121 protein-coding genes, 9 pseudogenes and 1 riboswitch (1 of these 131 running past the window's edge) are annotated in these 115,343 nt (G+C 43.1%); of the genes and pseudogenes, 121 read left to right on the plus strand and 9 right to left on the minus strand.

Annotation, left to right across the window (positions count from 1 at the left end):
- Positions 1-47 precede the first annotated feature (47 nt).
- The 29 genes and pseudogenes from CIB29_RS18675 to CIB29_RS15900 all read left to right on the plus strand — a co-directional run bounded on the left by CIB29_RS18675 (position 48) and on the right by CIB29_RS15900 (position 22,442).
- A complete protein-coding gene (locus tag CIB29_RS18675; RefSeq protein ID WP_242965298.1) occupies positions 48-176 on the plus strand; it encodes a cyclophilin-like fold protein in 129 nt (42 codons plus the stop codon).
- The gene (locus CIB29_RS18680) at positions 160-327 is read left to right on the plus strand and encodes a hypothetical protein (RefSeq protein WP_157910294.1); all 168 of its coding nucleotides are present in this window, start codon (positions 160-162) and stop codon (positions 325-327) included. Before CIB29_RS18675 ends, CIB29_RS18680 begins: the two co-directional genes overlap by 17 nt.
- A 59-nt stretch (positions 328-386) precedes the next feature.
- Positions 387-806 (plus strand): cupin domain-containing protein, encoded by a 420-nt coding sequence (locus tag CIB29_RS15775; RefSeq protein ID WP_094550104.1) that lies wholly within the window; start codon positions 387-389, stop codon positions 804-806.
- A gap of 272 nt (positions 807-1,078) precedes the next feature.
- The gene (locus CIB29_RS15780; protein ID WP_094550102.1) at positions 1,079-1,465 is read left to right on the plus strand and encodes a MerR family transcriptional regulator; all 387 of its coding nucleotides are present in this window, start codon (positions 1,079-1,081) and stop codon (positions 1,463-1,465) included.
- 119 nt (positions 1,466-1,584) lie between these two features.
- The gene (locus tag CIB29_RS15785) at positions 1,585-2,436 is read left to right on the plus strand and encodes an aldo/keto reductase (RefSeq protein WP_094550100.1); all 852 of its coding nucleotides are present in this window, start codon (positions 1,585-1,587) and stop codon (positions 2,434-2,436) included.
- Positions 2,437-2,478: 42 nt separating this feature from the next.
- Complete coding sequence (locus CIB29_RS15790; RefSeq protein WP_094550098.1) at positions 2,479-3,009, plus strand: flavodoxin; 531 nt, start codon at positions 2,479-2,481, stop codon at positions 3,007-3,009.
- Positions 3,010-3,028: 19 nt separating this feature from the next.
- Entirely contained in the window at positions 3,029-4,018 is a 990-nt protein-coding gene (locus CIB29_RS15795) for an aldo/keto reductase (protein WP_094550096.1), read from the plus strand.
- A gap of 180 nt (positions 4,019-4,198) precedes the next feature.
- Positions 4,199-4,405, plus strand: a complete 207-nt coding sequence (locus tag CIB29_RS15800; RefSeq protein WP_094550094.1) for a transposase zinc-binding domain-containing protein — start codon at positions 4,199-4,201, stop codon at positions 4,403-4,405.
- Between the two features lie 40 nt (positions 4,406-4,445).
- Positions 4,446-4,775 carry a transposase gene (locus CIB29_RS15805; RefSeq protein ID WP_094551362.1) on the plus strand — a complete coding sequence of 110 codons (330 nt, stop codon included), beginning with the start codon at positions 4,446-4,448 and terminating at the stop codon, positions 4,773-4,775.
- Positions 4,776-4,791: 16 nt separating this feature from the next.
- Positions 4,792-5,034 (plus strand): hypothetical protein, encoded by a 243-nt coding sequence (locus CIB29_RS15810; protein WP_094545758.1) that lies wholly within the window; start codon positions 4,792-4,794, stop codon positions 5,032-5,034.
- A 52-nt stretch (positions 5,035-5,086) separates the two neighbouring features.
- Positions 5,087-5,260, plus strand: a pseudogene (locus CIB29_RS15815) (secretion protein F); the annotation flags it as partial.
- A gap of 59 nt (positions 5,261-5,319) precedes the next feature.
- Positions 5,320-5,562, plus strand: coding sequence for a type II toxin-antitoxin system Phd/YefM family antitoxin (locus CIB29_RS15820; protein ID WP_028308182.1), 243 nt, complete (start codon positions 5,320-5,322; stop codon positions 5,560-5,562).
- Entirely contained in the window at positions 5,559-5,933 is a 375-nt protein-coding gene (locus CIB29_RS15825; RefSeq protein ID WP_094551364.1) for a type II toxin-antitoxin system death-on-curing family toxin, read from the plus strand. Before CIB29_RS15820 ends, CIB29_RS15825 begins: the two co-directional genes overlap by 4 nt.
- Before the next feature lie 69 nt (positions 5,934-6,002).
- The gene (locus CIB29_RS18685) at positions 6,003-6,155 is read left to right on the plus strand and encodes a hypothetical protein (RefSeq protein ID WP_157910336.1); all 153 of its coding nucleotides are present in this window, start codon (positions 6,003-6,005) and stop codon (positions 6,153-6,155) included.
- Positions 6,103-6,510, plus strand: a pseudogene (locus tag CIB29_RS15830) (conjugal transfer protein TrbL family protein); the annotation flags it as partial. The gene CIB29_RS18685 and the pseudogene CIB29_RS15830, both read left to right, overlap by 53 nt.
- 226 nt (positions 6,511-6,736) lie before the next feature.
- A complete protein-coding gene (locus tag CIB29_RS15835) occupies positions 6,737-7,534 on the plus strand; it encodes a Fic family protein (RefSeq protein WP_094551366.1) in 798 nt (265 codons plus the stop codon).
- Positions 7,535-7,711: 177 nt separating this feature from the next.
- The gene (locus CIB29_RS15840) at positions 7,712-8,086 is read left to right on the plus strand and encodes a DUF6103 family protein (protein WP_094551523.1); all 375 of its coding nucleotides are present in this window, start codon (positions 7,712-7,714) and stop codon (positions 8,084-8,086) included.
- Between the two features lie 21 nt (positions 8,087-8,107).
- Positions 8,108-8,362: a DUF6103 family protein gene (locus tag CIB29_RS15845; protein WP_094551368.1), complete on the plus strand. Its 255-nt coding sequence runs from the start codon at positions 8,108-8,110 to the stop codon at positions 8,360-8,362.
- Positions 8,363-8,394: 32 nt separating this feature from the next.
- Positions 8,395-9,381 carry a tetratricopeptide repeat protein gene (locus CIB29_RS15850; RefSeq protein WP_341444443.1) on the plus strand — a complete coding sequence of 329 codons (987 nt, stop codon included), beginning with the start codon at positions 8,395-8,397 and terminating at the stop codon, positions 9,379-9,381.
- Positions 9,382-9,526: 145 nt separating this feature from the next.
- Positions 9,527-11,008 carry a DUF3991 domain-containing protein gene (locus CIB29_RS15855; RefSeq protein WP_094551371.1) on the plus strand — a complete coding sequence of 494 codons (1,482 nt, stop codon included), beginning with the start codon at positions 9,527-9,529 and terminating at the stop codon, positions 11,006-11,008.
- A 92-nt stretch (positions 11,009-11,100) separates the two neighbouring features.
- Positions 11,101-12,939 (plus strand): VirD4-like conjugal transfer protein, CD1115 family, encoded by a 1,839-nt coding sequence (locus CIB29_RS15860; RefSeq protein WP_094551373.1) that lies wholly within the window; start codon positions 11,101-11,103, stop codon positions 12,937-12,939.
- 10 nt (positions 12,940-12,949) lie between these two features.
- Positions 12,950-13,216 carry a helix-turn-helix domain-containing protein gene (locus tag CIB29_RS15865; RefSeq protein ID WP_094551375.1) on the plus strand — a complete coding sequence of 89 codons (267 nt, stop codon included), beginning with the start codon at positions 12,950-12,952 and terminating at the stop codon, positions 13,214-13,216.
- Positions 13,217-13,469: 253 nt separating this feature from the next.
- A complete protein-coding gene (locus CIB29_RS15870) occupies positions 13,470-15,053 on the plus strand; it encodes a restriction endonuclease subunit S (protein WP_094551377.1) in 1,584 nt (527 codons plus the stop codon).
- Positions 15,054-15,070: 17 nt separating this feature from the next.
- Positions 15,071-16,573 (plus strand): type I restriction-modification system subunit M, encoded by a 1,503-nt coding sequence (locus CIB29_RS15875; protein ID WP_094551379.1) that lies wholly within the window; start codon positions 15,071-15,073, stop codon positions 16,571-16,573.
- The gene (locus tag CIB29_RS15880; protein WP_094551381.1) at positions 16,563-17,591 is read left to right on the plus strand and encodes a virulence RhuM family protein; all 1,029 of its coding nucleotides are present in this window, start codon (positions 16,563-16,565) and stop codon (positions 17,589-17,591) included. Before CIB29_RS15875 ends, CIB29_RS15880 begins: the two co-directional genes overlap by 11 nt.
- A complete protein-coding gene (locus CIB29_RS15885) occupies positions 17,588-18,817 on the plus strand; it encodes a restriction endonuclease subunit S (protein WP_094551382.1) in 1,230 nt (409 codons plus the stop codon). The genes CIB29_RS15880 and CIB29_RS15885 overlap by 4 nt, the downstream gene beginning before the upstream one ends.
- 1 nt (position 18,818) lies before the next feature.
- Entirely contained in the window at positions 18,819-19,037 is a 219-nt protein-coding gene (locus tag CIB29_RS15890) for a hypothetical protein (RefSeq protein WP_094551384.1), read from the plus strand.
- An 8-nt stretch (positions 19,038-19,045) separates the two neighbouring features.
- Complete coding sequence (locus CIB29_RS19005) at positions 19,046-19,231, plus strand: hypothetical protein (RefSeq protein ID WP_094551385.1); 186 nt, start codon at positions 19,046-19,048, stop codon at positions 19,229-19,231.
- Between the two features lie 13 nt (positions 19,232-19,244).
- Positions 19,245-22,442: a type I restriction endonuclease subunit R gene (locus CIB29_RS15900; protein WP_094551386.1), complete on the plus strand. Its 3,198-nt coding sequence runs from the start codon at positions 19,245-19,247 to the stop codon at positions 22,440-22,442.
- 388 nt (positions 22,443-22,830) lie between these two features.
- Here CIB29_RS15900 and CIB29_RS15905 read toward each other — a convergent pair whose 3' ends face one another.
- Complete coding sequence (locus tag CIB29_RS15905) at positions 22,831-23,430, minus strand: ImmA/IrrE family metallo-endopeptidase (RefSeq protein ID WP_198543935.1); 600 nt, start codon at positions 23,428-23,430, stop codon at positions 22,831-22,833.
- A gap of 12 nt (positions 23,431-23,442) precedes the next feature.
- Positions 23,443-23,805 (minus strand): helix-turn-helix domain-containing protein, encoded by a 363-nt coding sequence (locus CIB29_RS15910; RefSeq protein WP_198543936.1) that lies wholly within the window; start codon positions 23,803-23,805, stop codon positions 23,443-23,445.
- A gap of 140 nt (positions 23,806-23,945) precedes the next feature.
- Here CIB29_RS15910 and CIB29_RS15915 point away from each other — a divergent pair, with 140 nt between their 5' ends.
- The 37 genes and pseudogenes from CIB29_RS15915 (at position 23,946) to CIB29_RS19595 (ending at position 59,391) form a co-directional block, all read left to right on the plus strand.
- Positions 23,946-24,350 (plus strand): RNA polymerase sigma factor, encoded by a 405-nt coding sequence (locus CIB29_RS15915; protein ID WP_094551390.1) that lies wholly within the window; start codon positions 23,946-23,948, stop codon positions 24,348-24,350.
- A gap of 454 nt (positions 24,351-24,804) precedes the next feature.
- Positions 24,805-24,936 (plus strand): hypothetical protein, encoded by a 132-nt coding sequence (locus tag CIB29_RS19525; RefSeq protein WP_278335869.1) that lies wholly within the window; start codon positions 24,805-24,807, stop codon positions 24,934-24,936.
- Positions 24,918-25,079 (plus strand): SHOCT domain-containing protein, encoded by a 162-nt coding sequence (locus tag CIB29_RS19010; RefSeq protein ID WP_198543937.1) that lies wholly within the window; start codon positions 24,918-24,920, stop codon positions 25,077-25,079. Before CIB29_RS19525 ends, CIB29_RS19010 begins: the two co-directional genes overlap by 19 nt.
- An 83-nt stretch (positions 25,080-25,162) precedes the next feature.
- Positions 25,163-25,378, plus strand: coding sequence for a recombinase family protein (locus CIB29_RS15920; RefSeq protein WP_094551392.1), 216 nt, complete (start codon positions 25,163-25,165; stop codon positions 25,376-25,378).
- 512 nt (positions 25,379-25,890) lie between these two features.
- Positions 25,891-26,109 carry a hypothetical protein gene (locus CIB29_RS19770; protein WP_242965267.1) on the plus strand — a complete coding sequence of 73 codons (219 nt, stop codon included), beginning with the start codon at positions 25,891-25,893 and terminating at the stop codon, positions 26,107-26,109.
- A gap of 45 nt (positions 26,110-26,154) precedes the next feature.
- Positions 26,155-27,666 carry a reverse transcriptase/maturase family protein gene (locus tag CIB29_RS15925; RefSeq protein ID WP_278335870.1) on the plus strand — a complete coding sequence of 504 codons (1,512 nt, stop codon included), beginning with the start codon at positions 26,155-26,157 and terminating at the stop codon, positions 27,664-27,666.
- A gap of 86 nt (positions 27,667-27,752) precedes the next feature.
- A complete protein-coding gene (locus tag CIB29_RS15930) occupies positions 27,753-29,183 on the plus strand; it encodes a recombinase family protein (protein WP_242965269.1) in 1,431 nt (476 codons plus the stop codon).
- 70 nt (positions 29,184-29,253) lie between these two features.
- Positions 29,254-30,009 carry an ABC-three component system protein gene (locus CIB29_RS15935; protein WP_027364802.1) on the plus strand — a complete coding sequence of 252 codons (756 nt, stop codon included), beginning with the start codon at positions 29,254-29,256 and terminating at the stop codon, positions 30,007-30,009.
- Positions 30,006-30,245, plus strand: a complete 240-nt coding sequence (locus CIB29_RS15940) for an ABC-three component system middle component 7 (protein WP_027364801.1) — start codon at positions 30,006-30,008, stop codon at positions 30,243-30,245. The genes CIB29_RS15935 and CIB29_RS15940 overlap by 4 nt, the downstream gene beginning before the upstream one ends.
- Positions 30,223-31,836, plus strand: coding sequence for a DUF2326 domain-containing protein (locus CIB29_RS15945; protein WP_094551394.1), 1,614 nt, complete (start codon positions 30,223-30,225; stop codon positions 31,834-31,836). The genes CIB29_RS15940 and CIB29_RS15945 overlap by 23 nt, the downstream gene beginning before the upstream one ends.
- A gap of 129 nt (positions 31,837-31,965) precedes the next feature.
- Positions 31,966-32,559, plus strand: coding sequence for a type IV toxin-antitoxin system AbiEi family antitoxin domain-containing protein (locus CIB29_RS15950; protein ID WP_094551396.1), 594 nt, complete (start codon positions 31,966-31,968; stop codon positions 32,557-32,559).
- The gene (locus CIB29_RS15955; protein WP_094551398.1) at positions 32,556-33,395 is read left to right on the plus strand and encodes a nucleotidyl transferase AbiEii/AbiGii toxin family protein; all 840 of its coding nucleotides are present in this window, start codon (positions 32,556-32,558) and stop codon (positions 33,393-33,395) included. The genes CIB29_RS15950 and CIB29_RS15955 overlap by 4 nt, the downstream gene beginning before the upstream one ends.
- An 87-nt stretch (positions 33,396-33,482) precedes the next feature.
- Positions 33,483-39,587 (plus strand): AAA family ATPase, encoded by a 6,105-nt coding sequence (locus CIB29_RS15960; protein WP_094551400.1) that lies wholly within the window; start codon positions 33,483-33,485, stop codon positions 39,585-39,587.
- A 613-nt stretch (positions 39,588-40,200) separates the two neighbouring features.
- The gene (locus CIB29_RS15965; protein ID WP_094551402.1) at positions 40,201-40,560 is read left to right on the plus strand and encodes a BlaI/MecI/CopY family transcriptional regulator; all 360 of its coding nucleotides are present in this window, start codon (positions 40,201-40,203) and stop codon (positions 40,558-40,560) included.
- The gene (locus CIB29_RS15970) at positions 40,557-42,746 is read left to right on the plus strand and encodes a M56 family metallopeptidase (RefSeq protein ID WP_094551404.1); all 2,190 of its coding nucleotides are present in this window, start codon (positions 40,557-40,559) and stop codon (positions 42,744-42,746) included. Before CIB29_RS15965 ends, CIB29_RS15970 begins: the two co-directional genes overlap by 4 nt.
- Before the next feature lie 96 nt (positions 42,747-42,842).
- Positions 42,843-43,301: an RNA polymerase sigma factor gene (locus CIB29_RS15975; RefSeq protein WP_242965273.1), complete on the plus strand. Its 459-nt coding sequence runs from the start codon at positions 42,843-42,845 to the stop codon at positions 43,299-43,301.
- A complete protein-coding gene (locus tag CIB29_RS15980; protein ID WP_094551406.1) occupies positions 43,291-43,986 on the plus strand; it encodes a DUF4367 domain-containing protein in 696 nt (231 codons plus the stop codon). The genes CIB29_RS15975 and CIB29_RS15980 overlap by 11 nt, the downstream gene beginning before the upstream one ends.
- 99 nt (positions 43,987-44,085) lie before the next feature.
- On the plus strand, positions 44,086-44,226 hold the full coding sequence (locus CIB29_RS19290; protein WP_242965275.1) for a hypothetical protein: 141 nt from the start codon (positions 44,086-44,088) through the stop codon (positions 44,224-44,226).
- A 390-nt stretch (positions 44,227-44,616) separates the two neighbouring features.
- Entirely contained in the window at positions 44,617-45,690 is a 1,074-nt protein-coding gene (locus CIB29_RS15990; RefSeq protein ID WP_094551408.1) for an amidase domain-containing protein, read from the plus strand.
- A 41-nt stretch (positions 45,691-45,731) separates the two neighbouring features.
- Positions 45,732-46,214 carry a hypothetical protein gene (locus CIB29_RS15995; protein ID WP_094551409.1) on the plus strand — a complete coding sequence of 161 codons (483 nt, stop codon included), beginning with the start codon at positions 45,732-45,734 and terminating at the stop codon, positions 46,212-46,214.
- A gap of 382 nt (positions 46,215-46,596) precedes the next feature.
- Positions 46,597-46,749: a hypothetical protein gene (locus CIB29_RS19015; RefSeq protein WP_198543938.1), complete on the plus strand. Its 153-nt coding sequence runs from the start codon at positions 46,597-46,599 to the stop codon at positions 46,747-46,749.
- Between the two features lie 183 nt (positions 46,750-46,932).
- Positions 46,933-47,298, plus strand: coding sequence for a hypothetical protein (locus CIB29_RS16000; RefSeq protein ID WP_242965276.1), 366 nt, complete (start codon positions 46,933-46,935; stop codon positions 47,296-47,298).
- Positions 47,280-48,584: a DNA-primase RepB domain-containing protein gene (locus tag CIB29_RS16005; RefSeq protein WP_242965278.1), complete on the plus strand. Its 1,305-nt coding sequence runs from the start codon at positions 47,280-47,282 to the stop codon at positions 48,582-48,584. Before CIB29_RS16000 ends, CIB29_RS16005 begins: the two co-directional genes overlap by 19 nt.
- A pseudogene (locus tag CIB29_RS16010) lies at positions 48,578-49,213 on the plus strand (DNA-methyltransferase); the annotation flags it as partial. The gene CIB29_RS16005 and the pseudogene CIB29_RS16010, both read left to right, overlap by 7 nt.
- Positions 49,214-49,218: 5 nt before the next feature.
- Positions 49,219-50,472: pseudogene (locus CIB29_RS16015) on the plus strand (site-specific DNA-methyltransferase).
- A gap of 115 nt (positions 50,473-50,587) precedes the next feature.
- Positions 50,588-50,812 carry a hypothetical protein gene (locus CIB29_RS19295; RefSeq protein WP_242965282.1) on the plus strand — a complete coding sequence of 75 codons (225 nt, stop codon included), beginning with the start codon at positions 50,588-50,590 and terminating at the stop codon, positions 50,810-50,812.
- A gap of 3 nt (positions 50,813-50,815) precedes the next feature.
- Positions 50,816-51,295 (plus strand): hypothetical protein, encoded by a 480-nt coding sequence (locus CIB29_RS16020; protein WP_242965285.1) that lies wholly within the window; start codon positions 50,816-50,818, stop codon positions 51,293-51,295.
- Positions 51,282-51,623 (plus strand): DUF6329 domain-containing protein, encoded by a 342-nt coding sequence (locus CIB29_RS16025; RefSeq protein WP_242965286.1) that lies wholly within the window; start codon positions 51,282-51,284, stop codon positions 51,621-51,623. The genes CIB29_RS16020 and CIB29_RS16025 overlap by 14 nt, the downstream gene beginning before the upstream one ends.
- Positions 51,620-51,850 carry a DUF4314 domain-containing protein gene (locus CIB29_RS16030; protein WP_094551411.1) on the plus strand — a complete coding sequence of 77 codons (231 nt, stop codon included), beginning with the start codon at positions 51,620-51,622 and terminating at the stop codon, positions 51,848-51,850. The genes CIB29_RS16025 and CIB29_RS16030 overlap by 4 nt, the downstream gene beginning before the upstream one ends.
- Positions 51,851-51,990: 140 nt before the next feature.
- Positions 51,991-52,890, plus strand: coding sequence for an amidoligase family protein (locus CIB29_RS16035; RefSeq protein ID WP_094551525.1), 900 nt, complete (start codon positions 51,991-51,993; stop codon positions 52,888-52,890).
- Between the two features lie 65 nt (positions 52,891-52,955).
- Positions 52,956-53,423, plus strand: a complete 468-nt coding sequence (locus CIB29_RS16040; protein ID WP_094551412.1) for a gamma-glutamylcyclotransferase family protein — start codon at positions 52,956-52,958, stop codon at positions 53,421-53,423.
- A gap of 127 nt (positions 53,424-53,550) precedes the next feature.
- A complete protein-coding gene (locus CIB29_RS16045; protein WP_198543943.1) occupies positions 53,551-55,155 on the plus strand; it encodes a terminase TerL endonuclease subunit in 1,605 nt (534 codons plus the stop codon).
- Positions 55,152-56,417 (plus strand): phage portal protein, encoded by a 1,266-nt coding sequence (locus tag CIB29_RS16050; RefSeq protein ID WP_094551414.1) that lies wholly within the window; start codon positions 55,152-55,154, stop codon positions 56,415-56,417. The genes CIB29_RS16045 and CIB29_RS16050 overlap by 4 nt, the downstream gene beginning before the upstream one ends.
- Positions 56,414-57,163, plus strand: a complete 750-nt coding sequence (locus CIB29_RS16055) for a head maturation protease, ClpP-related (RefSeq protein WP_094551415.1) — start codon at positions 56,414-56,416, stop codon at positions 57,161-57,163. Before CIB29_RS16050 ends, CIB29_RS16055 begins: the two co-directional genes overlap by 4 nt.
- 20 nt (positions 57,164-57,183) lie before the next feature.
- Positions 57,184-58,821, plus strand: a pseudogene (locus CIB29_RS16060) (phage major capsid protein).
- On the plus strand, positions 58,821-59,210 hold the full coding sequence (locus CIB29_RS16065) for a hypothetical protein (protein ID WP_094551416.1): 390 nt from the start codon (positions 58,821-58,823) through the stop codon (positions 59,208-59,210). Before CIB29_RS16060 ends, CIB29_RS16065 begins: the two are co-directional and overlap by 1 nt.
- Complete coding sequence (locus CIB29_RS19595) at positions 59,200-59,391, plus strand: hypothetical protein (RefSeq protein ID WP_094551417.1); 192 nt, start codon at positions 59,200-59,202, stop codon at positions 59,389-59,391. Before CIB29_RS16065 ends, CIB29_RS19595 begins: the two co-directional genes overlap by 11 nt.
- Positions 59,392-59,440: 49 nt before the next feature.
- Here CIB29_RS19595 and CIB29_RS16075 read toward each other — a convergent pair whose 3' ends face one another.
- Positions 59,441-59,845 (minus strand): putative toxin-antitoxin system toxin component, PIN family, encoded by a 405-nt coding sequence (locus tag CIB29_RS16075; RefSeq protein ID WP_094551418.1) that lies wholly within the window; start codon positions 59,843-59,845, stop codon positions 59,441-59,443.
- Positions 59,842-60,114, minus strand: a complete 273-nt coding sequence (locus CIB29_RS16080) for an AbrB/MazE/SpoVT family DNA-binding domain-containing protein (RefSeq protein ID WP_094551419.1) — start codon at positions 60,112-60,114, stop codon at positions 59,842-59,844. The genes CIB29_RS16075 and CIB29_RS16080 overlap by 4 nt, the downstream gene beginning before the upstream one ends.
- 133 nt (positions 60,115-60,247) lie before the next feature.
- Between CIB29_RS16080 and CIB29_RS19775 the strand changes: the two are divergent.
- From CIB29_RS19775 to CIB29_RS16095, 3 genes and pseudogenes are all read left to right on the plus strand, one after another.
- Positions 60,248-60,751, plus strand: a pseudogene (locus tag CIB29_RS19775) (phage tail protein); the annotation flags it as partial.
- 999 nt (positions 60,752-61,750) lie between these two features.
- Entirely contained in the window at positions 61,751-62,524 is a 774-nt protein-coding gene (locus CIB29_RS16090; protein ID WP_094551420.1) for a distal tail protein Dit, read from the plus strand.
- Positions 62,515-65,052, plus strand: a complete 2,538-nt coding sequence (locus CIB29_RS16095; RefSeq protein ID WP_479724526.1) for a phage tail spike protein — start codon at positions 62,515-62,517, stop codon at positions 65,050-65,052. Before CIB29_RS16090 ends, CIB29_RS16095 begins: the two co-directional genes overlap by 10 nt.
- Positions 65,053-65,144: 92 nt before the next feature.
- Here CIB29_RS16095 and CIB29_RS16100 read toward each other — a convergent pair whose 3' ends face one another.
- Positions 65,145-65,816, minus strand: a complete 672-nt coding sequence (locus CIB29_RS16100) for a nitroreductase family protein (RefSeq protein WP_094551421.1) — start codon at positions 65,814-65,816, stop codon at positions 65,145-65,147.
- A 105-nt stretch (positions 65,817-65,921) separates the two neighbouring features.
- Positions 65,922-66,185 (minus strand): ArsR/SmtB family transcription factor, encoded by a 264-nt coding sequence (locus CIB29_RS16105; protein WP_242965288.1) that lies wholly within the window; start codon positions 66,183-66,185, stop codon positions 65,922-65,924.
- A 735-nt stretch (positions 66,186-66,920) separates the two neighbouring features.
- On the opposite strand from CIB29_RS16105, the gene CIB29_RS16110 reads away from it, so the two are divergent.
- From CIB29_RS16110 to CIB29_RS16285, 37 genes and pseudogenes are all read left to right on the plus strand, one after another.
- Complete coding sequence (locus CIB29_RS16110; RefSeq protein WP_094551422.1) at positions 66,921-67,280, plus strand: HNH endonuclease; 360 nt, start codon at positions 66,921-66,923, stop codon at positions 67,278-67,280.
- A gap of 110 nt (positions 67,281-67,390) precedes the next feature.
- Positions 67,391-68,371 (plus strand): major capsid protein, encoded by a 981-nt coding sequence (locus CIB29_RS16115; RefSeq protein WP_094551423.1) that lies wholly within the window; start codon positions 67,391-67,393, stop codon positions 68,369-68,371.
- A 14-nt stretch (positions 68,372-68,385) separates the two neighbouring features.
- Complete coding sequence (locus CIB29_RS16120) at positions 68,386-68,700, plus strand: hypothetical protein (protein WP_157910338.1); 315 nt, start codon at positions 68,386-68,388, stop codon at positions 68,698-68,700.
- Positions 68,701-68,703: 3 nt separating this feature from the next.
- Complete coding sequence (locus CIB29_RS16125) at positions 68,704-69,003, plus strand: phage head-tail connector protein (protein ID WP_094551426.1); 300 nt, start codon at positions 68,704-68,706, stop codon at positions 69,001-69,003.
- Position 69,004: 1 nt separating this feature from the next.
- Positions 69,005-69,400 (plus strand): hypothetical protein, encoded by a 396-nt coding sequence (locus tag CIB29_RS19025; RefSeq protein WP_198543939.1) that lies wholly within the window; start codon positions 69,005-69,007, stop codon positions 69,398-69,400.
- A 75-nt stretch (positions 69,401-69,475) separates the two neighbouring features.
- A complete protein-coding gene (locus tag CIB29_RS19300; protein ID WP_242965289.1) occupies positions 69,476-69,769 on the plus strand; it encodes a hypothetical protein in 294 nt (97 codons plus the stop codon).
- Positions 69,697-70,290: a recombinase zinc beta ribbon domain-containing protein gene (locus tag CIB29_RS16135; RefSeq protein ID WP_242965300.1), complete on the plus strand. Its 594-nt coding sequence runs from the start codon at positions 69,697-69,699 to the stop codon at positions 70,288-70,290. Before CIB29_RS19300 ends, CIB29_RS16135 begins: the two co-directional genes overlap by 73 nt.
- A 17-nt stretch (positions 70,291-70,307) precedes the next feature.
- Positions 70,308-70,583, plus strand: a complete 276-nt coding sequence (locus CIB29_RS19305) for a hypothetical protein (protein ID WP_094551430.1) — start codon at positions 70,308-70,310, stop codon at positions 70,581-70,583.
- Positions 70,584-70,667: 84 nt separating this feature from the next.
- Complete coding sequence (locus CIB29_RS16145; protein ID WP_094551432.1) at positions 70,668-72,632, plus strand: McrB family protein; 1,965 nt, start codon at positions 70,668-70,670, stop codon at positions 72,630-72,632.
- Complete coding sequence (locus CIB29_RS16150; RefSeq protein ID WP_094551434.1) at positions 72,616-74,427, plus strand: nuclease domain-containing protein; 1,812 nt, start codon at positions 72,616-72,618, stop codon at positions 74,425-74,427. Before CIB29_RS16145 ends, CIB29_RS16150 begins: the two co-directional genes overlap by 17 nt.
- Positions 74,428-74,918: 491 nt before the next feature.
- A complete protein-coding gene (locus CIB29_RS16155) occupies positions 74,919-76,091 on the plus strand; it encodes an iron-containing alcohol dehydrogenase (RefSeq protein WP_094551436.1) in 1,173 nt (390 codons plus the stop codon).
- A gap of 130 nt (positions 76,092-76,221) precedes the next feature.
- Positions 76,222-76,905: a cyclophilin-like fold protein gene (locus tag CIB29_RS19310; protein ID WP_242965290.1), complete on the plus strand. Its 684-nt coding sequence runs from the start codon at positions 76,222-76,224 to the stop codon at positions 76,903-76,905.
- A complete protein-coding gene (locus CIB29_RS18690) occupies positions 76,889-77,056 on the plus strand; it encodes a hypothetical protein (RefSeq protein ID WP_157910339.1) in 168 nt (55 codons plus the stop codon). The genes CIB29_RS19310 and CIB29_RS18690 overlap by 17 nt, the downstream gene beginning before the upstream one ends.
- A gap of 59 nt (positions 77,057-77,115) precedes the next feature.
- Positions 77,116-77,535 carry a cupin domain-containing protein gene (locus CIB29_RS16165; RefSeq protein ID WP_094551437.1) on the plus strand — a complete coding sequence of 140 codons (420 nt, stop codon included), beginning with the start codon at positions 77,116-77,118 and terminating at the stop codon, positions 77,533-77,535.
- Positions 77,536-77,807: 272 nt separating this feature from the next.
- The gene (locus tag CIB29_RS16170) at positions 77,808-78,194 is read left to right on the plus strand and encodes a MerR family transcriptional regulator (RefSeq protein WP_094550102.1); all 387 of its coding nucleotides are present in this window, start codon (positions 77,808-77,810) and stop codon (positions 78,192-78,194) included.
- Between the two features lie 119 nt (positions 78,195-78,313).
- Entirely contained in the window at positions 78,314-79,165 is an 852-nt protein-coding gene (locus CIB29_RS16175; RefSeq protein WP_094550100.1) for an aldo/keto reductase, read from the plus strand.
- 42 nt (positions 79,166-79,207) lie between these two features.
- Positions 79,208-79,738, plus strand: a complete 531-nt coding sequence (locus CIB29_RS16180; protein WP_094550098.1) for a flavodoxin — start codon at positions 79,208-79,210, stop codon at positions 79,736-79,738.
- Positions 79,739-79,757: 19 nt separating this feature from the next.
- The gene (locus CIB29_RS16185; RefSeq protein WP_094550096.1) at positions 79,758-80,747 is read left to right on the plus strand and encodes an aldo/keto reductase; all 990 of its coding nucleotides are present in this window, start codon (positions 79,758-79,760) and stop codon (positions 80,745-80,747) included.
- Positions 80,748-80,927: 180 nt separating this feature from the next.
- Entirely contained in the window at positions 80,928-81,134 is a 207-nt protein-coding gene (locus CIB29_RS16190; protein WP_094550094.1) for a transposase zinc-binding domain-containing protein, read from the plus strand.
- Between the two features lie 40 nt (positions 81,135-81,174).
- Positions 81,175-81,504 carry a transposase gene (locus CIB29_RS16195; protein WP_094551362.1) on the plus strand — a complete coding sequence of 110 codons (330 nt, stop codon included), beginning with the start codon at positions 81,175-81,177 and terminating at the stop codon, positions 81,502-81,504.
- Positions 81,505-81,520: 16 nt separating this feature from the next.
- Complete coding sequence (locus CIB29_RS16200) at positions 81,521-81,763, plus strand: hypothetical protein (RefSeq protein WP_094545758.1); 243 nt, start codon at positions 81,521-81,523, stop codon at positions 81,761-81,763.
- 52 nt (positions 81,764-81,815) lie between these two features.
- A pseudogene (locus CIB29_RS16205) lies at positions 81,816-81,989 on the plus strand (secretion protein F); the annotation flags it as partial.
- Between the two features lie 59 nt (positions 81,990-82,048).
- A complete protein-coding gene (locus CIB29_RS16210; RefSeq protein WP_028308182.1) occupies positions 82,049-82,291 on the plus strand; it encodes a type II toxin-antitoxin system Phd/YefM family antitoxin in 243 nt (80 codons plus the stop codon).
- A complete protein-coding gene (locus CIB29_RS16215; protein WP_094551364.1) occupies positions 82,288-82,662 on the plus strand; it encodes a type II toxin-antitoxin system death-on-curing family toxin in 375 nt (124 codons plus the stop codon). Before CIB29_RS16210 ends, CIB29_RS16215 begins: the two co-directional genes overlap by 4 nt.
- A gap of 70 nt (positions 82,663-82,732) precedes the next feature.
- Positions 82,733-82,948, plus strand: a complete 216-nt coding sequence (locus CIB29_RS16220; RefSeq protein ID WP_094551439.1) for a hypothetical protein — start codon at positions 82,733-82,735, stop codon at positions 82,946-82,948.
- A 50-nt stretch (positions 82,949-82,998) separates the two neighbouring features.
- The gene (locus tag CIB29_RS16225; protein WP_423241314.1) at positions 82,999-83,340 is read left to right on the plus strand and encodes a DUF4320 family protein; all 342 of its coding nucleotides are present in this window, start codon (positions 82,999-83,001) and stop codon (positions 83,338-83,340) included.
- A gap of 46 nt (positions 83,341-83,386) precedes the next feature.
- A complete protein-coding gene (locus CIB29_RS16230; protein ID WP_242965291.1) occupies positions 83,387-83,896 on the plus strand; it encodes a hypothetical protein in 510 nt (169 codons plus the stop codon).
- Positions 83,844-84,250 (plus strand): annotated as a pseudogene (locus CIB29_RS16235) (conjugal transfer protein TrbL family protein); the annotation flags it as partial. The gene CIB29_RS16230 and the pseudogene CIB29_RS16235, both read left to right, overlap by 53 nt.
- A 226-nt stretch (positions 84,251-84,476) precedes the next feature.
- Complete coding sequence (locus CIB29_RS16240) at positions 84,477-85,274, plus strand: Fic family protein (RefSeq protein ID WP_094551445.1); 798 nt, start codon at positions 84,477-84,479, stop codon at positions 85,272-85,274.
- Between the two features lie 71 nt (positions 85,275-85,345).
- Complete coding sequence (locus tag CIB29_RS16245) at positions 85,346-85,723, plus strand: DUF6329 domain-containing protein (RefSeq protein WP_094551447.1); 378 nt, start codon at positions 85,346-85,348, stop codon at positions 85,721-85,723.
- A gap of 13 nt (positions 85,724-85,736) precedes the next feature.
- Positions 85,737-86,111, plus strand: a complete 375-nt coding sequence (locus tag CIB29_RS16250; RefSeq protein ID WP_094551449.1) for a DUF6103 family protein — start codon at positions 85,737-85,739, stop codon at positions 86,109-86,111.
- 21 nt (positions 86,112-86,132) lie between these two features.
- Positions 86,133-86,387, plus strand: a complete 255-nt coding sequence (locus CIB29_RS16255; RefSeq protein ID WP_094551368.1) for a DUF6103 family protein — start codon at positions 86,133-86,135, stop codon at positions 86,385-86,387.
- A gap of 417 nt (positions 86,388-86,804) precedes the next feature.
- Entirely contained in the window at positions 86,805-87,212 is a 408-nt protein-coding gene (locus CIB29_RS16265) for a hypothetical protein (RefSeq protein ID WP_094551453.1), read from the plus strand.
- Positions 87,213-87,223: 11 nt separating this feature from the next.
- Positions 87,224-88,999 carry a MobP3 family relaxase gene (gene mobP3 / locus CIB29_RS16270; protein ID WP_094551455.1) on the plus strand — a complete coding sequence of 592 codons (1,776 nt, stop codon included), beginning with the start codon at positions 87,224-87,226 and terminating at the stop codon, positions 88,997-88,999.
- A 146-nt stretch (positions 89,000-89,145) separates the two neighbouring features.
- Positions 89,146-90,627 carry a DUF3991 domain-containing protein gene (locus CIB29_RS16275; protein WP_094551457.1) on the plus strand — a complete coding sequence of 494 codons (1,482 nt, stop codon included), beginning with the start codon at positions 89,146-89,148 and terminating at the stop codon, positions 90,625-90,627.
- Positions 90,628-90,719: 92 nt separating this feature from the next.
- A complete protein-coding gene (locus CIB29_RS16280; RefSeq protein ID WP_094551459.1) occupies positions 90,720-92,558 on the plus strand; it encodes a VirD4-like conjugal transfer protein, CD1115 family in 1,839 nt (612 codons plus the stop codon).
- 10 nt (positions 92,559-92,568) lie between these two features.
- Positions 92,569-92,751 (plus strand): annotated as a pseudogene (locus CIB29_RS16285) (helix-turn-helix domain-containing protein); the annotation flags it as partial.
- Positions 92,752-93,192: 441 nt separating this feature from the next.
- Here CIB29_RS16285 and CIB29_RS16290 read toward each other — a convergent pair.
- Positions 93,193-94,935, minus strand: a complete 1,743-nt coding sequence (locus CIB29_RS16290) for an IS1634 family transposase (RefSeq protein WP_094551463.1) — start codon at positions 94,933-94,935, stop codon at positions 93,193-93,195.
- Positions 94,936-95,369: 434 nt separating this feature from the next.
- Between CIB29_RS16290 and CIB29_RS16295 the strand changes: the two genes are divergently transcribed.
- From CIB29_RS16295 to CIB29_RS16310, 4 genes are read left to right on the plus strand one after another with little or no spacing between them, the layout of a single operon-like run.
- Positions 95,370-95,585, plus strand: a complete 216-nt coding sequence (locus CIB29_RS16295; RefSeq protein WP_094551465.1) for a helix-turn-helix domain-containing protein — start codon at positions 95,370-95,372, stop codon at positions 95,583-95,585.
- 40 nt (positions 95,586-95,625) lie between these two features.
- Complete coding sequence (locus tag CIB29_RS16300; RefSeq protein WP_094551467.1) at positions 95,626-97,194, plus strand: type I restriction-modification system subunit M; 1,569 nt, start codon at positions 95,626-95,628, stop codon at positions 97,192-97,194.
- Entirely contained in the window at positions 97,191-98,333 is a 1,143-nt protein-coding gene (locus CIB29_RS16305; RefSeq protein ID WP_094551469.1) for a restriction endonuclease subunit S, read from the plus strand. The genes CIB29_RS16300 and CIB29_RS16305 overlap by 4 nt, the downstream gene beginning before the upstream one ends.
- Entirely contained in the window at positions 98,330-101,434 is a 3,105-nt protein-coding gene (locus tag CIB29_RS16310) for a type I restriction endonuclease subunit R (protein WP_094551471.1), read from the plus strand. Before CIB29_RS16305 ends, CIB29_RS16310 begins: the two co-directional genes overlap by 4 nt.
- A gap of 472 nt (positions 101,435-101,906) precedes the next feature.
- Here the strand turns inward: CIB29_RS16310 and CIB29_RS16315 are convergent, their stop codons facing one another.
- A complete protein-coding gene (locus tag CIB29_RS16315; protein ID WP_094551473.1) occupies positions 101,907-102,479 on the minus strand; it encodes an ImmA/IrrE family metallo-endopeptidase in 573 nt (190 codons plus the stop codon).
- Entirely contained in the window at positions 102,433-102,882 is a 450-nt protein-coding gene (locus tag CIB29_RS16320; RefSeq protein WP_094551475.1) for a helix-turn-helix domain-containing protein, read from the minus strand. The genes CIB29_RS16315 and CIB29_RS16320 overlap by 47 nt, the downstream gene beginning before the upstream one ends.
- A gap of 149 nt (positions 102,883-103,031) precedes the next feature.
- Between CIB29_RS16320 and CIB29_RS16325 the strand changes: the two genes are divergently transcribed.
- From CIB29_RS16325 to CIB29_RS16370, 11 genes are all read left to right on the plus strand, one after another.
- Positions 103,032-103,577, plus strand: coding sequence for a hypothetical protein (locus tag CIB29_RS16325; RefSeq protein WP_094551477.1), 546 nt, complete (start codon positions 103,032-103,034; stop codon positions 103,575-103,577).
- A 320-nt stretch (positions 103,578-103,897) separates the two neighbouring features.
- Complete coding sequence (locus tag CIB29_RS16330) at positions 103,898-104,530, plus strand: RNA polymerase sigma factor (protein ID WP_094551479.1); 633 nt, start codon at positions 103,898-103,900, stop codon at positions 104,528-104,530.
- A 345-nt stretch (positions 104,531-104,875) separates the two neighbouring features.
- Positions 104,876-105,031: an SHOCT domain-containing protein gene (locus CIB29_RS19035; RefSeq protein WP_198543940.1), complete on the plus strand. Its 156-nt coding sequence runs from the start codon at positions 104,876-104,878 to the stop codon at positions 105,029-105,031.
- Between the two features lie 221 nt (positions 105,032-105,252).
- Entirely contained in the window at positions 105,253-106,722 is a 1,470-nt protein-coding gene (locus CIB29_RS16335; protein ID WP_242965294.1) for a recombinase family protein, read from the plus strand.
- The gene (locus tag CIB29_RS16340) at positions 106,723-107,703 is read left to right on the plus strand and encodes a recombinase family protein (RefSeq protein ID WP_094551483.1); all 981 of its coding nucleotides are present in this window, start codon (positions 106,723-106,725) and stop codon (positions 107,701-107,703) included.
- Positions 107,651-107,884, plus strand: coding sequence for a hypothetical protein (locus CIB29_RS16345; protein WP_094551485.1), 234 nt, complete (start codon positions 107,651-107,653; stop codon positions 107,882-107,884). The genes CIB29_RS16340 and CIB29_RS16345 overlap by 53 nt, the downstream gene beginning before the upstream one ends.
- 512 nt (positions 107,885-108,396) lie before the next feature.
- Positions 108,397-110,172: a group II intron reverse transcriptase/maturase gene (gene ltrA, locus CIB29_RS16350; protein ID WP_094550212.1), complete on the plus strand. Its 1,776-nt coding sequence runs from the start codon at positions 108,397-108,399 to the stop codon at positions 110,170-110,172.
- Between the two features lie 86 nt (positions 110,173-110,258).
- Entirely contained in the window at positions 110,259-111,689 is a 1,431-nt protein-coding gene (locus tag CIB29_RS16355; RefSeq protein ID WP_198543941.1) for a recombinase family protein, read from the plus strand.
- A 360-nt stretch (positions 111,690-112,049) separates the two neighbouring features.
- A riboswitch (cyclic di-GMP riboswitch) is annotated at positions 112,050-112,137 on the plus strand.
- 203 nt (positions 112,138-112,340) lie between these two features.
- Positions 112,341-113,114 carry an MCP four helix bundle domain-containing protein gene (locus tag CIB29_RS19315; RefSeq protein ID WP_094551489.1) on the plus strand — a complete coding sequence of 258 codons (774 nt, stop codon included), beginning with the start codon at positions 112,341-112,343 and terminating at the stop codon, positions 113,112-113,114.
- A complete protein-coding gene (locus tag CIB29_RS19320) occupies positions 113,111-114,079 on the plus strand; it encodes a methyl-accepting chemotaxis protein (protein ID WP_094551491.1) in 969 nt (322 codons plus the stop codon). The genes CIB29_RS19315 and CIB29_RS19320 overlap by 4 nt, the downstream gene beginning before the upstream one ends.
- 70 nt (positions 114,080-114,149) lie before the next feature.
- On the plus strand, positions 114,150-115,343 hold the 5' portion of the coding sequence (locus tag CIB29_RS16370) for a sensor domain-containing protein (RefSeq protein ID WP_094551493.1). 537 nt of this gene lie beyond the right edge of the window; only the first 1,194 of its 1,731 coding nucleotides appear in the window; its start codon is at positions 114,150-114,152; the stop codon falls past the right edge of the window.

A 115,343-nucleotide genomic window follows, 5' to 3' on the forward strand; every position in this document is an offset into this window, starting at 1 on the left:
GTGATCCTTCAGTTGGAGATTTCACTTATTACTCTCCTTGGGGAAATTTGGCTATATTTTATAGAGATTTTGGTTATGCAAATGGACTTATTATATTGGGTAAGATTAAATCTGGCATAGAAAAGCTTGCAAGTATTCGCGGTGATTTTACGGTTACAATTGAAAAAATTAACTAAATTCGTTGCTGCTTTCCTCTATGATTTCCATGTGCCTTATACGAAAAATCTTGCCGAACAGGGCATCCACATGGTCATTGCACGCAAGCATAGAAAGAAGAATATTAAAGATTTGTTTGAAATTACAAGTGTAAAGCCGGTAGTAAATTAGGTGGAATGACATCCAATATTTCAGTAGAAAGAAAAATTTAATTTAAAGGAGAATAAAACATGAACAAATCAAAAAATTTAAGTGAAAGTGTAATGTTCCCGAAAGGTGAAAAAATTACGAATGACTATTTTATAGGGACAGCATGGCTTGAAATGCTGGTTTCTAATGACAGCATCTTTAATTGCCCGATATACAATGTAACTTTCGAGCCAGGCGCAAGAAATAATTGGCATAAACATCCAGGTGGGCAGATTCTGCTTGTTACAGGCGGCAAAGGATATTATCAGGAAGAAGGCAAGCCTGTACAGGTGCTTCACGCAGGGGATGTAGTAAAGATCAATCCGGCTGTAAAACACTGGCATGGTGCTACACCGGATAGCTGGTTTACACATATCGGAATAACAACAAATCCTCAAAAGGGAGACGCCGAATGGTTAGAACCCGTAACGGATGAAGAATATATGGATTGTTCAGTCTAAAATTAAAAATAAATCAAGGAAACAATCCATGAAATTCGCCAAGTTTAAAATAGCGGAAATTTTGATTTTTAAACTTGGCGAATTATAACAATTTAAAATAACATCAATTTTAGGGAAAAGCTGGATGACTCGCAGGGTGAATTGTCATTTAGCTTATCTTACGGATCGATGTAGTCGACTTGGAAAGTGAGTAAGGATTTCTCTTTTTCTGAGAGCTTGACTTGGAGCTAACTTCAAGTGTTATGATATCGGATGTCAGGAGGTGAAACTGTATGACGATTGCAGAAGTAAGTGAAAAATTTAATGTTTCACAGGATACACTCCGCTATTATGAACGCATCGGACTGATTCCTCGTGTGAACCGTAATAAAAGCGGAATCAGGGATTATACTGAAGAAGACTGTAAGTGGGTCGAGTTTATCATATGTATGCGGAATGCAGGTCTTCCGATTGAAGTATTGATTGAGTATGTCGAGTTGTTTCAACAGGGTGATGCGACCATTGAGGCCAGAAAAGAACTTTTGACCGAGCAGCGTAAGCAGTTAATTGCAAGAATGGAAGATATGCAGAAAACACTGGAACGCCTGAATTATAAAATTGCAGTATATGAACAGATAGTAGTTGAAAAAGAAAAAGAACTAAAGAGATCGGAGAATTAATTTTATGGGCAAAAATGTATTGGTGCTGTCTGCCAGTTCGAGGAAAGGCGGAAATTCCGAGTAAAATGAGTATTGAGCAATCAAACTATGCAGCTTGCAAAATCAAAGGAGGATTTAGTATGCAAAACATAATTTTAAACAATGGTGTTGAGATGCCTATACTGGGCTTTGGAGTTTATCAGATTGCTGATGCGAAGGAATGCGAACAGTGTGTTTATGATGCGATCATGGCAGGCTATCGTTTGATTGATACCGCTGCTGCTTATCTAAACGAAGAGGCGGTTGGCAGAGCAATCAAACACAGTGGCGTACCGAGAGAGGAACTGTTTATTACGACTAAGCTCTGGATTCAGGATGCCGGTTACGAGAGTGCAAAAAGAGCCTTCGAGAAATCGCTGAAAAGATTGCAATTGGATTATTTGGATTTGTATTTAATCCATCAGCCATTTGGCGATGTATATGGTTCTTGGCGAGCTATGGAGGAACTGTATCGTGAGGGGAAAATTAGGGCGATTGGGGTTAGTAACTTTCAGATGGATCGTCTGGTGGATTTAATACTTCATAATGAAGTGGTTCCTGCCATAAATCAAATTGAAACACACCCATTCTGCCAGCAAATAGAAAGTGCTAAACTGATGAAAGAGTACAATGTACAGATAGAATCCTGGGGACCTTTTGCAGAAGGAAGAAATAACATGTTCCAGAATGAAGTTTTGTTATCACTGGCTGAAAAATATAGCAAATCAGTGGCACAGGTAATTTTACGCTGGTTGATACAAAGAGGAGTGGTTGCGATTCCGAAGTCTGTACACAAAGAAAGAATTATTGAAAACTTTAATATTTTTGATTTTAAATTAAGCCAAGAAGACATGGAGAAGATTGCATCACTAGACACGAAAAAAAGCAGCTTCTTTTCACATAATGATCCAGAAATCGTGAAATGGCTAGATACTGCTAAATTTGATATTTAATAGGTAGAATAGAAAAGATGCTTGATTAGAAAGGGAAAGGAAATGACAAATTCTAAGAGCCTTATCGCTTATTTTTCACGCAAAGGAAATAGTTATGTGGCAGGCAGTATTGTAAACCTGCCAATTGGAAACACAGAAGTAATAGCAAAGAAAATACAGGAATTAACAGGAAGCGACATGTTCCAAATCAAAACAGTAAAATCTTATCCGGAAGATTATACGGAAACAACAAATGTAGCACAGGAAGAAAAGAGAAAAAATGCCAGACCAAAGCTTACAGAAATAGTAGAAGAAATGAATTCTTATGATGTGATTTATATCGGATATCCGAATTGGTGGGGAACGATGCCGATGGCGGTATTTACATTTTTAGAGTCGTATGATTTTTCAGGAAAGACCATTATTCCATTTTGCACACATGAAGGTAGTGGAATGGGAAGTAGTGAACGCGACATCAAGAAACTTTGCCCAAATGCAAAGGTATTATCCGGGTTGGCTATTAGAGGCGGCAGTGTTGACAGAGCAGACAAAGATGTTGCAAACTGGCTAAAAAAACTTAATTTGATACCATAAACGAAAGGGGGAAATAGAATTGGAAAAACGTAAATTAGGAAACAGTGGTTTTGAGGTTTCTGCAATCGGGCTCGGCTGCATGGGAATGAGCCATGGTTATGGTCCGGCATCAGACAAGAAAGAGATGATTTCATTGATCCATGCGGCCATTGACCGCGGTGTTACTTTCTTCGATACCGCTGAAGTATATGGTCCATATGTGAATGAGGAGTTGGTAGGTGAAGCCCTTGCTCCATTCAAGGGAAAGGTGGTCATCGCTACCAAGTTTGGCATCAAAATGGTAGATGGCAAGCAGGTGCTTGACAGCAAGCGGTCGACCATTAGGCAATCAGTGGAAGGCTCGCTCAAACGCCTTAAAGTCGAAGCCATTGACCTGTACTATCAGCATCGTGTTGACCCAAATGTGCCTATCGAGGAAGTAGCTGGAGTAATACAAGACCTAATCAAGGAAGGGAAGATCAGATATTGGGGACTTTCTGAAGCAGGAGTGCAAACGATTCGCCGCGCACACGCGGTTCAGCCGCTCACTGCAATTCAAAGTGAATATTCAATGATGTGGAGAAGTCCTGAAGAAGAACTGCTGCCTACCCTGGAGGAACTCGGAATCGGCTTCGTTCCATTCAGCCCGCTGGGCAAGGGTTTCCTTACCGGAAAAATTGATAAGAATGCAACATTTGTTAGCTCCGACTTCCGCAGCATTGTTCCCCGCTTTAAACCGGAGAATCTCGAAGCAAATCAGGTCTTAGTGGAACTTATCAAGAAGGTTGCTGCAGGGAAAAACGCAACGCCGGCTCAAATCGCTCTGGCGTGGGTGCTTGCACAAAAGCCATGGATTGTTCCGATTCCAGGAACACGCAAATTGGAGCGCCTGGAAGAAAATCTTGGCGCAGCGGACATTGAGCTGACTCCCGAGGAGCTAAGTGATTTGAACGACGCGCTCTCGAAGATCAAGATTTCGGGAGAACGCTACCCAGCAGGTTCAGAATACGCAAATAGAACGGGTAAATAACGGGTAGTTTTAACACATGCTGCCTTTTTTTATATAGGCTATAAATCGAATAAGGAATCCTCACTACGGAATTAGCGGAATAAGATGCTGCTGCTTTTTTTTATTAAGGAAATAGCTTGCGCAAAATTTCTGTGGATAAGTATTGGCAAAGGATATAGGATTTTGAGATAATAAATAATCATGAAGACAAAAGGGATTATCAAACAAATATTTCAAGAACATTTTAATAGATTTTGGGAAGCTAAGAAAGAAAAGTTTCCAGAAAAAATGAGAGAACACTTACTCAGTGAAGTCTTAAAAATGCTATATTGTGGAGATGTGACGTTAGGTTTTGTAGCATATATTTGCATGCAATGTTTTGAGAAGATTAAAGTAGGCTTTAGTTGAAAAAGTAGGTTTTGCAATAAGTGTGGGAAAAAATATATAAGTGGAAGAATTTATAGGGAAGCTGATGATGCACATACCGCCAAAGCATTTTAAGATGGTGAGAAGATATGGTGTATATGCAGGAAGTATACAACAAAAAGTGAAGAAATGTTTTGGATTACTGAAGTATATCAAAAGTGGATTAAAAGGCAAACAATACACATTAAAAGACTGGTGGGACACAAAAGACAGAGCATTAACATGGAGAGCATTGATGATAAACAATTTTTCAAAGGATCCATTGAAATGTAAAAAATGTGGAGAAACTATGGATTTGTGGGAAATATGGCATTACAAATATGGATACATCTATGATTTTGTAAGAACATGAATAGGATGGGATTATTATGAGTAAAGCAAATCAAAATGAAGAGATAGTCTATGAAGAATTTGATGAAATTCCGTTTGGTGGAAATGAGCCAGATGAATTAATCATGTTCAAATGCAGGGCGTGTGGATATGAAGAATATGTACCTGATTTTGTAGCGTATGAAAGCTATATACCTGAGGAATTTGCTGAAAACGGAAGTCCAATTGTCCTATGTCCACATTGTGAGGGAGATATGATAATAAAATCGGATGAAGTTTAGCCTCCATCCGATTTGTGGTTTTAAAGTTGCCCGTCAGGGCGAAATTTGTTCTCAGATGCTCGCCCACGATTTTAAGGTGCTGGAGCTGCAAAGACTCAAGGGTGAGGCGCAGAAGATACCGCCCAAAATCCGGATTTTCTCCTTCATTATGCTGATATGCTTCCTGTTTACCTATCTCGCCATCATCGGCTATGAGATCATCAAGTCCCTCGGCGGGATGTTTTGAAATGAAATAGGTTGAATTTATCCTATTTCTGTGTATAATAGAAATAGGAGGTGTTTTGAATGAATATTAACACAAACAGCCTTGTATCCATTACCGAGGCCAATCAGAATTTTTCCAAGGTGGCGCGCTTGGTTGATGAGAATGGTGTTGCGGTCATTTTGAAAAACAATGTGCCGCGTTATATTATCACAGAGTTCAGTGAATTTCAGGCTGAGGAAATGGCGGTTGACGAGGATGTGAAAAGTATAGCCCGCCGCCTGATCACAAAACACCGGGCGGCGTTTGAGGAACTGGCTAAATGAAAAGATTAAGCATCCCGCAAATCGTGATGATGCACAGCGCGTTGATCAAGGAAACCGGAGGATTGGACGGGATTCGTAACGAGAACCTGCTGGACTCGGCGGTCAACGCTCCATTTCAGACCTTTGGCGGTGAATATGTATATAAAACACTGGAGGCGAAGGCGGCGCGTTTGGGGTATTCTTTAGTAAAAAATCATCCCTTTGTTGATGGCAACAAGAGAATCGGAATGCTTGCCATGCTGGTTTTTCTGGAGATCAATGGCATCGAGCTAACCTGTTCGGATCAGGATATTATTGAAACCGGTTTAAAGCTTGCCGCTGGGGAGATGGATGATAAGCAACTCTTGGAGTGGATTCTACGGCATAATTAAAGAATGGGCATGGCGAAAAAGAGCGGATAACCTCCGTTCTTTTTTGTTGCGCTGAAAGGAGGTCTTCTGATGAACGAACAGGATTTGAAACAAAAGCTGCTGCGCTTTCAAAACCCGCTGGAGGTTCCGGTGTCCTTTGGCGGCAAATCCCTGCCTCCGATGTGGATGAACCTTTCTTGCATGGGCGCTTTATGGGACAGGGCTTGTGGTTTCCGCCTTTGAATGTGGCATTGAATACCAAAGCGGCAGGGGCAGCATCAAGGACACAGCTTTAAATGCCATCAAGGGCTTTATGGCTGTCAGCTTGTTTACCATTGTGCCGGTGGAACTGTACAAGCTGGCGATTACCCTGCAGGGCGCCTTCACATCCGGCATCACAGGACTTGCAGCGGCAGACAGCAGCATCAGCACCATGGCTGCCGCTGTCCTTGCCAGCATAGGCGATGTCTTAGTCAGTCCCATTATGGGGATATTCTGTTTGATCCTCATGGGCTATGCGGTAATTAAAGTGTTTTTTGCCAACCTCAAGAGAGGGGGAATTCTGCTCATCCAAATTGCCGTAGGCAGCCTGTATATGTCCGGAGAACACTTGCACTTTGAGGTACGAGTGAACGGTGAAAAGCAAAACCCAAGAAATTATCTGCCATAAGCAGGGTGAAAAACGATGCCGTGGATTAGAAAAATGGGTAGCTTCCAATGGCGAGACTTCCTGTTAAAATAAACCTATAGCCTTCGTAATTCTGTCTAAGTTTATTAAAAGTGTGGTATAATGAAACAAATATTGTAAAAAAGGAGGAATGCGCTTGGATCAATATAACCGGGCTGTTGAACTGTGGCAGTCATACAAAATTGCGTCCGCCGCTGATTTAGATAAATATCTTGACAGTTTCCGCATCCTGTTTGCGTTTCATTCCGGGAAAATAGAGAACGAGGAAATCACCTATCACGATACAAGAGAAATCTTTGAAAACGGCAGGGTTGTGGGCTACACCGGAAGTCCCCGTGCCCTGTTTGAACAGCAGAATCAAAAGCTGTGCTATGAGTTTTTGAAAGAAAAAATCGTGAAAAAGGAGCCTCTCAGCATCGAGCTGGTCAAGGAAATTCACAAGGTTCTCACCAGCGGAACTTACGATGAGCGCAGGTATATTGAAAATGAGGAGCGGCCGGGCGAATTTAAAAAGCACGATTATGTAACCGGCATCCATGAGGTGGGCTCCGCTGCGGAGGATGTGGAAAAGGACCTGACGGAACTGATTGCCGAAGTCAACGCGTATGAGGGCAAAGATGTCTTAAAAGCCGCCGCCTATCTTCACGCCAGGTTTGAGTATATTCATCCCTTTGCAGACGGCAATGGGCGTGTCGGCAGGACACTGATGAATTACTATCTCATGACCCATAACCACCCGCCCCTCATTGTCTATAACGAGGATAAGCGGATGTATTACGAGTGCCTGCAAAAGTATGATGAAGCCGAAGATTTAAATCCTCTTTATGAGTTTCTCAAATATGAAACCGAAAAGACATGGGAAAAGACGCTGGCTCTTGCCGAAGGTATGAAGCCGGACCGCAAAGGTTTGTCAGATTTTACCCAGAGTATGTAGCCAACAGAATAATTTAGAAGCAAAAGTCATCTCGAAAAGGGATGGCTTTTTTTGTTTGCCAAGGAGGGAAGAAATGATTTTCTCGCTGCGCATCAGGAGCAAACTCAAGGGCTTCATGATGCAAAGCCGGAGCCGGAATCTACCGGTATGAAAATGATTTATAGGAGGAAAAGAACGATGAGAGAAACTGAACTGAAAATAATGTTCCCCACGGAGAAGCTGGATGCACTCCGTTTTTTTATGGGCAAAAAGGAGCTGACTGTTGAGCAGAAACTTAAAGATTACCTTGATAAAACCTATGAAAAAGTTGTCCCGGCACACGTTCGAGAATATGTGGAAAGTAAGCTAGACCAAGCATCGCTGCAAGAGGAAACGCTTGAACAGAGAGCTCAGGAGCAGCAGCCGGAGCCACAAAGGGAACGCCAGTCAAGACAAACCCGCCGCCAGCGTGAGCAGGCGGTGGCTGAATCAGCATCATTATCTTCGCAGGCCAGACAGCCGGAGCTGCCGGAAGAACCGGAAGAATCCCAAGGCATGAGCATGAGTATGTAAATTTGAAAGGAGAGATTCACAATGAAACAAGCAACCCTTCAAATTAAATTTGATGAAGAAAAGTTGAATGCTATCAAGCAGTACATGGGCAAAAAGGATGCCGATCTTCAGACGGAGCTGGACGATGTGATGCAAAAGCTCTACGAAAAGCATGTCCCAGCGCCTGTCCGTGAGTACATTGAAAGCCGGGATTCCAGGGTGCAGGAAAAGCCGAAAAGACCGGCCCGGCCTTCCTCTACGGCTGCTGCCAATAATGACGTCAACACCACCGTGTAAATAGCATACTAAAAGCCGCATATTTGGCGGCTGTGTGCCCTTTTCGTGCAGGGGTATGTGAGAATAAAAATATAGAGGAATTGATTGCCCGCCTTGCTGAAAAGCTTAAATATACTTCCGGCAAGAAGCAATACGGTTATCTGAAGGCTCCCCTCAAGGCACTCGTTAATCAGATTGTCGATGAGCTTGCAAAGGATGAAAGAGTAACAGAGCTTTACAGCAGCTGGTACGAAATGCGTAATGAAGTTTTAAGCACCTATGTTGACAAGCTGCCGCCGCCTCTTCCGCTTTCACAGCAGAAAGAATTCAAGAGCATTAAAAACATGGTGATTGCCGAAGCGTTAAATATCGGCAGTCACCATTTCACTTTTGAGCCGGACGAGGAACAGAATATATCAATAGAAGATGATGGTGATATTACTGCTGCCACCACATATTTTGAGAAATCTGCAAAGCTCGGAAATGTCAACGCACAGTATATGCTCGGCAGGATTTATCTTGAATCGGACAGCGAGCATGAAAATGTAGAAAAGGCATTGCAGTGGCTGGGGAAAGCTGCGGACAACGGGAATGCTCCCGCACAGTATGCAATGGCGAAGCTGTACCTTACAGGAAACCATCTAGAGAAAGATGCCGTAAAGGCTGTGGAACTGTTCACCAAATCTGCAGAACAAGGCAATCAGTATGCGCAATATGCCCTCGGCAAACTGTATCTTTTGGGGCATGATGTCAGGCAGGATAAGGAAACAGCGGTGCATTGGCTGTCGGCAGCTGCAGCACAGGGAAATATCTATGCCAAGTTTTTATTAGAACGCATGGATTCCTTCAAAGACCCATCCATACTCCTTGCAGCAACACGATTGATGCATCACTTGGGCAATATCTTTAGAGAGGAGTATCAGAAAGCTTTTGGCAATCCTCTCATCCAGGTTGACCGCAAGCTCCGCAAAAAACTCATAGAGAAAAAACTGGCTCAAGGTCACGCATATAACGACCATGCGCCACATCAAAGCTATTAGGAGGAATTCCCATGAAGAAGAACTACCTACAGAAAAAAGAAAAGATCCCCGTCTGTTATATATTCTCAAGACTGAAGCCACCTGTGAAAAGGGTGGCTTATTTTCGCAGGTCGGGCAAGCGGAAACACTGACGAGGAGGATCGCTATGGCAGAGTACGTACATTTTACCGATGAGCAGAAACAGCGTGCAAACTCCGTTGACCTTGTGGACTTTCTCAGACGGCAGGGAGAGCAGCTCATACGCTCCGGCAGGGAGTGGCGGTGGAAGCGTCATGATAGTGTGACAATCCGGGGCAACCGGTGGTTCCGCCACAGCGCCAGGCAAGGTGGTCTGGCCATTGATTTTGTGCAGGAATTTTATGGCCTCTCATTCCCTGATGCAGTGATACTGCTGCTGGGCGGCGAACAGGGTGTGGAATTTAAGCAGACCAATAAAAATGACTCCCCGCCAAAGCGAAAGGAGTTTCTTCTGCCGGAGGCTGCCGATAATATGCGCCGGGTATATGCCTACCTCTTGAAGCAGCGATATATTGACCGGGACGTGCTTACTCATTTTGCTAGAGAGAAAAAAATATATGAGGATAAGGAATATCACAATGTTGTTTTTGCAGGCTATGATGAAAACGGTACTGCCCGGCATGCACATAAAAGAGGAACCTATTCCAACGCTGCTGGTTACCGTGGAAATGTGGAAGGCTCAGATCCAAAATACAGCTTCAATTACATCGGTACAAGTGATACCCTTTATGTGTTCGAAGCTCCCGTCGACATGCTGTCATTTATCACCCTGCATAAAAACGGCTGGCAGCAGCACAGCTATGTAGCACTGGATGGTGTGGCTGAACATGCCATGCTGCATGTGCTGTCAAAAAATATGCACATTAAAAATGTGGTACTGTGCCTTGACCATGATCCTGCCGGTATAGAAGCTGCTGGCCGCCTTACGGAAATATTGCTTGAGAAAGGATATGCCAGTGTTTCATGTTTGCAGCCAGCATGCAAGGATTGGAATGAGGACCTGAAAGCGCAGCATGGCATAACACCGATTCCGGCAAAACCGCATCCGAAGCTTGAAGCCTGTAAAGAACTGTGCGGAGAGATTCATTACTTGTGCGACCATATCAAATCCGTGAAAAATCCTCATGCAATGCTGATGGAGCTCTATGAAAAAGCAATACCCCTCATGCAGTCATCTAGGTCAACCGATGGACAAAAGGCTGTCCTGATGGAACAACTGCTAAGCATGACGGTATATGCGCTGTTTGTAGTGATGGCGCAATACCGGCAACTTGAAAAACCGATGAATTTTAAGCAACTGACCGATGAACTCTGTCGCAGCTATCATCCGCACCAGGACCGGGGAAAGCTGAAAACCAAAGCAGAGGATATCCAGCAGGATGTCAATGCCATTAATGCTCAGCTCAAAACATCTGGAATCCGTACCCTTGAGGATAAGCAAAAATTAATCGCGTCGTATATGAGTCTTGCACTAAACTGCGTCAAGGTTCAAATTTTTATATGTCTTGAAGAGCAGGAACAGAGAATAGAAGCTCTGCAAAAGCAGAATGAAGAGAGAGTCGATTATATGCAGGCTGTTTGCGAAGAATTTTTGCAGCCTGGTATTTAGCAATATTATAACTGCAGATTTGAAGAAAGCCATGTGCGAATGAAAAATAATTGGTGCATGGCTTTCTTAATTTGGAAGGAAGGAGGAAACCAATGCAAGCATCACAGGTGGTTACTTTAATTATAGCTGCTGCAACTATGTTTGGAGTCATCGGTTTTATCGTTCTCCTGGCTCATTACTATACCTTGAATGGTATCAAGGCCAGGACGGTAGGTGACGGCCAGCATGGTACGGCAAGGTTTGCAACGAAGAATGAAATAAAGAAGACCTATGCCCATGTACCCTATGAGCCGGAACGGTGGCGCAAGGGCATCAACCTGCCTAAGGTGCAGGGTCTGGTTGTGGGATGCAAAACAGCTCCAGGCTCGGTCACCGCTCTTGTAGACCAGGGGGATGTGCATGCATTGATGATCGGTGCGGCTGGGGTCGGCAAGACCGCAAATTTCCTTTATCCTAATCTGGAATATGCTTGTGCTTCCGGGATGAGCTTTATTACCACCGACACCAAGGGCGACCTTTACAGGAATTACGGATGCATCGCCAAGGATTACTATGGCTACAATGTGTCCGTCATTGACCTGAGAAACCCCACCCGCAGCGACGGCAACAATATGCTGCACCTTGTGAACAAATATATGGATGAATACCTTGCCAATCCTGATAATCTCCCAGCAAAAGCCAGGGCGGAGAAATATGCAAAGATTATTGCCAAAACCATTGTCAACTCCGGAGGACTGGATGCAGGCTCCTACGGCCAGAATGCATTTTTTTACGATGCAGCCGAGGGCTTGCTGACTGCCGTCATTTTATTGGTAGCGGAATACTGTCCAAACGAGAAACGCCATATCATATCGGTCTTTAAGCTCATACAGGATTTGCTGGCTCCCTCCGGCGTAAAGGGAAAAAACCAGTTCCAGCTGCTCATTGAAAAGCTCCCGTCAGAGCATAAGGCAAGATGGTTTGCAGGAGCGGCATTAAACACTGCAGAGCAGGCGATGCAAAGCGTCCTGTCGACAGCCCTTTCCCGGTTGAATGCATTCCTGGACTCAGAACTGGAGCAGATACTGTGCTTTGACACTGCCATTGATGCAGAGCGTTTTTGCAAAAGAAAGTCTGCCATCTTCCTTGTCATGCCGGAAGAAGACAACACAAAATATTTTCTAATCTCCCTTATTGTTCAGCAGCTGTACCGGGAAATACTGTCGGTGGCCGATGAGCAGGGCGGCAGGCTTCAAAACCGTGTCATGATGTACCTGGATGAGATTGGCACCATACCTAAAATTGAATGTGCAGAGATGATGTTTTCTGCTTCCCGTTCCCGCCGTGTTTCCATCGTGGCCATCATACAGAGCTTTGCGCAGCTTGAAAAGAACTACGGCAAGGAAGGAGCCGCCATCATCATCGACAACTGCCAGGACACCATCTTCGGAGGCTTTGCCCCAAACTCGGAATCAGCCGAGATACTCTCCAGAAGCCTTGGCAATAAGACAGTTTTATCAGGTTCGGTCACCCGGGGGAAGCATGATCCGTCCCAATCCCTGCAAATGATCCAGCGTCCCCTAATGACTCCTGACGAATTGAAGACCCTGCCTAAAGGCAGCTTCATTGTCGCAAAGACCGGCGCCTGTCCTATGAAAACCAGTTTAAAGCTGTTCATTGAATGGGGCATCCGGTTTGAAAAGGTGTATGAGCTGCAGGAAAAATCCGCCCGCAAGGTTGCCTATGCTGACAAAAAAGAGCTTGAAGAGGAAATTATAAAACGGCACATTGCATATGAAGATATAGAAGAACTGGAACCATACTCCACATCAGCTCAAGGCGGCATATCCCTTGCACCTGCTGAAGAGATTCAGGTGAAAGCATTGAAGTCCAGGCTGCAAGCAAAGATAAAAGCACAGCAGCAAATGGAGACGCCGCTGCGTACAGATTAGGAGGTGCCTGATGGGTTATTTTGAATCGCTTTATGCATCAGAGCTTCCCCATAGGGCTGTAACTGTCTACATGTACCTTCGTGACAGGGCGGACAGGGACGGCAAATGCTATCCGGCGATCGGTACCATCGCCGAAGAACTGAAGTTGTCACGGAGCACCGTAAAAAGAGCCATCGCAGATCTTGAAAAGAGCGGTTATCTTCGCAAGGAGCAGCGGTGGCGTGAGAACGGGGGCAAGAGCAGCAACATGTATTTTTTAAAATCAGGGATGGGGTAACTCTGAAAAACCTTACTTTTACACCAAGGGGGCAGTCTGTTTATTTGGTGAACTGTGGTACGGTTCACCGTGAGCTATGCAGTGAACTGCCCACTCTAAGAAATATTCAACATCAGACAAAGAAACAAAATAGTTTAGCATCAACAGACTAGAAAATGTAAAAATAATATTTTAGTATAGACATACTAAAATATTTATGATACACTACTATCAATGGAAGAATTTACACATTTGGATAGAAAGGAGGAAAATCGTGAACCCATCAATAGATATTTTTATTAATTCGTTTGCTATGCGCGGTATTACCTCACGAGAGCAATTATTGAACGAAATGTTACGCGTCAAACTTACAGCGCGAGCCGTGAAATCACAGAAAAAATCTCTGCAAGATGGAGAGCAGCTTTTCGAATTAATGAAGCATTCTACCGAAAGTACAATCCTTGGATACTTTCCGGGCGACAGGGATTTCTTTTCTGCTATTTATAAGGTTGCCCAAGAAATTGATCTTATTGAGTATACACTTAAACTATACCAAAATGACCGCTTCGGACAGATATTCTCTCCAGCTTATTTGACGGAATATGTCTGTAGCCTGATAGATGATGCAAAAGCCCAGTCGATACTTATTGCCGAAGCAGAAAAAAGCCTATCAGGTCTTAAAGGCTTTGTGGAGAAGCATCAGTCAAGCAATATAACCTTTACCACATCCAATGTACTTATGTTTATGCTGCTTAAGCTTGGATTTGAAGAATATAAGAACGTCAGTATTCTTAATCAGTCGATATACCAGGAGCTGCTTATTGACGCACGTTTTGACTTTATCTATTCACTGCCTGATTTTGGCGGCAAGATTGAAGCCGTTAACCATAAATTCATGTCCTCAAGACCGGATATTGTAGCAACGCAGAATTTACTTGGGCACTTATCTGACAGGGGCACGCTGGTGACTGTGCTCCCTGCTAAGATTACATTTGCAAGCGGTTCTGAAGCAAAGCTGCGTGAGCATATCATGACCCACTATCAATTGGAGGGTATTTACAGTCTTCCCGAAGGTACTTTCAAGCCGTATACTGCCATAAAAACCTATATGCTTAAAATAGGTGCTGTAAAAAAGGAAAATGTGAGCGTGGGATATTTGGGTTATGATAATGGTCTTTATGTCGATAAAGTAAAGGTAGTGGGGAGCAAAGATTTTGCCGCTCATGAGGATTGGCGAATTGAACTCATACTTGAGGATGATGATGAGAATATCAGAAAGTATAAGACATCAACTCTTGAAAGAGTTAAACTTCATGAAGTTGCGGAGGTTTTCAGGGGAAAATCAATCCTCAAAAAAGATGTTAAGCCTGGGAAAATCATGGTACTGAATATTTCAAACATTACCGATACCGGCATTGATTATTCCAATATGGACAGTATTGATGAAGAAGAACGAAAAATTAAGAGATATGAACTGATAGATGGAGACATAGTCTTATCTTGTAGGGGGTCGGCAATTAAAACGGGTGTATACCGTAAACAAAAAAGTATCGTTATCGCCTCGGCTAATGTTATCGTTATTAGACCCAATAATAGGATTTTAAGCGATTATCTTAAGATATTCTTTGAGAGTCCTGTCGGAATAGCACTTATTAAAAGCTTTCAACGGGGGACAACCATTGTCAATATAAATCACACTGACATTATGGAAATGGAAATACCACTCTTAAGTATAGAAGAGCAGAAAGAGCTGGTAACTCATTACGAAGCTGAAAGCGCTCTTTATCGAGAAACTATCAGCAAGGCTGTGGAACGCTTTGCTGCTGAAAAAGAAAAAATCTATGAGAGATTGCTCTAAGATGAGGAGGATGAATAATGGCAACGGTAAATTTGGGGTTTGAAAATAATCTATGGGAAATGGCGGATAAACTGCGTGGTAACATTGAGGCTTCGGAATACAAGCATGTAGTACTGGGACTAATTTTTCTTAAATACATCTCCGATGCTTTTGAGGAGAGATATAACGAGCTGGTTGCAGAGGGCGAAGGATTTGAGGAAGATATAGATGCTTATACCGAAGAGAATGTTTTTTTCGTACCGAAGGAAGCCCGTTGGGAGTACATAAAATCCAATGCCAAGCAGCCTACTATCGGACAGATTATCGACGAAGCAATGATAGCTATTGAAAAGGAAAACGCCTCCCTTAAAGGGGTGTTGCCTAAAAACTATGCCCGCCCGGAAATTGATAAAACAAAGCTTGGCGAGCTTATCGACTTGTTTTCCTTTAAGGTTGGTGATAAGGAGGCGAGAGCCAAAGATGTGCTCGGCAGGGTGTATGAATACTTCCTTGGGAAGTTCGGTTCGTCGGAAGGCGAATTTTACACCCCGCCATCCATTGTAAAATTGCTTGTTGAAATGATTGAGCCGTATAAAGGCAGGGTTTATGACCCGTGCTGCGGGTCCGGCGGCATGTTTGTGCAGAGCCAGAGATTTGTTGAAGAACACAGCGGAAGAAAGGACGACATCCATATCTTTGGACAGGAATACACTGCTACCACCTGGCGGCTTTGCAAAATGAACCTTGCGATCAGGGGTATTGACGGAAACCTTGGCGAGCGGGATGCGGATACCTTTTCCAATGATCTCCACAAGATGCTGAAGGCGGACTATATACTTGCTAATCCACCCTTTAACATCAAGGACTGGGGAGCTAACAGGCTTGCCGATGATGTCCGCTGGAAGTATGGTATGCCCCCTGCGGGAAACGCCAACTATGCCTGGATACAGCATATTATTTCCAAGCTTTCGCCAAATGGTGTAGCGGGCTTTGTCATGGCAAACGGCGCTATGTCTACCAATACAACCAGTGAAGCCGAGATAAGGAAGAATATTATCGAAGACAAACTTGTGGACTGCATCATCACTCTGCCGCCCAACCTCTTCTATAATGTAACCATTCCCGCCTGCCTGTGGTTCTTGACAAAGAATAAGAAATCGGCAGGCCGGGACCGCAGCAACGAAATCCTCTTTATTGATGCCCGCAAGATGGGCACGATGGTTGACCGCAAGCACAGGGAACTTGACTATGAGACGGAGATAAAATATATTGCCGATACCTACCACAAGTGGAAAAAGGGCGAAGGTTACGAGGACATCAAAGGATTCTGCAAGTCTGCCACACTGGATGAAGTGCGTTCCCATGAGTATATTCTCACTCCCGGCAGGTATGTTGGCATTGAAGAACGGGTTGATGACGGGGAGCCTTTTGATGAAAAAATGGCCAGGCTTACCGGTGAACTTGCCGAAATGTTTGCCAAGCGTAAATCTCTGGAGGAGGAAATCCGTAAAAGACTGGGGGCGATTGGGTATGAGTTTTGAAAATAATTCGGAAATATTAATTTACCAAACTGAAGATGGGAAAACCAAAATCGAGGTGAAAATGGAAAATGAGACAGTGTGGCTTTCCTTGAATCAGATGGCAGAGTTATTTCAACGTGATAAGTCTGTTATTTCACGCCATATCAAAAATGTATTTAGCGAAGGAGAACTTAAAGAAAAAGAAGTTGTTGCATATTTTGCAACAACTGCAGCGGACGGAAAAACCTATAATGTAGAGTACTTTAACTTGGATGTCATAATTTCTGTTGGCTATCGTGTTAAATCCCACAGGGGCACTCAGTTCAGAATCTGGGCAACCCAAAGACTTAAGGAATACATAATCAAAGGCTTTACTATGAATGATGACCTGCTGAAAAAAGCAGGCGGCGGTAATTATTTTGAGGAATTGTTGGAGCGTATCCGGGATATTCGCTCAAGTGAAAAAGTCTTTTATCGTAAGATTTTAGATATTTATGCCACCAGTATTGATTATTCACCGGATGCGGCCATTTCACAGCAGTTTTTTCAAACGGTCCAGAACAAAATGCACTGGGCGGCCCATGGGCATACTGCGGCAGAAATAGTTTATCTGAGAGCTGATAGTACAAAGCCTTTTATGGGAATGACCAACTTTACCGGTTCTAAGCCTACCAGGTCAGAATCCCAGATTGCCAAAAACTATCTTACAGAGGATGAACTGGCTGTACTAAACCGCATCGTCAATGCTTATATCGAATTTGCCGAGCTTCAGGCAATCCGCAGAAAACCCATGTACATGGCCGACTGGATAGAAAAATTGGACGATTTCCTTAAAATGAGCGACAGTGAGATCCTTACGCACGCAGGCAAAATCAGCCACCAACAGGCTACTCAAAAGGCAATAGAAGAGTATGAGAAGTATAGGGAACGGACCAAAAATGAGCTTTCAGAGGTGGAAAAGCACTTTTTAGAAAGTATAGACAAGACCGCAAAGAAGCTGAAAGGGAAAAAGGACAGCACCGGAGGCGATCGGGTATGAGTTTTAGTGGGTGGAGAAAAACAAAAGTAGATGAAGTTGCGGAGGCTATTTTTAGTGGTGGTACGCCTAATACAAAGATAGAAGAATATTGGAATGGTGAATATAATTGGTTGTCTTCTGGTGAAACGCGGAATGCCTATATAAAACAAACAGAAAAAACAATTACTTCAGAAGGGGTAAATAATTCTTCAACAAGATTAGCTTTAAAAGATGATGTTGTTATTGCTTCAGCTGGTCAAGGGTACACTCGGGGACAAGTATCGTATTGTATGATTGATACATATATAAATCAATCAATAATTGCAATCAGGGCAAAGAAAGATGAACTACTTCCCAAATATTTATTTTTTAATTTGAGGAATAGGTATGAAGAATTAAGACAGATATCAGATGGAAATAGCATTAGGGGTAGCATTACTACTAAGCATATAAAAGCATTGGATATATTTATTCCTCCACTCCCCGAACAAAAGGCAATTGCCGCCACACTGTCTGTCCTTGACGACCTTATCGAGCTTAACAACCAAATCAACAAAACCCTTGAGGAAATGGCGCAGGCAATCTTCAAGTCCTGGTTTGTAGATTTTGAGCCGTTTAAGGACGGGGAGTTTGAGGAAAGCGAACTGGGGTTAATACCAAAGGGGTGGAGAGTAGCTGCATTAGATGAAATAGCCACTTACCTAAACGGGCTTGCTATGCAAAAATATCCTCCAAGCAAAAATGAAAGAGGACTTCCTGTGTTGAAAATAAAGGAGCTTCGTCAGGGTTTTACTGATGGGAATAGCGATATTTGCTCTGAAAGTATCGACAATTCTTATATAATTAATGACGGAGATATTATTTTTTCCTGGTCTGGAAGTCTTTTGGTTGATATTTGGTGCGGTGGTCGATGTGGCTTAAACCAGCACCTGTTTAAGGTCACATCCGCATCTTATAATAAATGGTTTTACTATATGTGGACGCGTTATCATTTAGAAAGATTTATTGCGATTGCCAAGGACAAGGCAACAACCATGGGACATATACAGAGAAAACATCTTTCGGAGGCAAAAGTTTTAATACCGGAACCAAACACTCTCGCTTTTATGGATTCTGTTATGCAACCGATAATTGACTTAGTTATTGCCAATAAAGTTGAGAATAAAACCTTATCTACTATTCGCGACACCCTCCTCCCAAAATTGATGAGCGGTGAGATAAGAGTACCGGTGGGGGAGGTTGTGTGAGATGGATTGGAATTTAGTATTCAACGGTGCAATGGCGGTTGTTGCTGTAGGTGGGGGTATTGGAAGTATTATTGGAGCAATTTCATCAAATAAAAGTAAGAAGCTTGCTGAGCAAGCAGCGAAAAACGCTGATGATTACCACAAAACTGTAACAGAATATGTTAAGCAATTACTTGAAAAGCAGAAAATACAACAAAATGTTGAAAAAAAGAAACATTAAAACAGGAAATGATTAAGCAGATATCTCTATCAGGGTTTGCAAAAACTCAGGAAATAGCGGATAAAGTCAGAGTTTCAAAAGAGGAAGCATTTGAATTATTACGAGAGCTGTTACTGGTTGATGGCAAGATTTCCTGCGGAGGAAGAGCCACAGAAGATAATATGGACAATGTTATATGGCTTAAGAAGAAATAGAGGGAGGTGCCTTATGTCAAATCATAATGTATATGAAGATGAGTTGGAGCAGGCGGCTTTGGAATGGTTTGAGGAACTCACCTACGAAATTGCCTTTGCTCCTAACTTATCCCCCGGTGGGGATTATCCTGAACGTTCTGATTATTCCGATGTAATCCTGGAGGAACGTCTGAAGGACGCATTAAAGCGCATAAACCCGGATTTGCCCCAGGAGGCTCTTGACGACGCCCTGCATCAAATCCTTGTGCCGCTTAATCCTGCACTAATAGACAACAATCATCTTTTTCAGAAGATGGTCACCGATGGGGTGAATGCTACCTTTAGGGCCAGTGACGGCAGAATAGTCAGCAAGCAGGTCAAGGTTTTTGACTTCGAGAAAGTAGAGAATAATGATTTTTTGGCTGTTAACCAATTTACTGTGATTGAGAATAGGATTGAAAAGCGTCCTGATGTGGTAGTATTTGTCAACGGCATTCCCCTTGTTGTCATCGAGCTTAAGAACCTGGCCAATGAGGATGTAGAAATATCCGACGCCTTTAATCAGATCCAAAACTATATTAGCACGATCCCGTCCCTCTTTACTTACAATTCCTTTGTAGTTATATCTGACGGGGTAAATGCACGGGCAGGCACAATAACTGCTGATGAAGACAGGTTCATGATGTGGCGGACTATTGACGGAGACGAGATTGCACCTGTAGGCCGCCCGCAGCTTGAAGTCTTAATCAAAGGAATGTTTGAAAAGGAACGTCTGCTTGATCTTATTAAGAACTTTATATTGTTCCAGACTGACGGAAAAGATACTTACAAAATTCTGGCAGGTTACCATCAATATCATGCTGTCAATAAAGCAGTTGAAAGCACTATAAGAGCTGCAATTACTGAGGGAGACCGCAAAGCCGGCGTTGTTTGGCATACCCAGGGCAGCGGCAAAAGTCTTTCTATGGTTTTCTATGTGGGCAAGCTTGTTCTGGCGAAAGAACTTAATAACCCGACAATTGTAGTGATTACCGACCGTAACGACCTTGACGACCAGCTATTTTCCACATTTGCAAAATCAAAAGACTTATTACGCCAGGAACCGGTGCAGGCTCAGGACAGAGCAGATCTTCGCAGACTCCTTGCGAGAGAATCGGGAGGTATTATCTTTACGACCATACATAAATTCGCTCCTGATGAAAAAGGTGATAGTGTGCCTGTTCTTACAGACCGGGAAAACGTAATTGTTATTGCTGATGAAGCCCATCGAAGTCAGTACGGATTCGGAGCGGAAATTGTCAAGGGTGATACTGAAGCTGAGGTCAAATACGGCTATGCCAAATATATGCGTGATGCCCTTCCTAAAGCATCTTATATCGGCTTTACCGGAACGCCAATATCCCTTGCGGACAAGGATACCAGAGCTGTATTTGGCGACTATATCGATATTTATGATATGACCAGGGCAGTAGAGGACGGAACGACAGTACGTATTTTCTATGAAAGCCGGATTGCGAAGCTGGAGCTGCCGGATGAACTCAAGCCCGTTATTGACAGCGAATACGAAGAAATCACTGAATACCAGGAGTATACCCAAAAAGAAAAGCTCAAGTCCAAATGGTCAAGGCTTGAGGCTATTGTCGGCGCCGAGCAGCGTGTTAAAGCGATTGCCAAAGACATTGTGGAGCATTTTGAAAAGCGTCTCGCAGCCCAGGAGACAGAAGTGGGCAAAGGTATGATCGTAACCATGTCTCGGCGGATTGCGGTTGACCTTTATAAAGCGATTGTAGAACTGCGCCCGGAATGGCACTCTGACGATGTGGAAAAAGGCGTTATTAAGGTGGTCATGACCGGAAGTTCATCAGACCCTAAAGAATGGCAGCCTTTCATCGGTACAAAGGCTACCCGAGACAGAATCGCCAAGCGCATGAAGGATAACAAGGACGAGCTGAAGTTAGTCATTGTGCGTGACATGTGGCTGACCGGTTTTGATGTTCCGAGCATGCACACCATGTATATTGACAAACCTATGCAAGGACATAACCTTATGCAGGCAATCGCCCGCGTCAACCGGGTATTTAGGGAAAAGCAGGGCGGCTTGATCGTAGATTATATCGGCATTGCCGAAAACCTCAAAAATGCTCTTAATGATTATACCGAGAGCGACAGGGAAAAGACAGGTGTTGATACTGAACTGGCAGCAGCAGTGCTTCTTGAGAAGTATGAATTGATTAAGGAATTGCTCCATGGTCATGATTATCAGAAATTCTTTATCGGCTCTGCTTCCGACAGGATGGCCGCCATTGTTGAAACCATCGACTACATTATCGGGCTACGAGAAGAACGCAAAAACGAATATCTTAAGCTGGTCAGCGAACTTTCAAGGGCCTACTCGCTTTGTGCTACTACCGATATTGCTGAAAAATTAAATCTTGAGGTAGGTTTCCATAAAGCAGTTAAATCCGGGATTATTAAGCTCATTCCCGAAAACTCTAAAAAGAAAACTGCTGCGGAGATTGAAGCCCAGCTTAACCAGCTTATATCCAAATCTATTGCCAGCAATGAGGTTATCGATGTTTTGGATGCTGTTGGGCTTAATAAGCCTAATATTGCTATACTGTCCGACGAGTTCCTGGAGGAAGTGCGCAACATGAAACAGCGCAACCTTGCCGTCGAGCTTCTCAACAGATTGCTTAAAGGCAAGATAAAGACTTTTTCCAGGCGAAATCTCGTTCAGTCCAGGAAGTTCTCGGAGCTTTTAGAGAATGCCATCAGGAAGTACCAGAACCGCACCATTGAAACCACACAGATTATTTTGGAACTTATACAACTTGCCAAAGAAATCAATGAAGCTCATAAACGTGGAGAAAATACCGGTCTTACTGAAGATGAGCTGGCGTTTTACGATGCGCTTGCCGAAAATGAGTCTGCCAAAGAAATTATGGGCGACGATATCCTCAAGCAGATAGCAAGGGATTTGACTGAGGCAATACGTAAAAATCTCAGCATTGATTGGTCTATTCGTGCCAGCGTGCAAGCCAAAATGAAGATGGTTATCAAGAGGCTGCTCAAGCACTACGGTTATCCGCCGGACAAAACCCCTAAGGCTGTAGAAATAGTAATGGAGCAGGCCAAGCTCATGTGCCAAAACGAGAGTGCAGGGGTTAGGTATCAGTACCAGCTTGTTAAAGAAGAATTACCGAAAGTAGCGGAGGAAAGGGAGAATATATGATTATGACGGGTATAAAATACGATATCTAAGAAACCCTCGGCGCTTTTTCCGAGGGGTCAAAAGGATGAACTAAAGGAAGACGGCAAAGAGGGGTTTACTCTGTTTACCGGCCTTCATGAGGGCGGGCATCTATGCTTGCATCTAGGTGTATATGCAGAATACAATGAACAGTTGTCATTTTTCGATATGCCTGAAATAAAGCCCGTAGTATGCTGCAGGAAAGAACATATCGAAAGCTTTAGCAGAAAAAAGAGTTTTCGAACAGCAGAGGAATGGAGAGAGCATTACGCTGATTATTTTGCATCAGTTCGATATTAGGCAGTTGTCGTATAGAATAAACAAAACAAAAACACCCCGTACATCTTTAAAACAAATGATGTTCGGGGTGTTATTTTTTCAGGAAATCTCCTGTCGAATTTAATGGAGCTTCAAGCCTGTAGCCTCTGTTTTTCAATATCTGAAATTTAAAATCCATTAATTCCGGTGGTACATAAAGTTCCCTTGCGGCTCTAAAAAAATTCATTTCCGCATCATTTATCAGTTTAATAACCTCATCATCAGGCAAGAGGACTTTAGCGGCGAAAATGTTTGCTTCCCTTTCCGGCTTTGAAGACATATCATAGCTGATAAGCTCCTGGGCCTGGGGATTCATTATGGCCAAGTATCTGTGGAAGCGGTCATGGCCAATTTCGTGAGCACATACTAATCGTTTGGCAGGACTGTCCAATTTATTGTTAATGCAGATATATCGGCTTCGCCTTGTGTATATGTAAATCCCTTTAAGCTTGCCGAGCGGCCTGTAGAGAACATTAATATTAAGACAATCGGCAATTTCAAAGGGGTTTCTGGTTTTATGCTTTTGAATCAACCTCTCGACTTTTCGTAAAATAAATTCCATACTTTTCACCCCGCAGCTAATCAGTTGGTGTATTTTTGCTGCCTTTATTTTTACGGACACCATACTTTTTGGCTTTTTTCTTTGAGTCAAAGTATATTTCGGTTAATACCTCAAAAAGCGCATCTTTATCTTCATCTGATAATTCTCCGCCGGCAAATAAACATTTTGTAGTTTCAATGAATTTTTTTGCTTCGCTTTTCCCCTCAACTTATCTTCTGCTTTAGCTTTCTCAAGAAATATTTCTTCCTTAGTCATTGTAATGCTTTCACTGTCGTCTGTCAGGAAATCTGAAGATACGTTAAAGAAATCGGCGATTTTATCAATTAGCTCTGCCTCCCGTGGAAATCGCTCACCGTTTTCATAATAGACCAAAGCCCGTCTGGTAATCCCGAGCTGCTCTGCAAAGTCTTTCTGAGAAATGCCTGCCCTTTTACGTAATAATCTAATTTTTTCGCCAAACTGCATTTGATAAAACACCTCATCCTTTACAAGCAGTACATTGTAAAATACAGGTATTCGGAAAAGGAAATTATCGAAATCCGGTATCCTTGATTTCCTCTGTTTTGCTAAGGCCCGCAAACAAAGCAAAACGGAGGGAAGGAAAGATGAAAGAATACAAAATAAGAGTAAAAAGTGAAATTGTTACTGTAAGCAAGGAAATATATACTGCCTATTACAAAATGAGAAGACGTGAAAGGTACATAGAGGAAATCAGCATAAAGAACAATCTTTCTTATGACCAATTAGTCGAGCTGGACTATCCTATCGAGCAGAAAATGTGTGATCCGCAACTTCTTGTAGAAGACGTTATTATTGAAAAAATCATGCTTGAGAAATTAATGCTGGCGCTTGAAGAATTGACAGAGCATGAGCGGTTAATAATTAATGAACTGTTCTTTAATGGCAAAAGCGAAAGAGAGCTGGCAGATATAATGATGCTGCCAAGAACAACTTTGCAGTCTCGCAAAAACAGCGTTATCAGCAAACTTAAAAAAATTATGAAAAAATAAAAATTTATTTCGTCCACCCCTTCATTTTTTCGGCTTAAAAAGTGAAGGGGTATTTTTTATCCCTTATTGCTCTTTGAAAAATTGTCGGCAAAGGCTCGCTTGCGAGCCTTATAGCCGTCCATATCCAACAGCTCAAATACGTTAGCTGTTCAGCCGCTGAAACGGAAAGCGACATTGGTAAACACGCCAAGACAGCCTGCGGGCATTTTTTGCCCGCCAAAACGATGGCATCAAAGGCTATGAGCGATAAATGTTTGACCATAAAACAATCTGTGGTGGATTGTTTCGCCAGGACCTGAACAGCCTACAATGATACTCCTGCATAGTCGAGGTTGAGTCCCAGAGTGCAGCCCGGAGGTTCTCGGGGAGGTGGAATTCCTGTGATGCCTGCTGACCACAGGCAGTTTGAGCTGTTGCCCCGGTGCTTGGGAAGCAGCGGCAAATAGAGCACAGGATGAAGAATGATAACAAGCTTAACCGCTTTGATATCAGAAACTATGCAGCGGAACTCAAAATCCGCTGCATCCTTGTGGTATTAAAGCGAAATGTAAAGGGGGATAAAAAACCATGTCACAGACTCAAATAACCAACGAAATCAAGTATAAAATAGCGCTTTCGCTGCTGAACAGCCTGCTTGAAAAAGGGCTTATTACTCTTTCTGAATTGAAAGAAATTGACAGATTAAATCGGAATTCATTCACTCCAGCCCTGGCGGAGGTATATGTGTAAAAATACTTGATATGGCTGGATTTGTGTGGTACTGTGTGTTGCTGATAAAGCATCATGTACTGAAAAGTGAAAGGAGGAAGCGTATGCCAAAAGTAAGAGTCATCAAGCCAATCAATTGCATGGAAGCAGAAGCTGAAGCTCCGAAACTGCGGGTGTGTGCATACTGCCGGGTCAGCTCGGACCACACCGGACAGCTGCAATCCTTTTCAGCACAGGTGGAGTACTACACCCGGCTGATAGAAAGCAACAATGCCTGGACTTTTGCGGGAATTTATGCGGACGAAGTGCGCCCAGACTAGGGCTTTGTTTAAAGTAGAATTTATGGAACTACACTGCAAGATAACGCAGTAGTCAACCTATCTTACTGCAAGGGGAAACCCGATACAGGAACATAGCATGATAGGAAAGCGACAAGTTGGCTTAGGACAAAAGCCACGACTTATGTTGCAATGACAAGTGGATATGAGGATAAGATTGTATTTATCGAATGTGAGGTCTAAGCTGCCATTGCGTAGGGTCTAAGGAAATGTCCTGTTACCTTAGCTGTAACATCTATATGTACCTTCGTCGCATATAGAGTTATCAATAAATTACAGAGCAGGCACGAGAACGTGTTATAACAGACTGAAAGCATATCCGACAATCCACATTTCCAAGAAACAAAGCTAAACTGGGGATTACCTAAGCAAGTTTCACTTGTATGGTAACAGAGTTTCCATAGTAGTCCGAGATGAGTAAGGCTCATTACGTGGCGAAGGGAAACAGTTAATAAATTTCAAAATTAGAAAGTTGAAAGGCAGGAGAATCCTGAATGAAACCAACAGCTGAAATTTTGGAGCGTATCAATAAAAATTCAAATGAACACAAAGATGGAGTATATACTCGCTTATACCGTTATCTTTTAAGGGAAGATATTTATTACAGTGCATACCAAAAATTATATTCCAATAAAGGAGCATCAACTGAAGGTATTGATCATGATACTGCTGATGGATCTGGAAAGAAATATGTAGACAGTTCAATAGAATAATTAAGCAATAATACTTATAAACCCAAGCCGGTACGCAGAGAATATATCAAGAAATCCAATGGGAAAATGCGACCTTTAGGAATACCGTCATTTAGAGATAAGCTATTACAAGAAGTTATGCGTAGATTTTTAGAAGCTATTTATGAACCGATTTTTAGTGATTTTTCACATGGATTTAGACCTAATAGAAGTTGTCACACTGCATTAAAGCAGACACTTCCATATTTCAAAGGTGCAAGATGGTTTATAGAAGGAGATATAAAAGGCTGTTTTGATAATATTGACCATGATAAGCTTATTGAAATATTACAAAGAAAAATTAAAGACAGTAAGTTTATAAACATTATTCGTAGTTTTCTAAAGGCAGGATATATAGAGGATTTCAGATATAACCAATCATATTCTGGAACACCTCAAGGAGGGATTTTATCCCCAATACTTGCCAATATTTATCTGAATGAATTGGATAATAAAATCATGGAGATTAAACAAAACTTCGATAAGCCGGCAACAAGGTGTGTAAATCCAACATACGATGAGATTAGAGGGAAAAGATATTGGTTACAGCAGAAACTTAAAAATGCTACTGATGAAGAAAAACCGGTTCTGATTTCAAGAAATAAGAAATATAGTAAGAAACTTTTGAAATTACCCTATAAATCACAAACGGATAAAAATATAGCTTTTGTAAGATATGCTGATGACTTTTTAATAGCAGTAAGAGGAAATAAAGAAGATTGCATTAAAATTAAAGAACAATTAAGAGAATTTCTAAATGATGAATTAAAGCTTACCTTAAGTGATGAAAAGACTTTGATTACTCACAGTAGTGAAAAAGGTAGGTGCTTAGGATATGACATTTCAGTTAGACGTAATCAACAAATATCAACTAATTCATTAGGACACAAGAAACGTCAGCGGAATGGCACTGTAGAATTATTAGTTCCTTTAGAGAAGATAGAAAAGTTTATGTTTGATAAAGTTATCATTAGACAGAGCAAAGCTAAAAAGTTTCACCCGATACACAGAAAAGGATGGCTATATCTCCCAGACCAAGAAATCTTGGAAAGATACAATGCTGAAATTCGTGGAATACTCAATTATTACCACCTAGCCAACAATTATAATAAACTTAATTATTTTCAATACTTGATGGAATATAGCTGCCTTGCAACTTTAGCAGGAAAGCATAATTCTTCAATAAGTAAAGTAATTGACAAATATAAAAGCGGCAAAGGTTGGGCAATAAAATATAAAACAGAAAAAGGTAAAACACGAGAAAAGAGAATTGTAAAACTTCAAGATTGCAAAGGGTTCTGTGATGATAATATTGTTAGACACATTTATTCTGTAAATACCAATGCTACTATTAGAGCAAGACTGCAAGCAGGAGTTCGCGAGCATTGCGGTAGCAGGGGCAAGTCTAATTATGAGGTTCACCATGTTTCAAGTGTAAAGGGACTAGAAGGCAATAAGCTTTGGGAGCAGATAATGAAAATCAAAAATAGAAAAACATTAGTGGTATGCGAGGATTGCCATAAGGCAATACATAGTTAATTTGAATTTTAAAATGATATGGTAATTATTAACGGAGAGCCGTATACGTCGAGAGGTGTACGTACGGTTCGGTGGCGAGGGATTTTGTGCCCTTAGCCTATGGGATATCCGGCACCAGCACAAAAAACAGGACAGGATTCAATAAATTGATTGAAGACTGCATGGCAGGCAAGATTGACCTGGTGCTGACAAAATCCATCAGCCGTTTTGCACGAAACACCCTTGACTGCATTCAATACATACGGAAACTGAAAGAAAAAAACATCGGCGTGTTCTTCGAAAAAGAGAACGTCAACACCCTGGACAGCACCGGAGAATTTCTCATCACCATCCTCGGAAGCCTGGCCCAGGAAGAAAGCCGTTCCTTAAGCACCAACACAAGGTGGGGCGTTGTCCGCCGATTTGAAAAAGGACAGGTTATGGTCAATCATAATAAGTTTTTAGGTTATACAAAGAATGAGGCCGGAGAGCTGGTGATAGTGCCGGAGGAAGCAGAAATTGTAAGGCTGATTTTCAGGCTGTATTTAGAGGGACTAAGCATCACCCAAATAAAAAAATACCTGGAGGAAAACGGCATTAAAACCGTTACCGGAAAAAATCAATGGTCTACAACTACCATTAACAACATGCTCTCCAATGAGAAGTACATGGGAGATGCCTTGCTGCAAAAAAGCTACACCGTAGACTATCTCACAAAGAAAAGAGTTAAAAACAATGGAATTGTCCCACAATATTATGTGGAGGACAGCCATCCGGCCATCATTTCCAAAGACTTGTTTCACCGGATACAGGAAGAAAAAGCACGCCGGGCCAACCTTAAAAAATCTGCCGATAAAAGAGTCAAAACCGACAGCGGGAAATACAGCTCAATATATGCTCTCACCGAATTGTTGACATGCGGGGAGTGCGGCAAGCCTTATAGACGGGCATCCTGGACAGCATACAGTGAGAAAAGGATTGTCTGGCGGTGCTTAAACAGGCTGGAGTACGGGAAAAAACACTGCCAAAAGTCTCCGACCATTGATGAAGATGTTTTGCATAGAGCCATTATGGATGCATTCAACTCGCTTATACAGGATAAGGGAGATTTTATGGACACTATACAGTCCAACATTCAGCTGGTGATGGGCAACCGAGCCAAGCAGATGGACATAGCAAAAATTGAGGAGAGGATCTCGGAATTAAAAAAAGAGATGATAGGCTTCGTAGAGGAAAATGCAAGATGTGGAGCAGATAATACAGACTTTGATGAGCACTATGCCAAAATCTCCGCCGAGTTAAAAGAGCTTCAGAAGATAAAAACGCAGTATACCGAGCAACAAGCCAGGCAAGACAGCTTCCAGCGAAGAATCGAGGATATGAAGAAGTTCCTGAACGCCGCAGAATGTAAATTATCAAATTTTGACAACCAGCTTGTCAGGCAGCTTATACAAAGCATCAAGGTCATGTCAAAGGAGAAGATTATCATAAAATTTAAATCGGGTTTGGAGATGGAGCAGGAGCTGAGCAAAAAATAAAAGCAGTTTCTTTACGAATTTGCTAAAATGATATATAATATTAGCAAGTTCGTAAAGAGGGGTGAGTTTTGTGAGCAATTCTAGAAAAACTTATTCAGCTAATGAACAGCTGTTATTGTACACGCAAGTCGAGGGAATTTGTCCGATTTGCACAAAGCCTTTGTACTATGAAAAAAACGGCCAGATTCATAAAAAGTATGAAATAGCTCATATATACCCTCTAAACCCTACTCCAAAGGAAGTTGAACTTTTAAAAAATGAAAAGCGGCTTAGCATCGATGTAAACAGCTTGGATAATGTTATACCGCTTTGTCCTGATTGCCATGAGAAATTTGACAAGCCACGCACTATTGAAGAGTACCGCATGCTGTATAAAATAAAGGAATCTCTCATACAAAAAAGCAAGATTATGAATACATATTCTTATTTTAATATTGAAGATGAAATAAGAGTTGTATTGCAAAAATTAAATTTGGAGAGCGGTGAACTGGCTAAGCTGGAGTATACCGCTTTAAAGGTGGAGCAAAAATCAGACAATACTCTTCCTTTGCTGCTGAAAAAGCAAATTATTAATGATGTTACGGAATACTTCAAGTTTATTCAAAGCATTTTTGTAGAAATTGACAAAGAATGCCCAGAAAAATTCAATACTTTGGCAATGCAGATAAAGGGCTTTTATTATAAGTGCAGGCAGACTACACAGAGCCAAGAAGATATTTACCATAGCATTGTTGCTTGGATACATAATAAAACGGGGAAATACTCTTTAAGGGCATGTGAAATCATTGTATCTTTTTTTATTCAAGACTGCGAGGTGTTCTCATGATTGTTCCAAACAAAATTACACCTTATAAAAAAAGTATTATAGGCAAAATTCCTATTGTACTTGAGATGCTTAAGCAATGTGCGAAAAGTCCGACGGAATTATGGGAGGATACTCAAAATCAATTCGAAGATATAAACGAATTTATATTAACGCTTGATGTCGCATTTGTACTTGGCGCTATAGAATATTTGAAAGGTAATCGGGTGATTAAATATGTTAAGACAGATAATATGTGATAAGTTTAGAGAACCAATACTTACATTTAAGGCTGGCTTGAATGCAGTAATTGGTGATGAAGTGGCCTCAAATTCCATTGGTAAATCCTCCATACTGATGATTATTGATTTTGTCTTTGGCGGAGATAGCTATATAAAAGCAAATAAAGATGCCGTAGAAAATCTCGGACACCATGAGTTTAAATTTTCATTTGTTTTTGGTGAAGAAGAGCTATTTTTTTCAAGAGGTACTAAAGATTACAAATACACAACAATTTGCGATGGCAATTATAATCCTGTTAAAACTATAAAGACTGATGAATATACAGCCATGCTAAAGGAAAAATATCAGATTACACTAAAAGATATATCTTTTAGAAATATAGTTGGCCGGTATACCAGAGTATATGGAAAAGAAAACTTAAATGAGAAAAAGCCGCTGCAATATTTTGATAAAGAACCAAAAAAAGAATCTATACTGGCATTAATTAAGCTTTTTGACAAATACCAGAGCATTAAGGAATATGAGCTGCAAATTGATAAATTAACAGAAGAAAAGAATGTTTTGATGAAAGCTATTAAAAACGAATTTATTCCAAAGGTAACAAAGGCTATTTTTAATCAGAATGAAAAGAAAATTGCTGAGCTGACTGCTCAATTGGAAAAGGTGAAGAAGGATATCATCGGTGTATCAGTCGATATTGACGCTTTGCTGACAAAGGACATATTAGAGCTAAAATCTGAGAAAAGCCAGCTTGTTAGGCAGTATAATATATATGAAAACAGATTGAAAAGGACAAAACATAATATAAATCAAGAAAAATTAAATATCGATCCGGAACTTGCTAGGTTAGCTGAATTTTTCCCAAGCATAAATTTGGAAAAGATCAAAGAAATCGATGGGTTTCATAATTCTTTAACAGGAATTTTAAAGGAAGAATTAAAAAAATCTGAATTGGAGCTGACCAAACAGATTAAATGTATTTTAAGCGATATAGAAAAAGTAGACAGAAAAATTGAAGAAAAGTTAAATATAAAAAATGCACCAAAATATACCTATGAGAAAGTTATTGATCTTTCTGCGCAAATACAGCAATTGAACGATGAAAACAGCTTTTATACAAAAAGAAAATCACTTGAAGATGCTCTAGCATCAGCTAAAAGTGATTTGGCAGAAATAAGGAGCAGCATTGTTGCTGATATCTGCAGTCAGATTAACAACAGAATGAATGAAATAAATAAGCTTATTTATCCGGATAACCGCAGAGCACCTACCCTGAGTATTGATGGGGAGAACTATATTTTTGCTACTTTTGGCGATACAGGTACAGGCACGGCCTATGCCAATTTAATTACTTTTGACTTGGCATTATTAGATCTAACCTGCTTACCTATAGTCATACATGACTTGCCTCTGCTAAAAAATATACAAAATGAGGCAATAGAAAATATTATAAAAATATATGTAGCTCATAAGAAGCAAATATTTATTGCTATAGATAAAATCCATACTTATAATGAAGAAACTGCTGAAACTTTGGAAAAAAATAAGTTTTTGAGTTTATCGAAGGACAAAACCTTGTTTGTTTTAAATTGGAAAAGCGATAGTTAAGTGATTATTAAAATAGGCATTTATGCAATAATAAAAGTTGATTACTGTTTATATAAATTAAAGAAGCGATTTGCAAAAATGCTAAAACGAAGTTTGATATTAGCAGTTTCGTAAAGAGAGGAAAATAAAATGGATTATTCTGCTAAACTTCATAATTTAATTAAAAAGCATAATGGCGTCATTTCTACAAGGTTTGTAACTGAGGCAGGTATTCCAAGAACCTATCTTTCTGAATTTGTAAGGAAAGGAGTATTAGAGCGTTTAGAGCGTGGAATTTATATTGCTCGCGACTGCTACGATGATGAAATGTACCGTTTTCAGATGAGGTTCAAGCAAGCAATTTTTTCTCATGAAACAGCACTGTATTTTCACAATCTTACAGATAGAGATCCGCTTGTATATTCAGTAACCGTAAAGACGGGAATGAATACAAAGAGTCTGCGAAATAGCGGAGCTAAAGTATATTCTATAAAACCGGAGTTGTATGAACTGGGTTCTACAACAGCAGCAACACCTTATAATCGTGTAGTGAGAACTTATGATATGGAGCGAACAATTTGCGATATTATCAGAAGCCGGAGTCAAATGGATATTGAAATTTTAACTGACGCTTTAAAAAGATATACAACACGCAAAGATAAGAACCTTCCACAGCTTATGCGTTATGCAGATAAATTCAGGATCACTAATGTTTTGCGAAAATACCTGGAGGTGCTGCTATGAAATCATCAACGCAGCTAAAAGCATTGATTCGCAATTTGGCAAAAAAGAAGAACATTAATGCTCAGATTTTGATGCGAAACTATATGTTTGAAAGACTGTTGGAACGAATCTCCTTATCAAAATATCGTTCCAACTTTGTGTTAAAAGGAGGAATGCTTGTTGCTGCCATGGTGGGGCTTGATACCCGTTCAACTATGGATATGGATGCAACTATCAAAGGCTATCCTCTTTCAGAAGAAACTATTAAAGAAGTTTTTGAAAATATCCTGGCAGTGTCGATTGATGATGGTACACAGATGAGGATTAAGGGTATTGAGTCAATTCGTGACGAAGCAGATTACAATGGCTTGCGAGTGTCCTTAGAAGCCCTGTTTGACGGGATTCGTACCCCTTTAAAGATTGATATAACGGTAGGAGATAAAATAACACCCAGAGAAACATTATATAGATTTAACCTCATGTTCGAAGAACGCCAGATCGATATTTTTGCTTATAACCTTGAAACAGTGCTTGCAGAAAAATTGGAAACGATTATTTCCCGCGGCACAACCAACACTCGCATGAGGGATTTCTACGATATATACATATTGCAAAAAATGCATTCAGAAATCTTGGATAAGGAACTGCTTGCGAAAGCTCTTGTGTCAACCTCAATAAACCGTGGCACATATGGTGTTCTGGCAGAGGGCCAAACTATTATAAATGAAGTTTCAAAAGATATTTTCATGCAAAAGTTATGGGAGAATTATCGCAAGAAATACAGCTATGCAGAAGATATTCGCTGGGATGAAGTTATAGTAGCGGTTAATGAAATTTGGCAAGTCGCAAAGGTTTAGAGTATTAACTCATAATCAGGAAGGCCGAAAAGTTTATATGGAATAAAAACAAGATTAGAAGAGTATTGCGAAGGCAGGAGGAATACAATGTCCGAAATAGGTAAACGAGGTAGCTCTCGACGAAAAGGAGATGAATACCAAGACCTTACTGCTCTGCGGCTGGCCTTGGAAGCCTATATTGAGCGTAAGCACTTCGAGATGTATCTGGAATATGAAAAATCTGGCAACCTTGATGACATCGTCCTCTTTCAGGGATCTGATATCTTTGCCCATCAAGTGAAGTATGCTGTTAACTCGCTCGAAAACTACGAAATGGTTGACTTCCTTAATCCAGATAGTCCAGTAAGCATTAAGAAATTTGCTGCGAGCTGGCAATTTTTAAAACAGCGGTTCCCTGATCGCAGGCTTACTGTATGTTTATGTTCAAACAGGGGTTTGGATAGCACTCTCTTTGATATTGTGAATCCGGATGGGACATTTAAACAAGAGGTAATCGAAGACCGCAAACGTGGTAATGCTAAAAAATTGAGATCGGATCTGGCATCGGCCTCAGGTCTTAATGCAGACTCATTCGCGGCATTCTTGGCAGACTTCAAGTTTGTACTGCGACAGCCGACTCTGTCGGAGCTGGAGCAATATATTCGAACGGTTCTTCTCGACAAGGAATTGGGGCTATCTGATGACACGGTCTTCTTAGACCTAAAGGAAACCATTAAGAACAACGCAATTTTCTCTCGAGAGGAAATTACCGCCCAATCTATTGACAGCCTCCTAGAGCGACTCCAGAGCAAGTTGCTCATTCCCCAGGTATTCCCCGTCAACCAAGACCACTTCGTGGAACAAAAGTCCCTTTCAGAGCAACTAGACAGGGTGTTGCCAAATATTAATGGAGGATATCTGATTGTTACCGGACTTCCTGGCAGCGGGAAATCAACATCGCTGACTATGTACTTCGATGCGCTTAGTAGTTCTACGTATGAAGTGTTCAGATACTACTGTTTCGTAGGAGTCAATGATAACGCCCAAAGAATGCGTGTTCAGGCCGAAAGCCTCCGTGCCAACCTTCTAAGTGAGTTCCACCGGAGATATCCGGATGTACTCAAAAGACGTTTTGATTACAGCGAACGTAACTTCCTCGAATGCCTGACAACACTGGCCAGGTTCTTTGTAGATCATGGTCGCAGATTTGTTATTCTCCTTGATGGATTGGATCACGCTGAACGACTTGAGCCGGAAATCAGAGAAACGGTGATCTCGGCATTGCCCTCAAGTGTCCCTGAGGGTGTCACTATAGTTGTTGGTACACAGGAATTACATAAGTGGCCATACTTTCTTAAGCGAGCGAGAGAGTGCCCGGATAGCCATATCAAGATGCCGCTATTCTCAGAAGCCGAGACGAGAGACTATCTGGAAAATAAGCGGGGTATTTCAGGCCTGACACATGTTGACATTGCAGAGATTCACAAGAGGTGTGAAGGCCTACCTCTATATTTGCGGTATGCGGCTGAAATCCTCATTTCAAGTGAGTCATTGACGGAGGCCATTGCTTCTCTAACTCCGGCCTCGGGTGGAGATATTCGGAATTACTACGGACTACTCTGGGACGAGTTTGAGAGATTTGGTATGGGGGAGGCAAAGCACCTTTGTGCAGCTATGGCTTGTATGCGCTTTAGTGTGCACAGGGATGAACTCTATAAGATCGCGGCACTTAATCGCCCAGCATTTGAAGATGCCTACAAATGCATCTGCCACTTGCTCCGCGATTCTGACGGCAGATTGACTGTGTTCCACAACAGCTTCCGTGAGTTCGTGATTAGTCAGGTTTCTGACGGCTGGATTAAAGAAATAAGAAATAATATCTGTACCTTCTTAAAGGATAACAAGGATTCCCCTCGCTGGTTTGGCCACGTTTTTAAATACTGCTATGATGCAGAAGATTACACATATGTCCTTGATGAAGTAAATGAAGAATTCGTTGATCGTGCTTTACTGCATTGCCGTCCATCTGCAGAAATTATGGATGCAATACACTGGGCTGTTGAAGCAGCATTCAATCGGCAAGATATCGTTCAACTGAGTCGTCTTGGGGCATTGAAGTATAGAACAGGTGAGCGCCTTGAGTATAATCTCAATCGAGCCATACTTGCAGATGCTCTTCTCGCTCTGGGGCGAGAACAAGACGTAATCACTTTTGCGTATTCGCCAGAGGCGAATCATTGGCTTGTGGAGAGTCGCACCTCGCTTGCAGTCATGTATAGGTTGGCCGAAGCTGGGAAATTTGAGCTTGGACGGCGTCTCTTTGATGTTTTCACAAACGAGTTTCGAGGTATTCGTTCTGACAATGCAGATGACAAACGGTCGCAAGTAGTTGGCATAGCACGATGCTTAGGTATTTATAAGGATAATCAGGCGCGTCCGTTGCGATGGCTTGCTCAATTCAACTTCTCCCTCGGAATTCTGGAGCAACAGGACTTATATTCCCCAAGCTATAGTCCACACTTAGATGCCTACATCGATACACTTGTTAAATTTGGCTTTTCGGAAAAGTGGAAGCGGCTAAAGCGTGTGAAAAGAGTATTCCCAAGCAGCTTGGTGCGGTATCTGTTGATCCGTGCTCTTGCTCGCTATAACCTAATCGAGGAGCTACGTACTGCCGTGTCTGAGTATTGGGAACAGGAGCAGCCTTCTGGTAATGTCGAGCTTGCTTTTTATGCCGCCAAGGCGGGCATGCCGGCTTCGATAGTGACTGCGATTGCAGGCACTATCGAAGCCCCAAAGACGGTGGCACCAGACTACGTTTCCCCAAGCAATCCGATGTTCAGACACTATGTATACACTTTCATTGTTGTTGCTTATGAGGGTAACGAGGAAGCCTATGCAAGCCTCTTCGCCACGGTCGGCACAGCTCGAACACTTTGGAACGCGGCTCTTAGACATTTGCTCGTGGCCTGCCACTGCATCGGGCAGTCGTTTCGAGGTACTGATCATGATTGGTATGAAGAAGCGCGGCAGAGTATAAACATTCTTGTTCAGGCCGAACAGGGGGATGACGAAAGAATTTTTGAGTCGATTGAGCTTATTAGAGAAGTACTACAGCTATCTATCAGCCTTCTAACTGAGCAGGTACAGAAGTACTTTCCTGAGCGTCTGAGCGAATGGGTCATATGCTTGGGTTCCCTACGTGACTCTATACTATGGAACACACATTTCGGAATAGGGGAATCCCGTCAAGATTATGGTTTTGAGCTTCGGATTTGGGAAACCCTTGCGAGAATTCCGCAAGTGGGCACCAGGCTCGCTCCAATTTTGAGAAGTTGTGCCGAAACCTATGAGAAGTCAACCCTGCTTAAAGGTGGTTCCCGTTCGGATCATTTCATTTGGCTTTCAGCGATTATGGCTAAGTGTGGTATGCGTGATGATGCCGAAAAGTGGCTCCGCTATGGCATACGCTCATCGCAAATATATGGGTATCACAAGGATATCACCCTTTTACACTTGATCGACATCCTTAATCTCGTCAATCAGCGTCAGCCTAAGTTGGCACTTGAACGGTGTGCTCGCGTGCTGTCAATGGTGGACTGGATGCCACATCTTACGGATGGCAGGGAGACCAAGTGGTTTCCCCAGAAAGCTTTCGCGGCCGTTTTAAAAGTCAATCGGCAGGCCGCGTTTGATTTGCTAACTCATTTCTCACGATCTATAGCAAGATGGAAGATGCAGGATTGCCTTGAGGAATACATTCTTAGTATGGAAGAGGGCGACCCCGAGTACCTCTGGTGTCTCACGGAGCTCTTTGCCAATCACTTTAGCGAAGATGGTAGGCATTGTAATCAAATTATGGAAACCAGGCAGCACATCGTCGATTTGGTGCACGAATCCTGTTCAGTAGAAATCTACAATGAATTCGAAAACCGCTTCCGACGCTTCATACTAACGGAGATCACACCTAGGCACTGGCCCGAAGACCTGAAGAAAGAGCTCGGCATCCCTGGTAGCACTAATGTTAAGAATGACAATGCTGACTCATGGGCTAAGCCGCCATCAGAGTTCAAACTGGATGGTGAAAGCATAACCATTGAAGGCATAGCTGAGAAATGTCGGGTATCATTTACTGAGTTTCTGAAGACGCTTGACAAGCTGAAGAACCAGAATGAGCATTTTTACGAACGGGATCTAGTAAATACCTCTTTAAGACATCACATAACGACTGCCAAGACATTAGAAGACCTCATATCGATCAAGGAATATGCTGAGTCTGAAGGTCGTTGGCAGGATGCAACTGTAATTGAACAATTAGCTGAACGTTTTGTGGAATTCGGAGATCATGCTAACGCCATATCGTGCTTCGGGATAGCATACGCTTGCTATGGAAGCTGGTCCCGTTGGCGAGATAACAGAAAATATCTGGCGGCAGTAGCGGCAAGGGACAGACAAACTGCGAAGAAGTTTGTCCTAAAGGAATGCTATGAATCAACATGCGGTTCCGGTGGTGGCTATGATACACCGCCTATTGCGGCTTCTGGACTGGATGTGCTGGATGAACCTCAAATGCTTGAGGATGTATTCAATGACTTCCTGACGCATTGTGAAAGCATGTTTGCGCAATTGCCTGAGAATGATAACTATGCATGGCTGAAAGAGTACAAGGAACCGTCCGCCGATGCCAACCAGCTCATTCTTAATTTTGTTGTGGACGAGTTGTCGACTTCTGAGATTGATCACGGCGAGAGATTGATCAGGGCAGTGACGAAGTTGGCGATTGCCAGACCCGATGAGGCAATACCTGTGCTTATTACCAGGATGGTATCAGCTTCCGGAAGGATTCTGCGTCGTTTGCTGACGGTATTTTACTGTCTTGCTACCCATTGTCCCCAGCTCTTGGTGCCGCACCAGCAGGTGTTCGCCCAAATTCTTGAGAGGGAGGACTTTTTCTGCCGTCAAACAGTTCTGCGTATTCTTCGCCGTGTGGACGAAGCTTCTCCTCTTGAAGCTTCCGTTAACAGTTCTGTCCAGCGTATCGATAGGAATTACTCAGATGCCATATATTATTCGTCATATATACTTCCGTCTTGTTCTACTCCTGAATTCAAGCATTTTCTAAAACGAAACACCCTGTTTGATTTTTCCAAGCAGGTAGAGTTGATGGAGAAAATTCTTCAAGTACCTCCGGGGAGTCTTGTGGCTGCCATTGAAGAACGACTGATTGCCCAAAAATGGTCGATAGATGATGAGAGAGACCGTGTAAAAGATGACTGGTACGGCCATGTACATCCGCAGGGCTGGCCTGTTGTCTGGATTACAACCGAATTTCAGGAACTTGTTACAGAGACTCTTTGGGGCATACTGGACGAAGTGGCTATAAAGCTGAAGATGAGCAAAGAACAGATTAACTGGCTCTGGCAGACAATCCAGCCTGCCGATCCGGAATATGTTTTCTGTGGTTTAATGCCGCGCCCTCTAGACATCGAGCCACTTAATGTCCATGACAAAGAGGCCTGGTTCAGCGAGCTGGACGCGTTCAAATCTCTGGAAATTGGAGATACAAGAATCCAGGGTGATGATGGAGAATGGATAACAATATTTGAGAAGCGGAGAATGGCTAAGGAAGAAACGTACAATGTTCCATATAGACAAGAGATCTCCCTGCAAGGATTTCTGATCCCTCAACAGGTGTACGGTGGATCCTATAGGTTAGATGAACTTGAATTATGGACCGAGAGAATCCTCCCAAATTCCTCAATGTCTGTCACAATTAAACAGACTCAGACAGAACTATCTGGTAGAGGACACAGAGTCTTGGAAAAGTCAGACGAATGTATCCCGATTATCGCTGAGCACGAGAATCCTTTAACTTTTTTGGGGTACTTAAATGTGTGTACTCTGACCTCTTTCATCATAAAGGAATTCAATCTGTCGTTTGAAGGGTTGAATCTTCTCAGAAATGGCGAAGTTGTTGCCAAGTATGAGGCATGGCAGGAAGGCTACCAGGATGAGTGTTACACACGGGAGAAACTGTCACTTGGCTTTAGACTTCGGGTGCGCCAAGACTTCTTAACCGAGATTTGTCGTTGTTATCGCAAATTACTGTGTATTTGTATTGATGAAAAACGGGAGTATTACGAGTCTATTTACCGTCCAGAACCTAATGATAGTCGATATTCAAGACGATATGTATTGTATTATTTGAGCTAAGTGCCATGATACCAGCAGTAACAAGTACCCAATTTACCATCTATAGTTTTTAAAAAAGCGGAATTCTTACAAAGAGCCGAGATGTGTTGGTATCTCATAGTTGTTTTGATGATAAGTTGGGATGACTGTAAGTTATTTTTTTGAGACACTTACCATCTTTTTTGGTGTATTTTACTGAGCAATTTATCTATTCCATACCATCAAGGCACGTTGAGTGCGTGGTCTTGATGCAAAATGTAAAAAACAAATAAGCACCTGAAAAACGGCTTGAATACAGGGTTTTCCGGTGATTTGCCATCTACAGAAAGTGTGTCAGCGGATGGTGGAGATACAGGGAAGTGCTGTATTTTTGTTTTGACTGTATGTGGAAACACATCCACAGCCTCTCGGGGCGGCATTTGGCGGGCGGGGTTGTGTTGACGGAAAAGACGGGATTTGAAATGATTTGACTCGTTCGCGGGAACATGTCCATAACTTGAATCTTTTTATGCTTTAGCAAAATCAATATGATCTGCAGAAATGCAATTTAATTCATATTTTGCCATTGACATATTGGGTCGAACGCGATAGACTTTAATTAGGTCTATTAAAATAAACCCAAGGAGGTAACTATATGGAAAAATATAAGCTGTTTGATGCGGAGTATAAATTTGTAAGTATAATCTGGGATAATGAACCGATCAATTCCACTGAGCTTGTAAAGTTATGCGCGGATAAACTCGGCTGGAAAAAGTCTACCACTTACACCGTATTAAAAAAGCTCTGTGAACGCGGTATCCTGCAAAACAGGGATGCGACTGTTACTGCATTGGTTAAGCGTGAAGATGTACAGAGATATGAAAGCAGAGCTGTGTTGGAAAAAACATTTGACGGGTCGCTGCCGAAATTTCTGACTGCCTTCCTAAGTGGCCGCAAGCTTTCTGAACAGGAGGCCGAGGAACTGAAGCGGATTATAGAGGAGGCGGTGAAATGAGCTTGCTGCAAGATTTATTTATAACTATTGTGAACATGAGTATCACTGCATCATGTGTAGCTATTGGCGTTATTCTTGTCCGCCTATTGTTAAAAAAAGCACCAAAGGTCTTTTCCTATATTCTTTGGGTTCCTGTGCTTTTCCGTCTTGCATGCCCATTTTCTTTTGATTCAGCTTTTAGCTTTTTCAATCTGATAAACCCGAATGTGAAGCAAGGAAGCGGAATATCTGAGTTTGTACCGCAGAATATAGGGTTGATGCAGACGCCTGTGATTCGGTCCGGTATTGGCAGCATTGACAGCGCGGTGAATGCTTCTCTGCCTCCGGCCATTCCGGTGGCAAGCGTGAATCCCATAGAGATATGGATGTCCGTTTTAAGCTTTATCTGGATTTCCGGGGTTGTTGCACTGCTTATTTACAGCATCGTTTCTTATGTAAAAATCAAAAGAAAACTTCAGACTGCGACTCGCGTGGAGGCCAATGTCTTTGAAACCGATGCTATCGGCACAGCCTTCGTATGTGGCTTTATACACCCGAAAATCTATGTGCCTGCAAATATTGGGGATGCGAACCTGTCCTACATACTGGAACACGAGCGCACACATATCCGCAGGAAGGATTATCTGATAAAGCCGCTTGCTTTTCTTGCGCTCATCCTTCACTGGTTCAATCCGCTTATGTGGCTGTGTTTTGCGCTCATGAGCCGGGACATGGAGATGTCCTGCGATGAGAGCGTGCTAAATAGGCTGGGCGAGGGCGCAAAGGGCGGCTATTCAGGGTCGCTTTTGTCACTGGCGGTGAAAAGAAAAGGACTTTTGGCGGCGAATCCTTTAGCCTTCGGCGAGAGCCATGTAAAGGCTAGAATAAAAAATGTACTCAATTTTAAGAAACCAGCATTTTGGGTCATAATGATTGCAGTTGTAGCTGTTTGCATAGCTGTAGTTGCTTTTGTTGCAGACCCTAAACATGAGCAAATTGCTCCTGATTTGTATCTTGGTTACCCAATCCAGACATTAATGGATAACAAAACCCCCTATGTGGGAAACAACTATAAAGTTATTAAGCTTATTGATGCAATGCCTCTGACTAAAGGTATTGTACGCGATACTGTAGAGCTTCAGACGGCTAATTTGCCTTATGGAATAATGATTTATTATGAAATGAACGACGCTTCAGTCATTAAAATACGTGACGCTATAAGTGGTGATGCATTTTATCGGAATTCTATAGTGCTCTTTAGTTTAATTGACAATGTGGATATTATTAGCTGTAAAATTATAGATAAAACCGGTGATTATGACGAGGTGTCATATATCTTTACCCTTACGAGGGCAGAGGCAGAAAAACTTATTGGTGAAGATGTTCGACATTTTGCATACAATGCGGATACAATTAGAAGACTTATCGATATTATAAACAATATTTCATTGGGGGAAAATCACAATGATATTGCAAGACTTATAGAGGAAAATCTCGCCGCGATAATGTCCTCGCCACAGGAGGCATCGAATCCGTATGCCTATATCAATATACATAAAAAAGAATATGAAAACATTTTGAAGATGGGCAAAGAAGCTCTCCCATACCTTATTGAAATACTTGAAAAAGAAGATAAAGGACTCCGGGGCAACATTGCCATGTTCCTTTGCCAAGATATTGTAAAGGGATTACTAAAAGGAAGCAAGGATATAAGTCCGGAAATCGAGAAATCAATCAAAGAAGCTCAAATGTCTGTCGATAAATGGAATGCTTTAATGGGGAATATACCGAAAGAAATCATGCCGGAGTTTACGAAAGAAGAGGTGGCTAAAGCCCGTGCGGTTGTGGAGGAATACTATCGGGCTGTTGCTGCAAAGGACGTCGAGGCAATACTTGCAACATTATACCCGAGGGAAGGCCTCACGCTTGAGCGGGTAAAAAGCGGCAACGTAATATTATTTGGTAAGGAAAAACGCACACTTTTAAGCATTGATTATGATTCCCAGGACAGTATGCGAAAAAACTACATGCCTGGTGGGAAATATGTTGAACAGGAAAACATTATTGTTTTTAAGGTGAGCTTCAATGTAGATTATCCCGAAAATGAAACGGGACCGTGGAATGAGGGTATCTATAAAAACTGGAGCATGATACTGATCCGGGACAATAAGAACAGCCCATGGCTTATTTATGACCAGGGCTATTAATTGAGGTGATAAAATGCTTCCAATATATCTGGCGATGCTTGACGGCGAAGAGGATAAAAATAAATTTGAATTGCTTTATGTTACATACAGGAGCTTATGTTCTACGTCGCCAACCGCATCCTAAACGATGAGCGGCTCGCGGAAGACGCTGTACATCAGGCATTTTTGAAAATTCTTGAGAATTTCGATAAAGTGGGGGAAATTTCCTGTCACAAAATCAAGAGCTACGTTGTTACTATGGTTAGAAACAACGCCATCAATATGTATAATCGGCGAAAAAGATATGCCGCAATTCCTCTAGAAGAACTGAAATTCAGTATTGCGGAAGAAAAACAAGAACAAACAGGCGATTTGGATTATCTTGCAGAAGCTATATTGAAGCTGCCTGTTATATATAAAGATGTGCTGACACTGAAATATGTTCAAGAGTTTTCAAATGAGGAAATAGCAAAGATGTTGGATATATCTGAGGCGACGGTCAGAAAACGGCTTGAGCGTGCAAAACGCAGGCTTGAGGAAATTCTGGAAAGGGAGGAGAGCGCCGATGTCAATTAGTTTTACGGACGATATACTTAAAGAAGCCGTTATTAAAGCGGACATATATGAGATAGAAGCCCTGCCTACAGACGATGAAATAGAGCATGAGTTCTCAAATGAGTTTGAACGAAAGATGAAAAAGCTTATATGCCGAAGCAAAACAAGAAGCCCGGTTGGAGGAATGGCTTTTTTGCGCAGACGGGCGGTTGCTTTGATTGCCGCAATAATTATCCTGTTTGCGTCCGCAATGAGCGTATCGGCTGTGCGTGCTGCGGTGTTTGAATTCATAACCGAGGTGTACGAAAAATTCACCCATATATTCTTTGATGAAAGCCGGTCATCTCAGGATGCGGCCGATGGATTTGCCATATATGAACCGGCCTATATACCGGAAGGCTTTGAACTGGTCAATAAAAAAACAGACGGCCTTGTTCTGCTAGAATATGAAAAGGGAGACGAATTTATATCCTACAGCCAGCAGCGCCTTGAGAATGTATCAATGAACATAAATACAGAAGGCGTAAAACTGGAAGAACTTGAGTTTAAAGGTTTACCGGCCAAGTATTATTCGAATCAAGGAGTGCAAAACCTGCTATGGCACGATGATAAGTATACGTATATGGTATCGTCAACATTAGATCGAGACACCGTGTTTAAGATCGCAGAAAGCGTTGAAATTACAGGCACGGACTTAAGTCCATAAAGTTCAGAAAATTTTTCTAAAAAATTTATTATTTCCTGTCACAAAAGCCTCTTTTGATTTGTTTTATTTATTGAAAACAAAATCAAAGGAGGCTTTAACATGCTTAGGAAAAAACTTTTATCTGCCGCATTGAGTACTTTGCTTGCCATTTCTGCATTAACATCGACAGCATTGGCTGCAGAAGAAACTAGCGCAACGCAGGAGTCAGTGGTGTCCATTCAGTATGTTTACATCAACTAGGCAAGCACCTCGCTGACTATTTCATCAAGCGGAACGGCCACTGTATACGGGTATGTGCAAAAAACACCGGCCGGAAAAAGCATTTATCTTACATCTACTTTGCAGCGCTATTCTAACGGATCATGGTCAAACGTGAAAAGCTGGTCGAAATCTTCAACATCTTTGTCGACATCTATATTGGAAACATATCAGGTGACCAGTGGGACTTACAGGGTTGAGACATATTACTATGTATCTGGCGACAGTGGCTATGAATCTGGTACGATTTACAGCAAGACCGTAACTTATTAAAATAAGACATTTATTCCTTAAACTGACATTACCAAAATAATGAAATGAAAGTTTTTTGAAAGTAAATGTGAAAAGTTACGAAAAGGAGGATTTTAAATTATGCAAATGCAAAGTAAAAAATGTATAAAAAGAAGATTTTTTTGCAGATTGATATGTATATGTTTACTTATCAGTTCTATAATCATAACTGCGACTCCTGTATATGCAAACACATCTGAAAGTGAAAGTAATAATAGTTTTGGCACTGCTAATTCATTAACACTTGGCACTGAAATGAATGGGAAAATATCTTCTACAAGTGACATTGATTATTTCAGTTTTAGTGTTTCCAATGGACAAGTTATAAATGTAAATTTAGCTGATATCCCATCAGGCTGTGATTATGATATTAAACTGTACAACAACAGTCAAACAGAAGTTGGAAGTTCAACAAAAGGTGGGAATGCCAATGAATATATAAAACACACAGCCTCATCAAGTGGAACTTATTATGTCAAGGTATATAGTTATTCCGGTTCAAGTACTTCTTACAGTTACGCTTTGTGTGTAATGAAAGGAGATATTACAACATCTAACACAAATTCTTCGTACAACAGAAATAATGCAAAATGGTATGCAGAGACTTATGCAGCATGGCCTGGGAATACAAATTATACCAATTATGCAAGTATGGGTGGAGATTGCACAAACTTTGCTTCTCAGGTTGTTAACTATGGCGGAATGAGTATGCAAGGTTCACCTAATCCAGGGTATAATTCATCTTGGTACTGGTATAGTGATAGTAGCAGGTCTTATTCTTGGACGTCAGCAAATTGGTTTAGGAAGCATTGGGCTAATTATAATAATGATGGATATAATAGGGCATATAGATTTAAAATATACACGGTTGATACTGCGATAGATAATTTTAGTACTATATATTCTGAATTGTGGCCAGGAGATATAGTACAACACGTTGACAGAGGTAATGGTCAGTCATATCATTCACAAGTAATACATAAGTATGGCTATAATAGTTCAAATGGTGTTAATGACTTATTTTATGCACAACATTCAACAAGTTCTTCGGGATTTTATAAAGATGGTTCTTTATATGATTATCTTGTAAATAAAAGAAATAGAGGGGAAGGAAGTGATTGGTTTATAACTATTCAAATTAAAAGTGGTTCGTAATCAATAATTAATATAAAATATTTATGAAAGGAGTTTTTTATATGACACGTAAAAGGAGAATATTTACAATAGTTTTTACAACGATAATAGCTATTATGATAGGAGTTTTAGGAGCTATGGCATCAGGAGTATCAAAGAATGATTTACAAAAAATTTATAATAAACTTAGAGAGGAATTCAAGCAAGAAGAAAAAGAATTTTTTGAATCCGAAAATCCATCAATAGAAAAAGGTAAAGAATTAAAACAAAAAGCTATAGAATTGGGAAAAATGGAAGCAGAACTATATCCTAAAAGTTCGGAAGATGTATTGGCTGAGAGAATTCGCATTTCAAAATCTGCTATAGAGGATAAGATTGTAGTTTACAGTGCAAATGATCCTAGACAAGCTGAAAAGTTAAAAAAGGCAAGGGAGATACTTAATAAACTTGAAAAAATTGAAAACGATTTAAAAGAAAAGAAAAGGTCGATTGAAGAATTACAAAAGGAATTCGAAGCTGTAAGCAAAATAAAAATTACCGAATAAAATAATGAAAAACCAGCTTTAATACCACTGATAATTGAAGATAAAGATTTTCAAAAACAATAGATTTTAATTTTGATATTATTGGCATCCCCCAGAGGTTTTTTCTGGGGGATATTTTATTATGGGACTACCTCCAAAAAAGTTGTTCCAATAAAAAAACTCCGTTTTACGGGTGGATAATTATTTCGCAATATTAAGAGTAAATAATTGTCACAAAATACTCCTCCATATTGTTTTTATTGATAGAGAGAAATGTCGGGGGGGTTATTTTTAATAAAAAATACTACTTCAAGGTATTTTGAGACATTACTGCTTTGAATGAAAGAAAGCTTCAAGGTTTTTCTTCTCTTCAATATATTTCGATAAAACGCAACATTGTTAGTTGAATAGAAAGGCGGTAATCACGTTGCACTGCATATCACAAAAAGTAAAGACAGAAGAATTCTTGATAAACAGCAAAAAGAAAATTCGGCATGACAACACCTGCCGGACTAATTTACATGTGTTGATCTGTGAAGCGGGTGCTGCCGTGTAGGTTGGAGCTGACGAGGTTGATGTTGTATGGCCTGGACTTCATACAATATCAAGCGGTTCTCTGCCAATATACATTAGGCAAAAGCTATACGCCGGAAAAGATTCCATCCCCGTATAAAAAAGCAATACAGCGCAAAAAGAGACGACGACCCTACTGGCAGGGCGCTGCTTGATAAAATAGTTTTTGCGGCCGAGTTTTAGGACACTTGCCGACAGCGCGCTGAAAACGCTGGTGCCGGAGCTGTTCGGCGTGGAACTGCCAAGCTTTGAAACGATGACGGCTGGCAGGTATTTTGACGAATTGGATCCGCAGGATTCCGAAACCATCCGCTATGCCTGCGCAGACAGCGATTATACACTTCGGCTGTATTATCTGTTCAATCAGTGGTTTGACCGGTATCTGCGGAAGCACCGATTCATTGTTGAAAAGCTTGAATCGCCCGCCGCCGTTTATGTCGGCTTGATGAAGTACAATGGATTGCTGGTGGATGAAGAGAGGATGCGGATATTACCCGTATCAATGCGCAGTTTGTGGAGTGCGACAGCCTGAGTTTTGAAGAGCAGCTTGCCGCAATTGAAGCGTTTCCAGTTGAGCCGTCGCTGATTGTCAGGACGAAAAAGTCGCTGCACACATACTGGCTGATGAAGGACGCGAAGGTTGAAAATTTCCGCAGGGTGCAAAAACGACTGATTGCAAAATTCAACGGCGATCCGGCCTGTATAAACGAAAGCCGGGTGCTCCGCCTGCCGGGGTTTTACCACTGCAAGGAAGAGCCGGTCATGGTGGAATGCATCAAATTCAGCCCAGAACTGCGCTATACGCAGGCGGAGCTGGAGGCGGCATTGTCTGAAATCCGGGAAGAGACGAAGCCCGGAACACCGGTTCCGAAAGGAACGCGAAAAGGGCTTGAGATGGTTGGCAGGCGATGCCTGTTCATACATCACTGCAGGGACAATGCAAAAACACTCTCTGAACATGACTGGTATGCGATGATTGCAAACCTTGCGGTTTTTGAGGGCGGAGACCGGCTGATCCACGCCTTGTCGAAGCCATACCCTAAGTACAGCCATAAGGAAACGCAGGACAAGATCAATCATTTTCTGGAGAGCGGCACCAAACCCATAACATGCAGAACAATTGCGGAAAAGGGCTTTCAGTGCCCCAAGCTGGAGGACAACTCCTGCGGATGCAAGGCTCCTGCCGCTCTGTGCTACAAGCCGCTTTCCGTGGAGGAATTGCGCGTTTTTCTTTCAGAGCAGCCGGTTGCAAAATCGGCGGTGGATAATGTGCAGACCGCGCAGGAGTTTGTCAGGGATTTTTTATACAATACGGATCCGGTTGTTGCCGGGACGTTTATTGAATACGAAATGAAGGAGCATTTCGGTCTTAAGGCAGCAGCGGTGAAATCCCTTTCTGCGCTCCAGCGGGACATATGCAGGAAATACCGCGAGAGCAAGGAAACAAAGCGCGAAACCATGGGCGAAGAGCTGCCGGACTGGTACGAGCCCTCCGAGCGCGGCGGCCTGCGCTTTATCCCGGGGCTGCTGGCAAACCATATGGCCAAAAACGTCAATGCCTTTTACGGAGCGGAGAGCTATTACATCTATGAAAACGGCGTATACAAAGCGGCTTCCGATCTGCAGGCGGCGGCCAGGGTGCGCGGGCATCTCATTGAGCGGTACGCCACCATGTCTGCGATCAACGACACCGAGGGCCAGTGGCGGATGCTTATTTACAAGCCAATCCGGGAAATCAACTGCAACCCGTTTATCATCAACCTCAAAAACGGGCTGTACAACGTGCTGGACGGCAATCTCAAGGCGCATACCCGGTAATTAAAAACCTATGCAGACATGCAAATATTGTGTGCTGGAACCTGGGCGATCTATACGCGACCGGTTCCCAGTTCATTGAGTCTACCAGCGTATACAGCGTAAATATGTTTCTGGACAACGGCTATCGCCCTATATGGATCCGCATATGGAAGAAGCAGGGGCAGAACTTCGGCGTCGGACCTTATCACCTTGTTTCAAACAAGCCGGTTCAGCAGTATGAGTATATTTCGGCATTCAGCAAAAACGGCGAGGCTGAGGAATACAACGATCAGGAGTATGTGTGGCTTTCGGCATTTGCCGGGCATAGTTATAAATTTGTAAAGCGGCTGGCCAAGGAGGAGCGAAAGAAATGGGGATATGCAGGCATATGGGAGATGACGACAGTCCGGGCAAACAAGGAGCATCCTGCCATGTTCCCTGTGGAGCTTCCATGGCGCTGTATCAAAATGCACAGCGACAAGGGCGGCATTGTGCTGGAGCCGTTTTCCGGAAGCGGCACAACCATTATTGCCGCCGAGCAGACCGAGCGCAAGTGCTATGCGATGGAGCTGTCACCTATTTACTGCGATTTGGCGGTTAAACGCTGGGAGGACTTTACCGGCGAAAGAGCTGTCAGAATGGAGGGTTAAGATTAATGGAGATACAGAGAATACCCGCAGAAAAGTTGAAGGCGGCAAAATATAACTCGCGGAAGGATTTAAAGCCGGGCGATGCGGAATATGAAAAGCTTCGCCGCTCTATCGAAGAGTTCGGCTATGTAGAACCGGTTATATGGAACAAGTGCACCGAAAACATTGTCGGCGGACACCAGCGGTATAAGGTGCTTACAGCCTTAGGGTACAAGGAAATCGACTGTGTTGTGGTTGATCTGGACGAACAGCGTGAAAAAGAGCTCAATGTGGCGCTCAATAAAATCAGCGGCGAATTTGATATCCCGCTTTTGACCGATTTGCTTAAGGACTTGAATGATGACGGCTTTGACGTATCGCTTACCGGTTTTGATGCTGCGGAGATCGACGAGCTGTTCCGCGATAAAACTGCCGCCAACGTCAAAGAAGACAATTTCGATGCTGAAAAGGCGGTATCGGAGATTGAAACGCCGGTTACACAAAGGGGCGATGTATAGCTGTTAGGCAAGCATCGTTTGATGTGCGGCGACAGCACCTTGCTTTCGGATGTGCAAAAGCTGATGGACGGCAAAAAAGCGCGGTTCGTTTTCACCGATCCGCCCTGGAACGTGGATTACGGTTCGGATGCCAGGCATCCAAGCTGGAAGCCGAGGCAAATCTTAAACGACAGTATGGGCACCGAGGAATTCGGCGCTTTTTTATTGCGCGCTTTTAACTGCATACGTGAGGTTTCAGAAGCAGGATGCATGACCTATGTGGTGATGTCGGCGCAGGAATGGGACAGCTTGATGAACGTCATGCGGGAGGCAGGATATCACTGGTCAAGCACGATTATATGGAAAAAGGACAGCCTCGTGCTTTCCCGCAAGGACTATCACACCCAGTATGAGCCGATCTGGTACGGCTGGCTTGAGGGGACGCGCCTTTGTCCGCTGAAAGACCGCAAACAGTCGGATGTGTGGGAGATACCCCGCCCGAAAGTATCGGAGGAACACCCGACCATGAAGCCTGTTTCACTTGTGGCAAAGGCCATGCTTAACAGTTCCCATACGGGAGATTTGGCGCTTGATTTATTCGGAGGATCCGGCACAACAATGATTGCCGCGCAGCAGACCGGGCGGATTTGCTTCATGATGGAGCTTGACCCAAAGTACTGCGATGTGATAGTAAAGCGCTATGTTTCCCAGTTTGGGGATAACTCGGTTTGCTTATTGCGCGGGGATGAAATAATTCCATACCCGGAAACACAGATCGCTTGAAAATGTCCTTGCTTTTCCCTCAAAACAGAGCGTTAATGTACCCCACCAAAAAGAAAGGTGGGATTTTTTATGGGCATCAGAAACAATACAGCTTTTTCGGAGGGAGGTGAACGGAATGAGGAATAACAGCTTCCGCTTTTTACAGAAGGTTGCCGGTCAGGAGAGAAAAGTTATCGCTGCGGTAATTGCTGAAGCCCTTGGATGCCAGGTGCGTTATGCCGGAGCGCCGGGATTTGCCTACGAAGCAGGCGATGGGAGCCCTAGCAGCAGTTGGTCGGTAGACAGGGACAGTATGGTTCATTCGCCGGAAATTGACCTTGATGAAATCAAAAGCATCTGACCGGTGATCGATGCGTTGAATATCGCGGGTTTATTCGCAGAGGGAGACATGACAATTAAACTTTCCGCAGACAGCTTCAGCGAGGCAAGCCTCGAAAACCTTAAAAACCTGCTGGCCAGCAAAGAAACGCTGATAAAGAAAGTGCTGTCGATTGACCGGGAGCTTTCCGTGTCGGCTGAAAACAACGAAATCATTTTCCCGTTCTGGAACGCAACCCTAAATGCCGACGAGGTACAGACGTATGTCACGCTGGCAAGGCAGATGGCAGAACAGGCAAAGACGCAGAAGCGCGTGCTGCGTACGGAAAAAGCGGCGGACAATGAAAAATACGCCTTCCGCTGCTTCCTGCTCCGGTTGGGGTTTATCGGGGATGAGTTTAGAACTGAGCGCAGGATATTGCTTTCAAGGCTGTCCGGAAACGGGGCTTTCAGGAACAGTGAAGCAAGACGGCATAGTTTAAGGGCGGTGGATGAAAATGAATGATTTTCATAACACCGCCTTCTTTGTCAGGCATCCGTTCAGGATTGAGGATTTACAGAAGCCTCATCTGTATGAGCAGAGAAAATCTTTTGTGGTTGTGAAAACGATCGAGCTTTCTAAGATTGACTATGAGAATTTCATTGCCGATCTCTGCGTTGATCGCTGGTTTATCGAGGAAAACAAACGGCTTTGCTGCATTGACGATGAAGGCGTATGGCACTGTTTACTTGTACGGCATTGCGGGCAGCCGGACGGAGTGTTGGTAATGCCCGACGGCATGGATTATCCGAAATATGCCGCATATTATCCGGGAGAGGATGATGTAAAATGAGTGTAAGAGGCTTCCCTTCAAAAGAAACCGTCCTCCGGATTAAGAAGCAGTATCCGCCGGGGACACGCGTCGAGGTTATCTGTATGGATGATCCATACTCCATGCTAAAACCGGGAGAAAAAGGCACCGTTTCCTTTGTGGATGATATCGGAACCATACATATAAAGTGGGAGTGCGGTTCTTCTCTTGGCGCGGCTTATGGTAAGGATGTGATCAGGAGGCTGTAAATGTACACAAATTAAGACGTGAAAGATTGTCCAAAATCCGGCGGAAACTCATTAAAAATTGCCTTGCTATCCTGTGTTTTCCATGGCCTAATGTACACTGCCAAAGGGCAGAAAACACAGGGAAAGCGAGGAAAAGCACAATGCTTGAAACGAGATTCGGAATCGAGGTTGAATTCACAGGGATTACAAGGGCGCAGGCGGCAAAAACCGCCGCGGAGTTTTTGGGCGGGAGGATCGAAAGCGGAAACGATTATTACAACACGCATAAAGTTATCGCGCCGGACGGACGGGTCTGGAAATTCATGAGCGACGGCAGCATCCGGACGCAGAAAAAGGAACGCGGCCGGATTGCAGAGGCAGGCAGGGAATACAGTGTGGAGATGGTAAGTCCCATACTGACCTACCGCGAGGACATTGAAATCCTGCAGGAACTGATCAGAAGGCTTCGCCGGGCAGGCGGTTTTGCAAACGCCAGCTGCGGCATCCACGTCCATATAGACGGAGCAAGCCATACGCCGCGAAGCATCCGCAATTTTATCAACATCATTGCCAGCAAAAATGACCTGCTCTACAAGGCACTGCAGATTGAGCCGGACAGGATGCGGTTCTGCAAGAAAATGGACGCGGCGCTGGTGGAAAAATTAAACCGCAGAAAACCCAAGACCATGGCGACCATTGAGAGCATCTGGTATGAAGGCTATGAGGGAAGCCGCAGGCAACATTATCACAGCAGTAGGTACAACTTTTTGAACCTGCATAGCTTTTTCAACGGCAACGGAACGATTGAACTAAGAGGTTTCAACAGCGAGCTGCATGCCGGGAAAATAAGGAGCTACATAGTTCTTGCCCTGGCCCTCAACCATCAGGTGCTGACGCAAAAATGCGCTTCCAGCAAGAAGCCGCAGGTTGAAAACGAAAAATTCGCCATGCGGACATACCTTAACCGCATAGGGCTTATCGGCGACGAATTCAAAAACTGCCGGGAGCACCTTTGCAAGGCGCTAAGCGGCAACGCGGCATGGCGGTTTCGGGCGGCATAGATGAATGCGCTTCGCGGGGCGGACAGCCGCCCCTTGCCTGCGGCAAACACAAGGAGGAAGATACGATGAACAAGGAAAAAGGGACAATTTATTTGGCATACGGAAGCAACCTGAATTTGAAACAGATGGCATACCGTTGTCCTACTGCAAAAATATTAGGTAGCGCGAAACTGACTGGTTATCGGCTCTTATTCCGCGGAGGAAACGGCGCAGCGGTGGCGACGATAGAAAAGCAAAAAGGCGAAAGCGTTCCGGTATTGCTTTGGAAAATTACACCGTATGATGAGGAAGCGCTGGATCGGTATGAAGGATATCCGCACTTGTACCGGAAAGAAACGGTTAAGGTACGGTTCAAGGGACAGTGGGTATCGGCCATGGCATATATCATGAATGACGGCAGGCCTTTAGGAGCGCCGAGCCGTTATTACTACGAGGTAATCCGGCAGGGATATATGGACGCGAGCTTTGACATCTCCGTTCTCAATAAAGCGGTGCGGGATTCAACGGCGCAGGCAGAGAGGTCAGAGGTATAGAAAAAAGACGCTGGCAGCGTAAATAACTTCATAGAAATCCACTTGGTAAGAAGGAGCTTCGCAAGAGGTTCCTTTTTTCTTACTCACTTAAAGCGTGTTCATCTTTTCAGGGAAGGAGGCGGCAAAGCTGCGGAAGTTAAAGCGATATAAACCTACGCGATTTATGGCGGAAGGATCCCAATACGACAAGGAAGCGGCGGATGCTGCCGTTACCTTTATAAACTGCCTGAAGCATACCAAGGGCGAATGGTACGGGATGCCATTCGAGCTGATTGACTGGCAGGAGCAGATCGTCCGCGACGTATTCGGGATTTTGAAGCCAAACGGATACCGGCAGTTTAACACCGCCTATGTGGAAATTCCGAAGAAACAAGGTAAATCGGAGCTTGCGGCGGCAATTGCCTTATACCTGACCTGCGGGGATTTTGAGCATGGCGGCGAGGTGTACGGCTGCGCATCCGACCGTCAGCAGGCGTCCATCGTTTTCGACGTGGCGGTGGACATGGTGGAGCAATGTCCCGCATTGAAATCGCGGATTAAACCGATGCTGTCGCAGAAGCGTTTGGTATACAGGCCGCTTGGAAGCTTCTATCAGGTGCTTTCGGCGGAAGCCTACACGAAACATGGACTTAATGTCCATGGCGTGGTATTTGACGAACTTCACGCCCAGCCGAACCGCGATCTGTATGACGTGATGCTTCACGGTTCCGGCGACGCGAGAAAACAGCCGCTGTTTTTCCTGATCACGACTGCGGGCACCGACAGGAATTCCATCTGCTGGGAGGTGCATCAAAAGGCTGAGGACATCCTGCAGGGACGCAAGATAGATCCGACTTTCTACCCGGTTATTTACAGTGCAGCCGATACCGACGACTGGACGAGCGAAAAGGTATGGAAAAAGGTTAATCCTTCGCTGGGCATTACTGTGGATATTGAAAAACTGAGGGTGGCTTTTGAAAACTCTAAACAGAATCCCGCGGAGGAGAACTTATTCCGTCAGCTTCGCCTGAACCAGTGGGTCAAGCAATCGGTGCGCTGGATGCCGATGGACAAATGGGACAGGTGCGCATTCCCTGTCGATGCGGAAAGCTTGCGCGGACGCATTTGCTATGGCGGCCTTGACCTGTCGAGTACTACCGATATTACAGCCTTTGTGCTGGTGTTTCCGCCGCTGGATGAATCGGATAAATATCAGATCCTGCCTTTCTTCTGGATACCGGAGGACAATATTGACCAGCGCGTGCGGAGGGACCATGTGCCGTATGACATATGGGAACGGCAGGGGTTTTTATACACGACCGAAGGCAACGTGGTTCATTACGGCTTCATTGAGAGCTTTATTGAGGAACTCGGTATGAAATATAACATTAGAGAAATTGCCTTTGACCGCTGGGGCGCGGTGCAAATGACACAAAACCTTGAGGCATTGGGTTTTACTGTTGTGCCGTTCGGTCAGGGGTTCAAGGACATGTCGCCTCCTACTAAAGAGCTTATGAAGCTGACTTTGGAGGAGCGCATTGCCCATGGCGGATATCCGGTACTGCGCTGGATGATGGACAATATCTTTGTCAAAACCGACCCGGCCGGAAATATAAAGCCTGATAAAGAAAAGTCCACCGAGAGAATAGACGGTGCGGTTGCGCTCATTATGGCGCTTGACCGCGCACTTCGCCATGGAGGAGATGATCGCAATGGCTCAATCTACGATGAAAGGGGGTTGCTGATTATATGAGAATATTTTCCCGCCTGTTCAAAGCAATGGATAAGCCGAAAAACAGCCTGTTCGGCAATGCATACAGCTTTTTCTTCGGTGGCACCAGCAGCGGCAAGACGGTCAATGAGCGGACAGCCATGCAGACAACGGCAGTGTATGCCTGTGTAAGGATACTTGCGGAGGCCATCGCAGGGCTTCCGCTGCATGTGTACCGGTATAAGGAAGACGGAGGCAAAGAGAAAGCGCTCACTCACCCGCTGTATTACCTGCTCCATGACGAGCCAAACCCAGAGATGACTTCATTCGTGTTCCGCGAGGCACTGATGAGTCATCTTCTTTTATGGGGAAATGCCTACGCCCAGATTATCAGGGACGGCACAGGCCGGGTGCTGGCTCTTTATCCCCTTTTGCCAAACAAGATGACGGTGGACAGGGCTCCAAACGGAGAACTGTATTACATCTACCGGCGGGACAGCAAGGAGAGCAGGACGGATCCGAAAGCGGGACTGGTATACCTGCGAAGCGAGGAGGTACTGCACATCCCAGGACTCGGCTTTGACGGGCTGATTGGCTACTCCCCTATTGCCATGGCCAAGAATGCAATAGGCATGGCCATTGCCTGCGAAGAGTATGGCGCGTCCTTCTTTGCAAACGGCGCAAACCCGGGCGGAGTTCTGGAACATCCGGGCGTGCTCAAGGACCCGGCAAAGGTGCGTGAAAGTTGGAACGCCGTCTATCAGGGAAGTGCCAACGTCCACCGCATTGCTGTTCTTGAAGAGGGCATGAAGTTTCAGCAGATCGGTATCCCGCCCGAACAGGCACAGTTTCTGGAGACAAGGAAGTTCCAGATAAACGAGATCGCCCGGATATTCCGCGTGCCTCCCCATATGGTAGGCGACCTTGAAAAGTCAAGCTTTTCAAACATCGAGCAGCAGTCGCTGGAGTTTGTCAAATATACGCTCGACCCGTGGGTGATGCGCTGGGAGCAGGCTATCCAAAAGGCGCTGCTTTTACCGTCGGAGAAGCGGACATATTTTGTCAAGTTCAATGTGGACGGTCTTTTGCGCGGAGATTATGCCAGCCGCATGAATGGCTATGCCACTGCAAGGCAGAACGGCTGGATGTCGGCCAACGATATCCGTGAGCTTGAGAATATGAACCGCATTCCTGCGGAGCTGGGCGGCGACCTGTATCTCATCAACGGCAATATGACCAAGCTTCAGGACGCTGGCGCATTTGCAGGCAAATCTAATGCAGAAACGGAGGGATCAAAAAGATGAGCAAATCATCCAAACCAAGCCCAACTCGCCGCTTTTGGAACTGGGTGCAAAACGAAGACGGCAGCCGCACCCTGTACCTCGACGGACCCATAGCCGAGGAAAGCTGGCTGGGAGACGAGGTGACTCCCAAACAATTCAAGTCAGAACTGCTTTCCGGAGAAGGTGACATTACGATCTGGATTAACAGTCCGGGCGGCGACATATTTGCGGCCAATCAGATTTACAACATGCTGATGGATTACAAAGGCAAAGTCACCGTAAAGATTGACGGTATCGCTGCCAGCGCCGCGTCGGTCATTGCTATGGCCGGAGGCGACGTGTTCATGTCGTCGGTGAGCATGATGATGATCCATAATCCAATGACTATAGCTATCGGCGATACGGAAGAGATGGAAAAGGCCATCGCCATGCTGGAAGAAATAAAGGAATCCATCATCAACGCCTATGAACTGAAAACAGGGCTTTCCCGGGCAAAAATATCGCACCTCATGGATGCGGAAAGCTGGTTTAACGCAAGAAAAGCGGTGGAACTGGGCTTTGCCGACGGCATCCTGTTTATGGAGGACGAATCGTCTCCCGCTGATTTCGAAGTATCGGAAGGAATGATTTTCAGCAGGCAAGCGGTGACAAATTCCATCCTGCAAAAACTTATACCTAAAGAAAAACCAATAGGAACCCCGATTGATGTCGCCAAAGCCACTCCAGCAGAGTGGCTTGAAAAGCGGCTTAATTTGCTGAAACCATAAATTTAAAGGAGGATTTAACAATGAGCAAAATATTGGAACTGCGTGAAAAACGTGCGAAAGCATGGGAAACCGCCAAAGCTTTCCTCGACAGCAAACGCGGAAGCGACGGGCTGCTTTCACCGGAGGACACCGCAACCTATGAGAAAATGGAAGCTGACGTTGTGGTGCTCGGCAAAGAAATAGAACGTCTTGAACGTCAGGCGGTCATCGATTTGGAACTATCAAAGCCGCTGAATGCCCCCATCACAGACAAGCCTGCTTCCATACCGGGCAATAATGAAAAAACCGGACGCGCAAGCGATGAATACCGACAGTCTTTCTGGAACATGATGCGCGGCAGACGCAAATATGACGTGCAGGACGCACTGCAGATCGGAGAAGACACTGAAGGCGGATACCTTGTCCCCGACGAGTTTGAGCGTACTCTTGTGGAAGTGCTGGAAGAGGAAAACATCTTCCGCCAGATTGCCAATGTAATTATAACGTCCAGCGGCGACAAGAAAATTCCGGTGGTGGCAAGCAAGGGCACTGCATCCTGGGTAGATGAAGAAGGCCAGATCCCGGAGAGCGACGACTCCTTTGCGCAGGTATCCATTGGAGCCTACAAGCTGGCGACAATGATCAAGGTGTCTGAGGAACTTTTAAATGACAGCGTATTCAATCTGGAGCAGTATATTGCCAAAGAGTTCGCCCGCCGCATCGGAGCAAAGGAGGAGGAAGCTTTCTTTGTCGGCGACGGTTCCGGCAAGCCTACAGGAATCTTGGCAAATAACGGCGGCGGCGAGGTCGGAGTGACCGCGGCAAGCGCGACAGCCATTACTCTTGACGAGATAATGGACTTGTTCTATAGCCTTAAGTCTCCCTACCGCAGGAACGCGGTATTTATCATGAACGATTCGACAGTCAAGACTATCAGGAAGCTTAAGGACAACAACGGCCAATACCTCTGGCAGCATTCCGTTACCGCCGGAACACCGGATACAATCCTCAACCGGCCTGTCAAGACGTCGGCATATATGCCTGCCATTGCCGCCGGAGCTAAGACGATAGTATTCGGCGACTTTTCCTACTACTGGGTGGCAGACCGCCAGGGCAGGGTCTTCAAGCGGCTCAACGAGCTGTATGCCGCTACCGGACAGGTGGGCTTCATGGCAACACAGCGCGTGGACGGCAAACTGGTGCTGGCCGAGGCGACGCTTTATGCTGATGACGGAGCGGCTGAAGTAGTCAAGGAATTTCAAAGCGGTACCTTATCTCTCGGCGTTGCAGACATAGGTGTTGCCGCAGCCGAGGTTTTGACGGGAGCTACCCTTGACGACAACAAGGTGCTGATTTCTGCCAGCGAGGACGGAGGTGCTCCGGTGGCAATCGGCTTCAGAGCCAAAAAAGCCAACGGCAAGTACAGGTATTTCTGACTGTACCGGGTAAAATTCGGCATCCCTGCGACAAACCTGCAGACGAAGGGTGACAGCATCACTTTTTCAACGCCAACCATAGAAGGAACAGTCATGCGGCGCAACAAGCCGGACGGCCAGGGCAAGCATCCGTGGAAGGCGGAGGTCAGCGAGGACGATCCCGGCGTATTGCCTGCCACTATTACCGGCTGGTATACGCAGGTATATGAACCTGTCTTTGCTGTAGGAGGAGGCGGTGAATAATGCAGGATGCTGATAGACGCGCAAGCATCAGCATCGGCAGCGAGGAGTATCAGCTTATTCTAACCACCAGAGCGACAAAGGAAATCGCTAAAAGGTACGGCGGACTTGAAAATCTCGGCACCAAGCTGATGAAGACAGAAAACTCCGAGATGGCGCTGGATGAAGTAGTGTGGCTGATTACGCTGTTAGCCAACCAAAGCATCCTGATACACAATCTAAAAAACGAGGATAAGCGGGAACTTCTGACCGAGGAGGCGGTGGAGCTTCTTACTTCTCCGCTGGAGCTGGCGGCATACAAGAACGCAATTATGGAAGCGATGTTCAAAGGCACGAAAAGAAACGTTCAAAGTGAGGATGATTCAAAAACACACAGGCCGGGTGAGCGATGAGGAATTGTTCACTCGGCTTTTGTATTACGGCACTGTCCAGCTTCACAGCTCAGAGGAGGAAGTATGGCTAATGCCTATCGGATACCTGCTGGATTTGTGGGAGTGCCACAAGCAGTTCTTAGGTATTTCCAAACCGAAACGGGAGCTGACCATCGATGATGTGATCCCCTATGGAATATAAACAGCAAAAAGCAGGGAATTTATCCAATCCCTGCTTTACAAAGCTGCTGTTATTCCATTTGCAAAAACTCTGCCGCTGTTACGATCTTTGGGTTTGTGATGCCGGATTCAAGAAAATCCCTGTCGCCGGTTACAAGTACGTCGGCTTTTGCCGCAACGGCTGCCCGGAGAATTGGCCTGTCGGATACGTCCCTGACAAGAGTTTCATCGGACACGTCAACAGCAGGAGTCGGAACAACTTCAAGGACGGTAAGCGCAAGCGCCAAAAAGCGTTCAAGCGCCTGGATTTTGTGAGGGAATTTCCGGTTGTATACCCGGCGAAGCTCATCGATGTTTTGATCGCAGACCATACCGTGGTTGGGGTGTGTAACGGCTTTGACGTACGCCTGATATGGCGTTCCTTCACTGCTCAAGGATGCGGAGATCAGGATATTGGTGTCGATCAATACTCTCATAGTCCTTCAATCTCCGCGCGGACGTCCTTTACCAGATCCATAACGTCGTCATCACTGCGGATCCCGGCTTTTTCCGCCTCGCCCTCCATTTCTTTCTGCAGCATTTTCATGGCATAAACAGCAGAGTTCATAAGGATGACACGGTCTTCCTCGCAGATGAGAGTGACACGGTCTCCGGTGGAAAGGCGAAGTTTGGAGCGGATATCTTTTGGCAGCGTGATCTGGCCTTTGGCCATTACCTTTGCATTATCAACTATAGGAACGCTCATGCTGAAACCTCCTTTATTGGATTTGAAAAGCAGGGAAATCCCTACTTTTCCTACTATTAGTATATGCCAAACCGCGTTGAAATACAATAGCCTTTAATAATTTTTATAAATTTTGCAGGAAGGAGGCGGTTTTGTGGCAGACGATTTTGGCCTGAAGATCGGCATTGAAGGCGAAAAGGAATTTAAAAACGCCATTCGGGAAATCAACCAAAGCTTCAAGGTGCTGGGCAGCGAAATGAACCTTGTCGCATCCCAGTTTGACAAACAGGATAAGTCAGTTGAAGCTGTTACTGTGCGAAACAGGGTACTAAGCAAAGAGATCGATGCGCAGAAAGAAAAAATCGCCACCTTGGAGAAAGCGCTTGCCAATGCCGCCTCCTCTTTCGGGGAAACCGACCGGCGTACTCAGTCCTGGCAGATACAGCTTAACAATGCCAAGGCTGAACTTAACAAAATGGAGCGAGAGCTGGAGCAGAGCAACAAAGCGCTGGACAATGCAGGCGATGAGTTCAACGAAGCGGAAAAACAGGCCGGCGAATTTGGCGATGAAATCAAAAAAGCCGCCGATCAGGCAGACGACGCTGGAGGGCGTTTTGAAAAATTAGGCGGCGTTTTGAAAGGAATCGGCGGGGCTATAGTGGATAATCTACCTGTCATTATCGACGCGGCAGTGCAGATTGTCATGACGCTATTGCAGGCTTTAATCGACGCTTTGCCGCAGATAACCGACGGCGCGCTGCAGCTTGTAATGGCTTTGGTGCAGGGCATTATCGACAACCTTCCCGCTTTGGTGGAGGCAGCCGTTCAAATGATTGTGACGCTGGCGGCAGGAATCGGAGATGCGCTGCCGGAGCTGATACCTGCAATCGTCGAAGCCGTCATCCTTATCTGCGAGACGCTCATAAACAACATGGATCAGATCCTTGAAGCGGCCTTTGCCATTATTGAAGGGCTGGCGCAGGGTCTTGTAAATGCCCTGCCAAAGCTTATCGAGGCCCTGCCGAGGATTATTGCGTCCATCGTTGATTTTATGACGAACAACCTGCCGAAGATCATAGAACTGGGAATTACGCTGATTGTTCAGCTTGCGGTCGGCCTGATTAAAGCCATTCCTGAGCTTGTGAAGTCATTGCCTCAGATTGTTGCGGCTATCATTGAAGGCTTGGGTAAAGCGGTCGTTTCGGTAGTTGAGATCGGCAAGAACATCGTTCGGGGCATATGGGAGAAGGCATCAAGAGCCTTGGAAGCTGGCTGTGGGAAAAGGTCAGCAGTTTCTTCTCCGGAATTTGTGGACGGCGTGAAGAACTTCCTTGGCATCCACTCCCTGTCTACCGTTTTTGAAGGCATCGGCGGCAATATGGCGCAGGGCATCGGCGAAGGTTTCGACAAGGCCATGGCAAAAGTGGCGGACGATATGCAAAATGCGGTACCGACGGACTTCAATATATCGCCCGACCTCAACATAAGCGGACGCAGCGGATCCGGCGGCTTAAGTTCCGGCCCGATGGTTTTAGTTCAGCAGATGATTGTAAGAAGCGAGGACGATATCCGAAGGATTTCACAGGAACTGTATAAACTTATCCAGACCGGCTCAAGGGCGCAGGGCCGGTTCAGTACGGCATAAAGGAGGGGGCACATGGGGTTTATATATAACGGCATATCATCGCAAAGCATGAAAATACGGGCAAGGCTTATCGGATGGCTGGTATCCCCCTCCCTCCGCAATTCTTTTGAAACGGTACCGGGCAAGGCGGGTGTTGCCGATTTCGGCTGCGATTTTTCCGAGCGCGCTATTACCCTAAGCTGCAGTGTGCTTCCCCAGCGAAGCTTTGCTGATCTGGTTTCGGTGCTGGACAACGTATCCGAATGGCTGAATCCCGCAAACGGGCTGAAGCAGCTCATACTCGACGATGTGCCTGACAGGTATTTTCAGGCGCGGCTTTCGGAAACGGTGGACTGCGAGCGGCTGCTTCGGACTGCGGGAAGCTTTGATCTTCGATTTATCTGCCCCGATCCATATGCATATGCGATTGAGGATGAAGTGTTTGTTCTTTCCCAAACGGGGACTTGCGAAGTGGAACGCCTGACAGGCAATGCGGATTCCGAGCCGGTGTATCTTCTCAAAGGCATAATCTCAGCGTCGGCTTCAAGCTATATATCGATTATTACCAACGGCGAAGAGCTGCGCGTCATCGGCGCGCTGGCGGAGGGCGAGACACTTGTTATTGATACCGGCATGGTGACAGCCAAGGTTACGGATGCTGCCGGAAACACCCTGCGAAACGGCCTGCTCTGCCTTCGGGGGCTGAACTTTCCGGTATTACGCAAGGGCTCAAACAGCATTGAAATTGCAGCCGTAGACGCGACGTTCACGGAACTGAAAATACAGGCGAAAAGCAGATGGAGGTGATGAAGGTGGCGATCAAGTCAATTTTAACAAATCAGGAGGATTTCACCGGCGAGTTCCCGATAACTTCGAGGACATCCGCTTTATGGCGTTTCAACGAAAGCGCCCCGGACGGCAATCTGCGGCTGGCAGATTCGTCGGGACATGGCAGGCATTTTACCGTTTCCGGCTGGTCAGGCACCACCGCCTCTCTTGTAAAGGGCAGACTCGGACGTTATTTCCGGCAGAACATCAATAATCCTGCCACCGAAAAGACCCACCTTATAGCCACGAACGACGGCAGCTTTTTCAGCAGTTTGGGAGAAAAAATCGTTGTAGGAGGATGGATTAACCCTACCACGTATTCGGTGGGACAGACTTATATTCCAATATTCAATACCCGCCAAGGACACGGCCAGCCGATTTTCTATGTATCGCTGTATCAGGGAAGGTTCAGGCTGATGCTTTGCAACTCCTCCGGCAACCTTATTTATGACCAGAGCGAAACGGCCACCATCACCATGAAAAACGGCGGCTGGTATTTTATCGCCTCCATTATCGAAGTAAACAGCAAAAAGGTGCAGAACATCATCTGCGACCGCAGCGACGGCGCAACATGGGTGTCGCCTCTGCGCACCTTCACAGGCGAACTGAACCGTCAATGCACCGCCAATATTATTATGGGCATGCACGCAAATACCTACTACTATGCCGGAGGCTTTGACGACTGGTTTTTGGAAACAGACTCACAACTTATGGCAGACGATTTGCTGGAGTATTTTAAGGCATCTCTTTATGCTAACGGCGGAGATACAAGCGCGGATGTGGACGCTTTGACCGAACCGGGCGCAGTTACGCTTAAAGCAACCGGCGGCGTGTATCCTGAAAGCGGCGTGTTATATACAAAAGCTGTACCATGCGCTTTGTCCGGCAACGGGCGTGTGGCGGTGACCAGCGAATATGCCGCAGGTGTGACGTCAGTTTCCTTGATAGAGACCAGTACGAGCGACGACCTTGCGGAATGGTCGGCATGGCAGGCGGTGGGAACCAGCGGAGAACTGCAATCGCCTAACCGCCAATACATTAGGTTTCGGGTGACCCTTGTCACCGCCGACACGTCAAAAACGCCGAAACTCCTGGAAATTCAGCTTCATGATATTCCCAAAGCGCCTTACGAAAAGTTAGGCTTTGCCCGTCCTGTAGTTCTAGACGAAAATGGCTTATGGGAGGCTGTTCTTGAAAATGCCTTTGACATTATCGTAACCGGCGAGGTAAACGGCGCGGATACGCTGGAGTTCAAGCTGCCGTTCCATGATCCGAAAAGAGGCGCGCTGGAAAACGAAAAGCAGGTTCAGATCGTAAACGATATCTACCGGATCCGCACCCTGACAGACAACAAGAGCGAAGACGGGCGCATTATCACGCAGGTTTACGCCGAAGCGGCGTTTTACGACCTGTCCTTCAGCGGGGAAAAAGAACCGGCGGACTTCAATGCCGATACTGCAGATGTTCCGATGCAGTATGCGCTTCAAGGCACCGGCTGGTCAGTGGGCAATGTAACGGTCAACGCCAGGCGGACATGGCAGTGCACCGAGAAAAACGCGCTGGCCATCCTGCGGGCAATACAGAACATTTATGGAGGCGATCTTGTGTTTGACAGCGCCAACCATCTGGTGCATCTCTTAAGCTTTAGCGGAACGGACAGCGGGGCGCTGTTTTCATACCGAAAAAACTTAAAAAGCATCCAGAGGGTGGTAGATACACGAGATTTGGTAACAAGGCTCTATGCTTACGGAAAGGACGGCATGACCTTTGCTTCTATCAACGGAGGCAAGGAGTATGTGGAGGATTACAGCTATTCAAGCGAGGTGCGGATATCGACGCTTGACTGTTCATCCTTCAGCAATCCGTATCAAATGCTGGAATACGCACAGATGCGCCTTGCGGAATATTCCAAACCCCGCGTTTCCTATGTGCTGTCGGCCATGGACTTGTCGGCTCTGACCGGCTACGAGCACGAATCATGGAAACTTGGCGACATCGTAACGGTGGACGACAAGGAACTGGGTCTGTCCATCAAGACTCGCATCGTGAGACGGCAGTACAACCTGCAGGAGCCGTGGAAAACTGTGATTGAGCTTTTCACAAAACTTAAGGAGCTTGGCGATTCTTCGGCGCAGTGGGACAAGGCGGCGGATACGCTGTCGTCCACCGACCTGCTTGACCGGCAAGAGATCAAGGATATGGTGCCATTCAATCATCTTCGCAATTCAAGGGCGGACAACGGTTTTGCCTATTGGGTCAATTCCGGGTTTGAGGTGGATACCGAAAACGGCGTTTCGGGAACGGCTTCCTTTAAGGCGGTGGGCGTATCCGGTGTGACTAAGAGCCAGTCGCAGACGGTGTATCCGGCGACGCGCAAGAACTACACTTTTTCGGCGCAAATTGCTTCCGAAAACCTCAAAAAAGGAGAAAACGGCCAGGCAGGCGTTGAGGTGGTCATTGAATACGAGGACGGCACAACAGAAACAAGATTTATTGATTTGTTTTAGAAAAGGTAGATGAGCAGGTTGGCTTCAATTGAAACCGGCCTGCTCGTTAAATTGAAATTTGCTGCTTATGAAATCAACACATCAATAAATGGTCAGTCCTTCGTCCACTCAAAGTTTTCCTTGCCTGCACCGATTTCAAAGTGATATTTGACAATGCCGAGGTCAACTTTTGAGTAAAAGCCGCCGGTGGATTCCGCCTTTACCTTATTACCGGAAAGAGTTATAAGGAATTTTTGCTGGTTCATTGCAGTGGGGGCAAGCATTGCCGCTTCCATGCCGGAGCGGAACCAATCGGGCATAGTCCCGTTCACTTTGCAAAGGGATTCTATCGGTTTGCTTTTGTGCGGAACGCCTTGGTTCTCGCCATATCCAACCGCAAGAACACAGACGAGTTTCTCGCCTTTATTAATCTTCGCACCGCATTTGCCTTTGCTGAAGGTTAGGGCTACCCAACAGGTGTTTAGTCCGAGTTGTTGTGCTTTCAGTGCGATACGTTCGCCGTAGTAGCCGATTTTTTCATCAAGGTCAGGGCGTTTCTTTCCGATGAGCGCAATATAGTTTTTAACACCGCTGAAATTCCCATAGTGTGCCATAAAGCCGCCAAAGGCCTGCGGTTCATCGGTTACCAGCTGGATATTGAGGCCGCTTTCGGCATTGCGGGCGGAAATTTCGGCTTGCAGCGCTGAAAGGACTTCTCCCTCAATTTTTTTGTCGGTATACCTTCTCACCGAATGGCGGTTTTTTATCATTGTAAGAATGTCCATGGTTACTCCTCCTAAATTTTTGATTACTGTATTATGCATTCCCGCTTCTGTCTGGGGCAGCGGTTACCAGAGCACGAATGCGTCCAAAAAGAGCTTCAATTTTGCTCAGTTCAGATATGTTGTAGTCAAGGTAATAGTAGTTGCGGGTGTGCCTTCACGGCGCATTCGTATGATTCCTGCATCCATTAGAATTTTGATGTGGTGCGATACTGCCGGACGGGACAGATTTGTCTTTGCGGTAATCTCACCCACACGGACGCCGTCGCATTCACTTTCAAGCAGAGCAGTGATAATGTGCAGTCTTGTTTCGTCACCGAGGGCAATGAAAGCTTTTCGGCAGGCTTTAAATTCTTCCGACAGGCTGCGCATATTTTGTTTGCATTGTTCGCGCTGTTCGCAGTTTGAGCAGTCTCTGGCTTCTTTCATATTGCACCCCCTTCCAATGGAGCGGTAGTGTCAAAAATTTTATCAACTTTTGACCTGTACCCTTTGATTTTATTGACTTTTATTTAAAATTTATCTTAACCCTATAAAATTGGAAATTGAGAATGTATAGATTTGAAAAGAGAAAGGTACTTTCCCCCTTTTATCTGGTATAATGTTGTTGTGAAGACTAACACCCCAGAAAGGAGATAAGTACCTTTGAACAACATTATATCAGCCTTAAATGCAAAAAGCCCACTAAGTGTGCATGTCAAACGACAGAGGCCTGTGGGAATTGTTAATATTATAATATACCTTTAAATATGGCTTGTCAATACCCTGCGGGGAGTTTTTGTATCAAGCAAATAATCATTTTTGTTTTATCTACTTGCTATTTTATTTTTTATTGGAAAGAAAGTCAATAAGCATCGATATATGAGATTTTTGTGAGATGCAAAATACTGATATCCGTAATATGCTTGTATTGTGAAGATGTATACACAAAGCCTGCATGGGAGAAATCCTGTGAGGGCTTTTGCTTTGCCTAGCTATGAGATGAGATTTTTATGAGATGAATTTCTTAGAAACCTCAAGTACAATTATATTATGAAAAACTGTAGAGAGAGCCTTCATGGGAGCAGTCCTTTGAGGGCTTTTTCTATGCCCTAAAGGAGGTGGCTTATGCCAAGGAAACCGAAAAGACCATGCTCCTTTCCCGGCTGCCTCGAGCTGACCGAAGGACGTTTCTGTGAGCAACACGCAAAGCAGGAAGCAGCCCGCTATGAGAAATATGACAGAGACCCTGCTACGCGTAAGCGATATGGCCGTAGCTGGAAACGCATACGCGACCGATACATCGCCGCACATCCTTTGTGTGAAGAGTGCAAACGCAAAGGAAAGATAACACCCGCCGAAGAGGTACACCACATACTTCCTCTGTCAAAGGGAGGAACCCACGCAGAAAGTAATCTGATGAGTCTTTGCACTCCTTGTCATTCCGCTATTACTGCAAGGGATGGCGACCGCTGGCATACCCGGTAGGGGCGGTCAAATCTCTGTGTCTTTTATGATGTGCAACGGGCGGGGGGTCACGCGCACAAAATCGCAGTTTCAAAGGGGGTATATGCCCCATCGGAAAGGAGATTGATTTTATGATTACATTGGCACAGGCAAAATTAAACACACAGGATGATATACAGGCAGGAGTTATTGATGAATTCAGGAAGAGTTCATTCATACTGGACAACATACCCTTTGATGACGCTGTTACCCCTGGGACAAACGGCGCAACACTTACATACGGGTACACAAGGCTGATCACACAGCCGACAGCGGCTTTCAGGGCCATCAACAGCGAATATACCCCGCAGGAAGTTGAAAAGCAGAGGTATACGGTTGAGTTAAAGCCCTTCGGAGGCTCCTTCCAGATTGACAGGATTATTGCCAGCACAGGAGGACTGGTGGATGAAGTAAACCTTCAGGTTCAGCAGAAGGTGAAGGCGGCAAGGGCGTTATTCCATGATACCATCATCAATGGCGATTCTGCTGTGGATGCCAATTCCTTTGATGGGCTCAATAAAGCAATCACAGGTTCAAGTACAGAATTTAACGCAGGAGCATATATAGACCTGTCCAGTTCATCGGCAGTGGATACCAACTATAAGCAGTTCCTTGACCTGCTGGATGAATTCCTCTCCAATCTTGATGAAAAGCCTACCTTCCTTGGAGGGAATTCAAAACTCATCACTAAAATCAAAGCAGTAGCAAGAAGAGCAGGATACTTCACTCAGAGCGAGGATGCATTCGGCAGGAAGGTAGATGCCTATGACGGAATTGTACTGGTTGACCTTGGAGCAAAAGCAGGAAGCAATGACCCTGTAGTCTCTATCGTTAATACAAGGAAACCAAATGGCACTGATGTAGTGACAGGTCTTACCGACCTTTATGCAGCAAGGTTAGCCTTGGATGGATTCCATGCCGTATCCCTCGCAAATCAGGACTTGGTGAAGATATGGCTTCCCGACTTTTCTACAGCCGGAGCCGTAAAGAACGGAGAAGTGGAAATGGTGGCGGCTGTTGCATTAAAAGCTACCAAGGCGGCAGGAGTATTCAGGAACATTAAAGTAGCATGACGGAGGTATTGGCTATGGCAAGGATATATTCGAAAAATAAGCAATACAACGGTATATCCGCCGGCGTAAACTTTGTAAACGGGGTAGGGGTTACTGATGACCCTTACCTTGTTTCCTGGTTTATGGAGAATGGCTATACCGTAGAAGAGAAAAAAGAAATAAAAAATTATGAAAACATGACCTATAAGGAATTGACCGATTATGCAAAAGAGCGTGGGTTTAACGGAATCGGGTATAAAAAGGAACAGCTAATTCAGGCATTATATGATTTGGACAAAAAAGTAGGTCGTGTTTGCGCAGAAGATAAAATAAGGGAAACGGAGGGGTAGCCTGTGCTTGAAATCGTAAAAATGCTGCTTGGCATGGATATTTCAGACACCTCGAAAGACAACCTGCTCAACCATTTCATTAAGAAAGCTATAGATATTATCTTAGGCTACTGCAATATAGATGTGCTGCCTGAACAGTATCATGATGTGGCTGCCGACCTTGCAGTTTTCCTCTATAACAACAGGGATTTGGAAGGGATAACAAAGAAAACCGAAGGGGAGAAAAGCCTCACAATCATAAATGACATTCCCGAATCCATAAGGCTTGCGCTTCCGCCTCCAAGGATAAGGGTGGTAGGCTGATATGTTTTATAATATCTTGATAAAAATATATTCAAGTCCTGACCCCAATTCATATATAAAATCTATTTATGCCGACGTTCAGCCTTATTTAAAAAGCATGATGTTTGAAGATGGTTTTGAAATAAACATAACCAAGAGAGTTTTTTGTGATATTGAAAACTCCATTAATATACACGGAAATGAAATATTTGACAAATCCGTTGCATGGTCTATCCGCAATCAGGACGGGACTTCAACGCCATATGCTTCCACCACAGCGTCAACAGGGAACAGCGCAACCGTAAAGGCAGCAAGCAGCTCTGCCTACCTGAATAAATATGTGGTCTTGAAAGCTACGTTATCGGATGATTCTACAGTATTTAAAGAATTCAATATTCAGATAAAGAGTTTATTATAGATAAATGATACAGGGGCTTGCCGGAAGGTGAGCCTCTTTCAAATATGGGTTTAATGAAGGGAGACAAGAGATTATATGATCAATGAAGCGAATATCAATTATAGATTGAGTTTACATATATTAAATACATTAAAGAAAAACAACCTTCTCCGATTATATCAAAGGAGATTTTTGACAGAGTACAGGCTGAGAAAGCAAGAAGGGCTGCAAAATATAACAATGTTGAAGGCGACAGGCAGAAATATTCTAATAAATACCCCTTCAGCGGCAAGGTCTTCTGCGGGAACTGCGGTAATATATACAGAAGAAGGCAGTGGAACAGCAATAACCCGTCCAGGAAATTCGTATGGCAGTGTAAAACCTATATAATGAATGGAAAAAAGGCATGTGCAGCCAAAGCGGTGGATGAAAGCGTTTTGAAAGATGCCTTTGTCAGGGTGTTCAACCAATTATATGAGAATCGTGAAGGTTTTATAAAGACGCTGATGGAAAATATAGAGAAGGTGCTTCTTCATAAGCCGAGTGATAGAGAAATTGAAGCATTGGAAAATAAGATTGAAGAACTGAAAACTGAACTGAAAAGACTGATACGGTTTCAGACCAATAACGGTATGGACGATGAGGTCTACAGGGAAGAGTACAAGAGGATTTCAGGTGAACTGGAGAAATTGAGAGAAAAGAGGGCAGAGGTTGATAAGGACAGTATATTGAAGGAGAGCCTGAAGGGGAAAGTAGATGAGATTATTGAGGTAATAAAGGGCAGGCAGAAAGCCCTTGAAGAGTTTGATGAAGGAATATTCAATGCGTTGGTTGAGAAGATAGAAGTTGTCTCACCAACGCATTTTGTTTTTGAGTTGAAAAGTGGGGCTAGGGTGGAGGAAAGAATATAAATAACGTTGTTTCGACAATGGTTTGCATAAAATTGTATATGGGATATACCAGGATAACCAACGAGATGACCGAGTTCAGGCAGCAACGTTCGGCCTTTACTCAGGCAGAGTTTAAGCGGAAAGATACCCTTGCAAGGGTTAGGGAGATAGAAAAAATGCTTCGAGGACAGGAAATTGTGAAGGAGTTTGATGAGGATTTGTTTACTTCACTGGTGGAGAGAATACGGGTAAAGTCGCTGGTGGAAGTGGTGTTTGTGTTGAAGGCGGGGGTTGAGGTGGGGGAGATATTATAACATTGTATGAAAATTATGGTATAATGTTGGTGTGCTTCTTAAATAGAGAGGTACTCTTTATTTTACTAGGAGGGATGAAAATATATGCTTTTAGATAAAGAAATTGGAGTATATATAGCTGGTATATTATATCCTGATGTAGATTTACAAGCAATACAAATAAGTAACTTCGGTGATATTTTATTTAAGGTTAAACCAATTAGCTGGGTTCCCAAATCAATAAAAGATTGTGCTTCCATGCATAACTTGAAAATAGTTTTCTCTGGATATGCAAAGAATATTGCGGGATGGAAAGAAGAAGTATATTATCCTGAAAAAGAAAGGATAGAGAAATTTAGAGAATTTATTGAAAATAAAATTATCATTTTTAAACCATTTATCGAAAGAAGGGGAGAAAAGTATTATTTTAATCTTTCAAAAGAAACTACACCGGTCTTAGTTGATAAGCCAAAAGGTGGGGGCTATTCATATATTCCAATTCCGATTTTAGATGAGTTTTCTTCTATAGAGTTTGAAAAGAGATTATTAAATAATCAAGCTATATCGCTTAAGAATGTTATTGATTTGGAAGAAGTTGAAGATATATTTAACGTTTTATATAACAATGGTTACCTATATGGTGAGTTTCAAGAGAATGACAAAAAAATTAGTTCTTGCATATTTAAATGCAGTGGAGATATTAAAAAAATAATATTAAGTAAGGTAGAAGATATTAATAACTATAGTATAGTGATAGGGAAACGGCTAATTTTTATTGAAGAAAGTTTTTTAGATAATGCTATTATTGATAAGCTTCTTGGTAATGGGCTTAGCCTTATAAATGCAACATCCATGGAAAAGGCAAATGGAGCTAAAGAAGAACATAGTGCTACAAATTCATATACCCGAGTTATTGTTAATAATACCTTAAATATTGAATATAGTGATAATAATGTAATTGATGAATTGCAGTTTATTGAGTGGTTTAAATATGTATCAGAAAAGGAAAGGATGTTATATGATTTAAAAACATTAATAAACTTCCATGTATCAGTAAAAACCGGGAGTTTAGTAATTCTTAATGGAATTTCAGGAACTGGTAAGTCTAGATTAGTTAATATATATAAAAGTGCTTTAGGAATAGATGAAGATAAGCAGTTCAAAATTGTATCAGTCAAGCCTAATTGGAATGACGATAGTGATATTATTGGATTTCTTGATATAGCGAATAATATTTACAGACCTTCAGAAACTGGAATTGTTGATTTACTAAAAGATGCGCAGAAGAATCCTAATAAAATATATATTATATGCTTTGATGAAATGAATTTAGCAAGAGTTGAGTACTATTTTAGCCAGTTCTTGAGTAGGCTTGAGATGTCAGGAGCAGAACGAAGTATAATTCTTTATAATGAAGAAAAAGAGAAAACACTTTATAATAGAAGTGATTATCCTCCTCGTATTGATATTGGTAAGAATGTATTCTTTATTGGAACAATAAATATTGATGAGACAACTCAAAGCTTCTCAGATAAGGTGCTTGACAGAGCTAATTTAATAAATACAGGCGTATTATCTTTTAAGGATTGGAAACATAACTTTTCAAATGAAAAAATGCCTGATAGACCTATAAATAAGGAAATTACAATGGATACTTTTGAAAGTTGGGTCAACAGTGATAATAGACCCATATTGAGTGATAGGGAATTGGATTTTTTTGATAAATTAAACTATTTATTAGATAAAAATATTAACAAATGCATAGGGTACAGAGTAATTACTCAAATAGATAAGTATATAAAGAACATTCCAATATTCCCTAATGATGAGAAATTTAAGAGTATTGGTTTTAACCGCTCTTATGCATTTGACTTACAAATTGTACAACGTGTTTTGCCTAAAATAAGAGGTCCATTAGAAGAATTGAAAGATATTATTGGACACTCTAAAGAGAATGGTGAATTGTTCAAATTACTTAATGAATTTGAGGATTTAAGTGGATTTGAACTAACGAGAAAGATTCTTCACAATAAAGCAAAGGAGTTAGATATTCATGGTTATACATCATGAAAAACTCCCTTTTAAGGTATGCTTTTACCAGACTTGGTACAAGGATGATAAAGTTATTAACAAGGAAGAGAAGCTAGTTGAATTTTTTAGTGATTATGATGAAGAAGATATAGCACAAATTACTGAAATCCGGGAATTAATTGATACATCAGTAATTTTGAGAGCCAAAAGCGAGGATAGCATATATGATTTGAAACTCTATATCGATGGTATTGACGTTCTTGATAAAGTAGTTGTGAATGAAAATGACATATATATCCCTAATGGAATGCTATTCCCAATCTATATACAGAGAAAAAATGATAGGAGTTACCCTTGGATTCCAGGTTTGTACAGGATAATAGTTGAATGTGAGGGTGTTAAGTATTATTCTTATGTAAATGTTATCCCATTACATATTAAAGAAAACGAGCTTGATGTTTTGCGAAGTGATATAGAAAACATTTCTGAAGGCTTAGCAAGAGAACTTGTTTTGCAAAGGAAAGGTGTCATTTATAGCAATAACGATGGATATCTTTCCCCATTGTTTCTAGATAAGTATTATGTGTTAAAATCTGTTTTTAATAAGCTAAGGTATGTTCTGAATGATATTGTAAAAGAGCCTTTACGAGAAGTAGTTAAGTACTATGAATTAACTCCAGCTAATAAAGCAAAAAAGGTTGATGATAAAACCAATAAATGGTTTCTTTCTCTGAAAGGCCAAATATATAACTCAGGAGATAAAAAACAAGCAAAAGTTTTATTATGCCCTAAAGCAGTTTTGGAAGATAATATTTTAGTAAATCAATGGATTAAACATATACTAAGTATTATAGTATATACTTTGAACAAGAATATAAAAGCATTAGAAGAATATGAAGAATTTTATAAAAGTGAAATCGAAGGATTAAAGCGTTTTAATAATGGCGTTTTATCTGGAGGTCAAGCACTACTTAAAAATCGTCAATGGGCACTTGAGGAAATTAAAAGAATAAAGACAGAGAGTTCACAATACATAAGTTTTATAAAATCGGTTCTCAATAGTGAGTTATTTAATAAAATAAATAAACTTTCAGATTTAAAATTACCTATGATTCTTTTACGAGAAAAAAGGTATCGTTTTCTATATAATATCTATAGAGCTTTTACTGATAACATTCAAGTAATTCCGAAAGGCATATTCGAGTTTCAGTGGAAATCAACTGATAGACTTTATGAGTATTGGTGTTACATAAAATTAATAACATTACTCACTGAAATGGGATATACACCTGTTAGAGGATGGATTTTTGACAAAATTACTAATAGAAATAAATTTGCTGCCTTTATAAAAGACGGTACAGTAATTGAAATGGTGAATGGGAATTGCACATTGTTGTTAATATTTAATAAAGAAATTTCTCTTGATAAGCACTTTTCAATTGCAAATGAGGAATATATTTGGTCTAAGCTCGGCAATAATAAACCGGACATAAGAATCGATGTATTCTTTGATAAAATATTTAGACACTCTGTTGTAATAGATGCAAAGTATAGAAATCCAGAAGCTGTATGGGATAAGAAAAAAACGAAAGAATGTAGAAGACCAGCGACAATGATACAACTCAGTAATTATAAATTGTCATTTGAGAACCCAAATGTACCTGATAAATCGGTTGTAAAAAGGGTTTTTGCTTTTTGTCCTAAACTAATAAATGGCTTTCCATATGATGAAGATGATGATCATGGAATTACTGTCGCATTTTTTAAACCGAATATTGACTTTAGCCATGTAAAAGTACTATTGCAAAAGAATATTAGTATGGAAACATATTAAGTGTTTTCTTTTAACCGCTTTTCGCCGCTCGAAGCACTGTGACTACGCTAATAGTTCTGTATTTACCTGCCTAAAAAGTAAATATATTCCTTTTATACTCTCCACGCACGTTGAGTGAATAGTTCTGATAAAACGTGCCGAAAGCCGCATGGGATAAGGATTTCCTTGGATTTTGAAGAGTGGTTTTTGAAAGGAAAAAATGATGATAAAAAATGGATTTCCGGTTAAAAGAGATATATAGATGATAAAAGTATCAAACAGCAGATGCATCATACAATAATTTGTTATTGCATGATAGTAGAATATTGCGAACTTATTAACTATTTTTAGGCAAGGAGTGCAGTTAAATAAAATTGCACTCCTTTTTGTTAAAAGTGCTTGACTTGGAGTTAACTCCAAGTGATAAGCTATTCTGTGTAGGTGATCCTATGACAATACTAATTAGAGTTAACTCTGTCATGAAATACTAATTATAAAATGGAGGATTTAATATGAGTTTTAACATGTATGTACCTACAAGAGTTTTATTCGGAGCAGGCCAATTAAGTAATTTGCATGCACAAAAAATGCCTGGTAAAAAAGCTATGATTGTTATTTCAAAGGGAAAATCTGCAAAAGCAAACGGATATCTTACAAGAACAGAAGAACAATTGCAGTTAGCAGGAGTAGAATCCGTGGTGTTTGATAAGGTAGAAGCAAATCCATTGAAATCAACGGTCATGGCGGGGGTTGCCTTTGCAAAAGAAAACCAGTGCGATTTCATTGTTGCATTGGGCGGTGGCAGTACTATGGACGCATCAAAGGCTATTGCAACTATGGCAACGAACGATGGTGATTGTTGGGACTATGTCCATGGCGGAAGCGGAAAAGGAATGCCAATAGAAAATAAACCGTTCCCTATAATCGCAATTACTACTACAGCAGGTACAGGCTCCGAGGTTGATCCATGGGGCGTTGTTACGAATGAAGAAAAGCATGAAAAAATAGGGTTCGGCGGTATTGACGAGCTGTTTCCGGTTTTAGCAATTGTCGATCCCGAGCTTATGCTTACTGTGCCGCCGAAATATACTGCTTATCAAGGTTTTGATGCGCTGTTTCATAGCGTAGAAGGCTATGTTTCTAAATTCACCAATCTTATGAGCGATATGTATGCAATTACTGCTATTGAAAATATAGCACGAAACCTTCCAAAAGCAGTAAAAGACGGAAATGACATTGACGCACGCGAAAAGGTTGCTTTCGGCAATACGCTTTCCGGTGTAGTGATGTGTGTAGGGGCTGTTACCAGCCAGCATTCCTTGGAACATGCCATGTCGGCCTACCATCAGGAGCTTCCCCATGGAGCAGGCCTTATTATGATTAGCAAGGCATATTTCACACATCTCATTAACAAGCATGTATGTGATGACAGATTTGTTCAGATGGCTAAAGCTATGGGAATGGAAGATGCAAAAGAGCCGATGGACTTTATTACTATGTTAGTAAAATTACAGGAAGATTGCGGAGTTGCAGACCTCAAGATGTCCGATTATGGAATCAGGCCGGAAGAATTTGAAACACTGGCTAAAAACGCAAAGGAAACTATGGGTGGACTGTTCCTGTGCGACAGAAGCGAACTCAGCATTGAGGATTGTGTTGCCATCTATGAGGCTTCCTACAAGTAAAAATTAAAATTTTCAAGCAAAGACAGGCAGCCTGTCAAAGATATGTGCTCGGCTACGCCTCCATTGATGAACTGACCTGTCTTTGCTGGTTAACAATAAAGATGCAAAACTTTTATAGGAGAAAAACAAGATGAAAAAAATGTTATCTTTGGCAATCGCTTTGGTGATGGCTTTCACCCTCGCTGCTTGTAGCGGTAATAACGATAGTCCAAGCGACAATTCCAAACAGGAGCAGCAGCCTACTATGCCTATTGAGAGCGAATCTGCTGATGTAGAGAACGAAAGCCCGCCACCAGAAACTGAGGCTGCAGGTCCACCAACTGAAATAGTGGATAGTAAACCTGTTGAAAGGGAACCAGCTGTGTCACTAAATGAATCGAATGACCAAAGCACTTCGGTAGGTACAGAAAGCAGCAGTGAGACTAAGGATAACAAGGAGAGTTTAGATGCTATGGAAGATGTTAGAATAAAATTAACTTTTAACAACGAGGAAGTAATTGTGAAAATGTATGATAATCCAACAAGCAGGGATTTTTTAACATTACTCCCATTAACATTAACATTAGAAGATTATGCAGGAACCGAAAAAATTAGTAGTTTAGCAAAAAGATTATCTACAGAAGATGCACCACCAGGCAGTGATCCTTCAGTTGGAGATTTCACTTATTACTCTCCTTGGGGAAATTTGGCTATATTTTATAGAGATTTTGGTTATGCAAATGGACTTATTATATTGGGTAAGATTGAATCTGGCATAGAAAAGCTTGCAAGTATTCGCGGTGATTTTACGGTTACAATTGAAAAAATTAACTAAATTCGTTGCTGCTTTCCTCTATGATTTCCATGTGCCTTATACGAAAAATCTTGCCGAACATGGCATTCACATGGTCATTGCACGCAAGCATAGAAAGAAGAATATTAAAGATTTGTTTGAAATTACAAGTGTAAAGCCGGTAGTAAATTAGGTGGAATGACATCCAATATTTCAGTAGAAAGAAAAATTTAATTTAAAGGAGAATAAAACATGAACCAATCAAAAAATTTAAGTGAAAGTGTAATCTTCCCGAAAGGTGAAAAAATTACGAATGACTATTTTATAGGGACAGCATGGCTTGAAATGCTGGTTTCTAATGACAGCATCTTTAATTGCCCGATATACAATGTAACTTTCGAGCCAGGCGCAAGAAATAATTGGCATAAACATCCAGGTGGGCAGATTCTGCTTGTTACAGGCGGCAAAGGATATTATCAGGAAGAAGGCAAGCCTGTACAGGTGCTTTACGCAGGGGATGTAGTAAAGATCAATCCGGCTGTAAAACACTGGCATGGTGCTACACCGGATAGCTGGTTTACACATATCGGAATAACAACAAATCCTCAAAAGGGAGACGCCGAATGGTTAGAACCCGTAACGGATGAAGAATATATGGATTGTTCAGTCTAAAATTAAAAATAAATCAAGGAAACAATCCATGAAATTCGCCAAGTTTAAAATAGCGGAAATTTTGATTTTTAAACTTGGCGAATTATAACAATTTAAAATAACATTAATTTTAGGGAAAAGCTGGATGACTCGCAGGGTGAATTGTCATTTAGCTTATCTTACGGATCGATGTAGTCGACTTGGAAAGTGAGTAAGGATTTCTCTTTTTCTGAGAGCTTGACTTGGAGCTAACTTCAAGTGTTATGATATCGGATGTCAGGAGGTGAAACTGTATGACGATTGCAGAAGTAAGTGAAAAATTTAATGTTTCACAGGATACACTCCGCTATTATGAACGCATCGGACTGATTCCTCGTGTGAACCGTAATAAAAGCGGAATCAGGGATTATACTGAAGAAGACTGTAAGTGGGTCGAGTTTATCATATGTATGCGGAATGCAGGTCTTCCGATTGAAGTATTGATTGAGTATGTCGAGTTGTTTCAACAGGGTGATGCGACCATTGAGGCCAGAAAAGAACTTTTGACCGAGCAGCGTAAGCAGTTAATTGCAAGAATGGAAGATATGCAGAAAACACTGGAACGCCTGAATTATAAAATTGCAGTATATGAACAGATAGTAGTTGAAAAAGAAAAAGAACTAAAGAGATCGGAGAATTAATTTTATGGGCAAAAATGTATTGGTGCTGTCTGCCAGTTCGAGGAAAGGCGGAAATTCCGAGTAAAATGAGTATTGAGCAATCAAACTATGCAGCTTGCAAAATCAAAGGAGGATTTAGTATGCAAAACATAATTTTAAACAATGGTGTTGAGATGCCTATACTGGGCTTTGGAGTTTATCAGATTGCTGATGCGAAGGAATGCGAACAGTGTGTTTATGATGCGATCATGGCAGGCTATCGTTTGATTGATACCGCTGCTGCTTATCTAAACGAAGAGGCGGTTGGCAGAGCAATCAAACACAGTGGCGTACCGAGAGAGGAACTGTTTATTACGACTAAGCTCTGGATTCAGGATGCCGGTTACGAGAGTGCAAAAAGAGCCTTCGAGAAATCGCTGAAAAGATTGCAATTGGATTATTTGGATTTGTATTTAATCCATCAGCCATTTGGCGATGTATATGGTTCTTGGCGAGCTATGGAGGAACTGTATCGTGAGGGGAAAATTAGGGCGATTGGGGTTAGTAACTTTCAGATGGATCGTCTGGTGGATTTAATACTTCATAATGAAGTGGTTCCTGCCATAAATCAAATTGAAACACACCCATTCTGCCAGCAAATAGAAAGTGCTAAACTGATGAAAGAGTACAATGTACAGATAGAATCCTGGGGACCTTTTGCAGAAGGAAGAAATAACATGTTCCAGAATGAAGTTTTGTTATCACTGGCTGAAAAATATAGCAAATCAGTGGCACAGGTAATTTTACGCTGGTTGATACAAAGAGGAGTGGTTGCGATTCCGAAGTCTGTACACAAAGAAAGAATTATTGAAAACTTTAATATTTTTGATTTTAAATTAAGCCAAGAAGACATGGAGAAGATTGCATCACTAGACACGAAAAAAAGCAGCTTCTTTTCACATAATGATCCAGAAATCGTGAAATGGCTAGATACTGCTAAATTTGATATTTAATAGGTAGAATAGAAAAGATGCTTGATTAGAAAGGGAAAGGAAATGACAAATTCTAAGAGCCTTATCGCTTATTTTTCACGCAAAGGAAATAGTTATGTGGCAGGCAGTATTGTAAACCTGCCAATTGGAAACACAGAAGTAATAGCAAAGAAAATACAGGAATTAACAGGAAGCGACATGTTCCAAATCAAAACAGTAAAATCTTATCCGGAAGATTATACGGAAACAACAAATGTAGCACAGGAAGAAAAGAGAAAAAATGCCAGACCAAAGCTTACAGAAATAGTAGAAGAAATGAATTCTTATGATGTGATTTATATCGGATATCCGAATTGGTGGGGAACGATGCCGATGGCGGTATTTACATTTTTAGAGTCGTATGATTTTTCAGGAAAGACCATTATTCCATTTTGCACACATGAAGGTAGTGGAATGGGAAGTAGTGAACGCGACATCAAGAAACTTTGCCCAAATGCAAAGGTATTATCCGGGTTGGCTATTAGAGGCGGCAGTGTTGACAGAGCAGACAAAGATGTTGCAAACTGGCTAAAAAAACTTAATTTGATACCATAAACGAAAGGGGGAAATAGAATTGGAAAAACGTAAATTAGGAAACAGTGGTTTTGAGGTTTCTGCAATCGGGCTCGGCTGCATGGGAATGAGCCATGGTTATGGTCCGGCATCAGACAAGAAAGAGATGATTTCATTGATCCATGCGGCCATTGACCGCGGTGTTACTTTCTTCGATACCGCTGAAGTATATGGTCCATATGTGAATGAGGAGTTGGTAGGTGAAGCCCTTGCTCCATTCAAGGGAAAGGTGGTCATCGCTACCAAGTTTGGCATCAAAATGGTAGATGGCAAGCAGGTGCTTGACAGCAAGCGGTCGACCATTAGGCAATCAGTGGAAGGCTCGCTCAAACGCCTTAAAGTCGAAGCCATTGACCTGTACTATCAGCATCGTGTTGACCCAAATGTGCCTATCGAGGAAGTAGCTGGAGTAATACAAGACCTAATCAAGGAAGGGAAGATCAGATATTGGGGACTTTCTGAAGCAGGAGTGCAAACGATTCGCCGCGCACACGCGGTTCAGCCGCTCACTGCAATTCAAAGTGAATATTCAATGATGTGGAGAAGTCCTGAAGAAGAACTGCTGCCTACCCTGGAGGAACTCGGAATCGGCTTCGTTCCATTCAGCCCGCTGGGCAAGGGTTTCCTTACCGGAAAAATTGATAAGAATGCAACATTTGTTAGCTCCGACTTCCGCAGCATTGTTCCCCGCTTTAAACCGGAGAATCTCGAAGCAAATCAGGTCTTAGTGGAACTTATCAAGAAGGTTGCTGCAGGGAAAAACGCAACGCCGGCTCAAATCGCTCTGGCGTGGGTGCTTGCACAAAAGCCATGGATTGTTCCGATTCCAGGAACACGCAAATTGGAGCGCCTGGAAGAAAATCTTGGCGCAGCGGACATTGAGCTGACTCCCGAGGAGCTAAGTGATTTGAACGACGCGCTCTCGAAGATCAAGATTTCGGGAGAACGCTACCCAGCAGGTTCAGAATACGCAAATAGAACGGGTAAATAACGGGTAGTTTTAACACATGCTGCCTTTTTTTATATAGGCTATAAATCGAATAAGGAATCCTCACTACGGAATTAGCGGAATAAGATGCTGCTGCTTTTTTTTATTAAGGAAATAGCTTGCGCAAAATTTCTGTGGATAAGTATTGGCAAAGGATATAGGATTTTGAGATAATAAATAATCATGAAGACAAAAGGGATTATCAAACAAATATTTCAAGAACATTTTAATAGATTTTGGGAAGCTAAGAAAGAAAAGTTTCCAGAAAAAATGAGAGAACACTTACTCAGTGAAGTCTTAAAAATGCTATATTGTGGAGATGTGACGTTAGGTTTTGTAGCATATATTTGCATGCAATGTTTTGAGAAGATTAAAGTAGGCTTTAGTTGAAAAAGTAGGTTTTGCAATAAGTGTGGGAAAAAATATATAAGTGGAAGAATTTATAGGGAAGCTGATGATGCACATACCGCCAAAGCATTTTAAGATGGTGAGAAGATATGGTGTATATGCAGGAAGTATACAACAAAAAGTGAAGAAATGTTTTGGATTACTGAAGTATATCAAAAGTGGATTAAAAGGCAAACAATACACATTAAAAGACTGGTGGGACACAAAAGACAGAGCATTAACATGGAGAGCATTGATGATAAACAATTTTTCAAAGGATCCATTGAAATGTAAAAAATGTGGAGAAACTATGGATTTGTGGGAAATATGGCATTACAAATATGGATACATCTATGATTTTGTAAGAACATGAATAGGATGGGATTATTATGAGTAAAGCAAATCAAAATGAAGAGATAGTCTATGAAGAATTTGATGAAATTCCGTTTGGTGGAAATGAGCCAGATGAATTAATCATGTTCAAATGCAGGGCGTGTGGATATGAAGAATATGTACCTGATTTTGTAGCGTATGAAAGCTATATACCTGAGGAATTTGCTGAAAACGGAAGTCCAATTGTCCTATGTCCACATTGTGAGGGAGATATGATAATAAAATCGGATGAAGTTTAGCCTCCATCCGATTTGTGGTTTTAAAGTTGCCCGTCAGGGCGAAATTTGTTCTCAGATGCTCGCCCACGATTTTAAGGTGCTGGAGCTGCAAAGACTCAAGGGTGAGGCGCAGAAGATACCGCCCAAAATCCGGATTTTCTCCTTCATTATGCTGATATGCTTCCTGTTTACCTATCTCGCCATCATCGGCTATGAGATCATCAAGTCCCTCGGCGGGATGTTTTGAAATGAAATAGGTTGAATTTATCCTATTTCTGTGTATAATAGAAATAGGAGGTGTTTTGAATGAATATTAACACAAACAGCCTTGTATCCATTACCGAGGCCAATCAGAATTTTTCCAAGGTGGCGCGCTTGGTTGATGAGAATGGTGTTGCGGTCATTTTGAAAAACAATGTGCCGCGTTATATTATCACAGAGTTCAGTGAATTTCAGGCTGAGGAAATGGCGGTTGACGAGGATGTGAAAAGTATAGCCCGCCGCCTGATCACAAAACACCGGGCGGCGTTTGAGGAACTGGCTAAATGAAAAGATTAAGCATCCCGCAAATCGTGATGATGCACAGCGCGTTGATCAAGGAAACCGGAGGATTGGACGGGATTCGTAACGAGAACCTGCTGGACTCGGCGGTCAACGCTCCATTTCAGACCTTTGGCGGTGAATATGTATATAAAACACTGGAGGCGAAGGCGGCGCGTTTGGGGTATTCTTTAGTAAAAAATCATCCCTTTGTTGATGGCAACAAGAGAATCGGAATGCTTGCCATGCTGGTTTTTCTGGAGATCAATGGCATCGAGCTAACCTGTTCGGATCAGGATATTATTGAAACCGGTTTAAAGCTTGCCGCTGGGGAGATGGATGATAAGCAACTCTTGGAGTGGATTCTACGGCATAATTAAAGAATGTGCGTGGCGAAAAAGAGCGGATAACCCCCGTTCTTTTTTTGTTGCGCTGAAAGGAGGTCTTCTGATGAATGAACAGGATTTGAAACAAAAGCTGCTGCGCTTTCAAAACCCGCTGGAGGTGGTGCGGGGCCAGTGGCTGAACGAGCAGGGCACTGTTTTGAACGAGGATATGGGGCATGTCCTCTGGACGCTTGCCGACACAAGGAATGCCGAACAAGACTACGAGCTGGGCGAAGCCTTCCGGGAACCCGGACAGGACGAGGGGGTGCGGATGTGTTAGAAAAGCTGGGCAATAAACGCGGAGAAGGGTATATCGATGTGGCCGTGCTGATGCTTTGCGCCATGCTTGTCATTGCTCTTGCCGTCAAGGTATTTCCGGTCTACATCGCCAAGAGTCAACTTGACACCTTTGCCTCAGAACTTTGCAGAGAAGCGGAGATTGCAGGCAGGGTCGGCAGCGAAACCAGCATGCGGGCGCAGGTGCTGAGGGAAAAAACAGGGCTTGATCCCGCCATTTCATGGTCAAAGACCGGCAAAATCCAGCTCAATGAAGAGTTCACGGCGACTGTTTCCATGCAGACCGACATCGGACTCTTTGGCGGTTTCGGCTCCTTTCCCATTACCCTGACCGCACAGGCGACAGGCAAAAGCGAGGTGTATTGGAAAAAATGACAAAATTATATGGTATACTAAAGGAAAAAAAGGATCGTCATTCCCATTGGTTGTTGCCATCACCCTCGCGCTTGGCATCATCCTGTGCGGAATATCCGAATACATGAGGCTCATGATCATCGCCTCCGGTGTTCGGGATGCGGTGCAGTCTGCCATCATTTCGACAGTTAACGACAACTATGATGATGTTTACCACGGCGTTCGGGAGGGCTATGCAGGAGGGTATAAGCCAAGCGGTTCCTCATGGGAGGGCAGCATTGACTACGGCAATATTTATGAGTATCTTGACAATACCCTTGGCTTGCAAAAAAACGGTGGCTATCATGTGAAATACGCAGGCGAAGCGGTGGAATTCAAGCTCTCCGGCTTATCTGTGGATATTATTAATGCGCCCCTTGCACCCTCTGATCCCGACAGTGCGCATGGCCTTCTCGCCGATGCGGTGATCCGGCTGGAGGTTCCGGTGTCCTTTGGCGGCAAATCCCTGCCTCCGATGTGGATGAACCTTTCTTGCATGGGCGCTTTATGGGACAGGGCTTGTGGTTTCCGCCTTTGAATGCGGCATTGAATACCAAAGCGGCAGGGGCACATCAAGGACACAGCTTTAAATGCCATCAAGGGCTTTATGGCTGTCAGCCTGTTTACCATTGTGCCGGTGGAACTGTACAAGCTGGCGATTACCCTGCAGGGCGCCTTCACATCCGGCATCACAGGACTTGCAGCGGCAGACAGCAGCATCAGCACTATGGCTGCCGCTGCCCTTGCCAGCATAGGCGATGTCTTAGTCAGTCCCATTATGGGGATATTCTGTTTGATCCTCATGGGCTATGCGGTAATTAAAGTGTTTTTTGCCAACCTCAAGAGAGGGGGAATTCTGCTCATCCAGATTGCCGTAGGCAGCCTGTATATGTCCGGAGAACACTTGCACTTTGAGGTACGAGTGAACGGTGAAAAGCAAAACCCAAGAAATTATCTGCCATAAGCAGGGTGAAAAACGATGCCGTGGATTAGAAAAATGGGTAGCTTCCAATGGCGAGACTTCCTGTTAAAATAAACCTATAGCCTTCGTAATTTTATCTAAGTTTATTAAAATTGTGGTATAATGAAACAAATAATGTAAAAAAGGAGGAATGCGCTTGGATCAATATAACCGGGCTGTTGAACTGTGGCAGTCATACAAAATTGCGTCCGCCGCTGATTTAGATAAATACCTTGACAGCTTTCGCATTCTGTTTGCGTTCCATTCCGGAAAGATAGAAAACGAGGAAATTACCTATCACGATACAAGGGAAATCTTTGAAAACGGCAGGGTTGTAGACTATACCGGAAGTCCCCGTGCCCTGTTTGAACAGCAAAATCAAAAGCTGTGCTATGAGTTTTTGAAAGAAAAAATCGTGAAAAAGGAGCCTCTCAGCATAGAGTTGGTTAAGGAAATTCACAAGGTTCTCACCAGCGGGACATACGATGAGCGCAGGTATATTGAAAATGAGGAGCGGCCGGGCGAATTTAAAAAGCACGATTATGTAACCGGCGTCCATGAGGTGGGCTCCGCTGCAGAAGATGTGGAAAACGACCTGACAGAGCTGATTACCGAAGTCAACGCGTATGAGGGCAAAGATGTCTTAAAAGCCGCCGCCTACCTTCACGCGCGGTTTGAGTATATCCATCCCTTTGCAGACGGCAACGGGCGTGTCGGCAGGACACTGATGAATTACTATCTCATGACACATAATCACCCGCCCCTCATTGTCTATAACGAGGATAAGCGGATGTACTACGAGTGCCTGCAAAAGTATGACGAAGCCGAGGAATTAAATCCCCTGTACGAGTTTTTCAAGTATGAAACGGAAAAGACATGGGAAAAGGCGCTGGCTCTTGCCGACGGCAGGAAGCCGGAACGCAAAGGTTTGTCGGCTTTTACCCAGAGTATGTAGCCAACAGAATAATATGGAAACAAAAGTTATCTCGAAAGGGATGGCTTTTTTGTTTGCCAAGGAGGGAAAAAATGTTAAAGACTAAAGCCATCTTTGAAAGAAAGACCGATGATTTTCAGCCCAAGGATTGCGTTATTGAAAAAGTAATTGAGCTTACTTCTCAGGAATACGATGCGTTTTCCAAGAATATGCTGGCGGATTACGGCTTTATCAAGGACAACGTTGACCTTATGTATGTGGACCAAGAGGGGATATACCACTGCCTGCTGGTGGTCGGCGAGGACAGGCCCGACGGCATTCTCATCGAATCGGAAGGAAGCGGTTACGCCCGCTACGCCGCCTTCCTGCCCAACGCCCGCGATTTCCTCTCGGCGCGCCAGGAGGAAACTCAAGGGCTTCATGATGCAAAGCCGGAGACGGAATCTCCCGGTATGAAAATGAATTTATAGGAGGAAAAGAGCCATGAGAGAAACGGAACTGAAGATACTGTTCCCCACGGAGAAGCTGGATGCACTCCGTTTTTTTATGGGCAAAAAGGAGCTGGCTGTTGAGCAGGAGCTGAAGGACTACCTTGATAAAACCTATGAAAAAGTTGTCCCGGCACACGTTCGAGAATATGTGGAAAGCAGGCTTGACCAAGCATCGCCACAGGAGGAAATGCCTGAACAGAGAGCTCAGGAGCAGCAGCCGGAGCCACAAAGGGAACGCCAGTCAAGGCAGACCCGCCGCCAGCGTGAGCAGGCAGTGGCTGAATCAGCAGCGTCATCTCCGCAGGCCAGACAGCCGGAGCCGTCGGAAGAACCGGAAGAATCCCAGGGCATGAGCATGAGTATGTAAATTCGAAAGGAGAGATTCACAATGAAACAAGCAACCCTGCAAATCAAATTTGATGAAGAAAAGCTGAACGCTATCAAGCAGTACATGGGTAAAAAGGATGCCGACCTTCAGACGGAGCTGGACGATGTGATGCAAAAGCTCTACGAAAAGCACGTCCCCGCACCAGTTCGTGAGTACATTGAAAGCCGGGATTCCAGGGTGCAGGAAAAGCCGAAAAGACCGGCCCGGCCTTCCTCTACGGCTGCTGCCAATAATGACGTCAACACCACCGTGTAAATAGCATACTAAAAGCCGCATATTTGGCGGCTGTGTGCCCTTGTGCGGCCTTTTCAGGGGGAAGGTGGCGTCTATATACCTTTGGGCAGTTTTCCGCCCCTTGTTGGGGCTTGTTGAGAGCATAAAGAAGACGGCAGCAGGCATGGCTTTTATTATCCTCAGCAGGGGTGAACCATGGGGTCGAAAACGGTGCAGGTTAAAGAGGGGTGGTCGCAGGCGACCTCCCCTCGAATCACATCAGCCCGCAATGCGGACTGAAAGGCTTTAAGACAGGTGCACCTAAATAGGGCTGCGGTTACCTCGCGGGTGGTCGGAAATCCGGGTTTTTCCCGCATGCAAAGGCTTTTGCAGGTACACCTCACAGGTGGTTGCCGAATATATGAATGGAATCAAGACAAGGAACGGAGGTGGTTGAGAGTGGCAGAGGAGAATAAAAAGAGAATTCCCCTGTGGCTGTATCCCGAAACCATAAAAAAGACAGACGAGCTTTTCCCGAAGGACAACTGCAAAAGCCGGAGCGAGTTTATAGAAAAGGCCATTCACTTTTACAGCGGATATATCACATCCGGTGAAAACAACAAATATCTTCCCAGTGCAATTACTTCCACCCTTTCCGGCATCGTTGAAAGCTCCGAAAACCGTATTGCACGGCTGCTTTTCAAGCTGGCGGTGGAGATGTCCATGATGATGAATGTCCTTGCGTCTACCGTTGAGATCGATGAAACACTGCTGCAAAAGCTCCGGGGGAAATGCATCAACGATGTAAAAAAGACCATCGGCTCCGTCACCTTTGAGGAGGCAGTGAAATATCAAAAGGGTAAGTAAGGTGATATGCTATGCCCAGGATCATATTCAAATGCCGGTACTTAAAAAATGCACCCAAAGCACATTTGGCCAATCTGGTAGAATATGTGGCCACCCGTGAGGGAGTCGAAAAAATTGATGACAGTTTCAGAACTCTTCCTGCAACAAAAAATCAGCAGCAGCTAATTTCTGAAATCCTGAAAATGCTGCCGGATACTGCTGACATATTCGAGTACGAGGACTATCTGAAAAAACCTACCAAGGAAAATGCATCGGAGTTTATTTCCATTGCCCTTGAAAACAGTCTTGACCTGATCGGTAAAAAGAAAAACTTCGTAGACTACATCGCCAATCGCCCGAGAGTTGAAAAGTTCGGCAGCCACGGACTCTTTACAGATGAAGGTGTACCTGTTGTACTATCAAAAGTTGCTGATGAAGTATCAAACCATTCCGGAAATGTGTGGACAAATATTGTATCCCTCCGGCGCGAAGATGCAGAGAGGCTGGGATATGACTGCGCAAAACCGTGGCAGGATTTGATCCGGGCACAACGGAATATCATTGCGGAAAATATGAAGATCGCTCCGGAAAATTTGCGATGGTATGCTGCTTTTCACAATGAGAGCCATCACCCGCACATCCACCTGATTGCTTACTCCATCAATCCCAAAGAAGCCTATGTCACAAAGCAAGGGATAGAAAACATGCGGGGAAGTCTTGCACGGGAAATCTTCCGCCAGGACTTGATGCAGATTTATGAGAAGCAGACTGAACGACGCAATGCCCTGAATAGACAGAGCCGTGAGGCCATGCAGGACATCATTGCTCAAATTCGTGCAGGGGTATGTGAGAATAAAAATATAGAGGAATTGATTGCACACCTTGCTGAAAAGCTCAAGCATACTTCCGGCAAGAAGCAATACGGTTATCTGAAGGCTCCCCTCAAGGCACTCGTTAATCAGATTGTCGATGAGCTTGCAAAGGATGAAAGAGTAACAGAGCTTTACAGCAGCTGGTACGAAATGCGTAATGAAGTTTTAAGCACCTATGTTGACAAGCTGCCGCCGCCTCTTCCGCTTTCACAGCAGAAAGAATTCAAGAGCATTAAAAACATGGTGATTGCCGAAGCGTTAAATATCGGCAGTCACCATTTCACTTTTGAGCCGGACGAGGAACAGAATATATCAATAGAAGATGATGGTGATATTACTGCTGCCACCACATATTTTGAGAAATCTGCAAAGCTCGGAAATGTCAACGCACAGTATATGCTCGAAAGGATTTATCTTGAATCGGACAGCGAGCATGAAAATGTAGAAAAGGCATTGCAGTGGCTGGGGAAAGCTGCGGACAACGGGAATGCTCCCGCACAGTATGCAATGGCGAAGCTGTACCTTACAGGAAACCATCTAGAGAAAGATGCCGTAAAGGCTGTGGAACTGTTCACCAAATCTGCAGAACAAGGCAATCAGTATGCGCAATATGCCCTCGGCAAACTGTATCTTTTGGGGCATGATGTCAGGCAGGATAAGGAAACAGCGTTGCATTGGCTGTCGGCAGCTGCAGCACAGGGAAATATCTATGCCAAGTTTTTGTTAGAACGTATGGAATCCTTCAAAGACCCATCCATACTCCTTGCAGCAACACGCTTGATGCATCACTTGGGCAATATCTTTAGAGAGGAGTATCAGAAAGCTTTTGGCAATCCTCTCATCCATGTTGACCGAAAGCTTCGCAAAAAAATCATGGAGAAAAAACTGGCGCAAGGTCATGCATATAACGACCATGCGCCGCATCAAAGCTATTAGGAGGAATTCCCATGAAGAAGAACTACCTACAGAAAAAAGAAAAGATCCCCGTCTCTTATATATTCTCAAGACTGAAGCCACCTGTGAAAAGGGTGGCTTATTTTCGCAGGTCGGGCAAGCGGAAACGCTGACAAAGGAGGATGGCTATGGTAGGGTACGTACATTTTACCGATGAGCAGAAACAGCGTGCAAACTCCGTTGACCTTGTGGACTTTCTCAGACGGCAGGGAGAGCAGCTCATACGCTCCGGCAGGGAGTGGCGGTGGAAGCGTCATGATAGTGTGACAATCCGGGGTAACCGGTGGTTCCGCCACAGCGCCGGGCAAGGTGGTCTGGCCATTGATTTTGTGCAGGAATTTTATGGCCTCTCATTCCCTGATGCAGTGACACTGCTGCTGGGCGGCGAACAGGGTGTGGCGTTTAGACAAAGTGATAAAAAGGTGCCGGAAGCAGAACGAAAAGAATTCATACTGCCGGAGGCCGCAGATAATATGCGCCGGGTATATGCTTACCTTTTGAAGCAGAGATATATTGACCGGGATGTCCTCACCCACTTTGTCAGAGAGAAAAAAATATATGAGGACAAGGAATATCACAATGTTGTTTTTGTAGGCTATGATGAAAACGGCACTGCCCGGCATGCACATAAAAGGGGAACCTATTCCAACGCTGCTGGTTACCGTGGCAATGTGGAAGGCTCAGATCCAAAATACAGTTTCAATTACATTGGTACAAGCAGTATTCTGTATGTATTTGAAGCTCCCATCGACATGCTGTCATTTATCACCCTGCATAAGAACGGCTGGCAGCAGCACAGTTATGTAGCGCTGGACGGTGTGGCTGAACATGCCATGCTTCATGTGCTGTCAAAAAATATTCACCTTAAAAATGTGGTATTGTGCCTCGACCATGATCCTGCCGGTATAGAAGCTTCCGGGCGACTTACAGACATATTGCATGAAAAAGGATACGCCTGCATTTCATATTTACAGCCCGCATGCAAGGATTGGAATGAGGACTTGAAAGCGCAGCATGGCATAACACCAATTCCGGCAAAACCGCATCCGAAGCTTGAAGCCTGCAAAGAGCTGTGCGGAAAGATTCATTACTTGTGCAGCATTATCAAATCCGTGAAAAATCCCCATGAAATGCTGATGGAGCACTATGAAAAAGCAGTGCCCCTCATGCAGTCATCAAGGTCAACCGATAGACAAAAAGCTGTCCTGATGGAACAGCTGCTAAGCATGACGGTATATGCGCTATTTGCAGTGATGGTGCAATACCGGCAGCTTGAAAAACCGGTGAATTTTAAGCAACTGACCGATGAACTCTGTTGCAGCTATCATCCGCACCAGGACCGGGGAAAGCTAAAAACCAAAGCAGAGGATATCCAGCAGGATATCGATGCCATTAATGATCAGCTCAAAACATCCGGAATCCGTACCCTTGAGGATAAGCAAAAATTAATCGCATCGTATATGAGTCTTGCACTGAACTGTGTCAAGGCTCAAATTACTATATGTCTCGAAAGTCAGCAACAGAGAATAGAAGCTCTGCAAAAGCAGAATGAAGAGAGAGTAGATTATATGCAGGCTGTTTGCGAAGAATTTATGCAGCCTGGTATTTAGCAATATTATAACTGCATATTTGAAAAAAGCCATGTGCGAATGAAAAACCATTGGTGCATGGCTTTCTTAATTTTGAAAGAAGGAGGAAACCAATGCAAGCATCACAGGTGGTTACTTTAATCATAGTTGCTGCAACTATGTTTGGAGTCATCGGTTTTATCGTTCTCCTGGCTCATTACTATACCTTAAATGGCATCAAGGCCAGGACTGTAGGTGACGGCCAGCATGGCACGGCAAGGTTCGCAACGAAGAATGAAATCAAGAAGACCTATGCTCATGTACTCTATGAGCCGGAACGGTGGCGCAAGGGTATCAACCTGCCCAAGGTGCAGGGTCTGGTTGTGGGATGCAAAACGGCTCCAGGATCGGTCACCGCTCTTGTAGACCAGGGGGATGTGCATGCATTGATGATCGGTGCGGCGGGTGTCGGCAAGACCGCAAATTTCCTTTATCCCAATCTGGAATATGCCTGCGCATCCGGGATGAGCTTTATTACCACCGACACCAAAGGCGACCTTTACAGGAATTACGGATGCATCGCCAAGGACTACTATGGCTACGATGTGTCCGTCATTGACCTGAGAAACCCCACCCGCAGCGATGGCAACAATATGCTGCACCTTGTAAACAAATATATGGATGAATACCTTGCCAATCCCGATAATCTCCCAGCAAAAGCCAGGGCGGAGAAATATGCAAAGATTATTGCCAAAACCATCGTCAACTCCGGGGGACTGGATGCAGGCTCCTACGGCCAGAATGCATTTTTCTACGATGCAGCCGAAGGCTTGCTGACCGCCGTCATTTTATTGGTGGCGGAATACTGCCCAAAAGAGAAACGCCATATCATTTCGGTCTTTAAGCTCATCCAGGACTTGCTGACTCCCTCCGGCGTAAAAGGCAAAAACCAGTTCCAGCTGCTTATTGAAAAGCTTCCGTCAGAGCATAAGGCAAGATGGTTTGCAGGAGCGGCATTAAACACTGCGGAGCAGGCGATGCAAAGCGTCTTGTCGACAGCCCTTTCCCGGTTGAATGCATTCCTGGACTCGGAACTGGAGCAGATACTGTGCTTTGATACCGCCATCGATGCGGAGCGTTTCTGCAAAAGAAAGTCAGCCATCTTCCTGGTTATGCCGGAGGAAGACAACACAAAATATTTTCTAATTTCTTTAATTGTCCAGCAGCTCTACCGGGAGATACTGTCGGTGGCCGATGAGCAAGGAGGAAGGCTTCAAAACCGTGTCATGATGTACCTCGATGAGATCGGCACTATACCAAAAATTGAATGTGCGGAGATGATGTTTTCCGCTTCCCGTTCCCGCCGTGTTTCCATCGTGGCCATCATACAGAGCTTTGCGCAGCTTGAAAAGAACTACGGCAAGGAAGGAGCCGCCATCATCATCGACAACTGCCAGGACACCATTTTTGGAGGCTTTGCTCCAAATTCGGAATCAGCGGAGATACTCTCCAGAAGCCTTGGCAATAAGACGGTTTTATCAGGTTCGGTCACCCGGGGGAAGCATGATCCGTCCCAATCCCTGCAAATGATCCAGCGTCCCCTGATGACTCCTGATGAATTAAAGACCCTGCCCAAAGGCAGCTTCATTGTCGCAAAGACCGGAGCCTGCCCTATGAAAACCAGTTTAAAGCTGTTCATTGAATGGGGCATCCGGTTTGAAAAGGTGTATGAGCTGCAGGAAAAATCCGCCCGCAAGGTGGCCTATGCTGACAAAAAAGAACTTGAAGAGGAAATCGTCAAAAGGCACATATCATATGAGGATATAGAAGAACAGGAGCCATACTCCACATCAGCTCAAGGCGGCATGTCCCTTGCACCTGCTGAAGAGATTCAGGGGAAAGCATTGAAGTCCAGGCTGCAAACAAAGATAAAAGCACAGCAGCAAATGGAGACTCCGCTGCGTACAGATTAGGAGGTGTCTGATGGGCTATTTTGAATCGCTTTATGCATCAGAGCTTCCCCATAGGGCTGTAGCTGTCTACATGTACCTTCGTGACAGGGCCGACAGGGACGGCAAATGTTATCCGGCGATCGGTACCATCGCCGCGGAGCTGAAGCTGTCACGGAGCACCGTAAAAAGAGCCATTGCAGACCTTGAAAAGAGCGGTTATCTTCGCAAGGAGGAGCGGTGGCGTGAAAACGGGGGCAAGAGCAGCAACATGTATTTTTTGAAATCAGGGATGGGGTAACTCTGAAAAACTTTACTTTTACACCAAGGGGGCAGCCTGTTCATTTGGTGAACTGTGGTACGGTTCACCGTGAGCTATGCAGTGAACTGCCCACTCTAAGAAATATTCAACATCAGACAAAGAAACAAAATAGTTTTGTGGATAAATAGCATGAAAGGTGGAAGATATGACTAAAGCTGTCACGGAGTACCGTAAAAAGAGCCATTGCACTATCTTTTTCAGTTTTTTAATTGTAATTCGATATAGCGTATGCTATAATCCCATGTTTGACACTTGGACAAAAGAAAAATCCTGTAAAGTCTTGGTATAAGAGGCTTTGCAGGATTTTATATTGATGTAAAAAGTGAGTAATGTTTTTTATTTTTTCGTTTCTTTAAAAATTTTTTTCATCATGCTTGTTGTAACAATCTGATAGTCCGTGCGAAAGCCAAAAGCTTCATGTAAAGCATCGGTAAAATCAGTTCTTGTATATATGGGTTCATAGCCTTCACCCTTAATCTCCTTGAAATTCATGTCTCTTAATTCACCAATAATCTCATGGCAGGTGAATTTCTCATGGAGTCTCTTTTCAAGCAACCTATATATAATTAGCGATATAAAGCAAGTGATAAAATGTGCTTCTATCCTGTCATCGTTGCTTAAATAAACAGGTCTTGCTTTGAATTCGCTTTTCATAATTCTAAAGCATTCTTCAATCTCCCATCTCCTGTGATTAACCTTGATTATTTCAGATACATCATCCTCAAGGTTTGTGCAAACACCATAAAAACCATCAAAGGCTTCTTCCTTCTGGATTAGAGCAGAATCAATGCTGTATATCTCGTTTTCTGCAACTTCTCCATCAGCAGTACAGCTTGTTTTGGTAATAAACCTTTTGTAATCGTTAGCATTGCATTTCTTGATTTTTGTCGGGTTGTTTTCTATTGCCTTTTGAGCTCTTTCTATTTGAGAGTTGCGGATTTTACGCTGATAATCCCTGTATTTGATTGAGTAGGTTACAATAAGCCTTTGTTCAAAGCCTTTTTCTTTAATCCAGCGCTCCTTGTAAAATACTTTTGCCCGTATTTTTGATTTATCTTCAGGAGCAGCTTTATCTATCATTTCATCAAGTTTGGAAATATCATAGGTTTTATCGCTGCCCGGGAGTTTCCAGCCATCTGGAGCAAGAGCCCATTTTTTTAAATGTTCCTTTAATTTTTTAATAGATTGTGTGGTAATAAAAGCGCGCTCATCCTTGCTGTTAAACTTTCGATTATCTTCAGAAGCAAGGCCTGCATCTGTGCAAACAATAAACTTAGAAAGTTCAAAGTCAGAAATAATTTTCTTTTCTAATGGCTTTAAAGTCAGTTGTTCATTCATATTCCCTTTGTTAATGCTGAAAGCCAGAGGGATTCCATCTCCGTCCATAAACAGTCCCATTTGAATGATCGGATTGGGTTTGTGATCTTTAGAAGGACCATATTGCTTGTTGCCATCCTCCTGTTCAATTTCAAAAAAGTAATTGGTGCAATCATAGTAAAGAATACCGGTATTCCTTTTGGAAACCTTCAGGCTGTTTTCGTATAATGAGGATTGAATAAAATCAGTTTCTTTAGCAAGGATTTCAAGAGCCCTGTATATTTGATGCAAATCAAAGTTCGGCTGTTCTATAAACTTTTTAGAAAGCTCATAAGTTGCAAGTTTAGAGGATGGGAAAATAACTCTTCCGTATATTAATCTGGAAAGTATTGAATTCAAGTCGAAATCAAATTTATATTTATCTGAGATTTCCCTGCAAATCTTGTGTAGTCCAAGCTCGTGGTATATTTTTTGCAAGAAAAGATAACCTCCGTTAAAAGAACGCTGCTCGCCTTTGTTTATAAGCTTTGAAGGAGAATATTTAACGAGTACTTCTCGCTTCTCTTCTTTTTCTTTCTTATTGAGTTCTTCAATGTATTTTTTTGCCCATTCGATAGGGTCTTGACCATTCAATTTCTTTTCTAATTCAGCAACTGTCCCTAATTTTTCTACAATCTTAGAAGTTCTTGTTCCGTTAACATATATTGACTTAGCTACATACAGCGAAGTAGAATTTTTGGATTTGGATATAGTAAGTTTCAAACTAACACCTCCAGACCTTTATATTATAACATATTGCTACATATTCCGCAATACAAAAACGTAAAGTTTGACAAAAAAATAAGCCTAAATCAAGGCTTTTAAAGATTTTTTCTTTATTCAACTGTCAAATACCCGGGATGGGGTAACTCTGAAAAACTTTACTTTTACACCAAGGGGGCAGCCTGTTCATTTGGTGAACTGTGGTACGGTTCACCGTGAGCTATGCAGTGAACTGCCCACTCTAAGAAATATTCAACATCAGACAAAGAAACAAAATAGTTTTGTGGATAAATAGCATGAAAGGTGGAAGATATGACTAAAGCTGTCACGGAGTACCGTAAAAAGAGCCATTGCACTATCTTTTTCAGTTTTTTAATTGTAATTCGATATAGCGTATGCTATAATTATCTACATATTAGAAGGCTGGTGATCTAATGACGCTCGATAAAATCTTGAAAAATATTCGAAAAGAACTAAACCTTACACAAGAGCAGCTTGCACGCAATTTAAATGTCAGCTTTTCCACGCTAAATCGCTGGGAGAACCGTCATGCCACTCCAAGCAGGCTGGCAAGAATGAGGCTGCTGGATTATTGCGTCAAAAACAGCGTATCTGATGAGATTATTTCTGAACTTGAACGCACGAAATAGTAATCGCGTTTAGAATATTTTACAAGCGAGGGGATCAAAAATGGATAATAAAAAAGAACAGGAGCGCGCGGAACTGCATCGCACGATATGGAATATTGCCAATGAATTAAGAGGCAGTGTGGACGGATGGGACTTCAAGCAATACGTGCTCGGAATGCTTTTTTATCGCTACATATCAGAGAATATAACAGCCTATATTAACGCCGGGGAGCACGAAGCGGGAAATACTGACTTTGACTATGCGAAACTCTCCGACAGCGAAGCAGAACTGGCCCGGGAGGATTTGGTAAAGACAAAAGGCTTCTTTATTCTGCCAAGTGAACTTTTTGAGAATGTCCGCGCACGTGCCAAGGATGATGAAAATTTAAACGAAACATTGGAATGCGTCTTCAGCAATATTGAAGCATCGGCTCAAGGGACGGACAGCGAGGATAATTTAAAGGGTCTGTTTGACGATATAGACGTCAATAGCAACAAGCTCGGCAGTACAGTGGCAAAGCGCAATGAAAAGCTGGTCAAGATAATGAACGCCGTTGCTGAAATGAAGCTTGGTGATTACAAAGACAATACAATCGACGCCTTCGGCGATGCCTATGAATTTTTGATGGGCATGTATGCCTCCAATGCCGGGAAGAGCGGCGGTGAGTATTTCACACCGCAGGAGGTATCTGAATTGCTCACCCGCCTTGCGTTAGTGGGGAAAACCGAGGTTAATAAGGTCTATGACCCTGCCTGCGGCTCAGGTTCCCTGCTGCTGAAGTCTGCTAAAATTCTTGGAAAAGAAAACGTTCGCCTGGGCTTTTTCGGGCAGGAAATCAACATCACCACCTACAACCTGTGCCGAATTAATATGTTCCTGCACGATATTGATTATGACAAGTTTGACATTGCTCTAGGCGACACACTGACCGACCCGCAGCACTGGGATGAAGAACCCTTCGAGGTCATTGTTTCTAATCCCCCCTATTCCATCAAATGGAAAGGCGATAGCGATCCTATTCTGATAAACGACCCGCGTTTTTCGCCGGCTGGGGTGCTTGCACCTAAATCAAAAGCAGACCTTGCATTTATTATGCACAGCCTTTCATGGCTGGCAACCAATGGTACAGCTGCAATCGTATGTTTCCCAGGTGTGATGTACCGCGGCGGTGCGGAGCAGAAAATCCGGCAGTACCTGATTGACAATAACTACATCGACTGCATCATCCAGCTGCCGGACAACCTGTTTTACGGCACGAGCATTGCCACCTGTATTATGATTCTGAAAAAGTCTAAGAATGATAACAGCACACTGTTCATCGACGCGTCCAAAGAATTCGTGAAGGTCACGAACAACAATAAGCTGACCCAGGAGAACATTGATCATATCCTGAAAGCTTATATAGAAAGAAAAAAAGATATACCCCATTTTTCAAGGCTTGTGCCAAACAGCAAAATCGCAGAGCAGGATTATAACCTTTCAGTTTCCACCTATGTGGAGCAGGATGACACGCGGGAGAAGATTGATATTGCCGCCTTAAATGCCGAGATAGAGCAAATAGTAGAGCGACAGCAGAAATTGAGAGAAGAAATTGATAAGATCATCGCGGAAATCGGGGTGAGAGAATGAGCAAATTGGATGAGCTGATTGCTGAGTTGTGTCCGGATGGGGTGGAATATAAACAATTATATCAGGTCTTAACAATAAGAAACGGAAAAGATTACAAAGGTTTTGCAGAAGGAAATATTCCTGTTTACGGTACCGGTGGTATTATCACTCATATTAATAAATCAATATATAACAAACCATCTGTGCTTATTCCTCGAAAAGGATCTCTTGATAAATTGTATTATGTTGATGTTCCATTTTGGACAGTAGATACAATTTTTTATACTGAAATCAATTTTGAAATTATTGAACCAAAGTTTGTTTTCTATTATCTACAAACTCAACACCTGGAAAAACTTAATACTGCTGGAGGAGTACCAAGTTTAACACAAGCGGTTTTGAATAAAATTACTATCCCCCTCCCCCCGCTGCCTGTCCAGCAGGAAATCGTCCGTATTCTGGACAATTTCACGGAGCTTACAGCGGAGCTTACAGCGGAGCTTACAGCGAGGAAAAAACAGTATGAGTATTATAGGGATTTGCTGTTGACGTTTGATGATAAGCCTGAAGTTAAGTGGATGACGTTGGGAGAAATATGTAAAAAAGTATCTTCAGGAGGAACCCCACCCACATCAAATAAAGAGTATTATGGCGGAAACGTTCCATGGCTAAGAACCCAAGAGGTAGATTTTAATTACATTTACGATACAGGTGTAAAAATCACTGAAGCAGGAGTTAAAAACTCTTCTGCTAAATGGATACCTGAGAATTGTGTCATAGTTGCTTTATACGGAGCAACTGCCGCGAAAGTGGCGATTAACAAAATACCGCTTACTACAAATCAAGCTTGTTGCAATTTGCAAGTAGATGAAACAAAAGCCCTTTATCGCTATGTGTTTCATTGGTTGTCAAGTCAGTATCTTAAACTAAAGGCCTTGGGGCAGGGGTCACAGTCAAACATCAATGCAAAAACAGTGAAAGAATACCCTATCCCCGTTCCTCCCCTTGAAGAACAAGAACGCATTGTTGCCATCCTTGACCGCTTTGATGCTCTGTGTAACGACCTCACCAGCGGTCTGCCCGCCGAAATTGAAGCACGGAACAAGCAGTATGAGTATTACAGGGACAAACTATTAGCCTTCAGGGAGGCAACGGCATGAGCACATATAATATTGTCGCAAGTACCGAAGAAGCGACGGTTGTCGCCGAATATAAGGCCGAATATAAAGTACGCTCCGATAAGTATCAGAGCGAAGCTGACTTAGAGCGCGAGTTTATTCACCTCTTAACCACGCAGGGGTATGAGTATCTTGCAGTTCACAACGAAGCCGCACTGGTCGCAAACTTACGCAGGCAGCTTGAGTTGCTCAATGATTTTACTTTTACGGATGGCGAATGGAACAGGTTTTTTACAGAATGTATCGCCAACACCAACGAGGGGATTGTAGAAAAGACGCGCAAAATCCAGGATGACCATGTGCAAATACTCAAACGGGACGACGGTACAACTAAGAACATTTATCTTTTAGATAAAAAGAATATCCATAACAACCGATTGCAGGTTATCAACCAGTATGAGGAACCGGGCGGTAAGCATGAAACCCGTTATGATGTGACAATCCTCGTAAACGGTCTGCCTCTCGTCCATGTGGAACTGAAGCGGCGCGGTGTTGCCATCCGTGAAGCCTTTAACCAGATAAAACGCTACCAGCGCGACAGCTTTTGGGCGTCGTCGGGCTTATTTGAATATGTGCAGATTTTTGTAATCTCCAACGGTACACACACGAAATATTACAGCAACACCACACGCAACGCGCATATCAAAGAGCAGAGTGCAAGCGAGCGCCGAAGGAGCAAGAAAACGAGCAACAGCTTTGAGTTTACAAGTTTCTGGGCTGATGCGAACAACAAAATCATACCTGACCTTGTAGACTTTACCAAGACTTTTTTTGCTAAGCACACTTTGCTCAATATATTAACCAAATATTGTGTATTTACGTCCGAGGAACTTTTGCTTGTCATGCGTCCTTACCAGATTGCGGCGACGGAACGCATATTGTCCCGTATCGCCATATCAACAAACTATAAAAAGATGGGTACAACGGCAGCAGGCGGATACATCTGGCATACAACAGGCTCCGGCAAGACCCTGACCAGCTTCAAGACGGCGCAGCTGGCTTCCGCCCTGCCTTACATAGACAAGGTGCTGTTTGTCGTCGACCGTAAAGATTTGGACTACCAGACGATGAAAGAATATGATCGCTTTGAAAAGGGTGCGGCCAACGGAAACACATCGACGAGGGTTCTTCAAAGACAATTGGAAGACAGGGACGAAAAAGGCAATCCTCACGAATATAGAATCATTGTCACCACGATTCAAAAGCTGGATAGATTTATCCGCCAAAACAAGCAGCACGATATCTATAAAAAACACGTTGTGCTCATTTTTGACGAGTGCCACCGTTCCCAGTTTGGCGATATGCATCAAGCCATTACAAAAAACTTTAAGAACTACCACATCTTTGGCTTTACGGGAACGCCGATATTTGCCGTAAATGCCCCATCGGGCGGAAATCCATTGCTGCGGACAACAGAGCAGGCTTTTGGCGAAAGGCTGCATACATATACTATAGTGGATGCCATCAATGATGGAAATGTATTGCCTTTCAGGATTGACTTTATCAATACCATCAAGAAGCCTGACTACATAGATGACAAAAAGGTTTATGCCATAGACACCGAAAAAGCCCTTGCAGACCCGCTACGAATCAGTGAGATAGTTGCCTATGTTTTAGAACATTTTGACCAAAAAACAAAGCGCAGCAATTTTTACACATTTACCGCAAAATGGGAAGAAGCCGACAGGCAAAATCCTAGGACGCTGATTGAAAAGCGTGAAACAAGGCGCGTGGCTGGATTCAATTCCATATTTGCCGCTGCTTCGATCCCTATAGCAATAAGATATTATGCTGAGTTTAAAAAGCAAATTGCACAAAAGAATAAAAACCTTATCATTGCAACTATTTTTAGCTTCAGCGCAAATGAAGATGAGCCGGACGGGCTGCTGCCGGACGAGGACTTCAATATGGATAACCTTGACCAGAGCTCGCGAGATTTTCTGGAGGCAGCAATCAAGGATTACAATGCAACGTTTAATACTAATTTTGACACGTCTGCAGAAAAATTCCAAAACTACTATAAAGACATTTCCCTGCGCATGAAAAACCGGGAGATTGATTTACTTATAGTGGTCAATATGTTCCTGACGGGCTTTGACGCCACTACACTCAACACACTCTGGGTTGATAAAAACTTAAGGCAGCATGGGCTGATTCAAGCATTTTCGCGGACAAACCGCATTCTGAATAGTGTGAAAACCTTCGGTAATATCGTTTGCTTCCGCGATTTGAAAGAAGAAACGGACAAGGCTATTGCCCTTTTCGGCAACAAGGATGCGGGCGGTATTGTACTGCTCAAAACATATGAAGAATACTATAACGGCTATGATGAAAACGGCGAGCACAAACCGGGTTACAAAGAATTAATCGCCAGACTGACAGCGGAATATCCGCTTGGGAAAGCTATTTTAGGCGAAAAAGCACAGAAGGATTTTATCCGACTGTTTGGCGCTATATTAAGGGTCAGAAATATACTTACTTCCTTCGATGACTTCGAAGGTAATGAAATATTGTCCGAAAGGGATTTTCAGGATTATCAGAGCACATATATCGATCTTTATCAGGATTTCAGAAAAGGAGCCGATGGTGACAAAGAAACCATTAATGATGATATTGTGTTTGAGATTGAGCTTATCCGGCAAATTGAGGTGAACATTGACTACATCCTCATGCTGGTAGAAAAATACCGCAACTCCAACTGCAAGGATAAGAGCATTCTTACGACCATCGATAAAGCCATCAATTCAAGCATTCAGCTTCGCAGTAAGAAAGAACTTATAGAGCATTTTATAGAACAGGTTAATGTCTCGACGAAGGTAGATGAGGATTGGCGCAAATTTCTAAATGAGCGCAAGGAAGCGGATATTTCAGCCATTATAGAAGAAGAAAAATTAAAGCCTGAAGAAACCCGGCGCTTTATTGATAACGCTTTTCGAGACGGGATACTGAAAACGACAGGTACAGCTATTGATAAAATTATGCCGCCTGTCTCGCGCTTTGGCGGTGGAAACAGAGCCGCAAGAAAACAGAACATAATTGAAAAGCTTCTCAATTTTTTTGAAAAATATTTTGGTTTGGTATAAGCCCGTATCTGCCTGCATTTGAATACATGGTATATAAAGTCAGTATTTTTGCTGTAAGCCGAAAGCCGGTGATAATATGAGTCAGACTTGCTCAATCACCGGCGTTTATGTTTCTTATTATGGTGTTTGTGCTTATAGCGTTTCATAAAATTAAACACCAAACAAACACTATTTACTGGGAATAACATGATGAAAGCCGCATAAAATGGGCATTTTTAGGATGTCGGTGTTTATGCTTTTAAGGAAAACATAAAGGATATAATACGTAAGCAACTTGAAAGGGTTCCTTGAAGAGAGAAGTAGGATGTATAAATTCTCTTCTGGATAGGAATATTGAAATGCTCGAACCAAAAAGTAGATGGCTTAAGATTAAACGTATGTAATAGAGACTATTTTGGTCAGTAAAATTGGAGCACCTTACCAAACAAGCAAAAACACCCCGCGCATCTTAAAATATATGATGTTCGGGGTGCTACTTTTTCAGGAAATCTCCTGTCGCATTTAATGGAGCTTCAAGCCTGTAGCCTCTGTTTTTCAATATCTGAAATTTGAAATCCATTAATTCCGGTGGTACATAAAGTTCCCTTGCGGCCCTGAAAAAATTCATATCTGCGTCATTTATCAGTTTTATAACCTCATCATCAGGCAAGAGAATTTCAGCAGCGAAAACATTTGCTTCCCTTTCCGGCTTTGATGACATATCATAGCTGATAAGCTCCTGGGCCTGGGGATTCATTTTGGCCAAATGCCTGTGGAAGCGGTCATGGCCAATTTCATGAGCGCATACCAATCGTCTGGCAGGACTGTCCAATTCATTGTTAATGCAGATATATCGGCTCCGCCTTGTGTATATGTAAATCCCTTTAAGCTTGCCGAGCGGTCTGTAGAGAACATTAATATTAAGACAATCGGCAATCTCAAAAGGGTTTCGGGTTTTATGCTTTTGGATCAACCTCTCGGCTTCTCTTAAAATAAATTCCATACTTTTCACCCCGCAGCTAATCAGTTGGCGGATTTTTGCTGCCTTTATTTTTACGAACACCATACTTTTTGGCTTTTTTCTTCGAGTCAAAGTATATTTCGGTTAATACCTCAAAAAGCGCATCTTTATCTTCTTCTGATAATTCTCCACCGGCAAATAAACATTTTGTAGTTTCAATGAATTTTTTTGCTTCGCTTTTTCCCCTCAACTTATCTTCTGCTTTTGCTTCCTCTAAAAATATTTCTTCCTTAGTCATTGCAATGCTTTCGCTATCGTCTGTGAGGAAATCTGAAGATACGTTAAAGAAACCGGCGATTTTATCAATTAGTCCTGCCTCCCGCGGAAAACGCTCACCGTTTTCATAATAGACCAAAGCCCGCCTTGTAATCCCGAGCTGCTCTGCAAAATCCTTCTGGGAAATGCCTGCCCTTTTACGTAATAATCTAATTTTATCGCCAAACTGCATTTGATAAAACACCTCCGGTAATATTTTGGTTATATTGTTCACAAATTATGCATTTAGGGAACAAATTTATTGACAAAAATATTGTTCACATATTATAATACAAGAGAACAAAAAATATGTCAATGATTTTGAAAAAGAGGTGAAAACAGATGAGTACTGAAAAAATGGCGTTAGTTGTGTTGAAACGAGGATTAGCTTCCATGCGCATTGATGAAGAGAGGGTATATCATAAAACAAAATTGTTGCTGAAAATATACCGGGATGTGGTTTGGTGTATTGAAGACAGGGTATGCGAGATTGAAGCAGAGTATTATGCCATGGGAGGCAATCGTCTGGCTGAAGCCTTGGATTACCTGGATGATTATGACCCCAATATTAATAAGAAAGACCTTGAAGAAAAGCTGTGCTCATTATTGAAAAGCAAGTGGCTTATTGAAATTGTGGACAAGGCATTGTTAAAAATAAAGAATTATCCTGATTATGGGGATTTGTATTTCAATATCCTTTACAAGCAGTACATTGTAAAATACAGGTATTCGGAAAAGGAAATTATTGAATCTCTCAATTGTGAGAGGACAACCTTTTATAAAAGAAAAAAGGAAGCTATAAATTTAATGGGCCTTGCCATATGGGGATATGTGATACCTGCTCTAAGGGATATATGGCAAACGGAATGTGAACTAAATACCAACTGATAAAGGACAAAATACCTACATAACAAGTACTGAATACGAACTGCCAGGGTGTTACGATAATTATGATGGGTAACTGCATACTTTAAAACCCTTGATTCAGGCTTATACAGCCCTGAGTCGAGGGTTTTTTTATGCCCCGAAACCCGTCCTAAATTGCACATAGGCAGCAAAAAAAGGGTCGTACGGAAAACCGTGCGGCCCTTTTTTGCTGCCGGAAAGGGGACATCCGTGAAGCGTTTGTTTTGGTACTACATCCGGTATCCTTGATTTCCTCTGTTTTGCTAAGGCCCGCAAACAAAGCAAAACGGAGGGAAGGAAAGATGAAAGAATACAAAATAAGAGTGAAAAATGAAATTGTTACTGTAAGCAAAGAAATATATACTGCCTATTACAAGATGAGAAGACGTGAAAGGTACATAGAGGAAATCAGCATAAAGAACAATCTTTCTTATGACCAGCTAGTCGAGCTGGACTATCCTATCGAGCAGAAAATGTGTGATCCGCAACTTCTTGTTGAAGACGTTATTATTGAAAAAATCATGCTTGAGAAATTGATGCTGGCGCTTGAAGAATTGACAGATTGCGAGCGGTTAATAATTAACGAACTGTTCTTTAATGGCAAAAGCGAAAGAGAGCTTGCAGATTCAATGAAGCTCCCAAGAACAACTTTGCAGTCTCGCAAAAACAGCATTATCAGCAAACTTAAAAAAAAAAAATCATTGAAAAATAAAAATTTGTTTCGTCCACCCCTTCATTTTTTCGGCTTAAAAAGTGAAGGGGTATTTTTTATCCCTTATTGCTCTTTGAAAAATTACCGGCAAAGGCTCGCTTGCGAGTCTCATAACCGGTCCCATATCCAGCGGCTCAAATACGTTAGCCGTTCAGCCGGAAACGGAAAGCGACATTGGCAAGCACGCGTAGACTGCCTGCGGATCGGTCAAGCCTATCCGTAAAAACGATAGCATCAAAGGCGACGAGCGAGAAATGCCTGGCCATAAAACAGTCTGTGGTGGACTGTATCGCGTTGACCTGAACGGCCTATAATGATACTCCCGCATAGTCGAGGTTAGGTCCCAGAGTGCGGCCCGGAGGTTCTCGGGGAGGTGGAATTCCTGTGATGCCTGCTGACCACAGGCAGTTTGAGCTGTTGCCCCGGTGCTTGGGAAGCAGCGGCAAATAGAGCACAGGATGAAGAATGATAACAAGCTTAACCGCTTTGATATCAGAAACTATGCAGCGGAACTCAAATCCGCTGCATCCTTGTGGTATTAAAGCAAAATGTAAAGGGGGATAAAACCATGTCGCAAACTCAAATAACCAATGAAATCAAGTACAAAATGGCGCTTTCGCTGCTGAATAGCATGCTTGAAAAAGGCCTTATTACTCTTTCTGAATTGAAAGAAATTGACAGATTAAATCGGAATTCATTCACTCCATCCCTGGCGGAGGTATAGGTGTAAAAACACTTGATATGGCTGGATTTGTGTGGTACTGTGTGTTGCTGATAAAGCATCATGTACTGAAAAGTGAAAGGAGGAAGCGTATGCCAAAAGTAAGAGTCATCAAGCCCATCCATCGTATGGAAGCAGAAGCTGAAGCTCCGAAACTGCGGGTGTGCGCATACTGCCGGGTCAGCTCGGACCACACCGGGCAGCTGCAATCCTTTTCAGCACAGGTGGAGTACTACACCCGGCTGATAGAAAGCAACGATGCCTGGACTTTTGCGGGAATTTATGCAGACGAAGGCATCAGCGGCACCGGCAAAGACAAGCGTGACGAGTTTCTAAGGCTGATTGCCGACTGTGAAGCCAAAAAGGTGGACATGGTCATCACCAAGTCCATATCCAGATTTGCAAGAAACACCGCCGACTGCATTGAGACGGTGAGAAAGCTGAAAGCGCTAGGGATTGCCGTTTTTTTTGAGAAAGAAAACATCAACATCATGTCCGCTGAAAGCGAGCTGCTGATGACGGTTTTAAGCTCCATTGCCCAGGAGGAATCCATTTCTACATCCAAAAACAACCGGTGGGCGATACAAAAAAGGTTCATGAAAGGCGAATGGAAGCCTTCCTACCTTCCCTACGGCTATATGAAGGGTAAGGACGGAGGAATCGTCATCAATGAAGAAGAAGCCGCTATTGTAAAAAGGATTTATACTGACTACCTGAACGGGAAAGGAACGTACGTCATCGCAAAAGAGCTCACGGAAGAAGGAGTTCCAACAAGAAAAGGGGCGGAAGCCTGGGGAGAAAATGTGGTGAAGGAAATCCTGACCAATGAAAAATACTACGGCGACATGCTCCTTCAGAAGACCTTTACCACCGACACATTGCCCTTTCAGCGGAAGCGGAACCGGGGACAGAAACAATGCTACTGCATCGCCAACGACCATGAACCCATTATTCCAAAAGAGCAAGCTAAACGGGTCAGGGAAATCATGGAGCAGCGAAAAATTGAAAAAGCCATGGTGGATACCGACACCCGGAAATACAACCAACGGTACCCCTTCAGCAGCAAAATCCAATGCGGTGAATGCGGGAGTAATTTTAAAAGGCAAATCATATTCAAAGGCAAACCTTATGAAACAGTGCAGTGGTGCTGCACGAGGCATATCAGAAACCGGATGGAATGCAGCATGACAGCTGTCAAGGACAATCACATCAAAGCTGCGTTCATCAATCTATATAACAAGCTAAAAAGCAATTATGACAAAATATTAACCCCACTGGCCGAGGATTTGAAAAAGCTTCACTGCGGCAGGGAGTATGAATCCCAGGTCAGGAAAATCAACAAAAAAATAACGGAACTTACGGAACAGAGTCATGTATTAAGTAGACTGAGGTCGAAAGGATATCTTGACTCTGTTCTTTTTATTGAGCAAAGCAACCTGATCACCAAGCAGCTCTGCGAAGCCAAAAAGCAGCGAAGCAAGCTGTTTGAACACAGCGGATTTAATGACGAGGCCGCCAGGACGGAGGAACTGATTGCTTTCCTCAAAAAGCAGGATGACTTTATGGAGAGCTTTGATGAAAGCATATTTTCGCTGATGGTAGAAAAGATCATCGTAAGATCCAAACTTGAAATCGCCTTCCGCCTGATCAACGGACTGGAGCTTCCGGAAATCATCGGAGAGGAAGTGGGCTAAATGGCGCAAAGACATACGCCCTTCGGCTATAAAATCATAGACGGAGCCGTAGCCATCGAACCGGAAAAAGCAGACCTGATCAGGAAAATGTTCAATGATTTTATATCGGGAATATCTTTAAACCAGATGGCAAAGGCCCTAACGGAAATGAAGGTTCTCAATGCCAACGGAAAACCCTCCTGGAATCACGGTTCCATCGGAAAAATCTTGAGCAACTGTAAATACACCGGAAGCGACTTCTATCCTGCCATTATCCCGGAGGAAGTATTCAATGCTGCTAATAGGCTCAGGGAAGAAAAGAACGCCCGGCTTGGCAGAAATGTCAATTACTTTGCCAACGGCATCTCCAGTGCTTATCCCTTCAGCGGCAGGTTGATATGCGGGGAATGCGGGAGTATTTTCAAAAGGTACACCGAACATCATGACAGGAACAAGAAATGCAACTGGAAATGCAAACGGTATATCGTTGACAACAGAGTATGCTGCAAAAGCGGTGTGGTTGATGATAAGCAGCTTAAAGCAGGCTTTATACAAATTATCAACCGGGTAATGGAGAGTCCTGAAATGATAGAAAAGCGTCCAGCAGTTAATGCTGTGACTGAGAGTGTTGAATTAAGAAAGATAAAAATGCAAATATCCAGCGGACTCGGTCAAAACGGCCTGAAACCGTCGGAGATGGCACAGCTGCTATTCAAAAGGGCTGTAGAACAATATCGAATCTCCCAGGTGGATGACTTTGAATATAAAACCAGGAAATTGAAAGCGGTGCTTGAGAGCTTCAAGCCCATTAAAGCATTTGATGAGGCTTTATTCAAAGCAACCATCAAAAGCATTACGGTAGAAAGCACCGGGCAGCTCCGGTTTGAACTAATCAATGGAGTGGTGCTGGGCACACCATATAAACTACGGGGAAAAGGAGGAAAAACCCATGGCGATGGGACAAAGAACAGTATCGGTAATTCCGGCAAATCCGATTTATGATTTCAAGGAAAAAGCAAAGATAAAAAAGCTGAGAGTGGCTGCCTACTGCCGGGTCAGTACGGAGCTGGAGGAACAGCAGTCCAGCTACCAGGCACAGGTGGATTATTACACGATGGAAATTATGAAAAACCCAGGCTGGAAGTTTGCAGGCATCTATGCCGATGAGGTGCGCCCAGACTAGGGCTTTGTTTAAAGTAGAATTTATGGAACTACACTGCAAGATAACGCAGTAGTCAACCTATCTTACTGCAAGGGGAAACCCGATACAGGAACATAGCATGATAGGAAAGCGACAAGTTGGCTTAGGACAAAAGCCACGACTTATGTTGCAATGACAAGTGGATATGAGGATAAGATTGTATTTATCGAATGTGAGGTCTAAGCTGCCATTGCGTAGGGTCTAAGGAAATGTCCTGATACCTTAGCTGTAACATCTATATGTACCTTCGTCGCATATAGAGTTATCAATAAATTACAGAGCAGGCACGAGAACGTGTTATAACAGACTGAAAGCATATCCGACAATCCACATTTCCAAGAAACAAAGCTAAACTGGGGATTACCTAAGCAAGTTTCACTTGTATGGTAACAGAGTTTCCATAGTAGTCCGAGATGAGTAAGGCTCATTACATGGCGAAGGGAAACAGTTAATAAATTTCAAAATTAGAAAGTTGAAAGGCAGGAGAATCCTGAATGAAACCAACAGCTGAAATTTTGGAGCGTATCAATAAAAATTCAAATGAGCACAAAGATGGAGTATATACTCGCTTATACCGTTATCTTTTAAGGGAAGATATTTATTACAGTGCATACCAAAAATTATATTCCAATAAAGGAGCATCAACTGAAGGTATTGATAATGATACTGCTGATGGATTTGGAAAGAAATATGTAGAAAGTTCAATAGAAGAATTAAGCAATAATACTTATAAACCCAAGCCGGTACGCAGAGAATATATCAAGAAATCCAATGGGAAAATGCGACCTTTAGGAATACCGTCATTTAGAGATAAGCTATTACAAGAAGTTATGCGTAGATTTTTAGAAGCTATTTATGAACCGATTTTTAGTGATTTTTCACATGGATTTAGACCTAATAGAAGTTGTCACACTGCATTAAAGCAGACACTTCCATATTTCAAAGGTGCAAGATGGTTTATAGAAGGAGATATAAAAGGCTGTTTTGATAATATTGACCATGATAAGCTTATTGAAATATTACAAAGAAAAATTAAAGACAGTAAGTTTATAAACATTATTCGTAGTTTTCTAAAGGCAGGATATATAGAGGATTTCAGATATAACCAAACATATTCTGGAACACCTCAAGGAGGGATTTTATCCCCAATACTTGCCAATATTTATCTGAATGAATTGGATAATAAAATCATGGAGATTAAACAAAACTTCGATAAGCCGGCAACAAGGTGTGTAAATCCAACATACGACGAGATTAGAGGGAAAAGATATTGGTTACAGCAGAAACTTAAAAATGCTACTGATGAAGAAAAACCGGTTCTGATTTCAAGAATTAATGAATATAGTAAGAAACTTTTGAAATTACCCTATAAATCACAAACGGATAAAAATATAGCTTTTGTAAGATATGCTGATGACTTTTTAATAGCAGTAAGAGGAAATAAAGAAGATTGCATTAAAATTAAAGAACAATTAAGAGAATTTCTAAATGATGAATTAAAGCTTACCTTAAGTGATGAAAAGACTTTGATTACTCACAGTAGTGAAAAAGTTAGGTTCTTAGGATATGACATTTCAGTTAGACGTAATCAACAAATATCAACTAATTCATTAGGACACAAGAAACGTCAGCTGAATGGCACTGTAGAATTATTAGTTCCTTTAGAGAAGATAGAAAAGTTTATGTTTGATAAAGGTATCATTAGACAGAGCAAAGCTAAAAAGTTTCACCCGATACACAGAAAAGGATGGCTATATCTCCCAGACCAAGAAATCTTGGAAAGATACAATGCTGAAATTCGTGGAATACTCAATTATTACCACCTAGCCAACAATTATAATAAACTTAATTATTTTCAATACTTGATGGAATATAGCTGCCTTGCAACTTTAGCAGGAAAGCATAATTCTTCAATAAGTAAAGTAATTGACAAATATAAAAGCGGCAAAGGTTGGGCAATAAAATATAAAACAGAAAAAGGTAAAACACGAGAAAAGAGAATTGTAAAACTTCAAGATTGCAAAGGGTTCTGTGATGATAATATTGTTAGACACATTTATTCTGTAAATACCAATGCTACTATTAGAGCAAGACTGCAAGCAGGAGTTTGCGAGCTTTGCGGTAGCAGGGGAAAGTCTAATTATGAGGTTCACCATGTTTCAAGTGTAAAGGGACTAGAAGGCAATAAGCTTTGGGAGCAGATAATGAAAATCAAAAATAGAAAAACATTAGTGGTATGCGAGGATTGCCATAAGGCAATACATAGTTAATTTGAATTTTAAAATGATATGGTAATTATTAACGGAGAGCCGTATACGTCGAGAGGTGTACGTACGGTTCGGTGGCGAGGGATTTTGTGCCCTTAGCCTATGGCATATCCGGTACCAGCACAAAAAACAGGACAGGATTCAATAAATTGATTGAAGACTGCATGGCAGGCAAGATTGACCTGGTGCTGACAAAATCCATCAGCCGTTTTGCACGAAACACCCTTGACTGCATTCAATACATACGGAAACTGAAAGAAAAAAACATCGGCGTGTTCTTCGAAAAAGAAAATGTCAACACCCTGGACAGTACCGGAGAATTTCTCATCACCATCCTCGGAAGCCTCGCCCAGGAAGAAAGCCGATCCTTAAGCACCAACACAAGGTGGGGCGTGGTCCGCCGGTTCGAAAAAGGACAGGTTATGGTCAATCATAATAAGTTTTTAGGTTATACAAAGAATGAGGCCGGTGAATTGGTGATAGTGCCGGAGGAAGCAGAAATAGTAAGGCTGATTTTCAGGCTGTATTTAGAGGGTCTAAGCATTACCCAAATCAAAAAGTACCTAGAGGAAAACGGCATTAAAACCGTTACCGGAAAGAACCAATGGTCTACTACTACCATCAACAACATGCTCTCCAACGAGAAGTATATGGGAGATGCCTTGCTGCAAAAAAGCTACACCGTAGACTACCTCACAAAGAAAAGAGTTAAAAACAATGGAATTGTCCCACAATATTATGTGGAGGACAGCCATCCGGCCATAATTTCCAAAGACTTGTTTCACCGGATACAGGAAGAAAAAGCACGCCGGGCTAACATTAAAAAGACAGCAGAAAAAAGAGCCAAAACCGACAGCGGGAAATACAGCTCAATATATGCTCTCACCGAATTGTTGACATGCGGGGAGTGCGGCAAGCCTTACAGACGGGTTTCCTGGACTGCCTACAGCGAGAAAAGGATTGTGTGGCGGTGCTTAAACAGGCTGGAGTACGGGAAAAAACACTGCCAAAAGTCCCCGACCATCGACGAAGAAGTTTTACATAGGGCCATTATGGATGCTTTCAATTCGCTCATACAGGACAAAGAAGATTTTGTGGACACTCTCCAGTCTAATATTCAGCTGGTAATGAGCAACCGGGCGAAACGGATGGACATAGCAAAAATTGAGGAAAGGATCGCGGAATTAAAAAAAGAGATGATAGGCTTCGTAGAGGAAAATGCAAGATGTGGAGCAGATAATACAGACTTTGACGAGCACTATGCCAAAATCTCTGCCGAGCTGAAAGAGCTTCAGGAGATAAAAACACAGTATACCGAGCAGCAAGCCAGGCAAGACAGCTTCCAGCGAAGAATCGAGGATATGAAGAAGTTTCTGAACACCGCAGACTGCAAATTATCTGGATTTGACAACCAGCTTGTCAGGCAGCTTATACAAAGCATTAAGGTCGTTTCAAAGGACAAGATTCTCATAAAATTCAAGTCGGGTTTGGAGATGGAGCAGGAGCTTGCTAAAAAATAGCATTACCGAGAAGAGACAACCGCCAAACTGCAAAAAAAAGACTTTGCATAGGTAAAGATTATGAGAAAGGAAAACCTTTCAAGGGTTCGAGAGATTGGAAAAATGCTTCGGGGCCAGGATTTGCTGAAGGAGTTTAACGAGGATTTATTTGCGGCATTGGTGGAGTAGATACGGGTAAAGTCGCTGGTGGAGGTGGTGTTTGTATTGAAGGCGGGGGTTGAGGCAAGGGAGATATTATAAAAAAGTCATATGATGTAAAATTAACGAGAAATATCAAGAAAAACAAAGAAACTCGTTGAAAAAAAGTATAATATTACCATAAGATTGAATACGGCCATAGCCACAACATGGTGTACATAAATATATCAAAGGCAAACTTGTCGAAAGGCAGGGACGCAAAGCCAAGGGCCTATGGAGCAGCATAATTCTATGGCAGCCGGCTGCATTGGAGCCTCTTTGCAACTGGTGCACAGGGGCTTTTTGTGTGCGTAGATGATTTGATTAAGGTTTAAACTCGAGGAGGGAGAAAAGTAAAAGAGTTTTGGAACTATATGCTGTGCTTTCAGAGGACGAAAAAGATAAGCTGAAAGAAATGAGTGCCTAAAATCATAAGCTCTAAAGACAATATATAACTACAGGGAGGAAAGTAAAATGAAAAGCGAAAATCATAGTAAAGGCGAAAAGAGCAGTAATATCCTGAAAAATGTCAAAATTACTACTTTTATTTTTGTTTTGATGATTTTTACTGTTTTTGCTGTTGGGGGAATTTCTTTTACTGCTCTGAATAACATGAAAGTATTAAGCAACGATATGAACAGCCTGTATAAGGATAGAATGCTTGTATCTCTTGCCCTGAAACAATTAGAAACAGAGCTATATATCATGCGGCTTAATATGACGCAAATGCTTTATGCCGGACAGTATAATGAAGAAGTTGCCCATGCAGTGGCAGACAAACAGGAAAGTTTGAATAAAAAAATAGAAGAATATAAGGGTTTTGCTTTAAATGAGGAGGAGCGAAGGCTGCTGCAAAATATAGAAAGCGGCTATAAATCCTATATAAAAGATGCAGGACAGCTGTTAGAAGCTTTAAAAACCGGCAATGCTGTATCGGAGGTGCAAATCAATCAAATGCGCGCATATGCGGCTGATATCCAGAAAAACATTGATGAATTGGCGGCCTTGAATGCCGAAACAGCTAAAGGAGTAGTTAATAAGGCAAACAGCGGTTACGAAAGTGCTAAGAAAATCTTTATCTTGTTATTTGTGGTCCTCACGGCAGTATTTATTGCTTGCGTACTCATCCTCTCCAGGCTCATCAGAGGTTCCATGGCGCAGATCAATGATGTCCTTGCCAAATTGTCTGAATATGATTTTACTGTGAGACTGGAAAAAAAAACGGCAAGAACGAATTTGCCCGGATGAACAGCTCCTTAGCTATAGTTGTTGATAATCTGAAAAGAGCCTTAAAGGAAGTAAGGGAAAATTCCGAGAATGTCACCGGGCATTCCCAAAGCTTGGCGGCTGTTTCTGAAGAGATGACCTCTGCTACCCAGGAACTGGTCAGCACCATGCAGCAGGTGGCACAAGGGGCAACTTCCCAGGTCCAGGACATTCAAGAGATTGTTGCTTCCTTGTCGGAGTTGACAAGGAATATCGAGAATGTCTACAAAGAACTGCAAAATGTGAAGGATGAGACGGATACCACAGCCGAAAGGGCAAACAAAGGCAAGGAGGAAATGGACAAGCTCATTAAATCCATCAATGAAATCAGGAACTCCTTTGAGGTGGTTGTAAGCAAGGTGAAAAATCTGACGGGCTCCGTCAAGCAAATCAGCGGGATAACGGAGATCATTACCGGGATAGCGGAACAGACGAACCTTCTCGCCCTGAACGCAGCCATTGAAGCGGCGAGGGCTGGTGAACACGGCAGAGGCTTTGCTGTGGTTGCAGAAGAAGTGAGAAAGCTGGCAGAAGAATCGCGAAAATCAGCCAGCGAAATTACCAACCTGGTGGCATCCATCAATAAAGATACCGATGAGGTCATCAAAACCTCGGAAGATGTGGAGGGCTTCATCAAAAGCCAGGCCCAGTCCGTAGAGCAGACGGTGCAATCTTTTGGCGACATCATCCTTTCCGTTGAAAATATTGCCCCGCTCATGAAGAAAACCTACAGCGCCATGGATGAAATAGTCAAATCCAAGGATCAGGTTATGACCAGGGTGGAACAGGTCAGTGCCGTCACAGAAGAAAATTCCGCTGCCACAGAAGAGGTTGCGGCTTCCTCGGAAGAATTGACGGCTTCTTCGGAAGAAGTGGCTTCTACAGCTCAAAACCTGGCTTCCATTGCTGAAGGCTTAATGAATACTGTAAACAGGTTCAAGGTGTGATGTCAAAGCAGTAGAACCTCCGGTTCTGCTGCTTAAAAATCTCTAAAAAATGGGAAGGGGGAATGGATAAGTGCAAAGCAAAGACGACAAGATTGCGGATATAACTGCCAGTGAGGTAATAGAATATTTTCCCCTCCCTTTTTATGTTATAGAAGGGGAAAGGATTATCCTTTGCAACCAGAAAGCAGTAAAAGTCTTCGGCTATGAGAAAAAAGAGGAACTGCTGGGCTTGACGCCATACTCTTTGTCGCCCGCCAGTCAGCCTGATGGGACAAGCTCGGTCGTCAAAGGCAGGGAAATGATTAATCAGGCCAAAGAATCGGGTTACTACCGTTTTCGTTGGGTGCATCAGAGGAAGTGCGGAAGAAAATTTTTGGCAGAAGTAGAATTGTTTGTAGAAAAAGGCTTAATCTTTGCCACTGTAAAGGATATAGAACGCGAAGAAAAGCTAAAAAACAAGACGGTAAAAATATTTGAAAAGATGAAAAATCTTGTCATTAGGGATTTTTTAACAGGCTTATACAATAAGAAATATTTTATGGAGCAGCTGGACAGGCTTATCCAAGCTTCATACAGGACAAAAAGCAGGTTTGCCCTGCTTTTTATCGACGTTGACAATTTTAAAGAAATAAATGATACATTGGGTCATCAGACAGGTGACAGAGTTATCGAAGAGGCTGCGAGACGGCTAAAAGAAGCAGCCCCTGAAAACTGTTTGCTTGCCCGGTACGGTGGTGACGAATTTGCCATAATCGTTTCTTCTACTTGTTCAAAAGATGAACTGTACACCATGGGGCATCGATTACTACAGAACTTAAAGACTGCTTATGTCATCGATAATCATGAGTTCTATTTGTCAGCCAGCATAGGTATCGCCTGTTACCCTGCCGATGGAGAAGATGCTGGCACTTTGTTGAAAAATGCTGATATTGCCATGTATAAGGCAAAAGAAACCAGAGATGGGAAGTATAATATAAGGTTTTTTGAGGCAGAAATGGAAAAAGAAATTCATGAACGTTTTTTACTCGAAAACCATTTGAAAAAGGCACTGGAAAAAGAGGAATTAATCCTTAATTTGCAGCCTATTGTTAATATTATTGAAAACAGGCAGTCAACTGCAGAAGCGCTTGTAAGATGGGAAAATGAAGTTTTTGGTCTTGTACCGCCGGATAAGTTTATTCCCTTAGCAGAAGAAACGGGCTTGATCCACGAGATCGGTACATACGTTCTGAAAGAGGTGTGCCGTTTTATTCAAAGTTTCCGA

It is taken from the genome of Petroclostridium xylanilyticum (assembly GCF_002252565.1).
Taxonomy (GTDB): Bacteria; Bacillota; Clostridia; order SK-Y3; family SK-Y3; genus Petroclostridium; species Petroclostridium xylanilyticum.

Coding starts and splice junctions, on each gene's coding strand:
- CIB29_RS15775 (WP_094550104.1), top strand. CDS start 387: ATGAACAAATCAAAAAATTTAAGTGAAAGTGTAATGTTCCCGAAAGGT.
- CIB29_RS15780 (WP_094550102.1), top strand. CDS start 1,079: ATGACGATTGCAGAAGTAAGTGAAAAATTTAATGTTTCACAGGATACA.
- CIB29_RS15785 (WP_094550100.1), top strand. CDS start 1,585: ATGCAAAACATAATTTTAAACAATGGTGTTGAGATGCCTATACTGGGC.
- CIB29_RS15790 (WP_094550098.1), top strand. CDS start 2,479: ATGACAAATTCTAAGAGCCTTATCGCTTATTTTTCACGCAAAGGAAAT.
- CIB29_RS15800 (WP_094550094.1), top strand. CDS start 4,199: ATGAAGACAAAAGGGATTATCAAACAAATATTTCAAGAACATTTTAAT.
- CIB29_RS15810 (WP_094545758.1), top strand. CDS start 4,792: ATGAGTAAAGCAAATCAAAATGAAGAGATAGTCTATGAAGAATTTGAT.
- CIB29_RS15820 (WP_028308182.1), top strand. CDS start 5,320: ATGAATATTAACACAAACAGCCTTGTATCCATTACCGAGGCCAATCAG.
- CIB29_RS15825 (WP_094551364.1), top strand. CDS start 5,559: ATGAAAAGATTAAGCATCCCGCAAATCGTGATGATGCACAGCGCGTTG.
- CIB29_RS18685 (WP_157910336.1), top strand. CDS start 6,003: ATGAACGAACAGGATTTGAAACAAAAGCTGCTGCGCTTTCAAAACCCG.
- CIB29_RS15840 (WP_094551523.1), top strand. CDS start 7,712: ATGAGAGAAACTGAACTGAAAATAATGTTCCCCACGGAGAAGCTGGAT.
- CIB29_RS15845 (WP_094551368.1), top strand. CDS start 8,108: ATGAAACAAGCAACCCTTCAAATTAAATTTGATGAAGAAAAGTTGAAT.
- CIB29_RS15855 (WP_094551371.1), top strand. CDS start 9,527: ATGGCAGAGTACGTACATTTTACCGATGAGCAGAAACAGCGTGCAAAC.
- CIB29_RS15860 (WP_094551373.1), top strand. CDS start 11,101: ATGCAAGCATCACAGGTGGTTACTTTAATTATAGCTGCTGCAACTATG.
- CIB29_RS15865 (WP_094551375.1), top strand. CDS start 12,950: ATGGGTTATTTTGAATCGCTTTATGCATCAGAGCTTCCCCATAGGGCT.
- CIB29_RS15875 (WP_094551379.1), top strand. CDS start 15,071: ATGGCAACGGTAAATTTGGGGTTTGAAAATAATCTATGGGAAATGGCG.
- CIB29_RS15880 (WP_094551381.1), top strand. CDS start 16,563: ATGAGTTTTGAAAATAATTCGGAAATATTAATTTACCAAACTGAAGAT.
- CIB29_RS15885 (WP_094551382.1), top strand. CDS start 17,588: ATGAGTTTTAGTGGGTGGAGAAAAACAAAAGTAGATGAAGTTGCGGAG.
- CIB29_RS15890 (WP_094551384.1), top strand. CDS start 18,819: ATGGATTGGAATTTAGTATTCAACGGTGCAATGGCGGTTGTTGCTGTA.
- CIB29_RS19005 (WP_094551385.1), top strand. CDS start 19,046: ATGATTAAGCAGATATCTCTATCAGGGTTTGCAAAAACTCAGGAAATA.
- CIB29_RS15900 (WP_094551386.1), top strand. CDS start 19,245: ATGTCAAATCATAATGTATATGAAGATGAGTTGGAGCAGGCGGCTTTG.
- CIB29_RS15910 (WP_198543936.1), bottom strand. CDS start 23,805: ATGCAGTTTGGCGAAAAAATTAGATTATTACGTAAAAGGGCAGGCATT.
- CIB29_RS15915 (WP_094551390.1), top strand. CDS start 23,946: ATGAAAGAATACAAAATAAGAGTAAAAAGTGAAATTGTTACTGTAAGC.
- CIB29_RS19525 (WP_278335869.1), top strand. CDS start 24,805: ATGAAGAATGATAACAAGCTTAACCGCTTTGATATCAGAAACTATGCA.
- CIB29_RS19010 (WP_198543937.1), top strand. CDS start 24,918: ATGTCACAGACTCAAATAACCAACGAAATCAAGTATAAAATAGCGCTT.
- CIB29_RS15920 (WP_094551392.1), top strand. CDS start 25,163: ATGCCAAAAGTAAGAGTCATCAAGCCAATCAATTGCATGGAAGCAGAA.
- CIB29_RS19770 (WP_242965267.1), top strand. CDS start 25,891: ATGAAACCAACAGCTGAAATTTTGGAGCGTATCAATAAAAATTCAAAT.
- CIB29_RS15940 (WP_027364801.1), top strand. CDS start 30,006: ATGATTGTTCCAAACAAAATTACACCTTATAAAAAAAGTATTATAGGC.
- CIB29_RS15945 (WP_094551394.1), top strand. CDS start 30,223: ATGTTAAGACAGATAATATGTGATAAGTTTAGAGAACCAATACTTACA.
- CIB29_RS15950 (WP_094551396.1), top strand. CDS start 31,966: ATGGATTATTCTGCTAAACTTCATAATTTAATTAAAAAGCATAATGGC.
- CIB29_RS15955 (WP_094551398.1), top strand. CDS start 32,556: ATGAAATCATCAACGCAGCTAAAAGCATTGATTCGCAATTTGGCAAAA.
- CIB29_RS15960 (WP_094551400.1), top strand. CDS start 33,483: ATGTCCGAAATAGGTAAACGAGGTAGCTCTCGACGAAAAGGAGATGAA.
- CIB29_RS15965 (WP_094551402.1), top strand. CDS start 40,201: ATGGAAAAATATAAGCTGTTTGATGCGGAGTATAAATTTGTAAGTATA.
- CIB29_RS15970 (WP_094551404.1), top strand. CDS start 40,557: ATGAGCTTGCTGCAAGATTTATTTATAACTATTGTGAACATGAGTATC.
- CIB29_RS15975 (WP_242965273.1), top strand. CDS start 42,843: ATGTTCTACGTCGCCAACCGCATCCTAAACGATGAGCGGCTCGCGGAA.
- CIB29_RS15980 (WP_094551406.1), top strand. CDS start 43,291: ATGTCAATTAGTTTTACGGACGATATACTTAAAGAAGCCGTTATTAAA.
- CIB29_RS19290 (WP_242965275.1), top strand. CDS start 44,086: ATGCTTAGGAAAAAACTTTTATCTGCCGCATTGAGTACTTTGCTTGCC.
- CIB29_RS15990 (WP_094551408.1), top strand. CDS start 44,617: ATGCAAATGCAAAGTAAAAAATGTATAAAAAGAAGATTTTTTTGCAGA.
- CIB29_RS15995 (WP_094551409.1), top strand. CDS start 45,732: ATGACACGTAAAAGGAGAATATTTACAATAGTTTTTACAACGATAATA.
- CIB29_RS19295 (WP_242965282.1), top strand. CDS start 50,588: ATGAGGAATAACAGCTTCCGCTTTTTACAGAAGGTTGCCGGTCAGGAG.
- CIB29_RS16025 (WP_242965286.1), top strand. CDS start 51,282: ATGAAAATGAATGATTTTCATAACACCGCCTTCTTTGTCAGGCATCCG.
- CIB29_RS16030 (WP_094551411.1), top strand. CDS start 51,620: ATGAGTGTAAGAGGCTTCCCTTCAAAAGAAACCGTCCTCCGGATTAAG.
- CIB29_RS16035 (WP_094551525.1), top strand. CDS start 51,991: ATGCTTGAAACGAGATTCGGAATCGAGGTTGAATTCACAGGGATTACA.
- CIB29_RS16040 (WP_094551412.1), top strand. CDS start 52,956: ATGAACAAGGAAAAAGGGACAATTTATTTGGCATACGGAAGCAACCTG.
- CIB29_RS16050 (WP_094551414.1), top strand. CDS start 55,152: ATGAGAATATTTTCCCGCCTGTTCAAAGCAATGGATAAGCCGAAAAAC.
- CIB29_RS16055 (WP_094551415.1), top strand. CDS start 56,414: ATGAGCAAATCATCCAAACCAAGCCCAACTCGCCGCTTTTGGAACTGG.
- CIB29_RS16065 (WP_094551416.1), top strand. CDS start 58,821: ATGCAGGATGCTGATAGACGCGCAAGCATCAGCATCGGCAGCGAGGAG.
- CIB29_RS16075 (WP_094551418.1), bottom strand. CDS start 59,845: ATGAGAGTATTGATCGACACCAATATCCTGATCTCCGCATCCTTGAGC.
- CIB29_RS16080 (WP_094551419.1), bottom strand. CDS start 60,114: ATGAGCGTTCCTATAGTTGATAATGCAAAGGTAATGGCCAAAGGCCAG.
- CIB29_RS16090 (WP_094551420.1), top strand. CDS start 61,751: ATGGGGTTTATATATAACGGCATATCATCGCAAAGCATGAAAATACGG.
- CIB29_RS16095 (WP_479724526.1), top strand. CDS start 62,515: ATGGAGGTGATGAAGGTGGCGATCAAGTCAATTTTAACAAATCAGGAG.
- CIB29_RS16100 (WP_094551421.1), bottom strand. CDS start 65,816: ATGGACATTCTTACAATGATAAAAAACCGCCATTCGGTGAGAAGGTAT.
- CIB29_RS16105 (WP_242965288.1), bottom strand. CDS start 66,185: ATGCGCAGCCTGTCGGAAGAATTTAAAGCCTGCCGAAAAGCTTTCATT.
- CIB29_RS16110 (WP_094551422.1), top strand. CDS start 66,921: ATGCCAAGGAAACCGAAAAGACCATGCTCCTTTCCCGGCTGCCTCGAG.
- CIB29_RS16115 (WP_094551423.1), top strand. CDS start 67,391: ATGATTACATTGGCACAGGCAAAATTAAACACACAGGATGATATACAG.
- CIB29_RS16120 (WP_157910338.1), top strand. CDS start 68,386: ATGGCAAGGATATATTCGAAAAATAAGCAATACAACGGTATATCCGCC.
- CIB29_RS19025 (WP_198543939.1), top strand. CDS start 69,005: ATGTTTTATAATATCTTGATAAAAATATATTCAAGTCCTGACCCCAAT.
- CIB29_RS19300 (WP_242965289.1), top strand. CDS start 69,476: ATGATCAATGAAGCGAATATCAATTATAGATTGAGTTTACATATATTA.
- CIB29_RS19305 (WP_094551430.1), top strand. CDS start 70,308: ATGGTTTGCATAAAATTGTATATGGGATATACCAGGATAACCAACGAG.
- CIB29_RS16145 (WP_094551432.1), top strand. CDS start 70,668: ATGCTTTTAGATAAAGAAATTGGAGTATATATAGCTGGTATATTATAT.
- CIB29_RS16150 (WP_094551434.1), top strand. CDS start 72,616: ATGGTTATACATCATGAAAAACTCCCTTTTAAGGTATGCTTTTACCAG.
- CIB29_RS16155 (WP_094551436.1), top strand. CDS start 74,919: ATGAGTTTTAACATGTATGTACCTACAAGAGTTTTATTCGGAGCAGGC.
- CIB29_RS19310 (WP_242965290.1), top strand. CDS start 76,222: ATGAAAAAAATGTTATCTTTGGCAATCGCTTTGGTGATGGCTTTCACC.
- CIB29_RS16165 (WP_094551437.1), top strand. CDS start 77,116: ATGAACCAATCAAAAAATTTAAGTGAAAGTGTAATCTTCCCGAAAGGT.
- CIB29_RS16170 (WP_094550102.1), top strand. CDS start 77,808: ATGACGATTGCAGAAGTAAGTGAAAAATTTAATGTTTCACAGGATACA.
- CIB29_RS16175 (WP_094550100.1), top strand. CDS start 78,314: ATGCAAAACATAATTTTAAACAATGGTGTTGAGATGCCTATACTGGGC.
- CIB29_RS16180 (WP_094550098.1), top strand. CDS start 79,208: ATGACAAATTCTAAGAGCCTTATCGCTTATTTTTCACGCAAAGGAAAT.
- CIB29_RS16190 (WP_094550094.1), top strand. CDS start 80,928: ATGAAGACAAAAGGGATTATCAAACAAATATTTCAAGAACATTTTAAT.
- CIB29_RS16200 (WP_094545758.1), top strand. CDS start 81,521: ATGAGTAAAGCAAATCAAAATGAAGAGATAGTCTATGAAGAATTTGAT.
- CIB29_RS16210 (WP_028308182.1), top strand. CDS start 82,049: ATGAATATTAACACAAACAGCCTTGTATCCATTACCGAGGCCAATCAG.
- CIB29_RS16215 (WP_094551364.1), top strand. CDS start 82,288: ATGAAAAGATTAAGCATCCCGCAAATCGTGATGATGCACAGCGCGTTG.
- CIB29_RS16220 (WP_094551439.1), top strand. CDS start 82,733: ATGAATGAACAGGATTTGAAACAAAAGCTGCTGCGCTTTCAAAACCCG.
- CIB29_RS16225 (WP_423241314.1), top strand. CDS start 82,999: ATGCTTTGCGCCATGCTTGTCATTGCTCTTGCCGTCAAGGTATTTCCG.
- CIB29_RS16245 (WP_094551447.1), top strand. CDS start 85,346: ATGTTAAAGACTAAAGCCATCTTTGAAAGAAAGACCGATGATTTTCAG.
- CIB29_RS16250 (WP_094551449.1), top strand. CDS start 85,737: ATGAGAGAAACGGAACTGAAGATACTGTTCCCCACGGAGAAGCTGGAT.
- CIB29_RS16255 (WP_094551368.1), top strand. CDS start 86,133: ATGAAACAAGCAACCCTGCAAATCAAATTTGATGAAGAAAAGCTGAAC.
- mobP3 (WP_094551455.1), top strand. CDS start 87,224: ATGCCCAGGATCATATTCAAATGCCGGTACTTAAAAAATGCACCCAAA.
- CIB29_RS16275 (WP_094551457.1), top strand. CDS start 89,146: ATGGTAGGGTACGTACATTTTACCGATGAGCAGAAACAGCGTGCAAAC.
- CIB29_RS16280 (WP_094551459.1), top strand. CDS start 90,720: ATGCAAGCATCACAGGTGGTTACTTTAATCATAGTTGCTGCAACTATG.
- CIB29_RS16295 (WP_094551465.1), top strand. CDS start 95,370: ATGACGCTCGATAAAATCTTGAAAAATATTCGAAAAGAACTAAACCTT.
- CIB29_RS16300 (WP_094551467.1), top strand. CDS start 95,626: ATGGATAATAAAAAAGAACAGGAGCGCGCGGAACTGCATCGCACGATA.
- CIB29_RS16305 (WP_094551469.1), top strand. CDS start 97,191: ATGAGCAAATTGGATGAGCTGATTGCTGAGTTGTGTCCGGATGGGGTG.
- CIB29_RS16310 (WP_094551471.1), top strand. CDS start 98,330: ATGAGCACATATAATATTGTCGCAAGTACCGAAGAAGCGACGGTTGTC.
- CIB29_RS16315 (WP_094551473.1), bottom strand. CDS start 102,479: ATGGTGTTCGTAAAAATAAAGGCAGCAAAAATCCGCCAACTGATTAGC.
- CIB29_RS16320 (WP_094551475.1), bottom strand. CDS start 102,882: ATGCAGTTTGGCGATAAAATTAGATTATTACGTAAAAGGGCAGGCATT.
- CIB29_RS16325 (WP_094551477.1), top strand. CDS start 103,032: ATGAGTACTGAAAAAATGGCGTTAGTTGTGTTGAAACGAGGATTAGCT.
- CIB29_RS16330 (WP_094551479.1), top strand. CDS start 103,898: ATGAAAGAATACAAAATAAGAGTGAAAAATGAAATTGTTACTGTAAGC.
- CIB29_RS19035 (WP_198543940.1), top strand. CDS start 104,876: ATGTCGCAAACTCAAATAACCAATGAAATCAAGTACAAAATGGCGCTT.
- CIB29_RS16340 (WP_094551483.1), top strand. CDS start 106,723: ATGGCGCAAAGACATACGCCCTTCGGCTATAAAATCATAGACGGAGCC.
- CIB29_RS16345 (WP_094551485.1), top strand. CDS start 107,651: ATGGCGATGGGACAAAGAACAGTATCGGTAATTCCGGCAAATCCGATT.
- ltrA (WP_094550212.1), top strand. CDS start 108,397: ATGAAACCAACAGCTGAAATTTTGGAGCGTATCAATAAAAATTCAAAT.
- CIB29_RS19315 (WP_094551489.1), top strand. CDS start 112,341: ATGAAAAGCGAAAATCATAGTAAAGGCGAAAAGAGCAGTAATATCCTG.
- CIB29_RS19320 (WP_094551491.1), top strand. CDS start 113,111: ATGAACAGCTCCTTAGCTATAGTTGTTGATAATCTGAAAAGAGCCTTA.